Origin of the sequence: Amycolatopsis anabasis, from assembly GCF_009765355.1 — a bacterium.
GTDB classification, from domain to species: domain Bacteria; phylum Actinomycetota; class Actinomycetes; order Mycobacteriales; family Pseudonocardiaceae; genus Amycolatopsis; species Amycolatopsis anabasis.
The window spans coordinates 732-114,553 of the sequence record NZ_VTHK01000025.1; the positions used below are offsets into that span (position 1 = coordinate 732).

Sequence of the window (113,822 nt, forward strand, 5' to 3'; positions counted from 1 at the left end):
GCCCCCGCCGGTGCCACCGCCGCCCGCGCCGATCACCACCCCGGCGCCGCCGCAGAGCAGCAACCCGCCGCCGTCGAGCAGCACCAAGGACACGACCGGCTCGCAGCTCCCGCCGAACACGGGCCCCAGCTCCAAGCCTCCGACGCTGAGCCCGAATCCACCGACGTGTACGACGCAGACCACGAGTCCGACACCGCCGACCTCACCCACATTGCCGCCGTGTCCGACCAGCGGCTCGTCCACTCCGCCGTCGCCGAGCACGTGACCTGCGGGGAGGTTGGTTAGGGTGGCGGTATGCCTCGTGTTGCCGCCATCGACTGTGGGACCAACTCCATCCGCCTGCTCGTCGCCGAGCTGACGCATCGCCACGACGGCACGGTCGACCTGCGCGACCTGCACCGGGAGATGCGGATCGTCCGGCTCGGCCAGGGCGTGGACGCCACCGGCCGGCTCGCGCCCGAAGCGCTCGAGCGCACCCGGGTCGCCCTGGTCGACTACGCGGTCGCCGCGCGGCGCAAGGGGGTCGAGCGGGTGCGGATGGTCGCGACCTCGGCCACCCGCGACGCGAGCAACCGGGACGAGTTCTTCGCCATGACCCGCGAGGTCCTCGGCACCGAGGCCGAGGTGATCAGCGGCGACGAGGAGGCGCGCCTGTCGTTCACCGGCGCGGTCGGCGAGCAGGATCCGGACGACGGCCCGTTCCTCGTGGTCGACGTCGGCGGCGGCTCCACCGAACTGGTCCTCGGCGACTGGGACGGCCGCCGGGCCGAGGTGACCGCCGCGCGCTCGGTGGACATCGGCTGCGTGCGCATCACCGAACGCGCCCTCAAATCCGATCCGCCCGCCCCGGCCGAGGTCGAGGCCGCGCGCACGCTCGCCGCCGAGGTCCTCGCCGAGGCGTTCGACGCGGTGGACGTGTCGAAGGCGAAGACCTGGATCGGCGTCGCCGGGACCATCACCACGCTTTCCGCGGTGGCGCAGGGACTCCCCGAGTACGACTCCGAGCGCACCCACCTGTCCCGGCTGTCCCGCGCGGACATCGACCGCGTGGCCGGCGAACTGCTCACCGTCGACCACGCCACGCGCGCGGCGAATCCGGTCATCCACCCCGGCCGGGTGGACGTCATCGGCGGCGGCGCGGTGGTCGTCCAGGCGCTCGCCGAGCAGTTCGCCGAGCGCGGCGGCCCGGCCGATCTCGTGGTGAGCGAGCACGACATCCTGGACGGCATCGCGTTATCACTCGCCGAATCCGCCTAGCCCGTCCGGTGGACCAAATACGACTAAAGTGCTGAGCCGATCGAGGTCGGCACTTCATCGTGACCCTTTCGCAATGTCCGCTTCTGTGATCGGGATAACCCATCCGGCTAACGTCTTCTCACCTTGCGGGAGACGCGGTGCCACCCACGTGCGTTGTCCCGGGTCAACCCGAGTTGGAGGGGATATGCGGAGATCGCGATGGGCCGCGGCGGGGGCGCTGATGACTTCGGCGGCGCTGGTACTCACGGGCTGCGGCGGAGGCGGCGACAACTCCGGGGGAACGACGAACAAGGACGCCGGTATCACGGTGTTCAACACCGAACCGGAAAATCCGCTGGTGCCGAGCAACACCACGGAATTCGGCGGTAGCCAGGTGATCAGCGCGCTGTTCACCGGCCTGGTCGAATACAACTCCGACACCACCGCGGTCGAGAACGCGATGGCCGATTCGATCACCGATGTCGAAGCCAAGGTCTACACCATCAAGATCAAAAAGGGCTGGAAGTTCCACGACGGCACCGAGGTGAAGGCGAAGAACTTCGTCGACGCGTGGAACTGGGGCGCCTACGGCCCGAACGCGACGCAGGGTGGCAGTTTCTTCGCCGACATCCAGGGCTACGACGAGGTGCACCCCAAGGACCCGGACGGCCAGAGCGGCCCGCAGAAGGCGCCCACGCCCGCCACCGACAAGATGTCCGGGCTGAAGGTGATCGACGACCACACCTTCGAGGTCACGCTGCGCGATTCGTCACCGGTGTTCAAGACGAAACTGGGCTACGAGACGTTCTCCCCGATGCCCGATTCCTTCTTCGCCGACAAGGCCGGGTTCGAGGCCAAGCCGATCGGCAACGGGCCGTTCAAATTCGTTTCCCGGCAGGTCGGCACCGAGATCAAGCTGACCCGGTTCGACGAGTACACCGGGGCGGACAAGCCGAAGTTCAAGGACCTGACGTTCAAGGTCTACCAGAGCCGCGAAGCCGCCTACGCCGACATCGTCGGCAACAAGCTGGACTTCATGGAGGAACTGCCGCCGAACGCGATGGCCGGGAAGCAGTACAAGACCGACCTCGCCGACCGCGCGATCGAACGCCAGACGCTGAACAACCAGACCCTGGCCTTCCCGCTCTACCAGGAGAAGTACAAGAACCCGGACCTGCGCAAGGCGATCTCCATGGCGATCAACCGCGAGGAGATCACGCAGCGGATCTACGAGGGCAGCCGCCAGCCGGCGGACGGCCTGGTGCACCCGCTGATGAAGGGCTACCTGAAGGGCCAGTGCGGCGAGTTCTGCACCTACAACCCGGCCAAGGCCAAGGAATACCTGGCGAAGTCCGGCTTCACCGGGCAGCTCAAGGTGCTGTCGAACACCGACGGCGGGCACTCGGAATGGGCGACCGCGGTGGCCAACAGCATCAAGAACACGCTGAACATCGACTGCGTGTTCGAACCGGCGACCAGCTTCGGTGACTTCCGCCAGAAGGTGAACTCGCGCGGAATGAGCGACATGTACCGGGCCGGCTGGATCGCCGACTACCCGTCGATCGAGAACTGGCTCAACCCGCTGTACAAGACCGGAACCTCGTCCAACGACGGCGAGTACTCCAGCCCCGCGGTGGACGCGAAACTGGCCGAAGCGGACCACGCGAAGAGCGAGGACGAGGGCATCCGGCTCTACCTCGAGGCGGAACGCATGATCCTGCAGGACATGCCGGTCGTTCCACTGTGGACGCAGAACACCATCAGCGGTAAGTCGAACCGCCTGAAGGTGGCCAAACTCGACCCGTTCCGCAAGCTCGACCTCGCCACCGTCGAAGTCGCGTGACGACGGATTCGGGCCCGCCCACCGCGCTGGGGCGGGCCCGAATCCGGTTTCCGAGGAGTTATCGTGGGTCGTTACGTCCTTCGCCGGCTATTGCAAATGGTTCCGGTTTTTCTCGGCACCACTTTCCTGATCTACGTCATGGTGTGGGCGGTGCCCGGGGACCCGTTCGCCGGTAAGTGCGGTGAACGCGACTGCCCGGATGCCTACATCGACGCCATGAGCGAGAAGTTCAACCTCGACGACAACATCTTCATCCAGTACGTCAAATACATCTGGAACCTGCTCCAGGGCGATTTCGGGGAAACCTTCTCCGGGGTGCCGGTCAGCGAGCACATCGCGAACGCCTATCCGGTGACCCTGCGGCTGGCCATCGTCGCGCTGATCGTGGAAGCGGTCATCGGGATCACCGCGGGCATCATCACCGGACTCCGCAAGCGCGGTTTCCTGGACAGCCTGGTCCTGGTGTCCACGCTGTTCCTGATCTCCATTCCGGTGTTCGTCACCGGTTACGTCCTGCAGCTCGTTCTCGGGATGGAATGGGGAATCATCAGCCCGACGGTCTCCTCCGAGGCGACCTTCGGCGAACTGATCGTGCCCGGGTTCGTGCTGGCCAGCCTGTCCATGGCGTATGTGGCGAGGCTGACCAGGGCGAGCATCGCCGAGAACCGGCGTTCGGACTACGTGCGCACGGCGATCGCGAAGGGCCTCACCCCGCAACGGGTGGTCGGCGTGCACATGCTGCGCAATTCCGCGATCCCGGTGATCACCTTCCTGGGCACCGATCTCGGCGCGTTCATGGGCGGCGCGATCGTCACCGAGGGGATCTTCAACATCCCCGGGATCGGCGGGCTCATCTTCAAGTCGATCCAGACCAAGGAGGGCGCCACGGTGACCGGCCTGGTGGTCCTGCTCGTGCTGGTCTACCTGTTCATGAACCTGCTGATCGACCTGCTCTACGGCGTGCTCGACCCGAGGATTCGCTATGACTGATCCCAATGCCGCGGCCTCTGGAGCCGCGCTCACCGAACACGCCGGGGAGTTCGTCACCGCGCCCGAGACCGGCGGCGAGCCGGGCAAACCGCGGGGCCTGTTCGGCGACGCCTGGCGGGAACTGCGGCGCCGCCCGATGTTCTGGATCTCCTCGGCGCTGATCGTGCTGGTCCTGGTGATGGCCGCGTTCCCGCAGCTGTTCACCTCGGTCGACCCGACGGTCGGGGACCTGGCCCGGCAGCGGCAGGGCCCGTCGGCACAGGCGTGGTTCGGCTACGACAACCAGGGTTACGACATCTACGCCCGGGTGATCCACGGGGCCCGCGCGTCGATCGTGGTCGGGTTGCTCGCGACGATCGGCGCGGTGCTGCTCGGCGGGGTGCTCGGGATCGTCGGCGGCTTCTACGGCGGCTGGCTCGACACGATCGCCTCGCGGATCGCGGACATCTTCTTCGGGCTGCCGTTCGTGCTCGGCGCGATCGTGATCCTGACGACGCTGAACGCGGCCGGCAACGCCGGTGCGGCGCGCATCGTGATCCAGGTGGTGCTGTCCATCGCGGTGCTGTCCTGGCCGGTGTCGATGCGGATCATGCGGTCCACGGCGATCACCGCCAAGCAGCAGGACTACGTGAAGGCGGCGAAGGCGCTGGGCGCGAGCGGCTGGCGGATCATCGTCCGGCACCTGCTGCCGAACTGCCTCGCCCCGGTGCTGGTCTACTCCACCATCGCGCTCGGCGCGTTCATCGCGCTGGAGGCCACGCTGTCCTACCTGGGCATCGGGCTGCGCGCGCCGGTGGTGTCCTGGGGCGTGATGATCAACGACGCGCGCAACTACATCCGCGCGGCGCCGCATCTGCTGCTGTTCCCGGCGGGTTTCCTGACCATGACCGTGCTGGCCTTCGTCATGCTCGGCGATGCCATCCGCGAAGCGCTCGACCCCAAGGCCAGGTGACTTGAATGTCCACAGTGGAGGATGCGGAAACGTTGCTGGAGATCGAGGATCTGCACGTCGAGTTCCGCACGGCGGACGGGGTGGCCAAGGTCCTCAACGGCGTGGACTACCGGGTGCGCGCGGGCGAGACGCTGGCCGTGCTCGGCGAGTCGGGCTCGGGGAAGAGCGTGACCGCGCAGACCGTCATGGGCATCCTCGACGTGCCGCCCGCGGTGGTCACCGGCGGCACGATCCGGTTCCACGGCGAGGATCTGCTGACCGCGAGCCCGCAGCGGCGGCGGGAGATCCGGGGCGGCGGGATCGCGATGATCTTCCAGGACGCGCTGTCCGCGCTGAACCCGGTGTTCACCGTCGGTTTCCAGATCGAGGAGCAGCTCCGGCTCCGGCTGGGGATGTCCCGGCGGGAGGCGAAGGCCCGCGCGATCGAACTGCTCGACCAGGTGCGGATCCCGGGGGCATCCCGGCGGGTGCGCGAGTACCCGCACCAGTTCTCCGGCGGGATGCGGCAGCGCGCGATGATCGCGATGGCGCTGGCGCTCGACCCGGAACTGCTGATCGCCGACGAGCCGACGACCGCGCTGGACGTCACCGTGCAGGCGCAGATCATGGACCTGCTCGCGGAGATCCAGGCCGAGCGGCGGATGGGGCTGATCCTGATCACCCACGACCTGGGCGTGGTGGCCGAGGTCGCGGACCGGATCGCGGTGATGTACGCGGGCCGGATCGTGGAGCAGGCCGACGTGCACGAGTTGTTCCGCGCGCCGGGACACCCGTACACGGCGGCGCTGATGAACTCCCTGCCCCGGCTGGACCTCAAGGGCAAGACCCTGGAGACCATCACCGGCCTGCCGCCGAGCCTGCTGAAGATCCCGCCGGGCTGCCCGTTCCACCCGCGCTGCAAGCGGGCCGAGGACCGTTGCCGGACCGAGCAGCCCGCCGGGCACAGCATCGGTTTCGGGCGCGTGAGCGCCTGTCATTTCGCCGAAGAGGTGGTTTCCCGTGCCTGATCCGATCCTCCAGGTCACCGGGCTGGTCAAGCATTTCCCGGTGCAGGTCGGCGTGGTGTTCAAGCGCACGGTCGGGCACGTCAAGGCCGTCGACGGGGTGTCGTTCGAGCTCTACCCCGGGGAAACGCTCGGGATCGTCGGCGAATCCGGCTGCGGGAAGTCGACGCTCGCGCAGGTGCTCATGCGGCTGGAGGAACCGACCAGCGGCACCGCGCTGTTCGAGGGCCGCGACATGTTCACCATGCGCGGACCGGAACTGCGGCGGCTGCGCCGCGACATCCAGATCGTGCTCCAGGACCCGTACACCTCGCTCAATCCGCGGATGACCGTCGGCGACATCGTAGGCGAACCGTTCGAGATCCACGCCGAGGTGGCGCCGAAGGGTTCCCGGGCGGCGAAGGTGCGCGAGCTGCTCGACGTCGTCGGGCTGAATCCGGAGCACATCAACCGGTACCCGCACCAGTTCTCCGGCGGGCAGCGGCAGCGGATCGGCATCGCGCGGGCGCTCGCGTTGCGCCCCAAGGTGATCATCTGCGACGAGCCGGTGTCGGCGCTCGACGTGTCGATCCAGGCGCAGGTGATGAACCTGCTCGACGAACTGCAAACCGAATTCGGCCTGTCCTATGTTTTCATCGCGCACGACCTTTCGGTGGTGCGGCACCTTTCGACCAGGGTCGCCGTCATGTATTTGGGAAAGTTTGTCGAAATAGGCACCGAAGACGAGATTTACAGCCACCCCGCGCATCCGTACACCCAGGCCCTGCTCTCCGCGGTGCCGGTGGCCGATCCGGCCTTGCGCGGGCGCCGCCAGACGATCCGGCTGGAAGGCGATGTGCCGAGCCCGATCGACCCGCCGTCCGGCTGCCGGTTCCGCACCCGCTGCTGGAAGGCCCAGGACCTCTGCGCGGCGGAAACCCCGCAATTGCTCACCCGGGCGGGGGAGCATCCGAGTGCCTGCCACTTCGCCGAAGAGAAGGTCGTCGTCCCCTGACTTTCGTCGGTAAATCGTTCCATTCCCGCCACCCTTTCTGTACGTTGCGATTACCGTTTTCCGAGGAGGAGTCAGTGAAGAAAACCAGGCTGCTAATTGCCGCCCTCGCGGTACCGCTGGTCGGCGGAATCGTCGCCGCTCCCGTTGCCACGGCACAACCCGAACTTTCCGGCGCCGCCACCGAATTCACGGTTCTGGCCGCCGAAGGGCAGAGCGTTTCCGCCGCCGAACAGGCTATCCGCGATTCCGGCGGCACGGTGGTGCACACGAACTCCGCGGTCGGCCTGATCACCGCGACCGCCCCGGAGAACGGCTTCGCCGAGCGGGTGTCGGCCAACCGGGTGATCTACGGCGCGGCGAAGGCGAAGGCCATCGGCAAGGCGCCCACCCGGAAGCCCGCCCCGAAACCGGACGTCGTGGAAAAGGAAGGCCAGCACTCGGACCGCCAGGCCGCGCCCCAGGGCAAGACCGCCGCGGCCGCCCCCACCGGGCTCGACCCCCTGGACGACAAGCTCTGGGGCCTGAAGTCCGTCCGCTCGGACCTCGCGCGCACCAAGCAGCCCGGGGGCAAGCGGGTCAAGGTCGGCGTCATCGACACCGGGGTGGACGGCACGCATCCGGACATCGCGCCGAACTTCGACGCCGCCGCATCGCGGAACTTCACCCGCGACATCCCGACCGACGAGAAGGGCGCCGTCGTCGACGGGCCGTGCGAGTACCGCGGCTGCGTGGACCCGGCCGACCACGACGACAACGGCCACGGCACGCATGTCGCGGGCACGATCGCCGCGGCCGCCAACGGGTTCGGCGTCTCCGGCGTCGCGCCCGGGGTCACCCTGGTGAACATCCGCGCGGGCCAGGACTCGGGCAGCTTCTTCCTCCAGCCCACCGTCGACGCCCTGACCTATGCGGGCGACGCGGGCATCGACGTGGTCAACATGTCGTACTACGTCGACCCGTGGCTCTACAACTGCGCCGCGAACCCGGCCGACACCCCCGCCCAGCAGCTCGAGCAACGCACCATCACCGCCGCGGTGAACCGGGCGCTCGACTACGCCCACCGCAAGGGCGTCACCGAGATCGCCGCGCTCGGCAACCAGCACAGCGACCTCGGCGCACCGCAACCCGACACCTCGAGCCCGAACTACCCGAGCGACAGCGCCCATCCCCGCACGATCGACAACTCCTCGTGCGTTTCGCTGCCGGTCGAAGGGAACCACGCGCTCGGTGTGTCGTCCTTCGGGCCGTCCCAGGCGAAGGCCGACTACTCGAACTACGGCCTGGAGCAGATTTCCGTCTCCGCCCCCGGCGGCTACTTCCGCGATTACTACGGCACCCCGTGGTACCGCACCAACGAGAACCAGATCCTGTCCACCTACCCGCGCAACGTCGGCGTGGCCTCGGGCAAGATCGACGCCGCGGGCAACGTGACCCCGGCGGGCGAGGCGGCCGGCGTGCAGAAGGCCGTGGCCGCCGACGGCAGCGTCGGGTACTACCAGTACCTGCAGGGCACCTCGATGGCGGCCCCGCACGCGTCCGGCGTCGCCGCGCTGATCGTTTCGCAGTACGGCAAACCGGGCCGCGGCGGCTTCGGCCTGAACCCGGACGCCGTGCAGCGGGTGCTCGAGGGCACGGCCGCGAAGATCGCCTGCCCGGTGCCGCGGACGGTCGACTACCTCAAGGAAGGCCGGGACGCCTCCTTCACGGCGACCTGCGAGGGAACCCCGGACTTCAACGGCTTCTACGGCCACGGCGCGGTGGACGCCTGGTCCGCCGTCACCCGCGGCGCCGCCCATCTCCGCTGACCCCGCGAGTTCCATGAGGGGACCCCTCCAGACAAATTCCGTCTGGAGGGGTCCCCTCATGACATCGGTTTACCAGTAGGTAGGTTCGGGGGTTGATGGGTACCGGGGTCGATCTTGAGCGGTCTCGGTTGTTGCGCGGGCAGCAGCTGCCCGGCGACAAGCTCCGGTCGTGGGTCGTGACCCTGGTGCTCACGGTGGTGGGCGGTTTCGTCCGGTTGCGGGATCTGGGCTACGCGACCGACGGCGGCACCCCGATCTTCGACGAGAAGTACTACGCGCGGCAGGCGTGGGAGATGCTGCGCAACGGCGGCTACGAGGACAACCCCGGTTACCGGTACATCGTGCATCCGCCGCTCGGCAAGCAGTTCATCGCCCTGGGCGAGTGGCTGTTCGGTTACCAGCCCGTCGGCTGGCGGATCGCCGCGGCCATCGCCGGGACGCTGACGATTCTGCTGATCATCCGGATCGCCCGGCGGCTGACCGGTTCGACCTTTCTCGGCGCGGTCGCCGGAATCCTGCTCATCTGCGACGGTTTCTCGCACGTCCAATCCCGGATCGGAATGCTCGACGCCTTTCTGGCGCCGCTGATCCTGGGTGCGTTCGGTTGCCTGCTGGCCGACCGCGCCCAGGTGCGGAACCGGCTCGCCGAGGCGGTCGAGCGGGGCTGGCTCACGTCCCCGTGGGGTCCCCGCCTCGGCGTCCGCTGGTGGCGGGCCGGGGCCGGGGTCTGCCTGGGACTCGCGTGCGGGGTCAAGTGGAGCGGCCTGTGGTTCGTCCTGGCGCTCGGGATCCTGAGCGTCCTGTTCGACGCGACCGCCCGCAGAACCGCGGGCGTGGACCGGCCCTGGCTGGGGACGCTGCGCCGGGACGTCGCGCCCGCCCTGTGGGCGCTGGTGCTCATCCCGATCGGGGTTTATCTCGCGACGTGGTGGGCCTGGTTCGCCAGCGAGACCGGCATCGACCGGCACGCCGCCGAGACCGAGTACGCGGTGGCGCACACGCTCACCTTCGTCCCTGGCGCGCTTCGTTCGCTGGCGTACAACGCCATCAAGGTCCTCGATTTCCACGAGAGCCTCGCGACGCCCGCGGGGGATCCCCATCCGTGGGAATCCAAACCGTGGACGTGGCCAATGGGGCTGCGCCCGATGCTGTACTCCTACGACGCGCACCAGACCGGCTGCTCCGGCTGCGTCCGGGCCACCATGCTCATCGGCACACCCGCCCTGTGGTGGCTCGCCCTGCCCGTGCTCGGCTGGGGCCTGTGGCGCGCGGTGTTCCGGCTGGACTGGCGTTATGCCGCCGTGCTGACCGTCTACCTGGGCGGGCTGCTGCCGTGGTTCACCAACCTCGACCGCCAGATGTACTTCTTCTACATGACGCCCGTGGCGGCCTTCCTGGTCCTGGGCGTCGTCCTGGTCCTGGGGCAGGTGCTCGGCGCGGCGAAGGCGGGCTTCGAACGGCGGGGCACCGGCCTCCTCGCCGTTTCCTGCTACATCGGCCTGGTGGTGGCCAACTTCGCGTGGCTCTGGCCGGTCCTGAACGCCGTGCCGATCACCAACGACCACTGGCAGGCGGAACTGTGGCTGCCCTCGTGGCGCTGATCCGCGGTCACCGGTTCGAGGCGGAGCGGATGAAGGCGGCGAGGTCCTTGCCCTGCCGTACCCGGGATTCCTCGTGCACGTACATCATGTGCCCGGCCGGGTAGTACGCCGTTTCGATGTTCTTCCGCAGCTCGTCGGGAATCGCGAGGTGCGCGAGCACGTGTTCGGCGGCGAAGTACGGGGTCGCGCCGTCGTAGTGGCCCATGGCGACGTGCAGCTTCAGGTGCGGGTTCGCGCGCATCGCCGCGCTCAGACCGTCCACAGCGGACACCGCGCGGCCCTCGAAGTCCGCGTACGACCAGGCGCGGTTCACGTCCATGGAGAGGATCTCGTAGGGGAGATCGTTGGCGTAGTCCAGTTCCCCGCGCACGTAGTGGTTGAAACCCGCCGCGTAGGCGCCGATCATGCGGGAGATCGAGGCGTCGTCGCTCATCAGCTCGCGACCGCCGTCGGGCTCCCAGGTGGTGAAGCGGCCGTCCATCCGGCCGGTCACCAGGCCGCGGTCGCGCAGCAGTTCGGTGAAGAAGCGGACGTGTTCGATGCGCAGGTTCACCCGGTCCACATAGGACTCGTCCAGCCCGGTCAGGGAGGCGAGGGTGCGGACGGCCTCGGTGCGCTCGGCCGCGGAGAGCCGCGCGCCGCGGGCGAGTGCCCAGGGGAGGTCGCGGGACGCGAAGTCCTCGGCGTCGGCGAGCACGTCGTCGAGCGGCCGGTCGCCGTGCAGCCCGTGGTAGTGCGCGATCGCCGCGTAGGTCGGCACGAACAGCGGGTACGGGGTGTCGTTGCCCTCGGTGAAGCGGATCGTGCCCATGTCCAGGACCGAGGAGATGAGCAGCAGGCCGTTCAGGTACAGCCCGTGGCGGTCCTGCAGGTGCCCGGCGAGCGCGGCCGCGCGCAGGGTGCCGTAGGACTCGCCGGCCAGGAACTTCGGCGACAGCCAGCGGCCGTTGCGCGAGGTCCACAGGCGGATGATCTCGGCGACGGACTCCACGTCGGCGGTGAACCCGTGGTACTCCTTCGGCTTCTCGCCGGTCGCCGCCCGCGAGTACCCGGTGGACACCGGATCGATGAACACCAGATCGCTCTGCGCGAGGAGCGTGTCCGCGTTGTCCACCAGCCGGTACGGCGGCGGCTCCGGCGAGTCGACGTCACCCGAGACGACCCGGCGCGGGCCCAGGATGCCCATGTGCAGCCAGACGCTCGACGATCCGGGCCCGCCGTTGAACGCGAACGTCACCGGCCGGGTGCCCGGTTCGGCCCCGTCCAGCGTGTACGACGTCAGGAACACCTCGGCCTTGGCGACGTGCCCGTCGAACTTGCCGTCGGTCAGCACCTCCTTGCGCAGCACGATGCGTCCGGTCTGCGCCGTATAGGCCAGTTTGCGGCGCTTGACGGTCAGCGTGTGCTGCGTGGTGACCAGGTCGTCGGTCGGCTCGGCGGCGGACTCGGTGGTCGGCTCCTCGGTGGTGTCCGGCATGAGATCAAACCTAGTCGAGGACAATGGTCCGGTGACCAAGCGACCGCCCAGTACGCTCGCCGGCCTGGACGCCGCGGTCAGCGGCTGCCGGGCCTGCCCGCGACTGGTCAGGTGGCGGGAGGACGTCGCCCGGACCAAGCGCGCGGCGTTCCGGGACGAGACCTACTGGGGTCGCCCGGTCCCGGGGTTCGGCCCGCCCGACGCCGCGCTCGCCATCGTCGGCCTGGCCCCGGCCGCCCACGGCGGGAACCGCACCGGCCGGATGTTCACCGGCGACCGGTCCGGTGACGTGCTCTTCCAGGCGCTCTACGACGTGGGACTGGCCTCCCAGCCGGAGTCGACCCACCTCGGTGACGGCCTGGAGTTGCGGGGCACCCGGGTCACCGCGCCGGTGCACTGCGCCCCGCCGGAGAACAAGCCCACCCCGGCCGAACGGGACGCCTGCCGCCCGTGGCTGGCCCGGGAACTCGAGCTGCTGCGGCCGACCCTGCGGGCGGTCGTCGTGCTCGGCGCGTTCGGCTGGCAGGCGCTGCTCCCGGTGCTCGCCGACGCGGGCTGGCGGATCCCCCGGCCCCGGCCGGTGTTCGGGCACGGCGCCTGCCTGGTCCTCGGCGGGCCGAGCGAACTCCACCTGCTGGGCAGCTACCACGTGTCGCAGCGCAACACCCAGACCGGACGGCTGACCCCGGCGATGCTGCGCGCGGTCCTCACGGACGCGGCGCGCAAGGCCGGGCTCGGGGACGGGACCTAGGTCCCGGGCAGAACGCGACCGTTGATCCCTCGCGCGCGTGGGGTACGGCGGGTGAAGCTGGAGTAGGAATTGACAGTGCATCTGAAAACAGAAGTGACCTGTGGACTCGCGCCAGGGAACTCGCCGGGCCGAAGGCCCCCGCTATCGCGGCGGCAGGGCGCCCGACGGCATGAAGCCGAGCGTGCCTCGTCGAGGAGCGCCCTGGCGACGTGATCGCGGAGCGAGTTCTCGGAAGGGCACTGAGCTACCAGGACTGAATCGTTGCCGAAATGGCGGCGACCGGGGTCACAGCGGCGCGGGGTCCGCGAGCGACCTGCGGGAAGAGGTGGGAGGATATAACCATGGCAACAAAGGCGGAACCGACTCGGATCCTGATCCTCGGTGGTGGGTACGTCGGGCTCTACACGGCGCTGGGCCTCCAAAAGAAGCTGCGCGCCAACGAAGCCTCCGTCACCGTGGTGGACCCGCAGCCGCACATGACCTACCAGCCCTTCCTCCCGGAGGCGGCGGCCGGCGCGATCGAGCCGCGGCACGTGGTGGTTCCGCTGCGCCGGGCGCTCCGGCGATGCCATGTGCTCACCGCCCGCGTGACCAAGATCGAGCACGAGCGCAAGTCGGTCACCGTCGAAGCCGCCGACGGGCACGTCGAGCAGCTGTCCTACGACGTGCTGGTGGTCGCCCTCGGCGCGGTCGCCCGGATTCTGCCGATCCCGGGGCTCGCCGAGCAGGGCATCGCCTTCAAGACCATCGGCGAGGCGATCTACCTCCGCAACCACGTGCTGACCAAGCTCGACGAGGCCGCCAGCACGCTGGATCCGGACCTGCGCAAGCGCCTGCTCACGTTCACCGTCGTCGGCGGCGGGTTCGCGGGTATCGAGGCGCTGGCCGAGCTGGAGGACATGACCCGCTTCGCGTGCCGCTACTACGAGAACATCGAGCCGGAGGACATCCGCTGGGTGCTCGTCGAAGCGGCCGGCCGGATCCTGCCCGAGGTGCGCGAGACCCTCGGCGTGTGGACCGTCGAGCAGTTGGAGAAGCGCGGGATCGAGGTCTTCCTGTCGACCGCCGCCAAGTCGTTCGAGGGCGGGCACGTCGTGCTTTCCGACGGCACCGAGTTCGACAGCGACACGATCATCTGGACCGCCGGGGTGAAGGCCAACCCGGTGCTGGCCAACTCGGACCTGCCGATCGACAAGCGCGGCCGGGTCCAGGTCACCGCCGGTATGCAGGTCGTCGGCCACCCGGACGTGTGGAGCGCCGGCGACAACGCGGCCGTGCCGGACCTCGCGCGCACCGAGGCCGACCCCACCGCGACCTGCCCGCCGAACGCCCAGCACGCCGTCCGGCAGGCCCGCCACCTGGCCAAGAACATCATCAAGGTGCTGCGCGGCGGCAAGGCGAAGGACTACTTCCACAAGAACCTCGGCGCCGTGGCCAGCCTGGGCCTGCACAAGGGCGTCGCGGACGCGCTGAACCTGAAGATCAAGGGCTTCCCGGCCTGGGTCTTCCACCGCGCCTACCACGTCAAGGCCATGCCGACCTTCAACCGCAAGGTCCGGATCGTCTTCGACTGGGCCCTCGGCGGCCTGTTCCGCCGCGAAGTCATCTCGCTCGGGCAGATCAACAACCCGAAGGAAGAGTTCGCCAGGGCCTCCCAGTCCTGACCCGCGGGGCACCGCATTAGGCTGAGCGGTGCCCCCGTAGCCCAATTGGCAGAGGCAGTCGACTTAAAATCGACCCAGTGCGGGTTCGAACCCCGTCGGGGGCACTCGCTGATTGGGCGGAGTGTGTCCGCGGGGAGCGCGGACCGGGATCGCTCGTCGTGTCTTGTGGGGGTGCGACCCCCACACCCCGCCCGGTAGGTGCATTGGGAAACCGTCGCAGATTGTTCGCTGCTTGCTTGGGTTTCGGGGTCAGGTGGGTGGGGTGGCGAAGCCGTTCGGGTCGATGGAGCCGGTGACGACGTTGTCCGCCACCTCGCTCAGTTTGAGGTTGTGGGTCCGGGCGTAGAAGCGAAGCGCGGTGAAGGCTTGGGGCATGTCGACGCCGAGGCGGGCGGCGAGCAGGCCTTTGGCCTGTTCGATGACCACGCGGCTGTTCAGGGCGGTCTGGAGTTGTTCGGTGAGCATTTCCTGGCTCCGGATCGCGCGTTCCTGCAGCAGGCCGATGGTGGCCACGGCGACGAGGGCCTGTGCGGTGCGCAGGGCGGTCCGGTTCCAGGCGCCGGTGGTGACGCGGAACAGGCTGAGGGCGCCGATGACATCGGTGCGCAGGCGCATGGGCAGGGCGTGCACCGAACCGTAACCGGCGGCGAGGGCCGTGGGGGTGAAATGCGGCCAGCGTTCGCGGCTGGCGGTCAGGTCGAGGTCGCTCACCGGTAACCCGGAGCGGTAGGCCTCCAGGCACGGGCCTTCGTTGTGCTGCAACTGGAGAACCTCGAGGACCCGGATCTGTTCGTGGGAACTGGCGATCAGCTGCAGTTCGCCAGTCGCGTTGGCCAGCAGGAGACCGGCGGCGTCGACATCGAGCAGTTCTACACACCGGTCGACCAGCAGGTGCAGGAATTCGAGCACGTCGAAATCGTCGATCAGCGTGTCCGCGAGCTCCACGAAAGCGTCGACGAGGCGTTCTTGACTCATCTCGTTCGCCTCCTCCAGCTTTCCCAGCATACGAGCATCGCGTGCGCGGGTGTGCGGTTCATTCGGTCTCCCCTCCCGGCTCGAATCGAAGGTGACGGGTCACCACGTCGGCGGCCACTTCGGCCAGCGGACGATGGTCGGCGAACGCTCGCGCGCGCAGCCGGGCGAAGGCTTCTTCCACGCCCACGCCGAGCTGTCCGGCGATCATCCCGGTGGCCTGATGGATCCGCGGATTGCTGAGCCGGTAGCCCAGGCCGGCCGCGCCGTGCTCGCCGAGAAGCAACCCGTCCTTCTCGGCGAGCAGCAGCTGCCGGGCCAGCCCGGCGAAGATCAGCGAATCCGCCAGCCCGTCGGGCGGCAGCGGGCCCCGCTCCACCCGGTACAGCGCCAGCACGCCGAGCCGGATCGCTCCCACGGACAGCGGCAACGTGAACAGCGCCCGCGCGCCCGCCTCGACCGCCAGCGGCACGAACAGGGGCCAGCGGCGCTGCACCTCCTGGGCGTCGAGGACGGGCACGAGCACCGGGCCCCCGGTCCGCCGGGCATCCGCGGACGGCCCTTCGCCGACCATGACCTGCAGATCCGCCAACCGCACGGCGAGTTCGCCGGTGGTGTACCGCTCGTCGGAGGTCTGCCGGCTGCCGAAAACCGTGAGCCAGGCGCCGGACACCCCCAGCCGGGCAACCATGGTTTCGCACAGGGCACCCACCGAATCCGTCGTATCCCGACTTCCCGCGTACTCCGAGACCCACGCCCACACCCGCGCGACCCGGTCGACACCGCCGGTGCCCTCGCCGACCACCACCGCAATCGCCTTCGGTTATCTCCGGCCGCGCGCACCCGCGCGGCATGTCCGCCGAGTCAGTAATCGTGTCAGATTCGGCGGCCGGTCGCATTCGTCGTACCCGAACCGGCAACCCGAATATAGGTCCATTGTGGACACAGGTGGCCGCGGAACCGTTAGAGTCCGATCATGGTGACGACGGCGGCGGAGCTCGCGCGGGCGGTGCGCGGCGGTGAACTGGATCCGGTCGAGGTGACCCGGCGGGCGCTGGACCGCATCGCGGCGGCCGATCCGGTGGTCGGGGCGTTCCGGCTGGTCCGGGGCGAACAGGCGCTCGCCGAGGCGCGTGCGCTGGCCGGGCGGGCCGATCTCGCCGAACTGCCGCTGGCCGGGGTGCCGGTCGCGGTGAAGGACGTCGCCGAGGTCACCGGCGAGTACGCGCAATGGGGATCGCGGGCGTTCCCGGACATCCCGGCCACGGCGGACCACGACGTGGTGCGCCGGCTGCGGGCCGCCGGTGCGGTGATCGTCGGGCTGGTCCGGGTGCCGGAACTGTGCGTCTGGCCGATGAGCGACGGCCCGGACGGCATCGCGCGCAACCCGTGGGAGCCCGCGTACACCTCGGGTGGTTCATCGGGCGGCAGTTCCGCGGCGGTCGCGGCCGGGATGGTGCCGATCGCGCACGGCACCGACGGCCTCGGTTCGGTGCGGCTGCCGTCGGCGATGTGTGGCCTGGTCGGGATCAAACCGGGGGCCGGGGTCATTCCCGAAACCATTGCGCCGGGCTGGTACGGCATGTCCACGCACGGCGCGCTGGCGACCACGGTCGCCGACGCCGCCCTGCTGCTCGGGGTGCTCGCCGAACGGCCCGAGCTCGCCGATTTGACCGAACCCGGTGAATCGCGGATCGCCGTGTCGACCCGCGTGCCGCTGACCCGGGCGCCGGTGCCCGGGCCGCTGCGCGCCGCGGTCGGCCGGGTGGGCGATCTGCTCGCCACGGCCGGGCACCGGGTCGTACCGGACACCCCGCGCTACGGCGTGGAACCGGTCGCCGGGATCCTCGCGCGCTGGTTCGCCGGACCGGCCGCGCAGGTGGCCGCCGAGGGGCTCGATCCGGCACTGCTGCAGCGGCGCACGCGCGTGCACGTGCGCGTCGGCCAGGTGCTGCGCGGCGCCGGGCTGGTGCGGCCCGGGACGGCGAACCGGTGGATCGCGCGGGCCGAGGAGTTCTTCGCCCGGCACGACGTCCTGGTCACCCCGATGCTCGCGACCCTGCCGCCGAAGGCTCGCCGCTGGCACGAGCGGTCCTGGCCGGCCAACGCCTTCCCGTCGATCCGGCTCGCCGGATTCGCCGGGCTGTGGAACCTCGCGGGTTATCCGGCGATGACCGTGCCGGTCGGGCGCCATCCGGCGACCGGCCTGCCGATCGGGGTGCAGCTGGTCGCCGCGCCCGGCGGGGAGGCGCGCCTGCTCGGCCTCGCCGCCTACCTGGAACGCGTCAACCCGTGGCCGCGCACCCCGGGAACCCCGTGATCCCAATGTGGCATTCGGGGCGTTGGAAGTACCCAATGTGGCTTTCGGGGCGTTGAGGGTTACGAACGCCGCATTGGGGGCGCGGCTTGCCGGGGAGGTGGCACTTTGGGGGAAGCGTGCCCTTGTTGCGCACGCAAGGACCCCGCACTTCGCCGACGAAGCGCGCCCTCACCCAAGTACCGAAGTCCCCCAATGCGGCATTGGGGGCGTTGAAGGTACCCAATGCGGCGTTCGGGGCGTTGACGGGTGGGCGGGGAAGCTGGGTCAGCCCTTGGCGGCGGGTTGGGGTTGCTTCTTGTCGCGGGGGCCCGGGGCCGGTTTGGTCGCCGGTTGCGTCGGGTGCTCGGTGGCTTCGCCGACCGGGGCGGAGTTGTCCGCGACCGAGGACTCCTCCTTCAACGGGGTCAGCGCCGATTCGCTGCGCGCCAGGATCTCGTCGGCCGCCTGCAGCCGCGTGCGGGCCTCCTCGCGGATCTTGGCGAGCTTCTCGACCTTCTCGGTGGCCGCCGTGGTCCGCTGCTCGGCCTCCCGGGTGGCCTCGTCCAGCCGCCGCTTGGCCTCCGCGGTCGCCTCGTCCAGGCGGCGCTTGGCCTCCGCGGTGGCCTCGGCGATCCGCCGTTCGGCCTGGTTCTTGCTCGCGGTCCGCTGATCGGCGACGTGCTTCTCGAGCGCGTTGCGCTGCGCGGTCATCGACGCGTCGAATTCGCGTTCGATGTTGCGGCGCTTGCGTTCGGCTTCGGCGTCGAGCTGTTCCCGGCGCCGCGCGGCCTCGACGGTCAGCTGCCGCACCTCGTTCTGCGTGGCCTCCAGCGCCGCCTGGTGCTCCGCGTGCAGCGCCTCGGCGTGCGCGTCGAGCTCGGTGATCAGCTTCGTGTAGCGCTCGCGCAGCTGCGTCGACACCTCGGTGGACGCGGCCCAGTGCTTCTCCGCCGCGACCTGGGCGCGGGTGACGATCTCCTCGGCCCGCGCGTTGGCCAGCTCGGCGGTGCGCTGCATGCGCTCGTCGAGATCCTCCAGCCGCTCGGGCGGTTTCTTCAGCTCCTCGACGCGGTTGCGCAGGCGGATGATCTCGCCGCGCGCGTTGTCCAGTTCCCGGGACAGCGTGTTCGCCTGGACGACCGCCGAATCGCGTTCCGACATGATGCGCCGCAGATGCGCCTCGAGGTGGTCGAGGTACTGGCGCACCTGGTTGCGATCGAAGCCGTGCCAGGCCTGGTCGTATTCACGCCGGAGGGGAATAAGGCCATTGTCGCGCTCGGAAACCATGGCAACGACGGTACCTGCGTACCGCGTGTCGTCGGCGTCAGGCGGGGCGTTTCACTCGCGTGTCTTCACTCCCACCTGGACATTCCTCACCGATTGGCCGCCCCGGGACTGCGCTGAGTAACTACCAGTGGAACCCGCGGGTCAGCCGGGCCAGCGCGGCGGCCGCCCGCGAGAGATGCCGTTCGCCGCGGCCGATCTTCAGTTCGCCGGTGCCGCCCGCCGCCGCGGAATCCGGGAAGATCCGGAATCCTTGGTACGCAACGGCATCGGTGAATCCGGGGGCCAGCGCGTAGGTGAGCCCGATGGCCTGCCCGATCGGCGTGCCGATGTGCTTCGGGCGTTCCTTCAGCGCCTTGAGCACCATGTCCGCCGCCTGCTCGGGCGATTTCGTCGGGAAGGCGTCGTAGATCTTCGTCGGCCGGATCATCGGCGTGCGCACCAGTGGCATGTGGATGGTGGTGAACGTGATCCCGTCGCCGTGGGTCTCCGTCGCGGCGATCTTGCTGAAGTGGTCCAGCGCGGCCTTGGACGCGGCATAGGCGGAGAACCGCGGCGCGATGCCCTGCACCCCGATCGACGAAACGTTCACGATGTGCCCGAACTTGCGCTCGGACATGTGCGGCAGCACCGCGAGGATGAGCCGCACCGCGCCGAAGTAGTTGATCGCCATCGCGCGCTCGTAGTCGTGGAAGCGCTCGTAGGACAGTTTGATGGACCGCCGGATCGAGCGACCGGCGTTGTTCACCAGCATGTCGATCCGCCCGTGCTCGGCGAGCATCGCGTCGACGGCCTTGTGCACGGATTCCTCGTCGGTCAGGTCCGCCGGATACACCGACGCGTACCCGCCCGCCGCGAGGATCGCGTCGCGCACCTCTTCCAGCTCGTGCTGCCGCCGGGCGACCAGCAGCGGGATCCCGCCCTCGGCGGCCACCTTCAGCGCGGTCGCCCGCCCGATGCCCGAGGACGCCCCGGTGATGATCACGCGGCGGCCGTCGAGCTCGCCGCGCGGGCCGTGCTTGCGCGCGCGGAACGGGTCGAGGTGCTCGCGCCAGTACCGCCACAGCACGGGCGCGTACTCCTCGATGCGGGGCACGTCGATGCCGGATCCGGCGAGCGCCTTGCGGGTGGCCGCCGACGCGAACACCGACGGGAACGACAGGGTCTCCAGCAGCACCGGCGGAATCCCCAGCCGTTCCAGCACCGCGTCGCGGGCGATGGTGAACCCCGGCACGTGCTCGGTCAGCTTGGCCAGCGCCACGATGCCCTTGGACAGCCGCTCGTCCAGTTCGACGCGGACCGGCGGCGCGCCCGCGGCCCGGGCGAAGGCGTTGTACACCGAGACCACCGACTGCGGTTCCGGGCTGACCAGGTGGAACGCCCGCCCGTCGAGGCCCTCGGTGGTGGCGAGCTGGAGCAGCGCCTGCGCGACGTAGTCGACCGGCACCACGTTCGTGTCGCCGAGGTCGGGGCCGACGACCGGCAGGTTCGGCAGCCCGGTGAGCCGGCTGATCGCGTTGAACAGGTAGTACGGACCGTCCACTTTGTCCATCTCGCCGGTCTTCGAGTGACCGACGACCACGGCGGGCCGGTACACGCGCCACGGCACCTCGCGTTGTTCCCGCACCAGCCGTTCGGCTTCGAACTTGGTGCGGTGGTACGCGGTGGGCAGGCGCTGGCCGCAGTCGAACATGTCCTCGGTGAACATGCCCTCGTGGTCCCCGGCGACCGCGACCGAGGAGACGTGGTGCAGGCAGCGCGCGCGGAGGTCGGCGGCGAGTTCGAGGACGTGCCGGGTGCCCTCGACGTTGGCCCGGACGCTCTCCTCTTCGTCGGCGGTGAGGTCGTAGAGCGCGGCGAGGTGCACGACGTGGTCGACGTTCCCGCGCAGCTCGTCCCGCGCCGATTCGTCCACACCGAGCCGGTCCTGGGACAGGTCCCCGGTGACCAGGAAGACGCGCTCCGGGTGCGGCCACTTGCTGACCAGCCCGGCGAGGCGGTCGCGGGACGATTCGCGGACCAGCAGCGTGACGCGTTCGGTGTCCGCGCGGGCCAGCAGCAGCTGGGTGAAGTGGCGACCGATCAACCCGGTCGCGCCGGTCACGAGGTAGCTGGCCATGTCGATGCCTCCCGGTCGCCGCCCAAGTCACTGGGCATTCTGCCTTGCGCCGGAAGCCGTCACCACACGATCAGGTGGGTTCGGCGATCGCGACCCGGTTCTCCGCGTATCCTGCCGAACCGCCGAGCCAGCGGCCGCCGCAGGTGACCAGCACGATCCGGTGCGCGCCGTCCTGGCCGAACAGCTCGTCGGCCCGCCGCGGCAGCTCGTCCTTGTGCAACGTGACGAGCTGGGCGATCCGGAAGTTCCAGGTCTTCCCGGCGGCGTCTGCCACGGTCACCGGCCCGCCGATCCGGGCGTCCCACAGCTCGGCGAACGGGCCGACCCGGCCACCCCAGTTGACGTGCCCGGCGAACACGCTGGCCCCGGCGGCCGCGTCCAGCCGCGCTCCCCACCAGGTCGCCTCGCCGAGGTTCTCCGGCACCGGGAGCACTGCGTTCGGGCCGACGACCTCCTTGCGCACCAGCGTCGCCGTGCCGCCACCGGGCAGCCGGATGGTGCCCGGACGCTGCGCGGGCGCCGGTTTCGCGTCCCGGGCCGGGGGCGCGGAAGTGACCGGCGGGGGTGTGGCCGAGCGCGGCGGCGCGGGCGGCGGGGCCTGCGGCAGCGCCGCGGCCGGTGCGGCGACCGCGGGTGGCGGAGCGCCGGGGTGCGGGCTGCCCGCGACCGCGGCCGTCGGCCGCCACGCGAGCACGCCGGCGATCGCGAGCTCGGCGGCGAGCACGCTGGCCACACCCAGGAGGAACGGTCCGATCCTCCTGGGGCGTTCCCGATACTCCGCCACGGTCGTCCTAGCGCCGCCCGAACCGCCGCCGGGCGACCAGCCCGAGCGTCGCCGAGCCGAGCAGGGCGAGCGCCCCGACCCCGGCGAGCGCACCGGTCGACGCGCTCGTACGGGTGACCCCGTGCGCGATCGCGGGCGGCTGGTTACCGGCCGGGATGGTCCGCGGGACCTCGTTCGGCACGTTCTTGATCTCCAGGGCCAGCGTCTCGCCGGGTTTCACCTCACCGCAGGCCGCGGGCGGGTTCTTCGGATCGAAGCTCTGGCCGAAGCCGTCCGGCGGGCTCACCTCGACCACGCAGATCTCCTGGGGCGTCCGCAGGTTCTCCACGGACGCCTTGCCCTCCTCGCCGGAGGTGGTGACCACGGCCGGTTTGCCGTCCGCGCCGACCAGCGGCTTGTCGTCCTGCCCGGTGGCCGGGGCGGTCTTGTCCTTGCCGGTCAGCCGCAACGCGACCCCGGCGATGCCCTTGCCGGTCTTGGCGTTGGTCTTGGTCACCGCCACGACGCCCGGCTGGGTGCGGGCCTTGGCCGCGCCCTCGGCGGTCAGTTCCTTCTCCCCGCCGGTGGACACCACGCGCTGGGTGTTGGTCTCGACGGGCTCGCCCGCGATCGGTTTGTCGGCCGGGCCGGACAGCTTGGCCACCAGCTTCGGCGCGGCGCCGGTCGGCGTGACCTTGATCTTCGCGGTGCCGTCCTCGCCGGTGGTCACGGTGTCCTTGCCGCCGTCGAGCGTGGCGTCGGTCACCTCGAGCTTCACCGGCACCTTCGGCACGCCCTTGTCCTGGGCGTTGCGCACGGCGACGGTCCATTCGGCCGGGGTGCCGATGGTCTGCTCGCCCTTCGGCGGGGTCACCGCGGCGGTCCACGGGCCGCGGTTGGCCTCGGCGTCCTCGCGCAGCTTGTCCACGGCTTCCTTCGCCGCGGCGGGCAGCCCGTCGAAGTGGTACTTCTCGTCGTAGCCGATGTGCCGGAAGTCGTTGCCCGGGTTCAGGTCGTCCTTGCCCTCGCGCGCGGGGGAGGTCCAGGAGTGCAGCAGGTGCGCCAGGGCCGCGGCCTCGTCGTTGCTCTTCGTGTCGCCGTAGCGCAGCAGGAGGTAGGAGATGTTCGCCGCGGTGTCCTTGGCCAGCGGGTCGCCCCATTTGGTCTTCAGCTCGTCGCCGGGCTGGTACTGCTCGTCGGTGTCCGGCGCCTTGAACTGGAACTGGACGCAGAACACCTGCTGGTCGCCGACCTGGTAGGAGCCGAGCCAGTCCTGCCCGGGATTGGTCGGCCTGCCTTTGTACGCCTGGCCCGGCACGTTGTGGCCGGTCTTCTCCTTGAAGTCGGCCGCCGCCGGGGCGGCGAAGCCGACCAGGGTGAACGCGCCCAGCAGGCAGACGATGAGAAAACCGAGGACGCCACGTCGATTCGGGGATACGGGGCCCATGATGTGCCGACTCCTTTTGGTCACGGCTCGGGGTGACTGTTCGGACACGCCAGGTGAGAGTCGCCCGGAAGGAGTGCGGGTGGCAATAGGCCAAGTGAGGGTGTTCGGCGGGCGGCCGGAGCGAAACGGCAGGGTAGGGGCCCGAGGTGTCCATACCGGGCATCCGGGAAGATGTGGGTAAAGTCGTCTTTACCGACGGGAACTGACCGGCACGCGCGGTCGTTGTCCCCATGCAGGTGCCAGGAGATCCAGGAGGATCAGGTGCGTTCCACAAGCAATCCCGCGTTCCGCAGGTTGCCGTTGGGCAACAACGCGGCATACGGCCAGTACGGGCCGAACGTAGGCTTCAACCAACCACAGGGCGGTGTGCCCGGCTACGGAGTCCCGCAGGCGCCCGCCGGCTCCGCCGACCGCCCGATGACCGTCGACGACGTCGTCATCAAGACCGGGCTCAGCCTCGGCACGGCCCTGATCACCGGCATCATCGCCGCGATCTGGGCGCAGGGCGAGGCCGCCAGCAAGGCCATGGGGCCGATCCTCGGCGTGATGATCGGCGCGATGCTCGTCGGCCTCGTGCTGTCGCTGGTGATCATCTTCAAGCAGAAGCCGAGCGGGCCGCTCACGCTGCTCTACTCGGCCGCCGAGGGCGTCTTCCTCGGTGCCATCACCGGTCTGTTCGAGATGCTCTACCCGGGCATCGCGCTGCAGGCGATTCTCGGCACGGCCGGGGTCTTCGTCGCGATGCTGGTCGTCTACAAGACCGGCGCGGTGAAGGTCACGCCGAAGCTCACCAAGTGGATCATCGGCGCGACCGCCGGTGCGGCCATCCTCATGCTCGCCAACCTCGTGCTCGGCCTGTTCGGCGTGAACATGGGCCTGCGCGACGGCGGCACGCTCGCGATCATCTTCAGCCTCGTGGTGATCGGGATCGCGGCGTTCAACTTCCTGCTCGACTTCGACATGGCCGACCGGATGATCCGCGAGGGCATGCCCGCGAAGTGGGCGTGGTTCGCGGCGTTCGGCCTGATGACCACGCTGGTCTGGCTGTACCTGGAGATCCTGCGGTTGCTCTCGTATTTACAGAACGACTGACAACCGCCGCCAAGGACAGGGGACGCTCGGTAATCGACCGGGCGTCCTCTGCTTATGTATTGCGCCGTTCAGGGGGGTGCTGCCCGGGTTGTCTTACACACAGTGTTTGATGGCCCGGGTCCCAACAGTCTTTTCACATTTGTGAGGTTCGCGGTGAGCGTCCCCCCTCCGCCGGGGCAGCCCGGCCAGCCTGGCCAGCCCGGTCAACCCGGCCAGTTCGGCACTGCGCCCCCCGGTCAGCCCGGCGGGCAGCCCGGTCCGTACGGTGCCCCGCCTCCCGGTCAGCCCGGAGGCTTCGGTGCCGCGCCCCCCAATCAGCCCGGATTCGGCCCGCCACCCGGCGGCCCGGTGCCCCCAGGGCAGGTGCCGCCCGGGCAGCTGCCGCCGCCGGGGCAGCCGGGGGCCTTCGGCCCGCCACCGGGCATCCCGGAGCAGCCGAAGAAGAAGGGCAAGGGGCGCCTGATCGGCATCCTGATCGCGGCCGTCGTCGTGATCGCGGCGGTCGTCTTCGGCGTGGTGAACTTCACCAACTCGGCCGCCAGCGCGGTCGCCGGTGACTGCCTGAACGTCAAGGAGTTCAAGAACAACACCGAGGAGCCGGCCAAGGTCGACTGCAACGCGCCCGAGGCGAACGTCAAGATCGGCGTCAAGCTGGACAACTCCAGCGACAAGTGCCCCGGCGAGTTCTACGACACCTACTCGGTTTCCGGGAAGCGGTCCTACAAGCTCTGCCTGATGATCAACGCCAAGCAGGGTGAGTGCTGGTCGAACCTGGACACCGGCACGGACGGCTACCAGCGGGTGCCGTGCACCGACCCGAAGGCCGACGGCAAGTTCGTCAAGGTCGTCCCGGGTACCGCGGACGAGAAGGCCTGCGACGGCATCGACCCGGTGAAGGCGCTCGTCTACGCGCAGCCGCCGACCACGCTGTGCCTGACCAAACCGGACACGGGAGCCTGATCTTCCGTTCCGTCGAAGGGCGTCCGGGTCACCGGGCGCCCTTCTCCATTTCCAGGGCCCGCGGTTCCGGCGCCGCTTCGGGCGCCCGCCGCGCCGGGACGACCAGCAGGGCGAGCAGGAGCGCGGCGATCGCGATCGCCGCGTTGGTGAATCCGGCCTGCAGGTCCGGGATCATGAACTCGTCGTCCGCCGCCTGCAACGCCCACAGCCCGGTCGGCACCGCGCAGACCAGCCAGCCCGCCACGGCGAGCCAGTGAACCCGCACGAGCACCCCGATCGCCGCGGCGAGCAGGCCGACGAGCACCGCGCCCGCGACCGAGGCGGCGAACCCCGGCGACGCGGTGGACTGGCCGGGGGTCAGCAGATCGGTCAGGGCGAAGTCGGCCGCGTGCTGCCCGCCCCGCCACGGCCGGCAGAAGCCGGCCACCGCCCCGACCGCGCCGATGGCCACCAGGAGCACCGCGAGCAGATACCGCACCATGACCGAGGAGGGTATGACCGTGCTCCCGCGCGCCGAAATGGTGCTACCTCCCAGCTGTCAGGGGTAGCTGGCCGCACTGCCGATTCGTCGCACTCCGTGGGACGAATGTCGGCCGATGCCCTTTTCGCCCTAGCCTGAATGCTCCGTTTGGAGCCAAGCGCGCCTGGGAGGCATGGTGTCCGCGACGACCGAAGAGAAACCCGGCAGGAACCTGCTGTCGTTCCCGACTTCCTGCGCGGCGCCGCAACCGCGGCCCGGGGAACCGGTCAAGGTTGTCCCGCTGGCCATCGCCGCCGCGGGGGCGATCGCGTTGAGCTGGTACGTCTGGGCCACCTACGGCGGGAAGTTCGGTGCCCTGCTGGTGCTCGGGCTGTTCCTCGGGGTCGCGCTGTTCCATTCCCGGTTCGGGTTCACCTCGGCGTGGCGGCAGCTCATCGCCGTCGGCAACGGACAGGGCCTGCGGGCGCACGCGTTGCTGCTCGGCACCGCGGCCACGCTGATCGCGCTGATCGCCTCGACCGGCTCTGGCCTGTTCGGGGCGACGCCGAAGGTCACCGCCGGGCCGATCGGGCTTGGGTTGTTCGCGGGCGCCGCGGTGTTCGCGATCGGGATGCAGCTCGGCGGGGCGTGCGCGTCCGGCACGCTGTTCGCGGTCGGTTCCGGCCAGTCGACGATCGTGTTGACGCTGGGCGGTTTCATCGCCGGATCGGTGCTCTACACCTGGGCCTTCCCGATCTTCGACGGCTGGCCGCAGGTGTCGGGTTTCCTGCTGTCCGAGCACGTCGGCTGGTTCGGGTCGTGGGCGATCACGATCGCCGTGCTGCTCGGGATCGTGCTGCTGACCCGGGTGATCCAGGCGCGCCGGACCCCGCCGCCGGTCGACGTGGTGCCGACCGCGCGCGGGTTCGCCCGGGTGTTCCGGGGTTCGTGGCCGGTGCTGGCGGGCGCGGTGGTGCTCGGCGTGCTCGCGGCGGCGGTCTTCCTGGTGTCCGGCGGAACCTGGGGCGTGACCTACGCCTTCGGCCTGTGGGGCGCGAAGTTCCTCCAGTTGCTGGGGCTGCACCCGGAAACCTGGGAGTTCTGGCAGACCCCGGCCAACGCGAAGACGCTCGCCGGTCCGATTTGGACGGAGAAGACCAGCCTGACCGACATCGGCATCATGCTCGGCGCGGCGGTCGCGGCCGCGGCGGCGGGTGCGTGGAAGATCCGCAGCGAGATCCCCTGGCGCACCGCGGTCGCCGCGGTGCTCGGCGGCGTGCTGATGGGCGTCGGCGCGCGGCTGGCGGGTGGCTGCAACATCGGGGCGTACCTCGCCGGGATCTCCACCGGCAGCCTGCACGGCTGGCTGTGGGGCGCGTTCGCGTTGCTGGGCACCTGGATCGGCCTCCGGATCCGCCCGCTGTTCGGCCTCGCGAACCCGAAACCCTCCGACAGCGTCTGCTGAGGTTCCGACGAACGGCCGTTGTCGCTCGCGCGCGCCGGTGTGAGGATTCGGCCAGCGCCCCGGGACGGCCGGGCGCGCACGGGGAACCCTTCGGAGGAGCCATGCGCGCCTTGCTGCTGCGACTTTCCGCGACCGCGGTCGCCGTGCTGGCCGTGCTCGGCCTCGCGGCGGCGCCCGCGAACGCGGCCCCGCCCGACGACATCCGCGCCGCACTCGACCGCGTCCCCGGGCTGACCGTGGTCGCGGAGAATCCGGCGCCCGCCGGTTACCGCTTCTTCGTGCTGACCTTCCGCCAGTTCGCCGACCACCGGAACCCCGGCGCGGGCGCCTTCGAGCAGCGGCTGACCCTGCTGCACCGGGATGTCCGGGCCCCGATGGTGATGTACACGAGCGGGTACAACGTGTCGCTCACGCCGAACCGGTCCGAACCCACGCAACTGGTCAACGGCAACCAGTTGTCGATGGAGTACCGCTACTTCACGCCGTCGCGGCCGGCCCCGCCGGACTGGTCCGGTCAGCTCACCATCTGGCAGGCGGCCACCGACCAGCACCGGATCGCGACCGCGTTCAAATCGATCTACCAGGCGAACTGGCTGGCCACCGGCGGCAGCAAGGGCGGGATGACCGCGACCTACTTCCGCCGCTTCTACCCGGGCGACGTGCACGGCACGATCCCTTATGTCGCCCCGAACGACGTACTCGACCCGATCGACAACTACAACCGATTCCTGTCCCGCGTCGGCACCGACCCGTCCTGCCGAGCGGCCCTGCGCGCGATCCAGCGCGACGCGTTGGTGCGCCGCGACGAACTGGGCGCCCTTGCCGCGAAGGAAGCCGCGGAAAAGGGCTACACCTTCACCACACTCGGCTCACTCGACAAATCCCTGGAAATCGCGGTCATCGATTCCTACTGGGCGTTCTGGCAGTACCGGAAGCAGGCCGACTGCGCGAGCATCCCGGCCCCGGGCGCGCCCGCCGAGGTGCTCTACGAGTACTACGACACCACGGAAAGCCTGGTCACCTATGCCGACCAGGAACTCGAGCGGTACGTCCCGTACTACTACCAGGCCGCGGTCCAGCTCGGTTCCGGTGAATCGTACGAAAGCTACCTGCGCGATCTGCTGCGCTACCCGGGCACCAACCAGCCGTGGACCTTCGTGCCGAAATCCGTGCCGCGCAAGCATTTCGACTACCTCGCGATGCCGGACATCGATTTCTGGGTCCGCACCCAAAGCGATCGGATGCTGTTCGTCTACGGCGAGAACGACCCGTGGGGCGCCGAAGCCTTCCACCCCAGCCGCCACGATTCCTACCGCTACACCGTCCCCGGCGGGAACCACGGCGCCCGGATCGCCCAGCTCCCACCGGACCAGGCCGCCGAAGCGACCGTCACCGTCCGCCGCTGGGCAGGCGTCGACCCGGCCGCAACGCGGGTCGAATCCGCCCCGGCCGACGCCCCCGTCACCTTCGACGCCGACCCGATCATGCTCACCCGCCCCCGCCTCTAGCGTTTCCCCCAATGTGGCATTGGGGGCGTTGAAGGTACCCAATGCGGCTTTCGGGGCGTTGAATGTCCCGAAAGCCACATTGGGGGCCCACGCCCTCAGCCGGTGCGGACCGCGGGGCGGGGGCGGTTGCGCGCCGCCTGGTAGGCGGCCATGAGTTCCTCGATCACGGCGGCCGGTTCGGTGCGCAAGCGGCTAGGTAGCGTCTGCAGCACCACGATTCCCGCCGCCGCGTATCGCGCATTGCGCGCCAAGGTATCCGCGTAGCCCTCCACCTCGAAATGGAATTCGCGTGAGTCGATCTCCCAGGCGAACGCGACCGCGTCGAGCCACGCGTCCGGTTTGCCGATGTAGCCGCCCGAATGGTCGTACACCGGTACGTTGCGTTCGCATTCCGGCAGTCCGGCGCGTTTCCACAGCCACAACGCGTCGGCCTCGGCGACGGATTCGGCGCCGTCGAGCAGTTCGGCGATCGCTCGACGGGGAAGTGCCGAGCCGCGCTGGCTCCCGCGTTCCAACTCGCCGGCCAGTGCCTCCGGCTTGCATCGTCGGCGCTGCACCGCCTCCGCCAGCATGGCCCGTATCGCGTCGAAATCGCGCATGCGCCGTGCCGCGTCGAGTACGGCACGGTGCAGCGGCGCGACCGGGACCTCGTCGCGGACGACCGGCGACGGCAACCTGGTCGTGCGTTCCACCAGGGCGAAGCCGGCGCTGGTGATCTCCCGCTTGCCGGGCACCAGCAGGTGGATCTCATCCGGATCCGGTGGCGGGATGCGTTTCAGCCCGAATCTTCGTGCCGCCCATAAGCCGGTCACCATGGCGCCCTCGCCGCCGCGGAGCAGCGCGGCTCGGATGCGCTGCTCGTCGGTCGGTTCGGATGGCGCGAGCAGGATGATGCCGGGCAGCAGGCGCCGCCACGGTCCTCCCGGCAGGCACCGCCGGTAGATGGTCTTGCGCGGCACCCCGATGTCTTCGAGAGCCATCGCACGAACCACCGCTGAATTGTTCTTGTGATCCCGCACTAGCGGGTGCTGGGTCCAATGTCCACGTTTCACACGACGAGCATGCGCACACCGACCGACAAAACCCGCGTAAGGACCGCACGAAAGTCCCACTCGCATCACGGGAGTCCCCCAATGTGGCATTGGGGGCGTTGAAGGTACCCAATGCGGCTTTCGGGGCGTTGAATGTCCCGAAAGCCACATTGGGGGAATCAGGTGAGGCGTTCGAGGACCATGGCCATGCCCTGGCCGCCGCCGACACACATGGTTTCCAGACCGAACTGCTTGTCGTGGTGCTGGAGGGAATTGATCAGGGTGGAGGTGATCCGGGCACCGGTCATGCCGAACGGGTGGCCGACGGCGATCGCGCCGCCGTTGACGTTCAGGCGTTCGAGGTCGATGCCCAGGTCCCGGTAGGACGGGATGACCTGGGCGGCGAACGCCTCGTTGATCTCCACCAGGTCGATGTCGCCGATCGCCATTCCGGCGCGGGCCAGTGCCTGGCGGGAGGCTTCGACCGGGCCGTAGCCCATGATTTCCGGGGAGAGGCCGGAGACGCCGGTGGAGACGATCCGGGCGAGGGGGGTGATGCCGAGGTCGCGCGCCTTGGTGTCGGACATGATCACCAGCGCCGCGGCGCCGTCGTTGAGGGGGCAGCAGTTGCCCGCGGTGACCCGGCCGTCCGGGCGGAATACCGGCTTCAACCCCGCGACGCCTTCCAGGGTGACGCCGGGGCGGGGGCCGTCGTCGGCGGCGACCGTGGTGCCGTCCGGGAGGGTGACCGGGGTGATGTCCTTGGCCCAGAAGCCGTCCGCGATGGCCTTCTCGGCGAGGTTCTGCGAGCGGACGCCGAATTCGTCCATCTCTTCGCGGGTGACGTTCTTCAGGCGGGCCAGGTTTTCGGCGGTCTGGCCCATCGCGATGTAGACGTCCGGCAGGTCGCCGGTCTCGCGCGGGTCGGTCCAGGTTTCCGCGCCCTGTTCGGCGACGCGGGCGGTGCGGGCTTCGGCCTCGGCGAACAGCGGGTTGTGGGTGTCGGGCCAGGAGTCCGCGCTGCCGCGAGAGAAGCGGGAGACCGTTTCCACGCCCGCGGAGATGAAGACGTCGCCTTCACCCGCCTTGATCGCGTGCAGTGCCATCCGGGTGGTCTGCAGGCTGGACGAGCAGTACCGGGTGATCGTGCAGCCGGGCAGGTGGTCGTAACCGAGTTCGACGGCGACCGCGCGGCCCATGTTGAAACCCGACTCGCCGCCGGGCAGCCCGCAGCCGAGCATCAGGTCCTCGATCTCCGCCGGGTCGAGCTGGGGCACCTTGTCCAGTGCGGCCCGCACCATCTGCGCGGCGAGGTCGTCGGGTCGCATGCTCACCAGCGAGCCCTTGTTGGCGCGGCCGATCGGGGACCGGGCGGCGGAGACGATCACGGCTTCTGGCATGGCGGACACTCCCTTGTGGCGACGCTGAATCCGGTGGCGCTCAGTACTGAGCGGGCGCTTAGTACATCTTGCCGCCTGGCGGCCCCGGGTCAAACCGGAAGGCGACCCGGAACACGTTCAGCGCCGGTCCATCGGAATCTTGGCCAAGGCGACCTCGAAGCCCGCGTCCCGCACGTTCTGGGCCTCGGTGACCAGGTTCCGCCTGCTGAAGAACGGCAGCAACTCGCGCAGGTCACCTGGCCGGGGCGTGCCCATCGCGTACACGATCGACGGCTTCGGGCGGCGCCGCTGAGCCCGGCCGCGCAGGTCGTCGTGGTAGCGGTGCACGGCCTCGGCGTAGTCCGGATCGCTCGCGTAGAGGGTGGCCGAGACGCGGCCCTGCGCGAACAGGTGCGAGAGCTTTTCCGACTTGTTCATCTTCTTGACGCAGATCAGTTCCAGGTCCGGGGTGAGCAGGTCGCAGATCTCGACGGTGCCGCGCGCGCCCGGGAACCGGAAGTCCTTCTTGTCCAGCAGGGCCCAGCCGCGCTGCGCCGCGGCCGAGGCGTTGTAGGCGCCCTCGTCGTCCTTGGCTCGCCAGCGCGGAAGTTCCAGCCGCGCGTCCGGGATCGTGGCGAGCTGGGCGGCCAGGTACTCCAGCAGGCGGTGGCCGATCTCGTACCACCGGCCGTTCGCCAGCACGAAATGCCGGGCGTCCCGCCGGGTCTCGGCGGTCAGGTAGGAGAGCAGCGGCCGGGGGTGGTGCTCGTGCAGTTCGGCGTCCACCAGGCGGACTTCCAGCCGGGTGAGCGCGTCGTCGCCCGCCTGGTGCACGTGCCGGCGCACGTCGGCCAGGGTCACCTCGTCCAGCAGCCGGGTCTCCCGGTCGCCGCGGATCCGGAACCGGGTGGTCCCGCGGTCGGTGTACTCCCAGAGCTCGTCCGGCGGCGCGGTGTCCACGTCCGCGCTCGCCGACTCCCCGGCGCGGATCCGCACCATCAGGTCCCGGGTCAGGCCGCGCGCCAGCCCGCTGTCCGGGTGCAGCTCGGTGTAGTCGTCCAGGAACGGGAATTTGGCGCGGTATTCGGTCCCGGCGTAGGCCTCCAGCGCGCCGCGCAGCAGCTCCTCGAGCCGGTCGATGCTCGCGTACTCCGATTCCGGGCCGACGCGCAGCGCGATGTCGCCCCGGGTGCGCACCGCGAACTTCGATTCGCTCAGCCCGCCGAGCGAATGCACCATCTCCCGGTTCGTGTCGACCCCGAAGTCGAACATCTGCCCGGCCTGGTTCAACGCCGTGGTCGACGTGCGGATCCGGTGGCCGTAGGTGCGGCTGTGCACCCGCCGCAGGCCGTCCGCCGGGGTCCAGTTCGCGGCCACCCGGCGGCCGAAGTCGTTCACCAGCAACTCGCGCCGCAGCGCCGAGGAACCCCGGTTGAACGTGACCGCGAGGAACCGGCCGTCGATCTGCGCGAGCAGCACGGCCGAATGGCTGTAGGCCGGCTCCCAGCTGAGGTCGAACCGCTCGCCGAGGTAGGCCGCCCAGCCGGGTTCGGGGCTGACCGTGAACAGGCGCCACAGCTGGTGCGGGAAGGCCAGCCCGGGGGCCGGGGGCGCCTGCTCGAGCGGCGGTTCGCGGGGGCCGCGGGGCCGCAGCAGATCGTCGAAGGAATGGGCGTCCGGACCGAAGAGGTAAACCTTCAACTCGGTGTTCACAACGTCCTCTGTTGCCGTGCGTACTCAAGCCGCGGGCGTTCCGTAGCCAAGCCTGATCGAGTGATCCACGTGTGGCAAGCCTCGGAAGCTAGGCTGAGCGGGTGGATTACGTGGAGCATGTCGTCGACCTGGTGGGCAACACCCCGTTGGTCAGACTGAACGCACTCGCCGACGGGCTCGAGCCGCTGGTGCTCGCCAAGGTCGAGTACCTCAACCCGGGCGGCAGCGTGAAGGACCGCATCGCGCTGCGCATGATCGAGGCCGCCGAGCGGTCCGGCGAACTGCGGCCCGGCGGCACGATCGTCGAACCCACCTCCGGCAACACCGGGGTCGGGCTGGCGATGGTCGCCCAGCGCAAGGGGTACAAGTGCGTGTTCGTCTGCCCGGACAAGGTCAGCGAGGACAAGCGCAACGTGCTCAAGGCCTACGGCGCCGAGGTGGTCGTCTGCCCCACCGCGGTCGCGCCCGAGCACCCCGACTCCTACTACAACGTCTCCGACCGGCTGGTCCGCGAGATCGACGGCGCCTGGAAGCCCAACCAGTACGCGAATCCGCAGAACCCGGAAAGCCACTACCACTCGACCGGCCCGGAGATCTGGCGCCAGACCGAGGGCCGGGTGACCCACTTCGTCGCGGGCGTCGGCACCGGCGGCACGATCTCCGGCACCGGCCGCTTCCTCAAGGAGGTGTCCGACGGGAAGGTGCAGGTCATCGGCGCCGACCCGGAGGGCTCGGTCTACTCCGGCGGCTCCGGGCGCCCCTACCTGGTCGAGGGCGTCGGCGAGGACTTCTGGCCGGACACCTACGACCGGAACATCGCCGACCGGATCATCCCGGTCTCGGACGCCGATTCCTTCACCATCACCCGGCGGCTCGCGCTCGAGGAGGGCCTGCTGGTCGGCGGCTCGTGCGGGATGGCCGTGGCCGCCGCTCTGCGGCTGGCCGAAAGCAGCGGCCCGGATGACGTGATCGTGGTCCTGCTGCCCGACGGCGGCCGCGGCTACCTGACCAAGGTGTTCAACGACACGTGGATGTCGTCCTACGGGTTCCTCCCGCCGGATTCGACCGGCGCCACGGTCGGGGACGTGCTGCGGGCCAAGACCGGTTCGCTGCCGGATCTGGTGCACACGCACCCGAACGAGACCGTCGCGGAGGCGGTCGCGATCCTGCACGAGTTCGGGGTCAGCCAGATGCCGGTGGTCAGCGCCGAGCCGCCGGTGATGGCGGCCGAGGTGGTGGGCGCGGTGAACGAGCGCGAACTGCTGGACGCCCTGTTCACCGGTAAAGCCGGATTGGCCGACCGGTTGGACAAGCACATGTCGCCGCCGCTGCCTACCATCGGGGCAGGCGAGCAGGTGGGTTCCGCCATGAAGGCGCTCTCCGACGCCGACGGGGCCCTCGTGCTGGTCGACGGAAAGCCTGCCGGGGTGGTCACCAGGCAAGACCTGCTCGGCTTCCTCGCCGGGCGGTGAACTGGGTTTCATCGTGTGGCCGGGCCGGGGCGTTACGAGCGCCCGGGTCGGCCATCCGATAGCGTGTGCCCGAGTTAAGTTTTCAGGTCCTCGTCAAGGGGGTTCAAGACCCACATGAGTGCTCCGCAGCCACCGAACCAGCCGTGGGGTGGCGGGCAGCCACCGCAGGGCCCTCCGAGTGGCCCCCAGCAGCAGCAAGACAGTCCGTTCGGCTCGCCGGAGCCGACCCAGGTGGTGCAGCCTGGCCAGCCGCAACAGCCGCAGAGCGGCCAGTTCGGTGACACTCCGGAACCGACCCAGGTCGTGCAGCCCGCCCAGCCGGGCGCCGACCCTGGCGCGACGCAGGCGGTGCCGCCGTCCACGGGTGAGGCCACCCAGATGGTGAATCCGGTGCAGGGTGGTGGCGCCCCGGGCGCGGAGTCGACGCAACTGGTGCCGCCGGGCTCGCAGCCGCCGCCCGCGATCCCGTACGCCCCGCCGCCGAGCGCGGCGGACAACCCGGCCGCGATGAACCCGCAGGGCGGCTTCGGGCAGCAGCCGGGTGGCTTCGGCCAGCAGCCCGGCGGGTTCGGCCAGCAGCAGCCCGGGCCCTACGGCCAGCCGGGCGGGTTCGACCCGAACCAGCCGGGCCAGCCCGGTGGCTTCGGCGGCCCGCCCCCGCAGCAGGGCTTCGGCGCGCCGCCGCCGGGATACGGCCCGCCCCCGGCGAGTGGGGGTTCGGTCAGCAACAACCAGCTCTTCGGCTACATCGCGGCGGGTGTGCTCGCGCTGTTCGGCCTGCTGGCCCTGATCTTCTTCTTCGTCGACATGTTCGACGGCGACTTCAGCGACTACGCGGACAACGTCGGCAAGGCGTCCGAGGCGGACATCCAGCGTGCCAAGGACGCCAACCAGTGGATCTCGCCCACCGCGCTGAACATCTACTACATCATCGTGCTGCTGGCCTCGCTCGGCACGCTCGCGGCATCGGTCTTCACCTTCCTGAAGAACAAGATCGCCTCCATCATCGCCACGGCGGCCGGTGCCGTGCTGCTGATTGTCGCGATCCTGATCATGATCCAGTTCGCGATCGACATCCCGGACAGCGCGCGGATCAAGTTCGGCAACGGCCAGGTCGTGTACCTGATCGCGGGCATCTTCGTGCTCGCGGTCGGCGTGCTGGGCCTCCTCCCGCAGACCGCGCAGTTCGTCGGCTTCGGCGGGGGCGGCCCCGGTGGCCCGGGTGCTCCCGGCGGCCCGCAGCAGTTCGGCCAGCCCGGTCAGCCCCAGCAGTTCGGCCAGCCCGGTCCGTACGGGCAGCCGGGCCAGCCCGGTCCGTTCGGGCAGCAGCAGCCGGGTGGCGGCCAGCAGCCGGGCGGGCAGAACCCGTCCAGCGGCGGCTTCCCGCAGCCCGGTGGCTACGGCCAGCCGGGGCAGCAGCAGCCGGGGACCCCGCCGCCGGGCTTCGGCCAGCCGGGCCAGTTCGGTCAGCCGGGTCCGTACGGCCAGCAGCCGCCGGGTGGTGGCCAGCAGCCGGGCGGGCAGAACCCGTCCAGCGGCGGGTTCAACCAGCCGCCGCAGCAGTGGTGAGCGACTGACGCCAGTTCCCGGTGCCCCCGGCCTTTCCCGGCCGGGGGCACCGGTGTTTTCGCGGTCGGTAACCGATGGCACACAGCTTCTCCCAAACCCGTGTGGTGAGCCCGTACCCGCGGTTAGGGTGAGCGCCTACCACTCGTACTCAGTCGATGGGGGCGTTGTGAGCACTCCGTACGGCGGCTACGTTCTCCCGAAGCGGCCCAACGGCGCGACCGCGATCATCGCCGGGATCCTCGCGCTCGGGCTGGCCTTCGTCCTCGGTTACCTCCCCGTCCGGTACTTCATCGACATGCCGTCCGGGTTCGGCCTGGGCGATCTGCCCGGCGAACTGCTCACCATGCTCGGGCTCTACCTGGCCGCCGCGATCTTCCTGCTGATCGGCGCGCTGGTGACCTTCCTGCGCGCGCTGACCGGCGCGGTCCTGCTGCTCATCGGGGCGCTGCTGACGCTCGCCGCGGTGCTGCTGGAACCCGCGCTGATGTACCACGGCGACTTCGGCACGTACTTCCAACTGGTCTTCGAGTTCGAACTGGACGACGCCTCGTTCGTGCGCGCGGCCGGGCTGGTGTTCGGCCCGATCACGTTCTTCCTGACCGTCCTGCCGCCGACGTTCCGGTATCTGCGCTTCCAGCCGTCCATGGTCCCGGCGTACGGCCCGCCGCCGGAGTATCCGCGACAACAGGGCTGGTGAGGAAACGACAGTGAGCTATCCGCAGTACCCGGGAGCGCCCGGATACCCGCCCCCGCAAGCCGGTTACCCGTACCCGGCGATGCCGCGGAAACCGAGCGGGGGCACCGCGATCACCGCGGGCGTGCTCGCCGTGATCGTCGGGCTGTGGCACCTGGTGGGCCTCGTCCGGACGGTCGTGCACCTGGTGGGCCACCGGTTCTTCCTGCCCGGGCTGATCATTCCGACGGTGCTGAGCCTCGTGCTCGCGGTCCTGGTGCTGCTCGGCGCGTTGCTGTTGTTCCTGCGCAAGCCCGCGGGCCGGTTCCTGGTGATCACCGGGGCCGCCCTGGGCATCCTGTACGGCCTGGTCATCCTGGTCCTCGACCTGACCGACGCCCGGCTGGGCGGGCTGCGGTTCGGGATGACCCTGGAATCGCTCCTGGCGCACCTGTTCGAGGTGGCCGTGCTCGTGCTGGCGTGCCTGCCGCCGACCGGTCGCTGGGTGCGGCACCGAGTGCTGCCGACCGGGTATCCCACGCCGTATCCCGCGCCGCCGCCCGGTTACCCGCCACAGGGCTGGTGAGGGACGGCGTGAACTACCCGCAGTACCCCGGAGCGGCCGGGTATCCGCCGCCCGCGCCGAGCGGGGGCACCGCGATCACCGCCGGAGTGCTCGCCCTGCTCGGCGGGCTCTGGCACCTGCTGGGCGTGGCCGGCCACGCGATCGCGCTGGGCGACGGGAGTTATGCCCTCGGTCGCCTGGCGCTGGCGTTGCTGGTGCACCTGCTGCTCGCCGCCGGGCTGCTCACCGGCGGCACCCTGCTGCTGGTCCGCAAACCCGCCGGTCGCCTCCTGGTCCTCGTCGCCGCCTCGCTGGCGTTGTGCGCGTACCTGGCGGATCTGGCACTTTCCCTGGCGGGGCAAGGTTTCCTCACCGCACTGGCCCTCCCGCGTGGACCCGCGCTGCTCGTCACCAGTCTGCCCGCCATCGCCACGATCGTCCTGGCGAGCCTCCCGCCGACCGCCCGCTGGGTGAAACACCACAAGCCGGTCCCGCCTGGCGGATCGGGTCCGCACTGGTCGTAGGCTGGACGGCATGGTTGACGACGCCTCCAGGTTCGGTTTCGAGACACGCGCGATCCACGCCGGACAGACGCCCGATCCGCGGACCGGCGCGGTGATCGTGCCGATCTACCAGACCTCCACCTACGCCCAGGACGGCGTGGGCGGCACCCGCGAGGGCGACTACGAGTACTCGCGCACCGCGAACCCCACCCGCACCGCGCTCGAACAGGCACTCGCCGCGCTCGAAGGCGCCCGGCACGGGCTGGCGTTCGCGTCCGGCATGGCGGCCTCCGACGCGGTCCTGCGCGCGGTGCTGCGCCCCGGCGACCACCTCGTGCTCGGCAACGACGCCTACGGCGGCACCTTCCGGCTGATCGACAAGGTGCTGACGTTGTGGGGCGTCGAGTACACCGTCGCCGATCTGACCAAAGTGGACGAAGTCCGGGCCGCGATCCGGCCGGAGACCAAGCTGATCTGGTGCGAGTCCCCGTCGAACCCGCTGCTCGGCATCGCCGACCTGGCCGCGCTCGCCGGGGTGGCCCACGACGCGGACGCCCGGCTCGTGGTGGACAACACCTTCGCCACGCCGTACCTGCAGAACCCGCTGGCCCTCGGCGCGGACATCGTGCTGCACTCCACCACCAAGTACCTCGGCGGTCACTCCGATGTGGTCGGTGGCGCGGTGCTGACCGATGAGGACGAACTGCGCGAGCAGTTGTTCTTCCTGCGCAACGCTTCCGGCGCGGTGCCCGGCGCCTTCGACGCGTGGCTGACGCTGCGCGGCATCAAGACCCTGGCGGTCCGGATGGAACGGCACTGCGACAACGCCGAGCTGGTGGCCGAGGCGCTCGCCGCGCATCCCAAGGTCACGAAGGTGTACTACCCGGGCCGCGACGACCACCCCGGGCACCAGGTCGCGGTGAAGCAGATGCGCCGGTTCGGCGGGATGGTTTCGTTCACCCACGCCGACGGCGAACAGGCGGCGCTGGACGCGTCCGCGCGCACCGAGCTGTTCATCCTGGCGGAGTCCCTGGGCGGGATCGAGTCGCTGATCGAGCACCCGGGCCGGATGACGCACGCGAGCGTCGCCGGATCGCTGCTGCAGGTGCCCGCGGAGCTGCTGCGGCTCTCGGTCGGGATCGAGGACGGCCGGGACCTGGTCGCCGACCTGCGGGCCGCGCTGGGGTAGTACCCGGGGCTACGGCCGGTAGTTGTGGTGGGCCTCGGCGGGGAGGGACGCGCCGAAATCCTGGTTCGGCGCGTTCACCTGGGGGAGTTCGCTCCCGCGCACGCAGCCGCCGATCAGCTCGACGTGGTCGTCGTGGCGGATGTACTGGGCGGGATCACCACAGGTCGCCTGTTCGACGGTGTAGAAGGCGGCGCCGGTGAGGGCAGCCGCCGAGATGACGGCCGCGACCAGCGGCATCGCACCGGCAGTCCGGGCGGCGCGACGAGATCTCGCTCTGCCCGGTTCGTTCCCCCTTAGCATGTTCGCTCCCTGACTCGCGCCCTTTGTCACCAATGGCCCGCCCCACAGACTACCCGGAGCCCGGCGGTGTCACTTCACGTGTCATTTACTGGCATCATCCGGTGTCATGCGGCTGGTGAGCGTTGATCAGGTCCGGCAGGCCCGCCGGTTGCTCGAGGGGGTGGTCCGGAAGACGCCGATGGAGCACGCGCGCGATCTGCGCAAGATGCACGGCGGCGCGGTGCACCTGAAATGCGAGAACCTCCAGCGCACCGGCTCCTTCAAGATCAGGGGCGCCTACACGCGCATCCACGGGCTGAGCGAGGCCGAGCGGGAGCGCGGGGTGGTGGCCGCCAGCGCGGGCAACCACGCGCAGGGCGTCGCGCTCGCGGCCGCGCTGCTGGGCACCCAGGCGACCGTGTTCATGCCGGTGCGGGTGCCGCTGCCGAAGCTCGCGGCCACCCGCGGGTATGGCGCGGACGTGCACCTGCACGGGGACGTGCTGGAGGAGACCCTCGCCGAGGCGATCGCGTTCTCCGAGAAGACCGGTGCGGTGTTCATCCACCCGTTCGACCACCCGGACGTCATCGCCGGGCAGGGAACCGTCGGGCTGGAACTGCTGGAGCAGGTGCCCGACGTGACGACCGTGCTGGTGGCCACCGGCGGGGGCGGCCTGGTCGGCGGGGTGGCCTCCGCGGTGAAGGCGCTGCGCCCGGACGTCCGCGTGGTGGGCGTGCAGGCGGAGGCGGCCGCGGCCTACCCGCCCTCGCTGGCGGCCGGGGAACCGCGGCGGCTGCGCAGCCTGCAGACCATGGCCGACGGCATCGCGGTGGGGGAACCGGGGCCGGTGAGTTACGCGCATGTCGCCAAGCTGGTGGACGACGTGGTGACGGTGACCGAGGAATCGCTGTCCCGGGCCGTGCTGCTCTGCCTGGAGCGGCGGAAACTGGTCGTCGAACCGGCGGGCGCGGCCGCGGTCGCCGCGCTGCTGCAGCACCCAGGCGCCTTCGAACCGCCGATCGTCGCGATCCTGTCCGGCGGGAACGTCGACCCGCTGCTCCTGCTGCAGATCATCCAGCACGGGATGACCGCGGGCGGGCGGTACCTGAAGTTGCGGCTGCGCGTGCCGGACCGTCCGGGATCGCTGGTGAGCGTGCTGTCCCGGGTGAGCGACCTCGGCGCGAACGTGCTGGACGTGGAGCATTCGCGGATCTCCGGCGCCCTGGCCCTCGGCGAGGTCGAAGTGGCGCTCAACCTGGAGACCCGGGGCCCCGAACACTGCGCGGAAGTCGCCGCCGAACTCCACCACGCCGGGTTCACCGTCGTTTCATGAGGGGACCCCTCCAGACGAAATTTGTCCGGAGGGGTCCCCTCATGAAACTTCCCGGTCAGAGGTTGCCGCGGCGTTCTTGTTCGCGCTCGATGGCCTCGAAGAGGGCCTTGAAGTTGCCCTTGCCGAAGCCCAGCGAGCCGTGGCGTTCGATCAGCTCGTAGAACACGGTCGGGCGGTCGCCGATCGGCTTGGTGAAGATCTGCAGCAGGTAGCCGTCCTCGTCCCGGTCGACCAGGATCCGGTGCTCCTTCAGCACCTCGATCGGCACCCGCACCTCGCCGATCCGCGCCCGCAGTTCCGGGTCGTCGTAGTAGGAGTCCGGAGTGGACAGGAACTCGACGCCCGCGTCGCGCATGGCGGTCACCGTGGTGATGATGTCGTTGGTGGCCAACGCGATGTGCTGGCAGCCCGCGCCGTCGTAGAACTCCAGGTACTCGTCGATCTGCGACTTCTTCTTCGCGATCGCCGGTTCGTTGAGCGGGAACTTCACCCGGTGGTTGCCGTTGGACACCACCTTGCTCATCAGTGCCGAATACTCGGTCGCGATGTCGTCGCCGACGAACTCCGCCATGTTCACGAAGCCCATCACGCGGTGGTACCAGTCCACCCAGTAGTCCATCTTGCCGAGTTCGACGTTGCCGACGCAGTGGTCCACGGCCTGGAACAGGCGCTTCGGCGCGCCCTCGGGGCGCTTCACCGTGCTCTCGCGGGCCTCGAACCCGGGCAGGTACGGGCCGGAGTAGCGGGAACGGTCGATCAGCGAGTGGCGGGTCTCGCCGTAGGTCGCGATCGCCGCGCGGCGGATGGTGCCGTGCTCGTCGGAGACGTCGTGCGGTTCCTCGAGAACCGTCGCGCCCTGGGCCCGCGCGTGCGCGACACATTTGTCCACATCGGACACTTCGAGGGCGAGGTCGGTGACGCCGTCGCCGTGCCGGCGGTGGTGGTCGAGCAGCGGCGAATCCGGCTTCACCCCGCCGGTGATCACGAACCGCGCCGAGCCGGACTTGAGCACGAACGCCTTGCTGTCGAAGTTCCCGGTCTCCGGGCCGGAATAGGCGACCAGCCGCATGCCGAAGGCGGACTGGTACATCCACGCGGTCTGCGTCGCGTTGCCGGCGACGAACACCACCGCGTCCAGCGCCTTGACCGGGAACGGGTCGGTCGAAGAGTCGTGGTCGACCAGGCCGACGAGTTGCCGGAGCTGGTCGTAGCTGACGTCATCGAGCGCGGGGCTCGTGCCTTGGGGATCGACGGTCTGCGTCATGACTCCTCCAGTGGTGGGACAAGCGGTACTTCGCAGAATGCGCGTGAGGAGGCAAGATGAGCAACAGTCGGCTGATTTGCTGGGCAATCTGACCAGCGCACGGCGAAGTCGGCAGGTCAAACTGGGCAATCTGCGCAGGAGGTTGGAGATGGCCGAGGAACCGCTCGACGCGCTGGACGCGCGGCTGCTGCTGTTGCTCACCGACACGCCGCGGCTGGGCGTGCTCGAATGTGCCCGGCGGCTCGGGGTGGCGCGCGGGACCGTGCAGGCGCGGCTGGACCGGCTCGCCGCGCGCGGCGTGCTCGGCGGGTTCCCGCCCGAGCTGGACCTGGCCGCGATGGGCTACGGGCTCACCGCGTTCGCGGTGCTGGAGATCGCGCAGGGGCGGCGCGCGCAGGTCGCCGCGGCCCTGGCGGCCATCGACGAGGTGTGCGAGGTGCACGCGACGACCGGCCAGGGTGACCTGTTCGTGCGGATGGTGGCGCGGGACAACGACGATCTGCAGCGGGTGATCGACGAGGTGGTGGGCGTGCCGGACGTCCGGCGCACGTCCACCTCGATCGCGCTGTCTACGCCGGTGCCGCCTCGGGTGCGCCCGTTGCTGGAGCGGACGGCACGGCGATGACCGTGTCCATCGCGTGCTCGAGATACCGCTTCGCGGAGCGCTGGACGACCTCGTGCCCGTCGGTCCGGACGACCGCGTCCCACCAGGCGCCGTAGATCGCCTCGAACTGGTAGGGCGCCAGCAGTTCGGCCGCGCGCCGCACGATGCTCGGGCGTTCCGGGATGAGGTTCGGGTAGCTGTACATGAAGCCGACGTGCGTGCGGTCCGGGATGACCTGCACGATGTCCCCGGACAGCAACGCCCCCTTGCCCCGCTCGCCGTCGCGCCAGTGCAGCACCGTGCCGCCCGCGAAGTGCACGCCCAGGTTGATCAGGGTCAGCTCGGGGGCGAGCCGCTTGGTCGTCCCGCTCCACAGCTCGACGGCCGGGTCCGGCCGCCCGATCCACTGCCGGTCGTTCTCGTGCAGGTGGATCGGCACGTCGAAGGCGCGGCTCCACTCGATCATCGTGGTGTAGTAGTGCGGGTGACTGATCGAGATGCCGGTGATGCCGCCGAGTTCGTTGATCTTCGCGACGATCTCGTCGTCGAGGTAGGCGGCGCAGTCCCAGAGGAAGTTCCCGGACTCGGCCCGGACCAGCAGCGCGCGCTGCCCGATGGCGAACCCGGGTGTGCTGCCGATGCCGAGGACGCCTTCGCCCTGCGGCTCGATCCGGGCCACGCGATCGCTTGCGACCAGCTCGGCGAAATCGGTCCACTGCTGCCCGGAGGCGGGCACGTACTGGCGCTCGTCCTCGCAGATCGGGCAGTCGGGCCGCGGCTGGTCGTACTGCATGCCGCAGGTGACGCAGATGGGCAGCGTCGGGTCGTTCTCGCCGGTCATGGCACCCCCGTGTTCCGGTGTGCCGCAAACGTTAGTCCGAACGAGAACCCATGCGCCAGTATTGATGTTCGCACTGGTCACGTTCCGTTCCGCCGCGCCGGGAATGGCACGGCGAAACGGAACTTCGTGACCTGGCCGCGGGGCCTCAGCCGGTGTAGGGAACCGCCTTCACCAGCGTGACCTTCTGCATGCTGCCGTTGGGCAGCTCGTACTCGCGGGCTTCGCCTTCCTTGGCGCCGAGCAGCGCCTTGCCCAGCGGGGATTCGGGGGAGTACACGTCGAGCTCGCCCTCCGCGCCCTCTTCCCGGGTCGCGAGCAGGAACTTCTCGTCCTCGTCGTCGCCTTCGTAGCGGACGGTCAGGATCTTGCCCGGTTCGGCGAGACCGTCGTTCGCGGGTGCTTCGCCCACCTTCGCGGCGCGGAGCAACTCCTGCAGGTGCCGGATACGGGCCTCGTTCTGGCCCTGCTCCTCGCGGGCCGCGTGATAGCCACCGTTTTCCTTGAGGTCGCCCTCTTCCCGGCTGTCGTTGATCCTCGCGGCGATGACCGGACGAAGCTCGATCTTCTCCTCGAGTTCGTGCTTGAGCCTGTCGTAGGCATCCTGAGTCAGCCAGGTCACCTGGGTGTCGCTCACGGCCACCATCTCCTCATAGTGCCTGCCGGGCCTGGGTATACAGACCGGCGGCCGCGCGGACATGGCGTGCCCGCACGGCTGAGATAAAGGAAAAACACGGCCCGCCAGGGGCCGTGCCGGTAGATCAGGATAACACGGGGGCGCAGTCGACCGCCGCCCGTTTTGCGGCAATTCGGACGTTAGGCGCTGGTTTCACCCCGTTGGCCGCTACGGGGTTGACAAGTATGACGGTACGTCATATGAGCAGCCAAAGATATCCGCCGTCACCGGACGGTCGATGCTCTTGATCACAGTGGTCAGCGTGGTGCTCGTGCCACCTGGTGGGACGAAGATCTCCTTGCGGCCACTCTCCGCGCCGGAAAGGTCACGGACCCGCACGATGCACACCCCCGCGCGACCGGGATCGTCCCTGGTCACGTCGATGGTGATGGACATGGCGTTGCCGGGCTTCTCCTCGAACCCGATCCGCTGCGCCTCGATCGGCGCGGCGCCCAGATTCCGGTACCCGACATAGGCGATGGTGGCGCCGACCAGCACGGCGATCGCGCCGAACACCCAGATTCGCCACTTCGGCGGGGCGCCGCGGCGCGTGGAGCCGTAGCGTCCCTCCGGCAGCGCCCGGCCTCTGCTGCTCGCCGGGGCGGATCCGGTGCTCAAACGCGGGCCTCCGATCGATCTTGTCGTACCCGTGGGGACAATGGTCAGTATCCGCGCGGGCGCTGCGCGGGGCGGCATCGGGGTCGCAGGGAATACCAGTACAGAGAGGGTCGTTTTTCGCATGGTGGGATCCGACGACCAGAGGAGAGCGGCTGAGATGGGGGCTGGCATGCGGCTGATGGCGGTGCACGCGCATCCGGACGACGAGTCGAGCAAGGGTGCGGCGACGATGGCCCGCTACGTCGCCGAGGGACACCAGGTCATGGTGGTGACCTGCACCGGCGGCGAGGCGGGGAGCCCGCTCAACCCGGCGATGGATACGCCCGAGGTGCGGGCCAACATGACCGAGATCCGCCGGGAGGAGATGGCCCGCGCGGCGAAGATCCTCGGCGTCCAGCACCGGTGGCTCGGCTTCGTCGACTCCGGGCTGCCCGAGGGCGATCCGCTGCCGCCGCTGCCGGAGGGCTCGTTCGGCGTGGTTCCGCTCGAGGAACCGACCGAGGCGCTGGTGCGGGTCATCCGCGAGTTCCGGCCGCACGTGATCCTCACCTACGACGAGAACGGCGGCTACCCGCATCCGGATCACATCCGCACGCACGAGATCTCGGTCGCCGCGTTCGACGCGGCCGCGGAGCCGGACCGGTTCCCGGACGCCGGCGAGCCGTGGCAGCCGCTCAAGCTCTACTACCTGCACGGGTTCTCCCGGGCCCGGATGCAGGCGTTCCACGAAGCGCTGACCGAGCGGGGCCTGGAGTCGCCGTACGAGGACTGGCTCAAGCGGTGGGATCCGGACAAGGCCGACATCATGGAACGCGTGACCACGCGCGTCGAATGCGCCGACTACTTCGAGGTCCGGGACGAGGCGCTCAAGGCGCACGCCACCCAGATCGACCCGAACAGCCGGTGGTTCGCCGTGCCGCTGGAGATGCAGCGCGAACTGTGGCCGACCGAGGAGTACGAGCTGGTCCGCTCACTTGTGGACAGCACGCTTCCGGAGGACGATCTGTTCGCGGGCGTCCGGGAGAAGGTGGATATATGAGTGTTGCGCCGGTGCTGACCATCGGGTTGAACAAAGCCGCGATCGTGTTGGCCCAGCAGCCGGGCAACGGCGGTGACAAGGGCGGCCAGGGCGAGGACTTCGGCAAGTCCTCGCCGCTCGGGCTGCTGATCCTGATCCTGTTCCTGATCGCGGTCGCGCTGCTGGTCCGTTCGATGACCAAGCACCTCAAACGCGTCCCGGCCACCTTCGACCCCGAACCCGAGCAGTCGGAAATCCCCGAGGCGAAGGAAGAGGCCGCGGAGCCCACCCCCGAGACCAAGCCCGCCGAGGCGGCCAGGAAAGACGAGGCGAAGAGCCCGCCCGCCTAGCGGCACGCGCCGAAAGCGCGTGCACTTTCGGGCCGGGCGGTGGCGCTTCCCCGCCACCCCCTTCGGGTCAGAGGCGGGGGTCGACGGGGTCGGATTCCAGGGCGAGGACCGCGAAGACGCATTCGTGGATCCGCCAGAGCGGTTCGCCGCGGGTGAGCCGGTGCAGGGCCTCCAGGCCGAGCGCGTATTCCCGCAGCGCCAGCGCCCGCTTGCGGCCCAGGCTCCGGTCCCGCAGCCGGGTCAGGTTCTCCGGCAGCGTGTAGTCGGGCCCGTAGATGATCCGCAGGTACTCCCGCCCGCGCACCTTCACCCCCGGCTGCGCCAGCCCGCGCGCCCCCTTGGTCAGGTTGTCCGCGGGTTTGACCACCATGCCCTCGCCGCCCGCGCCGGTCAGCTCCTCCCACCACGCGGTCGCGTCGGCGACCGCGGCCGCGTCGGTCGTGTCGACCGTCCGGTTCGCCGTCACCGCGAACAGGTCCGGATCCACCGCCGCCAGCCGTTCGGCCAGCGCCAGGTGCCACGCGTGCGGGCGGTCGTGGTACCCGGTCCGCTCCGAAGCCAGCAGCTGGAACGGCGCGAGCCGCACGCCCTCGAGCCCCTCGGTCTGCCAGCAGTACCGCCGGTAGGCCGCGCGGTAGCCGGTCACGTCCGCCTCCCGCTGCCGGGTCCGCGCCAGCAGATCGGCCACGTCGACGCCCCGCTCACCCGCTGCGGCCAGTTCGTCGATCGCCGTGGGAAGCACCGCCTGCGCGGCCGCCCCGACCGACGCGTACTGATCCGCGATCAGCGCACCCGCCTTCAGGCTCCACGGCATCAGCTCCGCGTCCAGCAGCAGCCAGCCGGTGTCCAGCTCGTCCCACAACCCGGCCGCGGTCACCGCGGCCCGCACCCGGGCGAGCAGTTCCCCGGCGCGCGCGAAGAACGGGCGTCCGGTCCGGGTGTAGACCGCCCCGTCACCGGCGATGCCGAACCGTTCCGGCGCGACGCCGGAGTCGCGGCAGACCAGCACGACCGCCCGCGAGCCCATGTGCTTCTCCTCGCACACCACGGACTGCACGCCTGCCGCGCGGTACTCCGCGAACGCCTGCTCCGGATGCTCCAGGTATCCGTCCACAGTGGACGTCGAACCGGGCGCCATGGTCGGCGGCAGGTACAGCAGCCATCGCGGATCGGTCGCGAACCGGCTCATCACCTCGAGCGCGGCGGCGGACTGCTCCGCGGAAACCCCGACCCGCCCGTGGTCGCGCGTGTGGATGACCCGCTTGCCGGTCACGTCCGCGAGTTCGAGCACCGCGGGCTCCCGGCGGCGCACATCCTCGGCCACCGGCGGCAGTTCTTCCCGCGGCAGCAAGGGTTTCGTCGGCTCGTACCAGACCCGCTTGGCCTTCACCGCGACGACTTCCCGTTCCGGGTAACGCAACGCGGTCAGCTTCCCGCCGAACACGCACCCGGTGTCCAGGCACATCGTGCCGTTGATCCACTCCACTTCCGGCGTCGGCGTGTGTCCATAGAGGACCATCGCGCGGCCTCGGTAGTCGCGGGCCCACGGCAGCCGCACCGGCAGGCCGTATTCGTCGGTTTCGCCCGTGGTGTCGCCGTACAGCGCGAAGCTGCGCACCCGCGCCGACGCGCGCCCGTGGTAGCGCTGCGGCAGCCCGGCGTGCGCGACCACCAGCGAACCGCCGTCGAGCACGTAATGCGCGACGAGCCCGTCGCAGAACGCCTCGGCCCGCGCGCGGAACTCCTCGTCCTGCGCGGCGAGCTGGTCCAGGGATTCGGCGAGCCCGTGCGACACCCGCACCTTCCGGCCGCGCAGCGCGCGCACCAGCTTCTGCTCGTGGTTGCCGCACACGACGATCGCGTCGCCGCGTTCGGCCATGCCCATCACCAGCCGCAGCACGCCCGGGGTGTCCGGCCCCCGGTCCACCAGGTCGCCGACGAACACCGCGGTCCGGCCCGCCGGGTGCCGAGCGCCGACCGCGCGTCCCCGGTCGTCCCGCTCGATCAGGTATCCCAGCTCGGTGAGCAGTTCCTCCAGTTCCTCGCGGCAGCCGTGCACGTCCCCGAGCACGTCGAACGGCCCGGTCAGCTCGCGCTTGTCGTTCAGCAGCGGCTCGAGGACGATCTCCGCCTCGGCCACCTCCTGCTCGGTGCGCAGCACGTGGATGCGCCGGAAACCCTCGCGCTGCAAGGACTTCAGCGAGCGCCGGAGTTCGCCGCGCTGGCGGCGGACGACGTGCGGGCCGAAGTCGCGGTCCGGCCGGTCGGCGTTGCGCGCCTGGCAGACGTTCTCCGGCAGGTCGAGGACGATCGCGGTGGGCAGCACGTCGTGCTCCTTGGCCAGCCGGATCAGCTCGGCCCGCGAACCGCGCTGCACGTTGGTCGCGTCGACCACGGTCAGCCGCCCGGCCGCGAGCCGCTTGCCCGCCACGTAGTACAGCGCGTCGAACGCCTCGGCGGAGGCGGACTGGTCGTTCTCGTCGTCGGCGACGAGCCCGCGGAACGTGTCGCTGGACAGCACCTGGGTCGGCGCGAAATGCGTCCGCGCGAACGTGGACTTCCCCGAACCGGACGCGCCGACGAGCGCGACCAGCGACATCGCCGGGATGGTCAGCTTCACTTCGCACTCCCTTCGGCTTCGGTGAATACGGCGAGCTGGGTCGGCGGGCCCACCTCGGGGTCGTCCACGCCGACCGGCAGGTACCGGACCTGGTACCCGTGCGAAGCGGCCACGCGCGAGGCCCACCCGCGGAACTGCGCCCGGGTCCACTCGAAGCGGTGGTCGCTGTGCCGGTAGGTCCCGGCGGGCAGGGTCTCGAACCGCACGTTGTACTCCGCGTTCGGGGTGGTGACGACGACCGTGCGCGGGCGCGCCACCGCGAAGACGGCGTGCTCGAGCGCGGGGAGCCGGTCTTCCTCCACGTGCTCGATGACCTCCATCAGCACCGCCGCGTCGTACCCGGCGAGCGCCGGATCGGCGTAGGTCAGGGCGGACTGGCGCAGCGAGATCCGGCTCCGCGCGTGCTCGGGCATCCGGTCCAGCCGGAGCCGCCGCTCGGCGGCGTCGAGCGCGCGGGAGGACACGTCCAGCCCGACGATCTCGGTGAACGACGGCTCCCGCAGCAGCACGCGCAGCAGGGCGCCGCCGCCGCAGCCGAGGTCGAGCACGCGCTGGGCGCCCGCCGCGCGCAGCACCGCGAGGACGCTGCCCTGGCGCTGCACGCTCAACGGCTCGGGCTGATCGGGCGCCTCGGTGACCCGGGCTTCGGTGAGCGCGTCGTCCCCGGGCTCGAGGTCGTCCGCCTCGGCCAGCCGGGACAGCGCGTAGTCCACATAGGTCTTGCGCCGGACCAGGTACCGGTTGGTGATCAGCTCCTTCTCCGGGTGGTCGCCCAGCCAGCCTTCGCCCGCGCGCAGCAGTTTGTCGGCCTCGTCCTGGCTGACCCAGTAGTGCTTGGCGCCGTCGAGCGCGGGCAGCAGCACGTACAGCTGCCGCAGCGCGTCGGCGAGCCGCAGGGTTCCGGTGAGCGTGAGGTCGAGGTACCGGGACTCACCCCACTCCGGGAATTCCGGGTCCAGCGCCACCGGGGCGCCCTCGACCCGCCAGCCGAGTGGTTCGAACAACCGCCGGACCACCTCGAGCCCGCCGGGCGCGGACAGCGAGGGCACGCGGATCCGCAGCGGCAGTTCCTCGGTGACCAGTTCCGGCCGGGCGGCGCAGCGGCCGTTCAGCGCGGTGCCGAACACCGCGCGCAACGCGACCGCGAGCTGCGAACCCGCGGCGTAGGGCCGGTCGTTGACGTACTGGGTCAGCGTCGCCGGGCCCCGGCCGCGCACCAAAGCGATCGGGTCGATCTCCACGAGCAGCGCGGCGGTGCACTCGTCCTCGGCGGCGCGCGGGTAGAAGACGTGCGCGGTACCCGCCGAAAGGCCGAACGCCTGTGCCTTGTCCGGGTGCTTGTGCAGCAGGAAGCCGAGGTCGGTCGCGGGCCGCCGGTTCGTGGTGATCGTCAGTAACACCCGGACAGTCTGCCTCGCGCGGGGTGCCCGGCACAGGTGTTTTTCGCTTCGCCGCCAAGGCAACGCCACGTCGCCGCGCTCGGGCTCGAGGTCCGTGACACCCTGGAGGCATGCCCAACCGTCTCGTTTCCGCCACCAGTCCCTACCTGCTCCAGCACGCGGGAAACCCGGTCGACTGGTGGCCGTGGGGACCCGAAGCGCTGGCCGAGGCCAAGCGCCGCGACGTGCCGATCCTGCTGTCGGTCGGCTACGCGGCGTGCCACTGGTGCCATGTGATGGCGCACGAATCGTTCGAGGACCACGACACCGCGGCCCTGATGAACGAGAACTTCGTGAACATCAAGGTGGACCGCGAGGAGCGGCCGGACATCGACGCGGTGTACATGACCGCGACGCAGGCGATGACCGGTCAGGGCGGCTGGCCGATGACCTGCTTCCTCACCCCGGACGGCGAGCCGTTCCATTGCGGCACCTACTATCCGCCGCAGCCGCGCCCCGGGATGCCGTCCTTCGGCCACCTGCTGGTCGCGGTCGCGGAGGCCTGGCGCGAGCGGCGGGCCGAACTCGCCGAGGGCGCGGCGCGGATCGTCGCGCACCTGACCGAGCAGACCGGCCCGCTGGAAGAGTCCGTTGTGGACGATGAGGCGCTGCACGCGGCGGTGGTGAAGCTCCGCGAGGAAGCCGATGCGGACCGCGGCGGGTTCGGGGGCGCCCCGAAGTTCCCGCCGTCGATGGTGCTGGAGTTCCTGCTGCGCCACTACGAGCGCACGGGTTCCGCGGATGCTCTGTCCATAGTGGAGTCGACCGCCGAGGCCATGGCCCGCGGTGGCATCCACGACCAGCTGGCCGGTGGTTTCGCGCGGTACTCGGTGGACGCGGACTGGGTCGTGCCGCATTTCGAGAAGATGTTGTACGACAACGCTTTGCTGCTCAGGTTCTACGCGCATCTCGCGCGCCGGACCGGCTCCGGCCTCGCCCGGCGCACGGCCGAGATGACCGGCGGCTTCCTGCTCGGCCACCTGAACGCGGCCGAGGGCGGGTTCATCGCTTCGCTGGACGCGGACGCCGACGGCGAAGAGGGCCTGACCTACGTGTGGACTCCTGAGCAGATCGCCGACATCGTCGGGGAAACCGACGCGGAGTGGGCGTGTGAACTGTTCTCGGTCACCGAGCACGGCACGTTCGAGAAGGGCGCGTCCACGCTGCAACTGCGGCGGGACCCCGACGACCCCGAGCGGTTCGACCGGATCCGCGACGCGCTGCTGGCGGTGCGCGAACTGCGGCCCCAACCGGCCCGCGACGACAAGGTGATCGCGTCCTGGAACGGGCTGGCCATCGCCGCGCTCGCCGAGGCCGGGGTCGCCCTGGACGCGCCGCACTACGTGCACGCGGCCGAACGCGCGGCGGAGTACCTGGTGCGAACCCATCTGGTCGACGGCCGGCTGCGGCGGAGTTCGCGGCACGGGGCGGTCGGCGCGGCGGCCGGTGTGCTCGAGGACTACGCGTGCCTCGCCGACGGGCTGCTCGCCCTGCACCAGGCGACCGGCGAACCGCGCTGGCTCACCGAGGCGATCGGGCTGCTCGACGTCGCCCTGGCGCGGTTCGCGGTCGACGGCGTGCCCGGGGCGTACCACGACACCGCGGACGACGCCGAGAAACTGGTGCAGCGGCCCGCGGATCCCGGCGACAACGCGAGCCCGTCCGGCGCGTCGGCGCTGGCGGGCGCCCTGGTCGCCGCGTCCGCGCTGGCCGGGCCGGAGCGGGCGGGCCGGTACCGCGAGGCCGCCGAGCAGGCGGTGCGGCGGGCCGGGCGGCTCGCGACCCGGGTGCCGAGGTTCGCCGGGCACTGGCTGACCGTGGCCGAGGCGCTGCGTGCCGGACCGGTGCAGGTCGCCGTGGTGGGCCCGGACGCGGACGCGCGGGCCGAACTGCGCTCGGCCGCCGCGCGGGCGGTGCACGGCGGCGGGATCGTGCTCGGCGGGGAGCCGGGCGCCGAGGGCGTGCCGCTGCTCGCCGACCGCCCGCTGGTCGGCGGCGGCGCGGCCGCGTACGTCTGCCGCGGTTACGTGTGCGACCGCCCGGTCACCACGCCCGCCGACCTCGTCCGGCAGCTCTCCTGACCTCGTCCGCTGAGGGTGAACGACGTCCTCGATCGGGTGATCCCGGCGTAGCGTGAGAAGCGATGTAATCATGTAATCGCTTCGGAGGCGATCGTCATGCACACGCACTTCAAGGTGGAGGGCTTCATGGGACGAGGCGGCTGGCGCGGCAAGGGTGGCTGGCAGCAGGGGGAGGCGCCGTCCGCGGACGACGCGCCCGCCTGGCTGAGCGGCCGCCTGCCCGGCGACTGGTTCACCGGCGCGCCCGAGGTCACGATCGACCGCGAGGAGATCCTGATCGTCGGCGAGCTCCCGGCGCTGGCGGACGACCACCCGGACGACGCGGCGCGGGCCGCTGCCGAGGCGGGCCGGATCAGCCGGTTCCGCGAGGAGACCCGGGACGCGCGGATCGAGATCGCGCGGCAGGCCGAGCATCGGTACCAGCGCAAGGTTTCCTGGGGCGCGCGGCTCGGCGGCACGCGCGAGCTGTTCACCACGCATTCCGCGCCGGTGATGACCCGGCTGCGCCAGCCCGAGCGGCTGGTGCTGGACACCCTGGTCGATTCCGGGGTCGCGCGGTCCCGGTCGGAGGCGCTCGCGTGGGCGGTCCGGCTGGTCGGCGAGCACGCGGACGCCTGGCTCGCCGAGCTGCGGGCGGCGATGTCCAAGGTGGACGATCTGCGCAGCAAGGGCCCCGACTTGGCTTAACGCTGCGAAGTCCGGGCCGGTGCGCGAGGCTTGGGGACATGGATCTTCCCGAGCTTCCCGCCAAGGTCGCGCCGGATTCGCTGACCGGCCTGCTCGACGGCCGCTGGGCCGAACTCCGCCGGAGCGTCCGCGAGCAGATGGCGAGCACCCGGTTCCGCGACCCGATCGACCTCGACCGCGCGGCGCATCGCGACCAGGTGCTCGACCAGTTGCGCGAGCTGGCGAAGACCGACCGGCCGCGGCTCGGGTTCGCCCGGGAGTACGGCGGTGGCGACGACATCGGCGGTTCGGTGATGTCGTTCGAGATGCTCGGGTTCGGCGATCTTTCGCTGATGGTCAAGGCGGGCGTCCAGTGGGGCCTGTTCGGCGGCGCCGTGCAACTGCTCGGCACCGCCCGGCACCACGAGCGGTACCTGCGCGCGATCATGGACCTCGACCTGCCCGGCTGCTTCGCGATGACCGAATCCGGGCACGGTTCGGACGTCCAGCACCTGCGCACCACCGCCACCTACGATCCGGATGCCCGCGAGTTCGTGATCGACACGCCGGAACGCATGGCGCGCAAGGACTACATCGGCAACGTGGCGCGGGACGGGCGGCTGGCCGTGGTGTTCGCGCAGCTGATCACCGGCGGCCAGGGGCGCGGGGTGCACGCGTTTCTGGTGCCGATCCGGGACGAGCGGGGCGCCCCGATGCCCGGGGTGGCGATCGAGGACTGCGGCGCGAAGGCGGGCTTGAACGGCGTCGACAACGGCAGGCTCACGTTCTCGCGGGTCCGGGTGCCGCGCGAGGCGCTGCTCAACCGGTACGGCGACGTGGCCGAGGACGGCACGTACTCCAGCCCGATCGAAAGTGACGGGCGGCGGTTCTTCACCATGCTCGGCACGCTGATCCGCGGGCGGGTCAGCGTCGCGGGCAGTGCGGGCAGCGCGACCAAACGCGCGCTCGCGATCGCCGTGCGGTACGCGGAGCGGCGGCGGCAGTTCGAGCGGCCGGGTGATCCGGACGAGGTGCTCGTGCTCGACTACCTGGCGCACCAGCGCAAACTGCTCCCCGCGCTGGCCACGACGTACGCGCTGCACTTCGCGCAGGAGGAACTGGTCGCCGAACTGCACGACCTGCAGAGCGCCGAGGGCGTGGACGAGCAGCGGCAACGGCGGCTCGAGTCCCGCGCCGCGGGCATCAAGGCGGTGTCCACCTGGCACGCCACGCACACCATCCAGACCGCCCGCGAGGCGTGCGGCGGCGCGGGGTACCTGGCGGAGAACCTGCTGCCGTCGCTGAAGGCGGACACCGACGTCTTCACCACGTTCGAAGGCGACAACACGGTGTTGCTGCAACTCGTCGCCAAGGGCCTGCTGACCAGCTACAAGGAGCAGTTCTCCGACCTGAGCCCGCTGGCGACCGCCCGGTTCGTGGCCGAGCAGTTCGTCGGCGCGGTGATCGAACGGACCGCCGCGCGCAAGGTGATCGAGCGCCTGATCGACGCGAGCCCGGCGCGGGACGACGAGGACGTCCTGTTCGACCGCGGCTGGCAGCTGAAGCTCTTCGAGGACCGGGAGGAGCACGTGCTGGACGGGGTGGCCCGCCGCCTGCGCCGCGCGGCCGCCGGGGACGCCGATCCGTTCGAGGTCTTCAACGACGCCCAGGACCACGTGCTGCGCGCGGGCCGCGTGCACGTCGACCGGATCGTGCTGGAGGCGTTCGTCGCCGCGATCGACCGCTGCGCGGACCCGGACGCCCGGGCACTGCTGGACCGGGTGTGCGATCTGCACGTGCTGTCGAACATCGAAGCCGACCGGGCGTGGTTCCTCGAACACGGACGCCTGACCTCGGCCCGCGCGAAAGCGGTCGTCGCCGCGGTGAACGACCTGTGCAAGCGTTTGCGCCCGCACGCCCGCACCCTGGTCGACGCGTTCGCGATCCCCGAACAGTTCCTCGCCGCCCCCCTGCTCGACGACTGACCGCCGAGGCTTGCTCAGGCGTAGGGCTCCTGCAGCTCGGTGACCCAGTCGTCCGGATTCTCCGGGCACTCGAGGTAGAGCTCACGCGGGTAGCCGGTGCTCCGGTGGCCGTTGGCGTCGATCCACCGGGCGAGGGACTGAACACGACGCGTCCCACTCCACGGCCTCACACGGTGTGAGAGTCAAGCACCACACCGCCTACGCGTAGTACGGCTCACCACGCTTCTCGACGCCATGCGTGATGCGGAGCCGAATCGACGGGTGGATGTTCAAATCGTCCAGGTGGCTGGCCTCGACCCACAGGACTTCCTTGCTTTCGCTGCTGGTGCGGAGTTCACCCCCGAGTGGGCGGGCCCGGAAGCAAATCGAGAACTCCTGCCGAACCTCACCGTCGTCGTACGCGATGACGTGGTTGGGATTGGAGTAAACGCCGATGAGCCCGGTGATCTCACACTCGATGCCGGTTTCTTCGCGAACTTCGCGTACGGCGGCCTCGGTGAGGGTTTCGCCGAGTTCGAGCTGGCCGCCCGGGATGGCGTAGCGGTCGTTGTCAGTTCGTCGGATCATGAGGACTCGGCCGGTGTCGTTCTCAATGAAGGCACTGACGGCGATCGCGATGCTGTTCGCGGCGGGGGCCTTGGGATCGTTGAGGTAGTCCACGCGTGCCATGCGAGCCTCCCCTAGAAGGTGGCGGTGTGGGAGATTTTCCAGGCTGTCTCGAAGCTTTCGGCATAGGTATCGAAGAGGTCCCCGGCGGAAAGTCGGCGTAGGTGAAATGCCGGAGCGTGGGCGCCCTGGACGCCATAAACGTGAGTGTTGACAATCATCTCGTCATCGAAGCGGAAGATCGAGTTGTAGAGCGTTGTGTTGTGGAATCGCATCTCAACACCGTCAACGTTTCGCAGTGGGCGATAGAAGGCCAATGCGTTATGGATGCGCGCCGAGAGCGTGCCGTCACCGAGCTGTTCCTCTACGCCGCGAAGGAGCACCGTGTCGCCCTCTGGGTCGCCGAAGAGCAGGCGAATTTTCGCTCCGGAAGCGGCCTTGTCCGACAGATCCTTGACAAATCGCGGTCGTTCGATCAGGAACAGGGCCGCATGGACCAGGATCTCCACTGTGTGAGCGGCCTCGTTGATAAGCCGGTCCCACAGTTCGACCGGGATCACGTTCCGGTGGGAGAACACGCTGACCACCTCAGCGGCGGCAATTTTGGCTTTGCGGTCGGGCGTTACCGCCTCGGGCCACAGGTAGCACTCGGCTTCGTGCGTCATAGCGGCGATCTTGTGCCGATGCTTCGGATAAGGAGTGCGCTCCTTGGTGATCCATCGCTCGACCGTCTTGGGATCGACCTCCACCGCGTTGGCCACGCATTCCAGCGTTAGTCCGTTGCGCAGTAACGCGTCGCGGAGCCGTTCGTTCGGCATAGCCACTCCCGATGTCCGTAGGGACGCCTTGAACGTACTCGAGACGTCCTCAGACGTCCCGCATCGTGGTGAACACGTCCGGCGGATTCGACGAGATTGGTCAGCAACGAGCGACTCGGAGGGGAGCGAACGGATGGTGTCTTCGGAGCTGATTCGGGCGTGGGAGGACGCGTACCGGGAGTACACCGTGGCGTCGGGATTGGCGGCTCGTTCGCCGAGTGCGGCGGTGGCTCAGGACCTGGCCGCGGCGTCTTCCGCGGTGGCTTCGGCTTGGCGGGCTATTCGTGCGCAGGGAGAGCACCCGTGGTGGCTGAGCGCGGCGATCGGCTCGGCGGTGGAGGCGTTCGAGGTGCAGGCGTCGGACTGGGCGGAGAGGGAAGGTGGGATGGATGGCGTTCAACGCGCAGTGGAAGCCGGGGATGGACGCGGTGGCGGGAATGCAAAAGGTTGGACCGGACTTGGCAGCCCCGGTGATCTATCTGGATCCGGACAGCCTGGCCTTACTGCCGCCAGGCGATCCGGCGAAGTGGCCAGAGTTCATCGGGCTCCTGCACCAAATCCGCGCTGGCGCGGCTGAGTTGGCCGAGTTCCTGGAGCGTTGAATCGATCAAGTTGAGGATTGCGGCCGCTACCTCCGGGGCTCAGCGCGCAGTTCGCGGTCCCGAGTGTGCGACTCGCGTGCCTGAGTGTGGAGTTCGGTTACCGGAACGAGGAACTCGGGCTACGGGATCGGGGGACTCGCGCGACCGGAACGCGGGACTCGCGATGGTCAGGGATACATCGCCAGCCAGATCGCGATGTAGTGGGACATCGCGGCGAGGACGGTGCAGGCGTGGAAGAACTCGTGGTAGCCGAAGGTGTCCGGCCAGTGGTTCGGCCAGCGGATGGCGTAGAAGATCGCGCCCGCGGTGTAGAACAGGCCGCCGACGAGCAGGAGGACCAGGGCCGCCACGCCCGCGTGGTTGAGGAGTTCGGGGAGTACGAAGACGGCGACCCAGCCCAGCGCCACGTAGATCGGCACGCCCAGCCAGCGCGGGGCGTGCGGCCACAGCAGCTTCAGGGCGACGCCGGCGAGCGCGCCGCCCCAGACCACGGCGAGGACGATGTAGCCGGTCGGCTGGGACATCGCGAGCAGGGTGAACGGGGTGTAGGTCCCGGCGATGAACAGGAAGATCATCGAGTGGTCCGCGCGCTTCATCCACTTGTACGCGGCGGGGCTCCACAGGCGGCGGTGGTAGAGCGCGCTCACCCCGAACACGCCGAGGACGGTGAGCCCGTAGATCGAGGTCGCCAGCGCGGCGGTCGCGGAGACCGTGGACGAGGCCAGGCTGATCAGCGCGGCGGCCGCGGCGACGGCGCCGAAGAAGGACCAGAAATGGATGTGGCCGCGGAGGCGGGGACGGGTGGCTGGGCCGGTGGGTGGGGGCTCGGTCACTACGCTCACGCGACCAGGCTACGGGACCGTAGGTTTTCCGCCAGTGGCCGTGGCGTGCCGCACGTTTTCGGCCTTGCGTACGCTGGCGCGACGTGAGTGTTCGGTCCTTCCTCTCCGACGTCGTCTACAGCATCTACTCGCGGCGGCTGATCCAGCAGGCCGCCGGTCGGCATCCCCGCCACATCGCGATCATGCTCGACGGCAACCGCCGGTGGGCCCGCGAGGCCGGGTTCACCGACGTCAGCGACGGCCACCGGGTTGGGGCCAAGAAGATCGCCGACTTCCTCAGCTGGTGCCGCGAGGCCGACGTCGAGGTGGTCACGATGTGGCTGCTGTCCACCGACAACCTCAACCGCTCGTCCGAGGAGCTCTCCGCGCTGCTGGAGATCATCCCGGACGTCGTGGACGAGCTGGCGCAGCCGCAGAACCCCTGGCGGCTGCGGATCGTCGGCGCGCCGGACGTCCTACCGGATGAGACGGCGGCACGGCTCGCCGCCGCGGCCAAGCGCACCGAGGGGCGCAACGGCATGGAGGTCAACATCGCGGTGGGTTACGGTGGCCGCCGCGAGATCGCCGACGCGGTGAAGAAACTCCTGCAGCAACACGCCGACGAGGGCACGTCAATTCACGAATTGGCGAAGATCCTGGACGTCGACCATATTTCGGAGCATTTGTACACTTCCGGGCAACCGGATCCGGACCTCATCATCCGGACCTCGGGCGAACAGCGTTTGTCCGGTTTTCTGCTCTGGCAGTCCGCGCATTCGGAATTCTGGTTCAACGAGGCGTACTGGCCCGCGTTCCGGCGGGTCGACTTCCTGCGGGCGCTGCGCGACTACGCGGTGCGACACCGCCGCTACGGAGCGTAGTAGTACGGCGGGCCCGGAGTCGCGACTCCGGGCCCGCCCTCAGGGTTGTCCAGGGGCTCAGTCTCCCAGCGGATTCATGATGAGCCACGGGGTGCGGGCGATGCCCGCGTAGGCACCCGCGACGAGCGACGCGGCCCCGTAGCCCAGCGCGCCGCCACCCTCAATGAACTGGTGATATGCGTCGTGGAACTGGATGCCCTCGAGGGGGTCGACGGCCTGCTGGGTCTGCGCTGCGGGACGCGGGGCGGGTGCGGGGGACTTCGCGGGTGACGCCATCGCGGTCCCGCCGATCAGTGTCAGGCCTGCGGCCAGGGCGGCCACGAAACCAGCCTTCTTCAGCACTTCGCACACTCCCTAGATCGAGGATTGGGCTCCGGGGGCTACCAGATCTCCTGTTCCGGCAACCTCCGGTGATGTGAAAATTACTACTGATTCCTTCGAATTGAAGCCCGGTGACCCCATTGTGTGAGTCCAAATCGGGTGACGTCACTCGGTCTGATTCATTGAACCGGCGCGAGCGTGCGGACGCCGAATTCGCGTGTTATAAGGCAACGCCCGGAAATAGGGTGAACAAATTGTGTAACAGCAATGTGCGAGGTGGCCCCGCCGGGGGTTCCCGGAGCAGGTGAATGATCACGGAGGGTAGCCGGTTGCGCTCTGCTGGTATCCCGCGACTAACCGTGAGATGACGAATCGGCGAATCACCTAGCTGGCTGCCTGCACGATCGGCCGATCGCAGGTAGCTTCCGAAGTGATGGCTCGTGACCTGTGCGGGTCGTCGCGGGAGGCCCTGGTCGTGGCTGTGGTGGAGGGAACGGTCCAACCGTTCGCGATACGCACGAGGGGGCCGGCACCAGGCCCTCGTGGCCGCGCCGGCTGACGCAAATCCGTCAGCCGGAGTGGACCAACCAGGGCAGTGCCCGGCCCAGCGAGTGCGGGCGTGGTGCCACGCCCACGAGGGAGATGCCGTCGTGACTGCGCAGCGTTTGCCCCGAAAGGCCTCCGGCCCCTCTTCGACCAGTGCCGACGGCACTGAGAAAGCCTCGGAATCTCCGGAATCGCAGCGGTACACCTATGTGCTCGACACGTCGGTGCTGCTGTCCGACCCATGGGCGGTGGCCAGGTTCGCCGAACACGCCGTCGTGTTGCCGCTGGTCGTGATCAGTGAACTGGAGGCGAAACGGCATCACCCAGAGTTGGGCTGGTTCGCGCGCGAATCGTTGCGCATGCTCGATGACCTGCGGCGCAAGCACGGCCGGCTGGACGCGCCGGTGCCGATCGGCGACACCGGCGGCACGCTGCACGTGGAGCTCAACCACTCCGATCCGACGGTGCTGCCGCCCGGGTTCCGCACCGACAGCAACGACCACCGGATCCTCGCGTGCGCGCTGAACCTCGCGGTGGAACGCGAGTACGTCACGCTGGTGACCAAGGACATTCCGTTGCGGGTCAAGGCGGGCGCGGTCGGGCTGGACGCCGACGAGTACCGCGCGCAGGAGGTGACGCCGTCCGGGTGGACCGGGATGGCCGATGTGGACGTTCCGCAGGAGGCACTCGACGCGCTGTTCCGGGACGGTTCGGTCGATCCGGGCGACTTCGGACAGTCCGAAATAGGCGAATCGCCCTGCCACACCGGGGTCCGGCTGCTGGCCGGGACCTCCAGCGCGCTGGGGCGGGTCACCGCGGACAAGCGGATCCGGCTGGTGCGCGGCGACCGGGAGGCGTTCGGCCTGCACGGCCGCTCGGCCGAACAACGGGTGGCGCTGGACCTGCTGCTCGATCCGGAAGTGGGCATCGTGTCGCTCGGCGGCCGGGCGGGCACCGGTAAGTCCGCGCTGGCGCTGTGCGCCGGGCTGGAATCGGTGATGGAACGCCGCGAGCACCGCAAGGTCGTGGTGTTCCGGCCGGTCTACGCCGTCGGCGGCCAGGACCTCGGCTACCTGCCCGGCTCGGAGAGCGAGAAGATGCAGCCCTGGGCGCAGGCGGTGTTCGACACCCTCGGCGCGCTGGTCAGCCAGGACGTCCTGGACGAGGTGTTCGACCGCGGCATGCTGGAGGTGCTGCCGCTGACCCACATCCGCGGGCGCTCGCTGCACGACGCGTTCGTGATCGTGGACGAGGCGCAGTCGCTGGAGCGCAACGTGCTGCTGACCGTGCTGTCCCGGCTGGGCACCGCGTCCCGCGTGGTGCTCACGCACGACGTCGCCCAGCGCGACAACCTGCGGGTGGGCCGGCACGACGGGGTGTCCGCGGTGATCGAGAAGCTCAAGGGGCACCCGCTGTTCGCGCACGTGACCCTGACCCGCTCCGAACGATCCCCGATCGCCGCCCTGGTGACCGAGATGCTGGAGGATCACCGCTGAGCGAACTTCCATGAGGGGACCCCTCCGGACGAAATTTGTCCGGAGGGGTCCCCTCATGGAACTCGCGGGGTGCTAGTCGAGGGCTCGGCGGAGGAAGCCCTTGATGCCGATCGCGCCGAAGACCGCGCAGGAGCCGACCAGGACCAGCAGGTCGATCCACAGCGGGATCGCCGGGCCGGGCAGCAGCAACGCGCGCATGCCCTCGCTGGCGTAGGTCAGCGGGTTGAGCGCGCACACCACCTGGAACCAGCGCAGGTGGGCCAGCCCGTGCCAGGGGAACTGGGTGGAGCCGGTGAACATCAGCGGCACCAGGATCACCGCGAACATGATCTGGATCCGGCGCGGATTCACCAGCGTGCCGATGGTCATGCCGATCGCCGCGCCGGCCAGCGAGCCGAGGCACACCAGCCCGAGCACCCCCGGCCACGCGGACGCGGGCCAGTGGATCCCGTCCAGGATCAGGAAGCCGATCGGGATCATCAGCAGCGCGGCGACGATCCCGCGCAGCGCGCCGAACACCATCTTCTCGATCGCGACGAGCGGGATCGGCATCGGCGCGAGCAGCCGGTCCTCGATCTCGCGGGTCCACGAGAAGTCGAGGATCAGCGGCATCGTGGTGTTCTGCAGCGCGCCGAGGAACCCGTTCAGCGCGACGATCCCGGGCAGCAGGATCTGCACGAAGTCGCCCTGCACGTAACCGATTCCGGTGAGCACCACGCCGAAGATGAACAGCATGAAGAACGGCTGGATGATCACCTGGGCGAGGAACGGGCCGAGTTCGCGGCCGGTGACGAAGATGTCCCGCCACAGCACGGCGAAGAACGTGCGCACCGCGATCAGCGCGGGCGAACCGGTGCGCTCCGGGACCGTTCCGGTGGTCTGCACGTCCGCACTCATCGCAGCTCCCGTCCGGTCAGGTGGATGAACACGTCCTCCAGGCTCGGCGTGCCGATGGACAGGTCGGTGACCTCACAGCCGAGGCCGCTCGTGGTCTTGAGCACGGTCGGCAGCACGGCGGCCGGTTCGTACTCGGTGTACAGCCGGAACTGCGCGGTGTCCGAAGCGGACGGACATTCGATCTGTTCGACCCGTTGCACGCCGTCCACAGTGGACAAGGTGGCGCTGATCTTCGCGGGATCGTGCCCGTTGATGCTCACCGTGACGCTCAGCGTGGTGCTGCCGGGCAGCGAGCGGGTCAGCGCCGCGGGGGTGTCCAGGGCGAGCATCTTGCCGTGGTCCACGATGCCGACGCGGTCGCACAGCTTGGCCGCCTCGTCCATGTCGTGGGTGGTCAGCACCACCGTCACGCCGTGGTCGCGCAGTTCGGCGACCCGCTCGTGGACGAACAGCCGTGCCTGCGGGTCCAGGCCGGTGGACGGTTCGTCGAGGAACAGGACCTTCGGGTTGTGCATCAGGGCGCGCGCGATCATCACCCGCTGGGCCTGCCCGCCGGACACGAAGTCGAGGCGTTCGTTCGCGCGGTCGGCCAGGCCCATCCGTTCCAGGATCTCGTCAGCGCGTTTGATCCGTTCCGCGCGCCCGACCCCGTGATAGATCGCGTGGAAGAGCAGATTCTGCCGAATGCTCAGGGAACGATCGAGATTGTTGCGCTGCGGCACGACGGCCAGCAGTTGACGTGCCGGGCTGGGCGCCTTCACCGCGTCGATTCCGTGGATCAGCGCGGTGCCCGAAGTCGGCACGACCCGGGTGGTGAGCACGCCGACCGTGGTGGTCTTGCCCGCGCCGTTCGGCCCCAGCAAGCCGAAGACTTCCCCGGGTGGCACCGTGAAACTGAGCCCGTCGACCGCGGCGGGCGCGGTGCGGCGGTAACGTTTGACCAGATCGGTCAGGATGACGGCGTCATGCACACGCCCAGACTATGGCGCTTGGCAAATCGATTGCCCCGATTCGGTTTCTCTTGTCGCGAAAACGGAAATCGCGGCACGTTTCTCCTGAAATGCCGTCACCAGCCGGCGGGGAGCGGGCGGCCCTCCGCGAAACCGGCGGCGGACTGCACGCCGAGCACCGCGCGCTCGTGGAATTCCTCGATGTTCCGGGCGCCCGCGTAGGTGAACGACGAGCGGACCCCGGAGCCGATCGAGTCGAGCAGGTCCTCCACCCCCGGCCGGGCCGGGTCGAGCAGCATCTTCGACGAGGAGATGCCCTCCTCGAACAGCGCCTTGCGCGCCCGGTCGAACACGTTGTCGGTCCGGGTCCGCGCGCCGACCGCGCGCTTGGACGCCATGCCGAAGGATTCCTTGTAGGGCCGCCCGTTCTCGTCGTAGCGCAGATCGCCCGGCGACTCGTGGGTCCCGGCGAACCAGGAGCCGACCATCGCCGCGGACGCGCCGGCGGCCAGCGCCAGCGCGACGTCCCGGGGGTGCCGGATGCCGCCGTCGGCCCAGACGTGCTTGCCGAGTTCGCGGGCCGCGGCCGCGCAGTCGGCGACCGCGGAGAACTGCGGGCGGCCGACCCCGGTCATCATCCGGGTGGTGCACATCGCGCCCGGGCCGACGCCGACCTTGACCACGTCCGCCCCGGCGGCGATGAGGTCGCGGGTGCCCTCGGCGGTGACCACGTTCCCGGCCACCACCGGCACGCGCGGCGAAACCGAGCGGACGGCCTTGAGCGCGGCGATCATCTTCTCCTGGTGGCCGTGCGCGGTGTCCACCACGAGCACGTCGACGTTCGCGTCCAGCACGGCCTCGGCCTTCGCCGCGACATCGCCGTTCACGCCGATCGCGGCGGCGACCCGGAGCCGCCCGCCGGCGTCCACGGCCGGGGTGTAGATCTCCGCTCGCAGCGCGCCGACCGGGGTGAGCACCCCGGCCAGGCGGCCGTCGGCGTCCACGCCGAGCGCGAGCGTGCCGCCGTGCGCGTGCAGCCGTTCGAAGACCTCGCGGGCCGGGGTGCCCAGCGGGCAGACGACCGGCGCGGGCTCGGCGATCTCGGCGAGCCGGGCGAACCGGTCCACTCCCGAGCAGGCGGCCTCGTCGACGACGCCGACCGGGCGCCCGTCGGCGTCCACCACCACGACCGCGCCGTGCGCACGCTTGCCCACCAGGTTCAGCGCGTCGGCGACCGCGTCGCCACCGGTCAGCACGAGCGGGGTGTCCCACACGGTGTGCCGCCCCTTGACCCAGGAGACGATCCCGGCGACCGCCGCGGGGTCGACGTCCTGCGGGAGCACCACCAGGCCGCCCCGGCGCGCGACCGTCTCGGCCATCCGGCGCCCGGCGACGGCGGTCATGTTGGCGACCACGATCGGGATGGTGGCGCCGGTGCCGTCGACGGTTGACAGGTCCACGTCGAAGCGGGACTCCACGTCCGAACGGTTCGGCAGCAGGAACACGTCGTCGTAGGTCAGGTCGTGGGCGGGCCGGTGGCCATCGAGAAAGCGCACGAGGCACCAGGCTACCCGGTGCGGCGGTCCGGGGCGCCCGGCGGCGGCGCGCGGCTGTGACCGCAGGCACATCCGTTTGGGTAATCGGTATACTACGCACCTCTTTTTCGCCCCCTTTTCTTCTGGCATGCAAAGGGGGGCGAACTGTCGTCTTTCCGGTGCGCTGTATCGGCCGCGTTAAGCGATCCCCAACTCTTCATGAGAATTCACTGTGGATTCCCCAAGGCCGGGTTCTCGTGCCGTAATGTCCGTTGTGCGGGGAAGCTCTTTACTATACGATTACCTTCGTAAGCGCTTATGGTGCGCGCCACTCATTGCCGATGGGCTCGCGACACAACCGGTTGTCCTCCTCGACCAGTTCCATTGTGGATGGTGGGCATTAACGTGGTTTTCCAGGGAAAAGACGTGATCAGCGTGACCGCGACGCTGGTGCGCGGTGGCACGAGCAAGTGCTGGCTCTTCGACGTCGCGGATATTCATGGTCGGGCCACAACGGTGGACGAGGTGCTGATCACCGCTTTCGGTTCGCGGGATCGCAGCCAGATCGACGGAATCGGCGGCGCGACTTCGACGACGTCGAAGGCGGCGATTGTGGCGCAATCGTACGAGCCGGGTGTCGATATCGATTACACGTTCGCTCAGGTCGGCGTCGGCGACGAACAAGTGGAATGGGGCAGTAATTGCGGGAACTGTGCCACCGCGGTCGGCCTTTACGCGGTGCAGTCCGGGCTGGTGCGCCCGCGCGGTGAACGGACCCGGGTGCGCATGCGCAACACCAACAGCGGCGCCCGCATCGACGCGATCGTGGCGACCCCCGGTGCGCGGGTTCCCACGACCGGGGACGCCGTGGTCCCCGGGGTGGCCTCGCCCGGGGTGCCGGTGGGGCTGGAGTTCCTCGACCCGATCGGCACCGCGACCGGCACGCTGCTGCCCACCGGGCAGGCGGTCGACGAGTTCGGCCACGGATGCGCCCGGGTGCCGGCGACCCTGGTCGACGCGGGCGCCCCGGCGGCCCTGTTCGACGCGGCCGAGCTGGGCATGACCGGTTCGGAAACGGTCGCCGAGTTCGGCGAGCGGCTGCCCGGAGTCCTCGGGCTGCGGCGGGAGGCGGCGATCCGGATGGGGCTGTCCCGGCCGGACGAGCCGGTCTGCCACGCGGTGCCGAAGTTCGGCGTGGTCGGGCCGCCGCGGCCGTACCTGACCTCCGCGGGTGAGCCGGTCGACGGCGACGACTACGACGTGGCCGTGCGGATGGCGTCGATGCACGCGCCGCATCCGGCGATCGGGCTGACCTCGATGGTCGCGGTCGCCGCCGGTGCGACGGTGTCCGGCAGCACGGTCGGCGGGTACGTCAAGGCCGACCTCGACGAACTCCGGCTCGGCACCCCGGCCGGGGTGGTTTCGGCCCGCCTGGAGCGCGACGGCGACGGCGCGCTGACCGGGGTGGTGCTGAACCGGTCGGCCCGGGTGATCGCCAAAGCCACCATCTTCGTGCCGACCCGCGACCGGCAGCCGGTGGCGGCGCGGTGACGGCGGGCACCTCCACGACCTCCGCCACGCCCGCCACCGCCTCGGGGTTCGGTCCTCGCTTCCTCGCCCCGCTGGTCATCGGGACCCTGCTCAACGCGATCAACTCGTCGATGATCGCGGTCACCCTGGTGCCGATCGGCCGGGATCTCGGCGTGGGCCCGGCGCAGACCGTCTGGCTGGTCACCGTGCTCTACCTGGCCACCGCGGTCGCGCAGCCGGTGATGGGCCGCCTGGTGGACCGGTTCGGCGCGCGGCGCGTGCTGCTCGGCGGGCTGTGCGCGGTGGCCGCCGCGGGGCTGATCGGCGCGCTGGCGTCGTCGTTCCCGGTGCTGGTCGGCGTGCGGATCCTGCTCGGGCTCGGCACGGCGACCGGGTTCCCCGCCGCGATGGCCGTGGTCAAGGCGCGCGCGACCAGGCTGGAGGTGGCGGTGCCCGGCGGGGTGCTGGCGACCCTGGCCACCTCGACCCAGGCGAGCATGGCCGTCGGGCCGACGCTGGGCGGGCTGCTGGTCGGGCTGGCCGACTGGCGGCTCACCTTCGCGGTCAACGTCCCGCTCGCGCTGACCGGGCTGGTGCTCGCGCTGCTCTGGCTGCCCGCCGACGAGCACACCGCGCCAGGTCCCCGGTCCCGGATCGACTGGCCGGGGATCGTGCTCTTCGCGGCCTCGATGACCGCGCTGCTGCTGTTCGTCATGCGGCCCGCGCTCGACCGGTGGCCGTTCCTGGCCGCCGGGCTGGTGCTCGGCGCGGTGCTGGGCTGGCAGGAACTGCGCACCGCGAGCCCGTTCCTGGACCTGCGCGCGCTCGGCGGCAACCGCCCGCTGATCGCCACCTATCTCCGGCAGGGCTTGGGATACCTGGTGATCTACGCGTTCCTGTACGGCTACCCGCAGTGGCTGGCGCAGGGGTACGGGCTGCCCGAACAGGCCGTGGGCCTGGTGCTGCTGCCGATGTCGATCACCACGGTGACCCTGTCCGCGCTGGGCAACCGGCTCGGGCTCGGGGTGTACGCGCGGCTGCTGCTCACCGCGGGATCGCTGTGCACCGGCGCGCTGCTGCTGTTCGTCCCGGGCGCCGGTACTCCACTGTGGACGGTGGCGGCGATCGCGTTCCTGTTCGGCGTCGCACAAGGACTGAGCACGGTCGCGAACCAGACCGCGCTGTACGTGCAGGCGCCCGCCGACCGGATCGGCACGCTCTCCGGACTGTTCCGCACCTCGCAGTACCTCGGCGCGCTGGCGTCGACGACGGTGATCGCGCTGTCGTTCGGCCCGGCGGCGACCGATCAGGGGCTCGGCACGCTGGCGCTCGTGCTGGCGGTGGTGGCCGGATCGCTGTGCTGCCTCACCGCGGCCGACCGGGGGCTGCGGGAGGTCGAGCGGTGAGTCAGGCCTGGGGGAGGTCCCGCGCCTTTTCCGCGCCGATCGTGGTGCCCTCGCCGTGCCCGGTGCGCACTTCGGTGTCCTCGGGCAGGGTGAAAAGCTTGTCCTGGATGGACTTCACGATCGTCGGATAGTCCGAATAGGACCGACCGGTGGCGCCGGGGCCGCCGTGGAACAGGGTGTCGCCGGTGAACACGACGCCGAGTTCGGCGGCGTACAGGCACACCGCGCCGGGCGCGTGGCCGGGGGGTGTGCAGCACGGTCAGCGCGGTGCCCGCGACGGAGAGCGCCTGCCCGTCGGCGAGTTCGCCGTCCGGGGCGCGGCCGGGATGGGTGAGGTCCCAGAGGACGCGGTCCGCGGGGTGCAGCAGGATCGGCGCGCCGGTGCGCTCGGCGAGTGCGGGTGCCGCGTTCACGTGGTCGTTGTGGGCGTGGGTGCACACGATCGCCCGCACGGTGCGCTCGCCGATCGCGTCCGCGATGGCCCGCGCGTCGTGGGCCGCGTCGATCACCAGGACCTCGCGGTCGTCGCCGACCAGCCAGACGTTGTTGTCGACGTCCCAGCTGCCGCCGTCGAGCTGGAAGACGCCGGAGGTCACCACGTTCCGCACGGTTGCCGCCATGCCCTGGACCTTAGTCGCGCGTTCACGTACCGTCGGTATCTACTCGGAAGTAGGGTTACCGCTGGTAGGGAGCATCGATGACGAGCACCGAACCGCTGTCCGAGCCGCTCAAGCTGCCGTGCGGCGCGGTCCTGCCGCACCGGCTGGCCAAGTCCGCGCTGAGCGAGCAGCTCGGGGACCGGCGGAACCGCCCGACGCGGGAGCTGTGCGAGCTGTACCGCACCTGGGCGCGCGGCGGCGCCGGGATGCTGGTCACCGGGAACGTGATGGTCGATCCGGCCGCCCTCGGCGAGCCGCGCAACGTCGCGGTGCCGCCCGTGCCGGATGCGGCGGACTTCCGGCCGTGGGCCGAATCGGTCGCCGGGACCGACGCCCTGCTCTGGGTGCAGCTGAACCACCCCGGGCGGCAGAGCCCGCGGTTCCTGTCCCGGCAGCCGGTCGCGCCGTCGGCGGTGCCGTTCGGGAACAAGGGGGTGCGGTCGGTCTTCGCGGCGCCGCGGGCGCTGACCGCCGCGGAGATCGAGGCGATCATCGACCGGTTCGCGCTGGCCGCGCGCACGTTCGTCGAAGCGGGGTTCGCCGGGATCCAGTTGCACGGCGCGCACGGGTACCTGATCTCGCAGTTCCTTTCCCCGCTGACGAACCGGCGGGACGACGACTGGGGTGGTGACCCGGCCCGGCGGCGGCGGTTCCTGGCCGAACTCGTGCGGCGGGTGCGGGCCGAGGTCGGCGCCGGGGTGCCGGTGTCGGTCAAGCTGAACAGCGCCGACTTCCAGCGCGGCGGGTTCGACGAGGCGGAGAGCCTGGAGGTCGTGCGGGAGCTGGGCGCGGCCGGGATCGATCTGCTGGAGATCTCCGGCGGCACCTACGAGCGGGCCGTGATGATGGGGACCGTGCGGGCGAGCACCGCGAGCCGGGAGGCGTACTTCCTGGAGTACGCGGCCAAGGCGCGGGAGGTCACCGACACCCCGCTGATGGTCACCGGCGGGTTCGCCACCGCGGCGGCGATGGCCGAGGCCCTGCGGTCCGGGGCGCTGGACGTGATCGGGCTGGGGCGGCCGATGATCGTCGACCCCGGGCTGCCGGGCCGGTTGCTCGGCGGCGCCGACGTGCGGGCGGAACGGCTGTGCCCGAGGACCGGTATCCAGCTCGCGGACAGCCTGCTGGAAATCCAGTGGCACACCCAGCAGATGCACCGGGTCGCGGCGGGGAAGCCGGTGGCGCGGCGGCGGGGCGCGCTGCGGTCGCTGGTGCGCGCGGGGATCAACGATCCGCTCAACGCTTTCCGCCGAGTGCGGGCCTGACCTGCACTTTTCTCCCCGAGGTGGCACACTGAGCCACGAGTGGCATCAAGCTGAGCCATGATGGCTTGCGGTGGTGCCACACGTGTGCCATAGTGGTGCCATGGACTTGACCTCGTATGTGGACAACCTCGGACGTGAGTTCGCCACGCTCGTCGAAGCCGGAGGCGACGAGGCGCGTGCGCTGGTCGAGCGCCTCACCGGATCGCTCGAGTCGGCGATCCGGATGACCCTGCTGGACGCGCTGTCGGCGGCCGCCGACGAGATCACCAGCGATCTGGCCCCGGGGTCGGTGGAACTGCGCCTGCGCGGACGCGATCCGAACTTCGTCGTGACCACGCCGCCGTCCGCCGAGCCGCCCCGGGACGCGGCCGAAAGCGGCCCGGCGACGGCGGAAAGCGTGCCGGACAGCGGCCCGCCGATCGCCGAGGACGGCCCGACGGCCCGGATCAACGTGCGCCTCCCGGAGCAGCTCAAGGCCGCGGTCGAGGAGGCCGCCGCCAAGGAGGGCCGCTCGGTCAACGCCTGGCTGGTCCGGGCGGCCTCGGCCGCGCTGCGGCAACCCGACCGCGAGCCGCGCACCGAGTCGTACGGCAAGCGGAGCCGGCAGAGCTTCACCGGCTGGGTGCGCTAGCCGCACCGCGCCGCTTCACCACACGTCCCCGACCTGCGGGGATGCCTTACCCACCCATGATGAGGGGACAACCATGCCTACTTTCGACACACCCGAACCGATCGTCGTCACGCTCGAACTCGGCGTCGCCGGCCAGGTGCGGCTCACCGCGAGCGATCGCGCCGACACCGTCGTCGAGGTGCGCCCGAGCGACGACTCCGACGACTCCGACGTGAAGGCCGCGAAGCAGGTCCGCGTCGAGTACGCGAACGGCACGCTGCACGTCCGGGGGCCGAAGGTGCGCCCCTTCGACTTCTCCCGCAAGACGAGGTCGGTCGACGTGTCCGTCGAACTGCCGAGCGGTTCGCAGGTGTCCGGCGAGGTGCAGGTGGGGGACTTCCGCGGCGCGGGCCGGCTCGGGGAGTGCCGGGTCAAGACCTCCGCCGGGAACGTCCGGCTCGAGCGAACCGGCGCGCTGCGCCTGGACACGGCGGCCGGGCACGTCACCGTGGACGGCGTCGCGGGCAACGCCGAGATCCACACCGGATCCGGGAAGGTCCGCGTCGGTGAGATCGAGGGCACCGCGGTCGTCAAGAACTCCAACGGCGACATCGAAATCGAAGCGGTCACCGGTGACGCGCGAGCGCGCTCGGCGAACGGCGACATCGCCATCGACCGGGCGGGCGCCGGGGTCGACGCGAAGACGGCCAACGGCGGCATCCGCCTCGGCGAGGTGGTCCGCGGTTCGGTCGTGCTCGGCACCGCGATGGGCGGTCTCGAGATCGGCATCGCCGAGGGCACCGCCGCCTGGCTCGACGTGAACACCTCGTTCGGGCACGTGCGCAACCTGCTGGACGAGGCCACCCGGCCCGAAAGCGCCGACGAGACCGTCGAAGTGCACGGGCGCACCTCTTACGGCGACATCACGATCCGCCGTTCTTGACCATTTTTCTTACCTCGAAAGGAATCGCATGCCCACCCAGCAATCGGCGATCGCGGCGACCGGACTGCGCAAGTCGTTCGGTGACCACGTCGTGCTCGACGGTCTCGACCTGAACGTCCCGCGGGGCACCGTCTTCTCGCTGCTCGGCGCGAACGGCGCCGGGAAGACCACCACGGTCAAGATTCTGTCCACTTTGATCAGTGCCGACGGCGGGAGCGCGCAGGTCGGCGGGCACGACCTCGCGACCGAACCCGACGCGGTGCGCGCCTCGATCGGCGTCACCGGTCAGTTCTCCGCGGTGGACAACCTGCTCAACGGCGAGGAGAACCTGCTCCTGATGGCGGATCTGCACCACCTCTCCCGGCGGGACGGGCGCCGCCGCGCCGCCGAACTGCTCGAGCAGTTCGATCTGGTCGAGGCCGGGAAGAAACCGGCCTCGACCTACTCCGGGGGCATGCGCCGGCGGCTCGACCTCGCGATGACCCTGGTCGGCAGCCCGCGGGTGATCTTCCTCGACGAGCCGACCACCGGCCTGGACCCGCGCAGCCGCCGGAGCATGTGGCAGATCGTCCGCGAACTGGTGGCCGGCGGGGTCACCATCTTCCTCACCACGCAGTACCTGGAGGAGGCCGACGAACTCGCCGACCGGATCGCGGTCCTCGACCACGGCCGGCTGGTCGCCGAGGGCACCGCGGACGAGCTGAAGCGCCGCATTCCCGGCGGCCACGTCCGCCTGCGGTTCACCGACCCGCGCGGCTTCGAAGCGGCCGCGAACGTCCTGGGCCAGGTGTCCCGCGAGAACGAGGCCCTCGCCCTGCGCGTGCCCAGCGACGGCAGCCTCCGGTCGCTGAAGACCCTGCTCGACCGGCTCGACGACAGGGCCATCGAGGTCGACGAGTTTTCCGTGCACACCCCCGATCTCGACGACGTTTTCCTCGCCCTCACCGGCAACCCCAAGAAGGAGAAGGTGACCACCCGATGAGCGCCCCTGCCCACGCCCTCCGCGGTTCGGCCCCGGCCCCCGCTTCGGTGAAACTCCGCTTCCACCCGCTGCGCGACTCGGCGACGATGTTGCGCCGCAACCTCAAGCACATGCTGCGGTACCCGTCGATGACGCTGATGCTCGTCGGGATGCCGGTCGTCTTCCTGCTGCTGTTCGTCTACGTGTTCGGCGGCACGATGGGCGCAGGTCTCGGCGGAGCGTCCGGTGGGCGCGCGGAGTACGTCAACTACGTCGCGCCCGCGATCATTCTGATGACCGTGACGTCCGCGGTCCAGGGGACCGCGATCTCGGTCGCGATGGACATGACCGAGGGCATCATCGCCCGGTTCCGCACCATGCACATCGCCCGCGTGTCGGTGCTGACCGGGCACGTCCTCGGCAGCGTGCTCCAGGCGGTGTTCGCCCTGGCGATCGTGATCGGCGTGGCGTTGCTGGTCGGTTTCCGGCCCGCCGCGGGGGTGGGCGACTGGCTGGCCACGGCCGGTTTCCTGGTGCTGGTGTCGTTCGCGCTCGTCTGGTTCTCCGTCGCGCTCGGCCTGGTGAGCAAGAGCGTGGAGACCGCGAGCAACGTGGGCATGCCGCTGGTGCTGCTGCCGTTCCTCGGCAGCGGGTTCGTCCCCACCGACTCCATGCCGGGCGGGCTGCGCTGGTTCGCCGAGTACCAGCCCTTCACGCCGATCATCGAAACCCTGCGCGGCCTGCTGATGGACAAGCCGATCGGGAACGACGCGTGGATCGCGCTCGGCTGGTGCGCCGTCATCGCGCTGGGCGGCTACCTCTGGTCCAAGAAGCTGTTCAACCGCGAGTACGCCCGCTGACCTCGAATCCAGGAGCCCACCATGCAGCACGAACCTTCGGAAGTAACCGAGTTTCCCGCGAACCGTCCCGCGGGCTGCCCCTTCGCCCCGCCCGAGGAACTGGAGCGGATCCGCGACCGGAGCCCGGTCGTCCGGATCACCTTCCCCGACGGGCACCGGGGCTGGCTGGTCACCGGCTACGCCCAGACCCGCGCGATGGCGGCCGACCGCCGCATCAGCTCGCGGTACGAACTGGTCCACTTCCCTTATCCGGGGATGGAAGGCGTGGAGATACCCCCGGCGCCGGTCGGGGACCTGACCGGGATCGACCCGCCCGAGCACACCCGTTACCGGAAGCTGCTCACCGGCAAGTTCACCGTCCGCCGGATGCGCCAGCTCACCGAACGCGTCGAGCAGATCACCGCCGAGCATCTGGACGCCATGGCACGGCAGGGCCCGGAGGCCGACCTGGTACCGGCCTTCGCGCATCCCGTCCCCGCGGTGATGATCTGCGAACTGCTCGGCGTCCCGTACGCCGATCGCGAGACCTTCCAGCGGCACGCGGCGAAAGTGGGCAACCCGGAGTTCGCACCGGAGGAACAGGGCGCCGCGTACGTCGCGCTGATGGAGTACCTGAACGAACTGGTCGTGGCCAAGCGCGCCGAACCGGGCGACGACATGCTCAGCGACCTGACCACCAGCGACCTCACCGATGAGGAGCTCGGCGGGATCGGCACCTTCCTGCTCGGGGCCGGTCTGGACACCACCGCCAACATGATCGCGCTGGGCACCTTCGCCCTGCTCCGGAATCCCGACCAGCTCGCGATCCTGCGCGCCGAACCGGAGATCGCCGAACAGGCCGTCGAGGAACTCCTGCGCTACCTGAGCGTCGCGCACACCGGCGTGCGGGCGGCGGTGGAGGACATCGAGCTGGACGGGCAGGTGATCAAGGCGGGCGAGTCGGTCATCTTCTCGCTGCAGGCCGCGAACTGGGATCCGGCGAAGTTCGCCGAACCGGACAAGCTCGACCTGCGGCGGAACGCCGCCGGGCACCTGGCCTTCGGGCACGGCATCCACCAGTGCCTCGGGCAGCAGCTGGCCCGGGTCGAGATGCGGGTGGCCATCCCCGCGCTGTTCGCCCGGTTCCCGACGCTGCGCCTGGCCGTCCCGCCCGAGGAGGTGCCGATGCGCCCGTTCCAGCAGAACGTCTACGGCGTGCAGCGGCTCCCGGTCACCTGGGACGAGGGGTAAGCCATGAAACTCAGGGGAAGAAGGCTCCTGTCGATCGTCACCGCGGTGGGAGCGGCGGTGGGTGTCCTGGTGGTCCCCGCCGCGGTTTCCACGGCGGCGGACGGCCACGGCCACGCCGGGGTGCGACGGGTGCTCGACCGGGCCGTGACCGAAGGCGGCCTTCCCGGGATCCTCGCCGAGGTCCGCGACGGCGACCGGCGCTGGTTCGGCACGGCGGGGGTGGCCGACACCGGAACCGGGCGGCAGCGCCGGGCGCAGGACCGGTTCCGCATCGGGAGCACCACCAAGACGTTCGCGGCGACCCTGGTGCTGCAGCTCGCGGGCGAGCACCGGCTCAGCCTGGACGACACCGTGGAGAAGTGGCTTCCCGGGATGGTGCACGGCAACGGCCACGACGGCGGCCGGATCACCGTCCGGCAGCTGCTCAACCAGACCAGCGGGATCTTCAACTACGCGCTGGACCCGGAGATGCTGCGCCACTACCTCGGTCCCGAGTTCCTCGAGCACCGGTTCGACGGCGCGAGTCCCGAACAGCTCGTGCGGATCGCCACGTCCCATCCGCCCGCCTTCGCGCCGGGCACGGACTGGGGGTATTCCAACACCAACTTCATCCTCGCCGGGATGATCGTCGAACGGGTCACCGGTGCGACGTTCGCGGGCGAACTCGCCCGGCGGATCACCGGTCCGCTCGGCCTGACCGGAACGTACCTGCCGCGCGGTGACGACCCGTCGATCCGCGGACCGCATTCGCGGCACTACTCGAGGTTGAACATGCCCGATCCCAGTGCCCGGGTTTACGACGTGACCGAGATGAACTCCTCCTGGGCCTGGACCGCCGGGGGCATGATCTCGACGGCCGGGGAGCTCAACCGGTTCTTCGGCGCCCTGCTGGGCGGCCGGTTGCTGCCGCCCGCCCAGCAGCGGGAGATGTTCACCACGGTCCCGACGCACGGCTGGATCGACGACGCCGCCTACGGCCTCGGCATGTCCTCGGTGAGGCTGCCTTGTGGCACCACGGTTTGGGGGATGGGCGGCGCCATCAACGGGTCCTGGTCCTACACCTACGGGACCCGCGACGGCAGGCACCTGGTCGCGACCAACGTCAACGGCGACTGGGCCGACGGCGATTTCCAGCCGCGGAACCCGATCGGCGTCTTCACCGACGTGCTCCGAGCGGAGTTCTGCACGGGCGGCTCGCGATGAAACGGGGAATCGCGTAGCCCAACCGGGGGTGGTGAGTGTTCCGGGCGGTGGGGACCCGCCCGGAACACTCACGTCACGACGTTTCCTCCGATCAGGGACCGGATGGTGGTGATCGTGTCCGCGTCGGCCGGGTCCTTGTCCGGGCGGTAGCGGACCACCCGGGCGAAGCGCAGCGCGGCGCCGCCGGGGTAGCGGGTGCTCACCTGGACGCCGTCGAGTTCGATCTCCACCACCAGTTCCGGGCGGACGTACACCGTCCAGTCGTCACGGCGGGCCTCGATTTCCTGGAACCGGGCGGTCTGCCAGGCGAGTAGTTCGTCGGTGAGGCCCTTGAACGTCTTGCCCACCATGATCGGCGGCCCGCCGTCCGGGTCCCGCGCGCCGAGGTGCAGATTGGACAGGTACCCGGTGCGCCGCCCGTGGCCCCATTCCGCGGCGAGCACCACCAGGTCCAGCGTGTGCACCGGTTTGACCTTCAGCCAGGCGCGCCCGCGGCGGCCCGCCGCGTACGGCGAATCCAGCGCCTTGACCATGATGCCCTCGTGCCCGGCGGCCAGGGCGTCGGCGAGGATCGCCGCCGGATCGGCCGGATCGGTCGCGCCGGGGATCAGGTGGTCGCCGGCCACCTCGCGCAGGGCGGTGTTGCGTTCGCGCAGCGGGGCGTCGAGCAGATCGGCGCCGTCGAGGTGCAGGCAGTCGAAGAAGTACGGCCGCAGCAGCAACGCCCGCACCTGTTCGTCCCGCGTGCTGCCGAACCGGCTCATCGTCTCCTGGAACGGCCGCGGCCGGCCGTCGTCGGTGAGCGCGAGCGTCTCGCCGTCGAGCACCACCGACCGGCACGGCAGCGCGCGCACCAGGTCGACCAGTTCGGCCACGCTCCCGGTGATCTCCCGCAGCGTGCGGGTGTACACGCGCACCTCGTCGCCATTCCGGTGCACCTGGATCCGGGCACCGTCCATTTTGTACTCGACGACCGCGGAAGTGTGTTCTGCCAACGCTTCGGCCAGCGATTCGGCAGGGGAGGCGAGCATTGGGCGGATCGGGCGGCCGAGTTCGAGCCGGAACTCGCGCAGTGCCGCCTCGCCGCCGGACATCGCGGCCAGCGCGGTGACCGGCAGCCGGCCGGAGAGCATGAACGCGCGCCGCACGGCCTCGCCCGGGACCTCGGCGGCCGCGGCGATCGCGTCCACCATGACGCCCTCGAGCGCGCCCTGCCGGAGCTCCCCGGTGAGCAGCCGGAACAGGAAGTGCTGCTCGGCCTCGGTGGCCCGGGCGAACAGCGCGTGCAGCGTTTCCGCGCGGCGCCGGGCCGAGCCGCTGCCGGACAGCCCGGCCACCTCGCCGAGCGCGCGGTCCACCTCGGACACTTCCAGCGACGCGCCGGGCGCGCGCGGGGCGCCGAGTTCGGCGAGCGTGCGCCAGCCGGTGCCGATCCGGCCCTGGAGCGGCTGTCCGGTGAGGAACGCGACGACGGCGCCGAGCTCCTCCGGGGCGGCCGCGCGCAGCAGCTCCGCGAGGGTCGCGGTCTTCGCCTTGCGCGAGCGGGTCGCGCTCAGCGCGGCGGAGGCGGTGACGACGTCGGTGAGCAACATGTCGACATCATGCCTCGCGGCACCGACAATCGCGGGCTGAGCACCAGCGCGACGGCCACCGCGCAGCCGGCGAGCCCGAGCAGGCCGCGGACGTCGATCCGCTCGTCGAACAGCGCGAACGCGAGCACCATCGTGGCCGGTGGGGTGAGGTAGAGCAGGCTGGAGACCCTGGTCACCGAGGTCCGGCGCAGGGCGAGCCAGTAGAAGCCGTAGCCGCCGAAGGTGGACAGCACGACCACCCAGGCCACGGCGAACCAGAACGAACCGGTCGGCGGCGGGACGAGTTCGCCGGTCACCGCGGCCAGCCCGGTGAACACCGCCGCGCTCGTGACGCACTGGATCACGAGCGCGTCACCCAGCGGGGTGGTCGTGCCGATCCGGCGTTCCAGCAGCGTCGCGGCCACCAGGCCGAGCATCGCGAGCACCGGGAGCGCGTAGGCCAGGGGCGGGGCGTGCCCGCCGCCCGAGAGATCCCCGCCGACGACGAGCGCGACCCCGGCCAGCCCGAGGGCCAGCCCGGCCCACTGCGCCGGCGAAGCGCGCTCGCCGAGCACGAACTGCCCGAGGACGGTCGCCACGATCGGCTGCAGCGCCGCGATCAGCGCGGTGGTCCCGGACGGCACGCCGAGGTCGACCGCCCAGTAGACGCCGAACAGGTACACGCCCTGGGAGAGCAGCCCGATTCCGGCCTGCGTGCCGAGTTCGCGCGGGCCGATCGCGCGCCGCCGGGTGAGCCACCACCAGCCGCCGAGCAGCACGCCCGCGGCGAGGAACCGCCACATCAGCAGGGTGAACGTGCTCGCCGACCGCGCGCCCAGGGCCGCCCCGATGAACCCCGAACTCCAGGTCAGCACGAACCCCGCCGCGACGATCCCGTTCCCGCGCACACGGCCTCCTCTGCTAGGTAAACAGACCGGTATGGTTAGTAGACTAACTAAACAGATCGGTATATCGTCAAGGGGTGAGCCAGGAGACGACCCTCACCCCGGCCGCCCGGCGGGTGCTCGACGTGGCGGGGAAACTGTTCTACGACAAGGGAATCCACGCGGTCGGCGTGGACCTGATCGCGCACGAGGCCGGGGTCACCAAGAAGACCCTGTACGACCGGTTCGGCTCGAAGGACGCGCTGGTCGGCCAGTACCTGCGCCGCCGGGACGAGCGCTGGCGCGAGCACGTCCGCGCGGTGGTCGGCCGCTCCCGGGTCGCGCCGGAACGCCGCCCGCTGCTGGTGTTCGACGCGCTCGACGACTGGATGGCCACCGAGAACCCGCGCGGTTGCGCGTTCGTCAACGCGCACGCCGAGCTACCCGACGGCGAACACCCCGGGCGGCGGGTGATCGCGGACCAGAAACGCTGGCTGCTGGGCTACCTGCGCGAACTGGCCGAGCAGGCGGGCCTGCGCAACCCGCGCAAACTCGCCAACGCGCTGCTGGTCCTGCTCGAGGGCGCCACGGTCACCGCGTCGCTGGACGTGGTGCCGGGCGCGGTCCGCGCGGCGAAGGAAATCGCCCGCGGCCTCCTCGACCAGTCGTGAACTCGCGGGGCGGCGGCACTTCCCGCCCACACTGGTTTCCGTCGCCTACGCGAGGGAGCCGGGTGCTGGGGTCGTGAGTGGTACGGGCGGACTCACCCGCTCCCGATCAGAATCCCCGCACCTTCCATGAGGGGACCCCTCCGGACAAAATTTGTCCGGAGGGGTCCCCTCATGACAGTTCGCTACTTGCCGCCGCGGGCCATGCGGAGGACGTCGAGGGCCTCGTCGAGCTGGGCCACGGTGAGCTTCCCGTTGTCCACGTGGCCGCGTTCCAGGACGACCTCCCGGATCGTTTTCCGTTCCCGCAGGGCCTGTTTGGCGACCGCGGCGGCCTCTTCGTAGCCGAGGTAGGAGTTCAGCGGGGTGACGATGGAAGGCGAGCCTTCGGCGTATTCGCGCATCCGGTCGGTGTTCGCGGTCAGCCCGGCGAAGACCTTGTCCGCCAGCAGCCGGGACACCGCGGCGAGCAGGCGCGCCGATTCCAGCACGTTGCGCGCGATCACCGGCAGGTTCACGTTGAGCTGGAAGTTGCCCTGCGCCCCGGCGAAGGCGACCGCCGCGTCGTTCCCGATCACCTGGGCCACCACCTGCAGGGTCGCCTCCGGGATCACCGGGTTCACCTTTCCCGGCATGATCGACGAACCGGGCTGCAGATCCGGCAGCGCCAGTTCGGCCAGGCCCGTCCGCGGCCCGGAGCCCAGCCAGCGCAGATCGTTGGCGATCTTGTTCAGCGACACGGCGACCGTGCGCAGGTGCCCGGAGGTCTCGACCACGCCGTCCTGGCTCGCCTGCGCCTCGAAGTGATCGCGGGCCTCGGTCAGCGGCAGGTTCGTCACCTTCGCCAGTTCGGCGGCGACGGCCGCGCCGAAACCGGCCGGCGCGTTGAGCCCGGAACCGACGGCGGTCCCGCCGATCGGCAACTCGCCCAGGCGCCCCAGCCCCGAGGTCAGCCGCTCGATGCCGAACCGCACCTGCGCGGCCCACGCGCCCGCCTCCTGGCCGAGCGTGATCGGCACCGCGTCCATCAGATGCGTCCGGCCGGACTTCACCGCGTCCGACCATTCCGCCGCGCGGGACTCGATGGTGCTCGCCAGGTGGTCCAGCGCGGGGATCACGTCGGTCAGCACGGCCTCGGTCGCGGCCACGTGAATGGTCGTGGGGAAGGTGTCGTTGGACGACTGGGAAGCGTTGACGTGGTCGTTGGGATGCACGTCGCGGCCGAGTGCCCGGCTGGCCAGGGTCGCGATGACCTCGTTGGCGTTCATGTTCGACGAGGTGCCGGAACCGGTCTGGAACACGTCGATCGGGAAATGCGCGTCGTGCTCGCCCTCGGCGACCTCGTCGGCGGCCTTCGCGATGGCCGCGGCCACGTCCCCGTCGAGCACGCCGAGCCGCGCGTTCACCCGCGCCGCCGCGGCCTTGAGCAGGCCGAGCGCGCGAATCTGCGCGCGCTCCAGGCCACGGCCGGAAATCGGGAAGTTCTCCACCGCGCGCTGGGTCTGCGCCCGGTACAGGGCGTCCGCCGGGACCCTGACCTCGCCCATGGTGTCGTGTTCGATCCGGAATTCCTGTTCAGCCATGCCCCAAGTCTGGCGCAGCGCAAAGGCCGCCGCGTCGTGGCGTTGCGCACCCGCGAATCCCGATATGGTGAACGTGTTCTCGATCACTGCCAACCACCACTGGCGGGAAGGACGGTGAGCCATGAGCTCGCCCACGGAGGCGTTGTCGGTCGACATTCTGATCGTCGGCGCCGGGCCGACCGGTTTGTTCGCTGCCTACTACGCGGGGTTCCGCGGCCTGTCGATGGCGATCGTCGACTCGCTGCCCGAAGCGGGCGGGCAGGTCACCGCGATGTACCCGGAGAAGATGATCTACGACGTCGGCGGGTTTCCCGCCGTGCGCGGCCGGGATCTGATCAACGGGCTGGTCGAACAGGCCGCGCCGTGGAAACCCACATACCTGCTCGGCCGTAAGGCCGAAGGGCTGACCGAAACCGAATCCGGGCTCGCGGTCACGCTCGACGGCGGCGAAGTGGTGCACGCGGGCGCGGTGCTGATCACCGCCGGGATCGGGGAATTCACGCCACGCCCGTTGCCCGCCGGGGACGGCTGGCTCGGCCGGGGCATGGTCCACTTCGTGCCCGCGCTGGAGGTCCACCGCGGGCAGGACGTGGTCGTGGTCGGCGGCGGCGACTCCGCGTTCGACTGGGTGCTCGCGCTGCACCCGATCGCGTCCAGCGTCACCCTGGTGCACCGCCGCGCGCGGTTCCGGGCCGCCGATTCGATCGTCCGCGAGGCCCGCGACCTGGGCATCCGGATCATCACCGACGCCGAGGTGACCGCGTTGCGGGACCGGGGCGACGGCCTGCTCGCCGAGGTGGGCGTCAAGGTCAAGGGCGAGGACGAGTTCACCCTGCCCGCGCAGGCCGTGGTCGCCGCGCTCGGGTTCACCGCCGATCTGGGACCGATCGAGAACTGGGGCCTGCACATCGACCACCGCTCGATCGCCGTCGACTCCACCATGAAGACCGCGCGGGACCGGGTGTTCGCCGCCGGAGACGTGGCGGCCTATCCCGGCAAGGTCAAGCTGATCGCGACCGGGTTCGGCGAGGCCGCCACGGCCGTCAACAACATCGCGGTCACCCTCGATCCGGACGCGCACCTGTTCCCCGGCCATTCGAGCAACGTGGAGTAGTTACCGCGGGATGGTGTCTTTCGACACCTTTTCACTGAGGTTAGCCTTGCCTTAGTCTGTGGCTCCAAGCCATTACTGGAGGGCAAGGCATGACGCATTCGCTCGTACCGAGACGGACCGGGTTGCTGGTCGCGGCCGGGATCTCCGCCGCGCTCGTCGGCCTCGGCGCCGCGCAGGCCGCGGCCGCCACCGGACCGTCGGTCGGCGCACCCATCCCCGCCGGGAACTCGCCGTTCGAAATCGCCGCGCTTCCCGCGCTGCACAAGGTTTTCGTGGCCGAGAACGGCGACCACACGGTCGGCGTCTTCGACACCGAGAAGGGCGAGTTCACCCAGCGGATCCCGTTGCCGGGCAAGCAACCCCTGTCGGTCGCCGCGAACCGCAAGACCGGCACCGTCTACGTGGGCACCTACCAGGACACCCTCGAGGTCATCGACGGGGCACGCGGCACGGTCAAGGCCAGCTACCGCACCGGCCAGCACTCGCACAGCATCGGCGTGGACGAGAACAACGACCGGGTCGCGGTCGCCAACGGCGTGTCCAACACGGTCACCATCATCGACGAAGGCGGCGCGGCCACCTCGGTGAACGTGGGCAAGCTGCCGACCTCGCCGGTCTTCAGCTCCGACGGCACCAAGCTCTACGTGACCAACGCGCAGAGCAACACGGTTTCGGTGATCGGCACCGGGCCGGAGGACTACTGGCCTTCGGTGGGCAAGACGATCAACACCCAGTTCTGGCCACTGCAGGCCGCGCTCAACCCGAACACCGGCAAGCTGTACGTGTCCAACCGGCTCGAGGGCACCGTGCAGATCATCGACACCGCGACCGATTCGGTGACCGGCTCGGTCAAGGTCGGCGAGGAGCCGATCGACGTCGCGGTCAACGCGGACACGAACACCGTCTACGTGGCCAATTCGAAGTCGAACAGCGTCTCGGTGCTCGACGGCGCCACCACGCGCGTGCGCGCGACCGTCCCGACGAACGGCAACTACCCGCTCGGTATCGCGGTCACCGACGCGAAAACCGCGTACGTCACCAACAAGGGGTCCAACAACATCAACAAGCTGACCGATCCAGGGCCGGACTCGGGGGAGACCGGCCAGGCGGCGTAACCGGGGGTGCGCCGGCGGCGGCCCGGGTGTGCGTTCGGCGCACCCGGGTCGCTCGCGTTCGGGTCTATTCAATTAGGTAAGCCTAGCCTTATTATTGCCTGGTTTTTCGGCCTACTCTGAGAGGAACAGGCATGAATCGAATATCGCGGCTGGGCAGACCCGGCGCGGTCGTCGCGGTGGCCGCCGCGGCGGTGGCCCTGGCGGCCGGCCCCGCCTCGGCGGCCGACGGCCCGTCGATCGGGAAGTCCATCTCGGTCGGCAACAGCCCGTACCAGGTCGGCGCGCTGCCCGCGCTGCACCGCGTGGTCGTCGCCGAGGCCGGCGACCACACCGTCGGCGTGATCGACACGCGCACCGGGCAGGTCGTCACGCACTTCCCGCTGCCCGGCAAGACCCCGCTCGCCATCGCCACCAACAAGAAGACGAACACCGTCTACGTCGGCACGCAGCAGGACACCGTCGAGGTGCTGGACGGGAACACCGGGCGCCGCAAGGCGACCTACCAGGTCGGCGAGCACGCGCATTCGATCGGCGTGGACGAGGCGCACGGCCGGATCGCGGTCGCCAACGTCGAGTCCGGCACGGTGACCATCCTCGGCGACGACGGCGGCTGGGCGGTCGGCGTCAACGTGGGCAAGGCCCCGACCTCCCCGGCCTTCAGCGCCGACGGCAACAAGCTCTACGTGACCAACGCGGAGAGCAACACGGTTTCGGTGATCGCGACCGGGCCGAACGACTACTGGCCCTCGGTGGGCAAGACGATCGGCACGCATTTCTGGCCGTTGCAGGCCGCGGTCAACCCGAAGACCGGCAAGCTCTACTTCACCAACTTCACCCAGGGCACCGTGCAGGTGATCGACACCGCCACCGACAACCTCGTCGGTTCGATCGCGGTGGGCACGGAGCCGATCGGCATCGCGGTCAACGCGGACACGAACACCGTCTACGTGGCCAATTCGAAGTCGAACAGCCTCTCGGTGATCGACGGCGCCACCGACCGGGTGCGGGCCACCGTGCCGACCCGCGGCCAGTTCCCGCTGGGCGTCGCGGTGACCGACGCGAAGACCGCGTTCGTCAGCAACCGGGTGTCCAACAACGTCAACGTGCTGGGCGACCCCGGCCCGGCCGTGGGGTCGGCGGCCTGAGCTTTCCCGGCGGGGCCGAGGTTTTCAGCGCTTGGCCCCGCCGGTCCGCTGGTTGATCCACGCCGAGTACGCGACGACCGAGGTGTAGATCGACGGCGCGGTGGCGCAGGTAGGTTCCGAGTTGCCCGGCCGGGAGGTGACCCCGAGCAGCCGCCAGTGCTCGTCCACCTTCGCGATCTCCGGGCCGCCCGAATCGCCGTAGCACGAACCGGACGTGCCACCGGGGTTGTCCGTGCACAGCTCGACGTTCGGGTCGAACGCCGCCGTGCACCGGGCGGGGTCGACGATCTGGCTGTCGAGTTGTTGCAGGATCACCGTTTCCCCGCCGCAGCCCTGCGTCGGGCAGGTCTGGCCCCAGCCGAGCAGCCGGGTCGCGGTGCCGGGCACCGGCGCCTCGCCCAGCCGGAGCGGCGCCGCCTGGGCCGGGGTGGCGAGCCGGACCAGGCCGAGGTCGCCGCCCGCGCCGTTCGGGTTGTAGTCCGGATGCGGCACGACCTCCGCGGAGGTGATGACCTCGCCGCCCTGGGTGTGGTCGTTGCTGCCGATCCGCGCGGTGACCTGTTTCGGGCTCTTGCCCTGGATGCAGTGCGCGGCGGTGACCACCCAGGCTGGCGTGATCAGCGAGCCGCCGCAGAAGTGCTTACCGCTCGAGGACTGCAGCGACACGATGAACGGATAGGGCTGATCGGCGTTCGCGCCGCCGACGATCCGCGGCTCGGCCGCGGAAGCCGGCCCGGCCAGGGCCAGCACCGCGGCCGCTCCGGCGGCCAGGGCCCGCCCGATCACGGGAGCGGCGGCACGATGTCGCCGTCGTCGGCGTCGGTGAGCTGGCCGTCGAAGTCCACCGAGGCGTAGGCACGGAGTTTGTTCAGCCGGTGATAGCCGTCGATCATGCGGACCGTGCCCGATTTGGACCGCATGACGATGGACTGCGTGGTCGCGCCGCCCGCGCGGTAGTGCACGCCGCGCAGCAGGTCGCCGTCGGTCACGCCGGTGGCGCAGAAGAACACGTTGTCGCCGCGCACCAGGTCGTCGGTGGTCAGCACCCGGTCCAGATCGTGCCCGGCGGCGAGCGCCTTCTCCCGTTCGGCGTCGTCCTTCGGCCACAACCGGCCCTGCAGTTCGCCGCCGAGGCACTTCATGGCACAGGCCGCGATGATGCCCTCCGGGGTGCCGCCGATACCGAGCAGCAGGTCGACACCGGTGGTGGTCCGGGCCGCGGCGATGGCGCCCGCCACGTCACCGTCGGAGATGAACCGGATCCGGGCGCCCGCCTCGCGGACCTCCTTGACGATCTGCTCGTGCCGCGGGCGGTCCAGGATGCACACGGTCACGTCGGAGACCTCGCTGTGCTTGGCCTTGGCGACCCGTCTGATGTTCTCCGCGATCGGCGCGGACAGGTCGACCGACCCCGCGGCCTCCGGGCCGACCGCGAGCTTCTCCATGTAGAACACCGCGGACGGGTCGAACATCGCGCCCCGCTCGGCGACCGCGAGGACCGCGAGCGCGTTCGGCATGCCCTTGGCCATCAGCGTGGTGCCGTCGATCGGATCGACCGCGACATCGCAGGCGGGACCGTCGCCGTTGCCGACCTCTTCGCCGTTGTACAGCATGGGCGCCTCGTCCTTCTCGCCCTCGCCGATCACGACCACGCCGCGCATCGAAACGGTCGAGACCAGCTGGCGCATGGCGTCCACCGCGGCGCCGTCGCCGCCGATCTTGTCGCCCTTGCCGACCCATCGACCGGCGGCCATCGCGGCCGCCTCGGTGACGCGGACCAGCTCCATCGCGAGGTTGCGATCAGGGGCTTCCTTGCGGCGGGGCGTGCTGGTGGACTGGCTGCCGCTGGACATGCTGCCTCCAAGTTGGCGTTGCTCGGCGGGTACTCATCCTCTCAGATACCCCGCCGCGCGCCCGTCCTGCGCAAGCATGGCCCTCGTCACTAGGAGTCGCGGTTCTCGTCGTCTCCGTTGTCCTCGACTGACGCGAGCGCGGCCTCGATCCGCTCGCGGGCGCCCTCCAGGTGGCGCTCGCACAGCTTGGCGAGCCGCTCGCCCTTCTCCCACAGCGCGAGCGACTGCTCCAGCGAAAGCCCGCCCGCCTCGAGTTCGCGCACCACCTCGACGAGCTGGTCGCGGGCCTGCTCGTAGCCGAGCTCCGGCTGCTCGGTCTCGGTGTCGGTCACAGTGCTGGGCTCCTCGCGGGTCGTTTCCCGCACACTACCGCGCTGGCCATCGCGTGGTCGTAGCCCACGAACGCCCGCGCGAACTCCTGCCCGTCACCGTCCGCGACGGCGTCCTCGATGTCCGCCTGCGCGCGGGCGACCCGGCGGCGGTGCGCCGAACCCTCGGCGAACCACCACTTCGTGCCGACGTAGACCGAGGTGGCCTCGGACAGCTGCCGCAGCCGGGAGTCCAGGCCCCAGCGGCCCGCGGAGTCGCAGCCGGCCAGCAGCGCGGTCCAGCAGGCGCCCGCGGCCGCCTCGGTTTCCCGCACCCGGCGGAGGACGAGGCTCGCCCGCGCGTTCGCGGCGGCCTGCGTGGTCAGCGGCAGGAACGTCCCCGCGATCCGCACTCCGTTCACCCGTCTTCCCGGCTCTCGCCTCCGGTGGTCACCGCGTGCACGGCCCCGTCGACGACCCGTACCCGCAGCGGAGTTCCCTCCGCTACTTCAGAGATGGATCGGAGTACCTGGAGGTTGCCTGCCGCGTCCGAGTACTGCACGACCGCGTACCCCCGTTCGAGGGTCGCGGCCGGGCCGAGCGCGGTGAGCCGGGCGCGCGCGGACGCCAGGGCGGCTTGTTCGGCGGACAGCGTGGACAGGATCGCCCGGCGGCCGCGTTCGACGCCGACCTCGATCTCCTGGTGGCGCCGCTCGATCGGGGCGAGCGGATCGGCGAGCACCGGGCGGCTGCGCAGCTGGTCCAGGAGGCGGCACTGGGTGTCGACCCAGCCGTGCAGGGCGCGCCGGGCGCGGTCCCGCAGCTGGTGCACGCGGTCGGTCTCCTCCTTGACGTCCGGCACGATCCGTTTCCCGGCGTCGGTCGGCGTCGAGCAGCGCAGGTCGGCGACGTGGTCGAGCAGCGGGGTGTCCGGTTCGTGCCCGATCGCGCTGACCACCGGGGTCCCGGCGGCGGACACCGCGCGGCAGAGCGCCTCGTCGGAGAACGGCAGCAGGTCCTCCACGCTGCCCCCGCCGCGGGCGATCACGATCACCTCGACGCGCGGATCGGCATCCAAAGTGGACAGAGCCTGGATGATCTGCGGCACCGCCTGCGCGCCCTGGACCGCGGTGTTGATCACCTGGAACGCGGCCGACGGCCAGCGCGCGTGCGCGTTCACCAGCACGTCCCGCTCGGCGGCCGACGCCCGGCCGGTGATCAGGCCGATTCCCTTGGGCAGAAAGGGAAGGCGGCGTTTGCGCGCGGGGGAGAAGAGGCCCTCGGCGGCGAGCAGCTTGCGCAGCCGCTCGATCCTGGCCAGCAGCTCGCCGATGCCGACCGCGCGGATCTCGGTGGCCCGCAGGCTGATCGTGCCGCGGCCGAGGAAGAACGCCGGTTTCGCGTAGAGCACCACGCTGGCGCCCTCGCGCAGCGGCGGCTCCACCGAGCGCAGCAGGCGGATCGGGCAGGTGACCGTCATGGACACGTCGGCGGACGGATCGCGCAGCGTGAGGAATCCGGTCGAGGTGCCCGGGCGTGCGGAGATCTGGGTGATCTGCCCTTCCACCCAGACCGCGCCGAGCCGGTGGATCCAGTCGGCGATCTTCCGGGCGACCGTGCGGACCGGCCACGGGTTCTCCGGCGTCGTCGACTCCCGCGTTTCGCTGGTCACCGGCCCCCTGCGCCCGTGTCGCCGTCGTCCTCGCTCGCGCGCTGCACGTTGCCGATCCGGCGGGCCAGCATGCCGGTGAACGAGGCGCGGTTGGCGTTGCCCCGCTCGTAGGCGAGCAGTTCCTCCAGCTGGGCCAGGGAGAACTGGCGCAGCCGCGCGCGCAGCTGCGGGAGGGTGAGCTCGTCGTAGTCGGCGACCCCGGCGGGGCCGGAGGCGCTCTGGTCGGCGAGCGCGCGTTCCTCCTGTTCCCAGGGATCGTCGCCGGGTTTCGTGCCGTTCGCGGCGCGCGGCCGCGGCACGTCGGGGTCGAAGTCGCGGACGCCGAGCGGCGTGACGTTGTCGAACTGGTCGTCCTCGGTTTCGATGGGTTCCACGACGAGGTCGGGCTCGAGATCCTCGTCGAAGGTGGCCCAGCTCGGGGTGTCCTCGACCGGCCGGAGCGTGGCGAGGGCGTCGTCGCCCTTGATGGCCAGTTCGGTGACGTGCTGCTGCACGCGCATGGAGAACTGGAGCACCTGGCTGGCGACCGTCACCGGGAGGCCGATGACCTGCTTGGGGAGTTCGCGGACCCGCTCGGCCGTCGTCACGGCGAGCCCGGCGGCGACGCGGAGCGGGAGCGGGAGAGGCTTCATGGCCCCTAGCCTGCCGTACGTAGGCCATCCTGCCCAACCGGATGGGTTGTTTCGGTGCACGTGTCGGGTGACCCGGCGCACACGGAGCGGGGCCGTACCCTGGGTGGTATGAGTGCCGCGAGTCCCGGAATCGAGCCCGCCGCCATCAATCCGGTCACCGAGCGCGAAAAGCCGTCCGCACCTGGGTCCAAGCGGGTGCTGCTGGCCAAACCGCGAGGTTATTGCGCGGGGGTGGACCGGGCGGTGATCGCCGTGGAGAAGGCGCTGGAGCTGTATGGCCCGCCGGTGTACGTCCGTAAGGAGATCGTGCACAACCGGCACGTGGTGGACACGCTGCGTGAACGCGGGGTCATCTTCGTCGAGGAGACGTCCGAGGTCCCCGAGGGCGCGCTGGTGGTGTTCTCCGCGCACGGCGTCTCGCCCGCGGTGCACGCCGAGGCCAAGGAACGGAACCTGCGCACGATCGACGCGACCTGCCCGCTGGTGACCAAGGTGCACAAGGAGGTCAACCGGTTCGCGCGCGAGGACTACGACATCCTGCTGATCGGTCACGAGGGGCACGAGGAGGTCGAGGGCACCGCGGGTGAGGCGCCCGAGCACGTGCAGCTGGTGGACACCGCGGACGACGCGGCGAAGGCGCACGTGCGCGACCCGTCCAAGGTGGTGTGGCTGTCCCAGACCACGCTCAGCGTGGACGAGACCATGGAACGCGTCGACCAGCTCCGCGAGCGCTTCCCGAATCTGGCCGACCCGCCGAGCGACGACATCTGCTACGCGACCTCGAACCGGCAGGTCGCGGTCAAGGCGATGGCCGCCGAATGCGATCTGGTGCTGGTCGTGGGGTCGAAGAACTCTTCGAACTCCAAGCGCTTGGTCGAGGTCGCCCTGCAGGCGGGCGCGCGGGACGCGCACCTGATCGACTACGCGCACGAGGTCGACGAGGCCTGGCTGTCCGGTGTGGACACCGTCGGCGTGACCAGCGGCGCCTCGGTGCCGGACGTGCTGGTGATGGAGCTGCTCGGCTGGCTCGCCGAACGCGGCTGGGGCGACGTGGAAGAGGTCACCACGGCCAACGAGAAGATCGCCTTCGCCCTCCCCCGGGAACTCCGCAAACCCGAACCCCGCTCCTGACCCCGATCCCGTAATGCGCCGCCGAGTCGCGGTCTCTCGTGGGCGGGGACCGCACTCTTCCGGCTAAGTGCGGGTTACGAGCGCGCACACGAACGGCACTTCGGCGGCGCGTTCGGCGAAAGTGCTGCCACTTTCCGGCTCAGTCTTCGTTGTCCCAGGGGCGGTTGGCCCGGGGCGGTGGCGTCCGGCGGCCGGGGGCGCGGCGCGAGCCGCCCTGGCCACCGGCGCGCGGATCGTCCGAGCGCGGCGGGGTGCGCCGGACCCGCCCGGGGACGCCTTCACCGGCGGCTCGGCGGCGTTCGCCGTCTTCCGGCCGGGGCCGGCGCTGCCGGTTGGCGGGCGGCGGAGTCTTGCGCGCGCCGCCGCCGTCCTCGGGCCGGGGCCGCCTGCCCGGAGGCGGTGTCGCCCCCGGTTCGCCGGGCCGCCGTTGCGGGGCGCGCCGTTCGCTCGGGCGGCCGCCGCGGGCTGCGGCGGGGGCGCCGCGACCGGCGGGTTTGTCCGCGGGACGGGACTGGCTCGCGGGGCGGCGGGAGGCCGGGACCTTCACCGGGGCGTTCGGGTCACGCTCGCGGTAGATCCGGAAGAACCCGACGGCCAGGACCACGCCGGTGGTGACGGCCATCGTCGGGAACCCGTTGATCAGCGGAGTGCCGACCGCGAGGGCCTTCTGCAGGGTGTCGCTGCTGGCGGGCAGGCCGGAGGCGAACAGGATCACGCCGGGAACCGTGATCGCCAGGATCAGCGGCGGCTGAACCATCGGGCCGAACAGGCTGCGCCGCTGCACCGCGCAGATCGCGCCGACCGCGCCCAGGAAGTAGCAGGCCTGGAACAGCAGGGTCAGCGTGTTCTGCAGCTGCATGTCCCCGAACGCGGCGACGACCGACAGGCCGAAGCCCAGCAGCACCGCCCCCCACCAGGGCAAACCCGGCCGCGCGCCCGCGATGGGACGCAGGTCCCACGGCACGGTCACGTCGTCGGCTTCAGGATCGCTCTGGCGATCGCGAATAGCGGTCACGAGACAACACCGTATCCCGTACTTGTCACGAACCCGCTACCACTCCGCGAAGGGGGGAACCCCGCCGCTGGGAAAGGCGCAGGTAGCCCGTCGCTGAACAGCTTGTTTAACACACCGTCAAGACGCTTCCGGACCTCCTTTCGTTCACTCGCTCACCAGGTTCTCAGGATGTCCCCAGGGTGGCCTTCGCGACACTGACCACCCCAAACGGCACACCAGCACCACCCACCTCACCTGCCCCGCGAACACCACGAAAGCGTTCTCGCGAGCAGCCGCCGTGTGGGGTGGGTCGTGAGCGGTACGGCCGGTTCTAACCGGTCCAAACACTCACGACCCCCGTGCCCGGTCAGCTGGCGGCGGCTTCGTCGGGGTTCCGGATCGGGGCGACCGGGGTGGGGCTGGCGGCGGCCTCGGTGAGCGGGGACACCGCGGCGCGGAAGCCTTCGAGCGCCTCCAGTTCGCGGCGGCGGGCGGAGAGGAACCGCTGCAGGTGCGTGCTCGACAGGTTCACCGCGTCGATCGCGTTCCCCGCCGCGCGGTGGGCCGCGCCCGCACCGGTGCGCACCCGCTCGACGTCCTCGACCACCGCCCGGTCGCTGGCCGCGAACAGCGCCGCCGACGCGAGCACCGCGAACCCGGTGGGCCCGCACAGGAAGACCCGGCGATCCAGCATCCACCGCAGCAGTTCCGGATCGGTGTCCAGCGCCGCGATCACCGCCGCGTCCGAGGGCACGAACATGATCGTCCCGTAGATCCCGTCCGCCCAGCGCTGGTATCCCTTGCCCGCGAGCTCCGCCGCCCGAGACCGCAGGTTGCGCACGTGCACGCGCAGCGCGTCGAGCCGCTCGTCGGCGTCGTCGGTCTCGACCGCCTCCGCCCAGCACGCCATGCTCGCCTTCGCGTCGACCGGAACCGTGCGGTCCCCGCCGACCCGCAGCACCAGATCCGGTTTCGCGGCGCCGCCGCCCGCGAGGTCGGTCTGCGTGGTGAAGTGCAACCCTTCGCGCAGGCCGAGCGCGCGCGCCGTCTCGACCAGCACCTGTTCGCCGAGTTCGCCCCGCCCGCTGATCGAGGCGAACGCGACCTCGTACCGCCGCAGCGACGCCTGCTGCTGATCCACCCGGGTGCGTTCGGCGGCGACCTGCTGCGCCGCCGCGTCGGCCCTGCGCATGCTCTCCGAATACAGCCGCCACAGCAGTGCGACCGCGAGCGCCAGCAGCACCGCGACGACGATCGCCGCCGTGGTGAGCACCGTCGAACCCACAAGAACCCCTTCTCTCACGCTGTGTTTGTTGGAACGCGCGGACACGATCGCGTCGCCGGGGCTCTGACTTGGTCTCTCGGGATCAAGTCTCGCTGTTCGTCGCCCCGCCGCCACGATCGCGGGTCTTCGCCGTGGCGCGTTCTTGTCTGTGCCGGTCGCGGTTCGTGACCGGACGGTTGCATCATGGCGGAGGGCACCGACAAAAACCGGCGAAAGCGCGAGGTCAGCGCCTCGAACACACGTTCGAGTGAACCGGTAGGGCGTGTCGCCACGGTCCTGTCGGGCAGTTTCCTTACCGTCGAAGGCGTGAGAGCGCTGCACACCTCGGACTGGCACGTCGGCCGCACCTTCCACGGCGCCGATCTGCTCGCCGACCAGGAATTCGTCCTCGACCGGTTGGCCGCCGTCGTGGCGGACGAATCGGTCGACGTCGTGCTGGTCTCCGGGGACGTCTACGACCGCGCGGTGCCCTCCGCCGAGGCCGTCCGCGTCGCCACCACCGCGCTCGGCAAGATCCGCGAAGCCGGCGCGCAACTCGTGATCACCCCGGGAAACCACGATTCCGCGGCACGGCTCGGCGCGTTCGAGGAGTTCGCCGCCGCCGGTGGCCTGCACCTGCGCACCCGCGTCGACCGCCTGCACGAGCCGATCCTGCTCGCCGACGAACACGGGCCGGTCGCCTGCTACGGCATTCCTTATCTGGAGCCGGAACCGGCCCGCCACGCGCTCGGCGTCCCGGAGGCGAAGGGCCACACCGGCGTGCTCACCGAGGCGATGCGCCGCATCCGCGAGGATCTGGCGCGCAGGCCGCCCGGCACCCGGTCCGTCGTGCTCGCGCACGCGTTCGTCACCGGCGGCGCCGGGAGCGATTCCGAACGCACGATCGCGGTCGGCGGCGTCGAACAGGTGCCGGGTTCGGTGTTCGACGGCGTGGACTACGTCGCGCTCGGCCACCTGCACGGCCCGCAGCGCCTCGCCGAACACCTCCGCTACTCGGGCAGCCCGCTGGCCTATTCGTTCTCCGAAGCCACGCACCGCAAATCGGTGTGGCTGGTCGATTTCGACGCGCGCGGCCTGGCCGAGGTCCGGCGGCACGAACTGCCGGTGCCGCGGCGGCTGGCCACGCTCACCGGGCGGCTCGGCGAGCTGCTCGAAGACCCCGCGCACGCCGAACGGGAGGACGACTACCTCTCGGTCACCCTCACCGACACCGTGCGCCCGGTCGACGCGATGCGGAAACTCCGCGACCGGTTCCCGCACGCCGTGCACCTCGACTGGCAGCCCGAGGGCGGTGCCGGTTCCGCCGCGCTGCGCTACGCCGCCCAGACGAAGGGCCGGTCCGACGAGCAGATCGCGCACAGCTTCCTCGCCGACTGCCGCGGCGCCGAGCCGAACGACCGCGAACGCGTCCTGCTGCGCACCGCCCTGGAAACCGCCGGAAAGGGGGAGAACCCGTGAGGCTGCACCGGCTCGAGGTCTGCGCGTTCGGCCCGTACGCCGGGCGCGAGGTCGTCGACTTCGACGCGCTCGGCGCGGACGGCCTGTTCCTGCTGCACGGCGACACCGGCGCGGGCAAGACCACCCTGCTCGACGCGGTGGCGTTCGCCCTCTTCGGCGTGGTGCCCGGCGCCCGCGGGCAGGTGAAGCGGCTGCGCTGCGACCTCGCCGAAGCCGACGTGCCGACCGAGGTCGTCCTCGAGCTCACCGTGCAGGGACAGCGCCTGCGCGTGGTCCGCAGCCCGGAGTACGAACGGCCCAAACGCCGCGGCGGCGGCGCGACCTTGCAGAAGGCGAAGGCCTCGCTGACCTGGATCGACCGGCCCGCCGAGGCGGTGACCAGGATCGACGAGGTCGCGCGCGCGGTGCAGCGGCTGATCGGGATGAGCGCCGAGCAGTTCTTCCAGGTCGTCCTGCTGCCCCAGGGCGAGTTCGCGCGGTTCCTGCGCGCCGAGACCACCGAACGCGAGCAGCTGCTGGAGCGGCTGTTCGGCACCCAGCGGTTCGCCGACACCGAGCGCTGGTTCCGGGAGCTGCGTGCCGAGCGCAGGCGGGCGCTGGACGAGCGGCGCCAGGCGCTGCGCGAATGGGTCGCCCGGCTTTCCCAAGCGGCCCAACAGGAAACGCCCGATGAGGTCACGCCCGGCTGGATCGACGAGGTCCAGGAGAACGCGCGGCGGGCGGTCGCCGAGGCCGCGGAAGCCGAACAACGCGCACGAACCGCGCGCGAGGAAGCGGAGAACCTGCTGACCGCGCGGCGCACGGCCGCCGAACGCGTGCACCGCGTGCGCACCGCGCACCGCAAACTCGCCGCCCTCGCCGAACAGGAGCCCGAACGCGCCCGGTGGGCGGCGGAGATCGCGGCGGCGCGGCGGGCGGCCACCGTCGCCGGGGTCGCCGAGCAGGCCGATCGGTACGCGCATCAGCTCGAACGGGCCCGCGAAGCCGAAACCGCGCGGGTCCGCGCGCTCGTCGCGGCGGGCTACCGCGAAACCGGCGCCCCGGTGGCGGAACTGCGCGCCCGCGCCGGGACGTTGCGGGAGGAGGCGGGCGCGCTCGCCGGCCTGGTCGCCGAGGCCGAGCAGCAAACCCTCGATCAGCGTGCGATCGTCCGGCTCACCGAGACCGCCGACTACGCCGCCGACCAGGTCCGTGCGATCACCGAGAAGCTCGCCGGGATTCCGGAACGCGTCCAGGAACTGCGCGAGCAGCTGAACGAGGCCACCGCGGCCGAGGCGAAACTCGACGGCGTGCGCGCCCGGGAAGCCGAACTCGCGGCCGCGGTCGCCGACGCCACCGCGCTGCCCGGCGCCGAGCGGAAGGCCGCCGACGCGCACGCCCGGCTGCTCGAGGCCACGGACGCGCACCAGCGGGCCCGCGAACACCGGCTCCACCTGCGCGAGCTGCGGCTCGAGGGGATGGCCGCCGAACTCGCCGCGGGCCTGTCCGCCGGGGACCCCTGCCCGGTTTGCGGCGGTGTCGAACACCCGGCCCCGGCGCGTCCCGCGGCCGGATCGGTGGATCAGGCCCAAGAAGCGGCCGCGGAACGGGCCGAAGCCGCCGCCGAACGGAAGCGGACGGCCGCCGAGAAGGCGAAACACGAGGCAGAGCAGGCCCTCACCGCCCTCCGGGAGCGGTTGCACGGCCGGACCGGGGACGCGCTCGCCGCCGAACTCGCCGGTGCTCGCGCCGAACTCGCGGACCTCACCGCCCTCGCCGGGCGCCGCGCCCGCCTCGCCGCCGAGGCGCGGTCGGTCGAGGGGGAGGCGGAGGAACTCACCGAACAGCGCCGCACCGCGGAAAACCGCGCGGCCACGGCCGACGCCGAACGGCGGGCCCTGGCCGAACGGGTCGCCGAACGCGCGCAACGCCTCGAGGAAGCGCGCGGGGAGTTCGCCGACGTCGCCGCGCGCCGCGCCCAGCTGACCGGTGTGGTCCGCGCGCTGGAAGCGCTGGCCGAGGCCCGGTCCGCGAGCGCGGCGGCTCAGGACCGGCTCGACGAGCAGCGCGCCGCGCTCGAAGAAGCCCTGGCCCAAGCCGAATTCGCCGATGTCCCGGCACTCCGCGCGGCCATTCGTGACGAGAAAACCGTGGCGGACCTGGAAAACCGTCTGTCCGAAGCGGACAAAGCGGAGGCGGTCGCCCGGGATACCCTGGCCGAACTCGCCGAGGTTTCCCCGGACGACGAGGTGGATGTGGAATCCGCGCGACGGGAAGCCGAACAAGCCCGGGAACGCGCGGAATCGGCGGTCGCGGAGCTGCGCGGAGCGACCGCGCGGGCCGCGGAACTGGAGAAACTCGCCGGGCGGTTGCACGAGGCCGCCGCGGAACTCGCGCCCGCGGAAGCGGAGTTCGCCGAACTCGACGCGCTCACCGAGGTGGTCAACGGCCGCGGCCAGAACGCCCGGAAGATGTCCCTGCGCTCGTACGTGCTCGCCGCGCGCCTGGAAGAGGTCGCGCTCGCCGCGACCGCGCGGCTGCGGAAGATGAGCCAGGGCAGGTATTCCTTCGTGCACTCGGACGCGGCCGGAGCCCGCGGCACGCGCGGCGGCCTGGGCCTGGACGTGCTCGACGACTACTCCGGCCAGATCCGCCCGGCGAAGACGTTGTCCGGCGGGGAATCGTTCCTCGCCTCGCTCGCGCTAGCGCTCGGCCTCGCGGACGTGGTCGCCGCGGAGACCGGGGGCGCGCTGCTGGACACCCTGTTCGTGGACGAGGGTTTCGGCACGCTCGACGCCGAAACCCTGGACGTGGTGATGAACATCCTCGACGAACTGCGGGCCGGTGGCCGGGTCGTCGGCCTGGTTTCGCACGTCGAGGAGCTCCGCCAGCGCGTGCCGACCCGGTTGCGGGTCCGCAAGGCCCGCACCGGGTCGACGCTGGAATTGCAAGGCGTCTAGTTCTCGGTGTCCTCGTGGTCGAGGAGCCACCGCTTCACGTCGACGCCCCAGCGGAACCCGCCGATCCCGCCGCCGGTGCGCACCACCCGGTGGCAGGGGACGAACAGCGCCGCCGCGTTCCGCGCGCACGCCGTCGCCGCCGCGCGGACCGCGGCCGGGCGGCCCGCCAGGAGCGCGAAGTCCGCGTAGGTCACCGGTTTCCCGGCGGGCACGGTCCGCAGTACATCCCAGGCGCGCTGCAGGAACTCGCCGGAACGCTGGCGCACGGCGATGTCCGCGGCGGCGTCCAGTTCCCCGGCGTGGTAGCGGCGGACCGCCGTGCTGACCGGGCCGAGGTCGCGCTTCTCGCGCAGTTCGTCGGGGGCGAGGGACGCCGAGATCAACGGGGTCAGCTCGCCGACGTCGCCGGTCCAGCCGGACGCGAGGACCGCGCCGTCGGACGCGACCACCGCGGTGAACGGACCAGCCGGTGTGTCCATTGTGGACCAGTGGGCGATGCTCATGGAATTCTCCTTGTGCTTGTTGACGTTTATGCGGCGCTCGCGCGCCAGAGGTACATCCCGGCGTAGGACCGCCACGGCCGCCACGCCTGGGCGCGTGCGGTGAGCCCGTCGACGTCGTCACCGAGGCCGAGGGCGGCCGCGCCCTTGCGCAGCACCAGATCGCCGGTGAGCAGCACGTCCGGGACGCCGAGCACGCGCATCAGTACGTAGTCGGCCGTCCACGGGCCGATCCCGGGCAGGGCGAGCAGTTCGGCCCGCAACTCATCGGGGTCCCGGCCGACGTGCACCTCGACCTCGCCGGACGCCAGCGCCCCGGCGACCGCGCGGATCGCGTCGACGCGGCGCCGAGGCCCGCGCAGGACCTCGGTGCCCCGTTCGGCCACCGCGGCCGGGCTGGGGAACAGCGTGGTGAGCGTGGCGGTCGGGCCGTCGTGCTCGACCGGCAGCCGCTCGCCCAGGTCCGCGGCGAGTTTGCCCGCGGCCGTGCGTGCGGCGGCGACCGACACCTGCTGGCCGAGCATCGCGCGCAGCACGAGCTCGGGGCCGTCGACCGCGCCCGGCACCCGGATGCCCGGGGTGGCGGCGACCAGCGGCGCGAGTGCCGGATCCGCGCCCAGCACCCGGTGCACGGCCGCCGGATCGGCGTCCAGGTCGAGCAGCCGCCGGACCCGGGTGACCGCACTGCTCAGGTCGCGCACGTCGGCCAGCCGCAGATCGCAGCGGACGTGCCCGTCGCGCGGGGTGAGCCAGGCGGCCCCGGTGCCGTGCGGCAACCGCAGCGTGCGCCCGTACCCACCGCCGTCCGCGGCGACGTCCTCGACGCCGGGCACCGCGCGGTCGGCGAAGAAGCGCAGCACACCCGCCGCGTCGAGCGGCGCCCGGAACGGCAGCCGCAAGCTCAGCCGTGCGCCCGCTTTGACCTCGGTCGCCGTGGTCCCGGCGCGGCGGCGGACCCCGCTCGCGGCCGCGCGCAGCTGCGACGGGGTGACCGCGAACACCTCGCGGATCGTGTCGTTGAACTGCCGGATGCTCGCGAATCCGGCGGCGAACGCCACGTCGGCCAGCGGCAGTTCGGACATCTCGATCAGCAGGCGGGCCGAATGCGCGCGGTGCGCCCGGGCGAGTGCCAGCGGTCCGGCACCGAGTTCCGCGGTGAGCACGCGGCCCAGCTGGCGCTCGGAGTAGCCGAGCCGTTTGGCCAGCCCGGGCACGCCTTCGCGTTCGACCGTGCCGTCGGCGATCAGCCGCATCGCGCGGGCGGCCAGGTCGGCGCGCAGGTTCCACTCCGGGGAGCCGGGCACCGCGTCGGGCAGGCAGCGGCGGCAGGCGCGGTAGCCGCCCGCCTGCGCCGCGGCCGACGTGGGGTAGAAGCGCACGTTCGTCGGCTTCGGCGTGATCGCCGGGCAGGACGGGCGGCAGTAGATGCCGGTCGTCCGCACGGCCATGATGAACTGCCCGTCGAAGCGGGCGTCCCGCGAGGCGACCGCGCGGTAGCACCGCTCGGTGTCGCGCCAGATGCCCTGCTCACGGACCATGGTCAGTTCGGTCATGGCATCGATACTGCCAGCCGGTCAGGGGCCTGACTGGCGGAAATCCGCCATCACGCTGAACCGGGTGGGCGGCGGCGCCGGTGGGGGCGGCACGTAGACTGCGCGGTCGTGAGTCTGACCCTCGGCATCGTCGGCCTGCCCAACGTAGGCAAGTCAACCTTGTTCAACGCGCTGACGCGCAACGACGTGCTCGCCGCGAACTACCCGTTCGCCACGATCGAACCGAACGTCGGCGTCGTGCCGCTGCCCGATCCCCGGCTGGACAAGCTCGCCGAGCTGTTCGGGTCCGCGAAGACCGTACCGGCCGTCGTGTCGTTCGTGGACATCGCGGGCATCGTGAAGGGCGCCTCCGAGGGCGCCGGGCTCGGGAACAAGTTCCTCGCCAACATCCGCGAAGCGAACGCGATCTGCCAGGTCATCCGCGTGTTCGACGATCCGGACGTGGTGCACGTCGACGGCCGGATCGACCCGTCGAGCGATATCGAGACGATCAACACCGAGCTCATCCTGGCCGATCTGCAGACGCTGGAGAAAGCGTTGCCGCGCCTAGAGAAGGAAGCCCGGACGAAGAAGGAGAACCGGCCCGCCGCGGAAGCCGCCCAGCAGGCCAAGGAAATCCTGGACTCCGGCCGCACTCTGTTTTCCGCGCAGAAGGAATTCGACACGAGCCTGGTCCGCGAACTGAGCCTGCTGACCACCAAACCGTTCCTGTACGTGTTCAACGCGGACGAAGGTGTGCTCACGGATTCTTCGCGCCGCGAGGAACTGACCAAACTGGTCGCCCCCGCCGACGCTGTGTTCCTGGACGCCAAAGTCGAAGCGGAACTCCTCGAGCTCGATGACGAGGAATCCGTGCGGGAACTGCTGGAATCGGTCGGCCAGGAGGAACCGGGTCTCCACGCACTCGCCCGAGCCGGTTTCCACACCCTCGGCCTGCAGACCTACCTGACCGCCGGCCCGAAGGAAGCCCGCGCCTGGACGATCCCCCAAGGCGCCACCGCCCCCCAAGCCGCCGGCGTGATCCACACCGACTTCGAACGCGGTTTCATCAAGGCCGAAGTGGTCTCCTACGCCGACCTGATCCAAGCCGGCTCCCTGGCCGCCGCCCGCTCCGCCGGCAAGGTCCGCATGGAAGGCAAGGACTACGTCATGACCGACGGCGACGTGGTCGAATTCCGCTTCAACGTCTAGCTGGTCGAAAGGCGTGACGTTGGGGCATCGAGGCTTGTCGTCTTGAGCGCCTCGCGGGCATTTGTTCTTGTCAAACAATGGATTTCCGCTACCGATAACGGCAGGGCTGTTGCTTCCGGCGGGTCGCCGACGTTTAATGGTAGCCCACGCTAAGCCGTCGGCTTGGTGCGCTCAGTCACCGCATCGAGGGGTGGGAGGTTCCTGCGATGGGCCGGAAAGAGCCGCAGAGCGTGGTACCACCGTGGACACCGCGAGACGAAGCACTGCGCTACACCTGCTACCTCGCTGCGCTGCTGGCGGGCGGACATGATCTCAGCCAGGTCGCCGAAGTATTCGCCCCCTTTCCGGCCACGAACACCGAAGACGAACGGCTGTGGGTGATGGGGCCGTTCCTGTTGTCGGACTTCCGTTCGCTGGGTGACGGGAGTTGGCAGGTCACCACACCGATGGTCTTTGGCACTGGGGCGCTCGGGGTGGGGCTTGTCGCCGGATCGTTGATCGGGGGTTCGATCGCCAAGTCGCGGGCGCGTCGTGCCGCGCAGATGGCGGCAATACCGCGTTGGGTGCCGATAGAACAAGGAACGCTTTATGTGAGTCAGCGGGGCTTCTATCTGCACACGCCCCGCGTTATGCGGTGGCACTGGGAAGCCGTGACCAGTGCGGCGATGGTCGCGCCTGCGACTGTGCATTTGGCCGGAAATAGCGACAACGGTCCGATATCCTGGATTCTACAATCTGATTGGGCCGAGCTGGTATTCGTGTCGTGGGCTTACACCATGCATCCGCGGCATCCGCAACTCATCACCGGTGAATGGCTGCCACCAGGCTGGATGGAACACGCGCATTATCACCAGCGCGCGCCCGAACCCGTGCCGGCCATCTCGCCCGCTCCTCCGGCGCACAATGAGGTGGCGTCCGAGATAGAAGCTCCGCCGAGCTAGTTTCCTAGGTTTTCCGGCTCGTTCGGGGATGGCGGCGGGCGTATTCGCGGACTCGGTGCCGGTTGCCGCAGTCGTCGGGGTCGCACCAGCGGCGGCTGCGGTTGCGGGTGGGGTCCAGGAAGAACGAGCCGCATCCCGGGCCGTCGCATCGACGCAGCCGGGTGAGGTCCGCGTCGCGCAGCAGGTTCACCACGTGAGCGCAGAGCCGCGGCGGCAGGGTGGCCGCGTCCGTCCCGGTCACGTGCAGGCGCAGGGGTAGTCCGGGTTCCGGTGTCGCGGCGCGGAGGAATCGCCGGTATTCGGTGAGGATCCGGCCCAGCTGGTCCGCGCCGGGATCGTGGCCGTCCAGATGCGCGTCCAGCACGGCGATCGTGGTGTCGCGCAGGGTGCGGACCCGGTCCAGTTCGGCGGCGTGCTTGCCCTGCTCCCCGAGGGGAGCGGCGTCCGGGCAGACCGTGGCGTACCAGTCGAGGAGATCCGGCCAGCCGTGCAGCCGATCGATCGATCGGGCCGGATCGAGGCGCCAGGCCCTCGTGTTGCACAGATCCAGCGCCACATGACCGCCGATGGTGAGCCATGGGCGGCGTGATGCGGAACCCATGGCGTCTAGTGTACACATGGTCTAAGTAAGTTTAGAGCATGTGGCACTGGGGAGGTCGGTGGAATGCTCGCGCACGCGCTCGGGGTGGCGGGGATCGTTCTCAACCTCACGTTCATCTGGCCGCAGGTGTGGCGGGCCCGCCGCTCGGTCGTCGGGATCTCGCTGGGGACCGTGCTCGCGGGCTACAGCGCCCGGCTGCTCTGGTCGATCTACGCGGTGCGCGCCGACGATGTGGAACTGTTCCTCGGGCAGGCGCCGATCGCGCTGGGATTCCTGATCGTCGCCGGTTTCGTGTACCGCGGCGAGCCCACCGCCCGGCGGACGGTCCCGCTCGGGGTCGCCGCCGTGACCCTGGTGGTCGCCGCGCTGACGCCCTGGCACACGATCCTGTCCGTCGTCGCGGTGATCGCGGCCGCGGTCGTGAACCTCCCGCAGATGATCCGGGTGATCCGCGAACCCGGGCGGGTGGCCGGAGTGTCGCCCGCGATGTACTGGCTGGTGGCCTCCGCCAGCGCGGTCTGGCTGACCTACGGATTCCTGGTGCACGACCTGACGATCTCGGCGCCGCACTTCGTCCTGTTCCCCACCGGCCTGGTGACCGCCTTCGTCGTGCAGCGTCACCGCAAATCTCCCGTACGGACGCCGAGCGCGGATAGTGGCCTGCGACATCCGGGTGATTCATGACCACGATCATCAAAACTGTGACGCACAGCGCGAAGGCAGACACTTAGAGTTCGTTCAGGGGCAAGGTCGGCCGACGAGGTGGGGACGGGCTGAGCATGGCAAAGAGCAAGGGGCAGCAAAGGCGTGAGCGCCAGCGGCGGGAGGCTCTCCAAGCGCAGAAGGTACAGCAACAGCTTCTTGCACAGCAGAAACGGGAGGTCGAACGCCAGGAGCGAGAAGCGAAACGCGCCGAAGAAGTGGCAGACCGCGAGCGACGTGCTCAGTACGTCGCCGAGCGGGTCGCGGAGGCCGAGGAGCTCACCGCGGCAGGAGAACGACGCAGCAACGAGCTGTCAACAGTTCTGCTGACAGGGTTGAAACGCCGAACTCCGCTTGATTTCGGCAGTATGCGGCTGGCGTTCGCGGCCGCGGACTTCGTACCCGGTGATCTGGGTAAGGCCGAACCAGCACCACGCTGGCAAGATTTCGCCCGGCCGAACCTGGCTTGCTGTCACGTATGTTCGGCGGAGACAGTCGGCGGAATCAGGCCGAACAGCAAGCTCGGCTGCGGTTCGAGCAGGCGCAAGCAATTTACCTCCAGCGAGAGGAGCATCGCAAAGCCGAGCTGGACCGAGTACGTCAGCAGCATCTCGGGCGGGAGACCGAGCGCAAACAGTACGTTGATCAGCACAATGCGCAAGTCGATGCATTGCAACGAGCGTTCCGCGCTCATCAGCAAGATGCGGTCGAGCGCTGCCTGCGGCTGGCCTTGGAAGCGGCCGTTCTTCCCAGAGGTGTCCCCGTTGAAGCCGAGGTTGGCTACCGGCCGGACAGTGGACAGGTGTTAGTTGTTCGTGAACTGCCGGACACCGACATCATTCCTACCGAAGCCACATTCCGGTATGTAAAGACGCGCGACACGATCGATTCCACGCCGCGCAAGGCAGCCGAAGTGCGGCAGCGTTATGCTGACCTGATCTCTCAGATCGCACTGCTTACCCTGCGCGATACCTTCTTGGCCACAGAAGCGCAGCAAGTCCGCGAAGTCACTGTGAACTGCCACCTATCGACAACCGACCGGGCGACCGGGCAGCCGATCCGACCGTGCCTACTCACTGTCTCCGCCTCGCGAGACAGTTTCGACGCGCTCGTGCTGGACCGTCTTGAACCGAGGGAATGCTTACGTTACCTGAACGCCTTGATGTCACCGCATCCCTACGATGTCGAACCGATCAAGCCCATCTTCGACCCGGATCTATCCCGGTTCCGCCTGGTCGACGCTCATTCCGTCGCTGCCGATTTGGACTCTCGAACGGTTCTGGTCGAGCAATCGCCGAATGAATTCGAGCATCTCGTCCGCGAATTGTTCGAAGCGATGGGTATGAAGTCCTGGGTGACGCAGGCATCCCGGGATGACGGGCTCGATGCGGTCGCTGTCAATCCGGACCCGGTCATGGGTGGCCTGGCAGTCATTCAGGCCAAGCGTTACGTAAACGTAATTCCCGCCGAAGCCGTGCGAGCGCTCTGGGGCACGATGGAGGACAAGAAGGCTGGCACTGGAATCCTTGTCACCACTTCGTATTTTGGCAAAGCCAGTCATGACTTCGCGCATCGCAACGAGCGCATCCGACTGATCGAAGGGCCGGAGCTTAAACATCTCATCAGTGAGTATCTTGACAAAGACGTCATCCCGGGCGCGAAGGAACCACCCAGGAACAGGCGTTGAGCGACGGCTGTCAGCTGGCGTCGTAGCTTGCTCGCAGATATGGCTCTGCTCGCGCCAGGTCGGCCGAACTCTTCAGCCGGAGTTCGAGATCTCCGGTGCCGAAATGGCCGATGTTGCGTACGTCTCGTGAGAATCCGGCTTCCAACTCGACCGAGTCCGGGTTCACTTTGAGGTAGATGAGGAGCGCGCGACTCTGTGGATGAACCTCGACACAGGCGAAATTCTTCAGCCGCTTGTATGCGAAGTAGAGCTTACGGGTGGTTTTCTGGATGTCATCGCCGAATGCCATGAGTTGCGCGTCGAGATCTGCGTAGAGATTTTTGAGCGATTCGGGTGCTTTGCTCAAGTACTCGGTCACCGTCTGCTCGGACGATGCAACCTGTGGGCGGGGAGTGTGCGTGGCCGTTGGCGCGGGGGCGGTTGTGCTGACCGCTGTAAGCAGTTCCAGGGCCAAGAGCTCGCCATCGAAATCGCGGTAGCGAACGAGCTCGATATTATGATTGTTCTGTCGAACCGCGTGCTCGTCGTACCGGGTGAAATCGCCGGCAACGCAGACCAACCTTGGATTGGTCCAGTCAATGAGTGCCGCCGCCTCCGCACCGAGCCGTTCCATCACGAGCAACTTGAACTCGCCCTGATGGTCGAGCAGCCAGTCCAGGTAGAACAGACCTTGGTTGATCACGTTTTCGTCCCGCGATCGCTTGTACTCGAAGATTACCGGTGATCCCGTTTCGTCAATGCCCAACGAGTCGATGCGGCCGCGATGCTTGGTGCCAGTCGAGTACTCCGTCGCCAGGAACCGGACCCCGAACAGCGTTTCCAAGTTCGACTCGATAATCCGTTGGAGCTGACGCTCCAGCGCAACCGAGCTGCCGGACAGCTCCCTTGCCTTGCCGCGATCGATCCGGAACAGTTTGAGGTCACTCATCGACTACGTCGTCCTCCCAATCCACGCTCACGAATCGCAGATTACCGGCGAGCGTCTGGGTGGGAGATCCCGGTTTCCGGACGTTCCGCTTCAATGCTGCGGGGGTTCGCGCAGGGCGCGGCGCGTGAGCAGGACGACGGCCGTGGTGCCGAGCAGGCCGACCGCGCAGAGGACCAGGCTGGGGCGGACGAGGGTTCCGGCGAGGCCGGCGAGGGCGATCCCGATGCCCTGCACGGTCATCAGGCCGCTGGTCTGGACGGTGAACAGGCGGCCGCGGTAGTTCGGGCCGGTTGCGGTCAGGATGAGCGGGTCGATGCCCTGGTTGAAGGCGAAGCCCGCGCCGGACACCGCGACCAGGGCGACCGCGACGGGGAGCGGCGGCACCGCGACGAAGAAGATCGCCGGGAGCTGGCTGGCCAGGACCAGGGGGAGCACCAGGCGGCGGCGCAGCGGTGGCCGGAGGCGGGCGACGATCAACTCGCCGAGGACCGTTCCGGTGGCGTAGCCGGTGAACAACGCGCCCGCCGCGGTCACCGCGGCGCCGGTCTGGGCGGTGTAGGCGACGGCGAGGCCGTCGTGGACCGAGGCGAACAGCGGCACCGCCCACGACAGCAGGATGAGCCGCCGCAGCGGCGCGGTCTTGAACACGTACTTCAGACCGTCGGCCGAGGCGCGCACGACGGCCGCGACGGACTTGTCGCCGTCCGCCGCGTTGGGCGGGGTGGCCGGGGTGCACAAACCGATCAGGGCCGCCGAGGCCAGAAAGCTGACGACGTCGGCGGCGAGCAGCCAGGTCGGTCCGATCGCGGCGACCAGCACGCTGCCGATCCCGAATCCGGCCAGCACGGTGGTCTGGCTGATCGTGCGCAACAGGGATCGCCCGACCGGGAACGTGTCCGCGTCCAGCAGCCGGGAAAGGCTGGCGGCCCGGGCGCCCTGGAAAACCGGGGAAACGACGCCGGTCACCAGGAGCAGGCCCAGCAACGCGAGCACCGGCATCCCCGGGACGAGCATGCCCGCCACGCACACCGCGCTCACCAGATCGCAGCAGACCAGCACGCGCCGCGCCGGGTACCGGTCGGCGATCGACGACAGCACGGTGCCGCCCAGCGCGTAGGGCAGGAACGAGCAGACCAGAACCAGCGCCGAGAGCAACGCGGAACCGGTGCGCTGGAAGATGAGAATGGACAGGGCGACCTCGGCGGCGAGCGTGCCCGCCATGGACACCGCATGCGCCACGAACACGCTGCGCAGCCCCGGCACCCGCAGCACCGCGCGGTAACCGGGCAGGACGGGGGCGCCCGTGGTCATCGGGTCCCGTTATTTTCGCCCATAGCCGGAAAGTACCCGATTTCCCGTTGCTGTCATCCCATTGCGGAGCCGGTCACTCGAATGTAGGCAGACGATCGTCGCGGGTTCTAATACCTGGTTTAAAACTTGATCGTTGCGGGGTTTAGAAGACTAGCTCAAGGGACTCTTGACAGCGCGCTGGGACGTTCGGCAACCTCAAATCCAAGGTCACATTTTCCAGCCTCGGAGGGGGTTTGGTTCGTGAGCGTTTCCGGTGTGCGGGCATTACTCGATCCAGCGGTGCTTCCCGATCCATTTCCGCTCTACCGGGAATGGCGCGAAGACGAACCGGTCCGCTGGGACACCGATATCGACGCCTGGGTGGTGACCGGTTATCGGGAAAGCCGGATCCTGCTGCGGGACAACGACCGGTTCGGTTCGGACTGGCGGCGGATCGGGGAGACGACGCCCCCTTCGCTGCTGAGCATCCAGACCCTCGATCCACCGGCGCACACCGAGATCCGGCATCTGATGCTGGAGGGGCTGAAGGCCGTGGACGCCGCCCGGAAGCTGGAATCCGCGCTTCCCGGCCAGGTCGACGGGCTGCTGGCCGCGGTCGAACACCAGGAGACGGTCGACTTCGTGAAGGCGTTCGCCGAACCGCTGACCCTGTGGGCGGTGACCGGGCTGCTCGGGGTGCCCCAGCCGGACAAGGACTGGTTCGTACCGCTGTCGAACACCATCGTCGACGGGATGGACGCCGCCCTCCGGCCCGAGTGCTACGAGCCGGGAGTGGCGGCCCGGGCGGAACTGAGCGCGCTGGTGTCCGAATGGATGAAAGCGCCGCCGCCGGGCGGGTTCGCCGACTACGTGATCCGGAAAGCGGAATCCGAGAAAATCGCCCGGGACGTTCTGTGGAATACCGTCCGGGTCGTGCTGCAGGCAGGTTTCCAGACCGCGAGCCGATTTCTCGCCACCGGTCTGCTCGCGATTCTGCGTATTCCGCCCGGGCTGCGGCAGCCGATCGAAACCGAGGTCGCGGTCAATGAACTGGTGCGTTTCGCGGGCCCCGTGCACGCGGAGAGCCGGGGATGTGTCGAGGACACCACGCTCGGCGGTAAACGAATTCGCAACGGTGATGAGGTGACCGCGCTGCTCGGGGCCGCCAACCGGGACCCCGCGGCCTTCGAAAACCCCGATGCCCTGCGCTGGGACCGCACCCCCAACCAGCACCTCGCGTTCGGTCGCGGCCCGCACGCCTGCCTGGGCGCGCCGTTCGCCGTCCAGATCGCCCGCGCCGCCTTCGCCGCCATCACCCGCCGCTACCCGGACGCGGAACTCGCGGCCGAACCGGTGTACCGGCCCAACGTCACCGAGCGCGGCCTCTACGGCCTCGAGGTGTCCCTTCGCGGGAACAGCGACCGAGCGAAAGGGGGTGACCACCATGCGGCACAACCACTGAACAGTTGACTGAGATCACTCGCCTGCCGGACCGGAATTCCCGGACCCGGCAGGCGTTCTCGTGCGGGGCGGTGGGTTCGGGCAATGGATACGAGCCGCTGGACCCGTGCACGGGTCGCGTCTACGCCTCGGACTGGGTCAACGCCGACCTCGACGATGTCGAGAATGCGACGGCTCCACGCGCCGGGAGGTGCTGCAGGACACCGGCTACTGTCTATCCACTGTGGACGATCTGCCACCCGATGTCGGGGATCAGCTCGCACCGGTTCCGGTTCTTCACCGGAAGCGGTGCCGTCCGGGGCGGGGAGCCGGAGAGCGCCGAGTCCGTGCGGATCGACTGGATCGCCCTCGACGAGGTGCCCGCGTTGCTGACCGGCGGCCGGATCGCCGACGGGCCGACCGTCACCGCGCTCGCGACCTACCTGGCGACCCGCTCATCGCGCGGCTAATCTCGCGGAAATGAGGCAGCCCCTGGATCCGGACATGTTCGACCCGGCCTGCCCGTCGGGCGTCACGCCGTTCCGCATCGGCGACAAATGGGCGGGCATGGTCGTGCTGTGCCTGGAAGACGGGCCCCGCCGCTTCTCCGAACTCCAGGTGCCGTTGCGCGGGGTCACGCCGAAGGTGCTCACCGAGACCCTGCGGGCCCTCGAACGCGACGGGATGATCACCCGCACCGCGTACCCGGAGATCCCGCCGCGCGTCGAATACGAACTCACCCCGCTGGGCCGCACCCTGTTCGAACCGATCGCGGCCTGCCGGGAGTGGGCGAACGAGCACCTGCCGACCCTGCTCGCCGCCCGCGAATCCTTCGACCGCGCACGGTAAGCAAGAAGCCCGGCGCCGGGCTTCTGAAGAAACCCGGGTCAGCCCGCGGCGCCGAGCAGGATCACGGCGAGCAGGGTGACGGTCGTGGCGAAGACGGTGACCCAGGCGCGCTGGGCGGAGGTCAGGGCGGGGGCGTTGTTCATGGCGAGGTCCCAACGGGCGTGGCCGACTCTTTCGCCCGGGGTAACGCCTTGATCACACGATCCGTTAACAACTCCGCCGCAGTGTGGCGAAGATCACCATTCCTCGCGATCTGCGCTGGTCAGCGCGGTTGGTGATGCCGGTTGCGGACGGTGAACCACAGCACCCCCGCCGCGGCGCCGACCATGAGCACGAACGCGAACCCGCCGACGATCACCGCCTGCGCGATGCCGTCGGAACCCGCGGCCGCGGCCGATCCCGAGCCGCGGGCCGGGACGGTGGATTCGGCCGCACCGGCCGGTGCCGCGCCACCGAGCAGCACCGCGAACAGGACCCCGAGCGCGGCCACCACCCGCGCACCCGTCGTAGAAATGATCTTGAACATTTGCGCTCCCTCCTACTGGGGGAACGCACGGACCCCGGGCCGATGTTGCCGCGGTCGGCAAGATCACACCGCGGCGATCACCTCGTCGATCCGCCGGGCCAGCGAAACGTCGTTCTCCGTGATGCCGCCGTCGGAATGCGTGCTCAGCCGGAAGGTCAGGGTGCGCCACCGGATGTCGATGTCGGGATGGTGGTTGGCGCTCTCCGCGACCTCGGCCACCCGGTTCACCACCAGGATCGCCTGCGGGAAGTCGGCGAGCTCGGCAGTGCGCGCCAGCGCGTTGCCGTCCCGGCGCCATTCCGGCAGCTGTTCCAGGGCTTCGGAAATCGCTTGATCACTCAGTAGGTCTGCCATGACCCCTATGGTGGTACGGCGGTGGGTACGCTGCACCTCGCGCTCAAGAAGACCGCTCAAGAAGACACCGCCCAGGAGGGGCCATGAGGACCACCCCGCCGCGCGTCGCGGCCGCGCTGTGCCTCGCCGGGGCGCTCACCGCGAGCTGCTCGACGCTGGGCGGTTCGGGCGACCAGCAGCAGGGCACCGCCACGGTGACCCTGGCGACCCACGACTCCTGGGCCGCGCCGCAGGAGGTGCTGGACGCGTTCGAGCAGCAGTCCGGCATCAAGATCGTCGTCCGCAAGGAGGGCGACGCCGGGGCGCTGACCAACAAGCTGGTCCTGACCAAGGCGAACCCGATCGCGGACGTGGCCTACGGCATCGACTCCACCTTCGCCTCCCGCGCGCTGGCCGAGGGCATCTTCGAGCCCTACACCAGCCCCGAGGCCGACCGCGGCCCGCAGCGGTACGCGGCCGACTCCGAGCACCGGATGTCCGCGGTCGATCTCGGGGACGTCTGCGTCAACATCGACCCCGCGTGGTTCGCGGCCAAGGGCCTGCCCGAACCGGCGAGCTTCGACGACCTCGCCGATCCCCAGTACAAGGACCTGACCGTGGTCGAGAACCCGGCCACGTCGTCGCCGGGGCTGGCGTTCCTGCTCGGCACGATCGCGAAGTTCGGCGAGCAGGGCTGGCCGGGCTACTGGTCGAAGCTGAAGGCCAACGGGGTCAAGGCGGTCAGCGGCTGGGAGGAGGCCTACACCCAGGACTTCTCCGGTTCGTCGGGCAAGGGCCCGCGGCCGATCGTGGTGTCCTACGCGTCCTCGCCCGCGAACGAGCTCGGCCCGGACGGCAAGCCGCGCACCAAGGCGCTGCTGGACACCTGCTACCGGCAGGTCGAGTACGCCGGTGTGCTGGCCGGGGGCAAGCAGCCGAAAAAGGCCCGCAAGGTGGTCGATTTCCTGCTCTCCCAGCAGTTCCAGGTGACCGTGCCGGCCAATATGTACGTCTACCCGACCCGCCAGGGTGTGAACCTGCCCGCCGGCTGGGCCGAGGCCGCGCCGCTGCCGCAGAATCCGGCGACGCTGCCCGGTGACCAGGTGCAGGCGGGCCGGGAGCGGTGGATCGCGCAGTGGCGCTCGCTCATCGAATCCTGAGGAACCGGGGCTCCGGCCTCGCGCTGCTGGCCGTGGTGCCGGTGGGCTTCCTCGCCGTGCTGTTCGCCTGGCCGGTCGCCGCGATCATCGGGCACGGATTCGCCGAAGGCGGCGTGTTCACCGTGCTCGCGGACGACCAGACCTGGCGGCTCGCCGGATTCACCCTCGCCCAGGCGGCCGCGTCCACGGTCGTCGCGGTGCTCGCCGGGATGCCGGTGGCGTTCCTGCTCGCGCGGGTGCGGCTGCCCGGGATCGCGGTGGCGCGCACCCTGGTGCTGGTGCCGTTCGTGCTGCCGAGCGTGGTGGTCGGGCTGGCCTTCCGCGCGCTGTGGCCGGACGGCGGGGTCGCCTCGATCGTGCTGGCGAACGCGTTCTTCAACGTAGCGGTGGTGGCACGGACGGTCGCCGGGCTCTGGGCGCAGCTCGACTCCCGCGCCGAGGACGCCGCGCGGGCGCTCGGCGCGTCGCCGTGGCGGGCGTTCCGGTCGGTGACCCTGCCCGCGCTGGCGCCCGCGATCACCTCGGCCGCGGCGGTGGTGTTCCTGTTCTGCGCCACCAGTTTCGGGGTCGTGCTGATGCTCGGCGGGGCGCGGTTGCGGACCCTGGAGACGGAGATCTACCTGCGCACGGTGAACCTGCTCGACCTGTCCGGCGCGGCCGCGCTGTCGCTGGTGCAGCTGGCCGCGGTGGTCGCCGCGCTGGCCCTGGGCGCGCTCGCCCGGCGCCGCCGCGAGACCGCGTTGCGCATGCGTTCTCCGGCCGTGCTCGCGCGGCGGCCCGCGGGCGGCCAGTGGTTCGTGGTGCTCGCCGCGTTCGCGGTGCTGGCCCTGCTGCTGACCCCGATCGCGGCCCTGCTGCTGAAATCGGTGTCCACATCGGACGGTTGGAGCCTGGCCGGGTACCGGGCGCTGACCGGGCACGGGGCGGACGGCACGCTCGCGGTCTCCGGCTGGGAGGCGGCGCTGCGGTCGCTGCGCACGGCCACCGACGCGACCGTGCTCGCCATGGTCGTCGGCGTGCTCGCCTCGGTGCTGCTGGTGTCGTTGCGCCGCGCGCCGAGCCGGGTGGCGCACGCGACGGGGGAGGCGATGGACGCCGCGCTCATGCTGCCGCTCGGCGTGTCGGCGGTGACCGTCGGCTTCGGTTACCTGGTGACCCTGGACGCCCTGCCCGGTGACCTGCGGACGTCACCGCTGCTGGTGCCGCTCGCGCAGGCGCTGGTGATCATCCCGCTGGTGGTGCGCATGGTGCTGCCGGTGCTGCGCTCGGTGGACGAGCGGCTCCGCCAGGCGGCCGCGACGCTGGGCGCGAGCCCGGCCCGGGTGTGGCGCGAGATCGACCTGCCGCTGACGATCCGCTCGGTGGCGGCCGCCGCCGGATTCGGGTACGTGGTCGCGCTCGGCGAATTCGGCGCGACGAGCTTCCTCGCCCGGCCCGATTCGCCGACCCTGCCGGTGGCCGTCTCGACGCTGATCGGGCGGCCGGGCGAGCTGAACAACCAGCTGGCCTATGCGGCCTGCGCGCTGCTCATGCTGGTGACCGCGGCCGCGGTGGCGCTGATCGACCGGCTCGGCTCCGCGTCCGGGCACACCGCGGTAGGGGAGTTCTAGGCCGATGTCGCTGTCCGTCCACGACCTGACCGTCCACTACGGACACTTCACGGCGGTCCGCGCGGTGTCCCTGGACATCGCCGACGGCGAAGTGCTCGCGCTGCTCGGCCCCTCCGGATCCGGCAAGTCGACCCTGCTGCGGGCGATCGCCGGGCTGGAACCGATGACCGGCGGCACGGTCCGCTGGGACGGCGCCGACCTCGCCGGAGTGCCGGTCCACCGCCGCGGTTTCGGCCTGGTCTTCCAGGACGGCCAGCTCTTCCCGCACCGCGACGTCGCCGGGAACATCGGCTTCGGCCTGCGCATGCACGGCATTCCTCGGACCGAACACGCGGAACGGATCGCCCGCCTCCTGGACCTGGTCGGCCTGACCGGCTACGAACACCGCCGCGTCACCGAACTCTCCGGTGGCGAGGCGCAACGCGTCGCGCTCGCCCGCGCCCTCGCGCCGAAACCGCGCCTGCTGCTGCTGGACGAGCCACTGTCCGGTTTGGACGCGGGCCTGCGCGAGCAGCTGGCGATCGACTTGGCGGAACTCCTGCGCGGCGCGAAGATCACCACCCTGCTGGTGACGCACGACCAGGAGGAGGCGTTCACCCTCGCCGACCGGGTGGCCGTGCTGCGGCAAGGGGAGATTCGCCAGCTCGGCGCGGTGCCCGAGGTGTGGTCCCGCCCGGCCGACGACGCGGTGGCCCGGTTCCTGGGGGTGACCACGATCCTGCCCGCGGAGGCGAGCGGCGGTCGGGTGCGCTCGGCGCTCGGCGAGGTCGAGGTCCCCGGCGCGGCCGACGGCCCGGTGCGGCTCGGGTTGCGCCCCACCGGGCTGCGGGTGGCCGACGCGGGCGTCGGTGGTGAGGTGGTCGGCCGGGTGCACCGCCGCGACCACGCCCGCCTGGTGGTCCGCCCGGACGGTTACGAGTCCACTGTGGACGCCGTAGCCCCGGCCGGCGCGGACATCCACCCCGGCGACCTGGTCACCCTCGCCCTCGACCCGGACGGCATCGCCCTCATCGGCTGACTCCCGCCCCGGTACCCAAGTCCCCCAATGCGGCATTGGGGACGTTCAACGCCCCGAATGCCGCATTGGGTACCTCCAGTGCCCCGAAAGCCACATTGGGGGACTTGGGCGACTAGCCGTCGCGGGTGGTGAGGCGGGCGTAGGCCAGGGACAGGGCGATCGCGATGTAGCACACCGCCCGCAGCGCGCCCTCGGTCAGCGATCCGGCGGGCACCGGATCGCGCAGCACGTCGGCGAGCACGTCCCAGGAATTGTTGAGCAGGAACGGATGCAGCCAGTCGACCGCGGAGAGCAGGCTCAGCACGGAGAACACCACGGTCCCGCCGAGCACCGAGACGACCACCAGCATCGGGTGCTCGGTGCACGCCGAGATCGCCAGCGCGACCGCGCCGACCGCCCACAGCTGCAGCGTCACCCAGCCCGCCGCCAGGCCGACCTTGCCCAGCACCGCCCAGATCGACAGCGTGCTGCCGGACAACGTGAACATCGACCCGGTGCCGTTGATCACCAGCCCGGTGAGCACCCCGGTCACCGCCATCACCACCGCCGCGGCGAGCGCGACGGTCGCCACCCCGAACGCCTTCACCGCCAGCAACCGGCCCCGGCTCACCGGCGCGAGCATCCAGCCGCGCAGCGTCCCGTGCGCGGACTCCCCGGCCAGCGCGTCGGCACCCGCCATCGCCGCGGTGAGCGGGAGCAGCAGCTGCAGCGTGAACGCGAGCACGGCGATCGGCAGCACGAAAGCGTTGCCCATCGCGGCGGTGAACAGGCCCTCGTTCGGCCCGCCGCCGGGGCGCTCCGCCGCGCTCGTGGGGTCGACCAGGGTCAGGCTGATCCCGACCACCACCGGGATGACCGCCAGCAGGCCGAGCACGATGAGCGTCCGCGGCCGCCGGAAGATCCAGCGCAGTTCCGCGCGGATCAGCCGGGACACGCCGACCGTGGTCGCCGCGGGCCGCGCGGCGCCGGACAGAACCGCCTGCGTCATGCCACTGCCTCCCCGTCGACCTCGGGTAGTCCGTCCGATGTGGACGTATCCGGTTCGTGCTGGGTCAGCCGGGCGAACAGGTCCTCCAGGCCGGTGCGCGCCCGGGTCGCCTCGTGGACCGGCACGCCGCCCCGGACGAGCGTCGCCACGACCTCGGGCGCGGTCGTGGCCGTGAGGTCGGCCCGGACGCCTTCGGGAACCAACCGGCTGGGAATCCGGTTCTCCCGCAAGACATCGACCGCCCGATCACTGTCCGGAGTGGACACGATCAGGGCGGGGCTGCCGGATTCCAGCAACTCGGCCAGCTCGCCCTGGGCCACCACCAGGCCGTCGTGCAGCACCGCGACGTGCGTGCAGGTCGCTTCCACCTCGGCCAGCAGGTGCGAGGAGACCAGCACGGTGACGCCCTCGGCGTGCAGTTCGGCGATGATCTTGCGGATCTCCCGCGTGCCCGCCGGGTCCAGGCCGTTCGTCGGCTCGTCGAGCACGATCATCCGCCGCGGCACCAGCAGCGCGCCGGCCAGGCCGAGCCGCTGCTTCATCCCGAGCGAGTAACCGCGGTAGCGCCGGTGCGCCGCCCCGGCGAGGCCGACCCGTTCCAGCGCCGCCTGCACGGCCCGCGGAACGTCCGAAGAGGACAGTCGCGGCTCGGCGGCGGCCATCCGCAGCAGGTTGTCCCGGCCGGACAGGAACGGGTGGAAACCCGGCCCTTCGACCAGCGCGCCGACGTCGGGCAGCGCCTGCTGCGCGCCTTCGGGCATCGGCTGCCCGAGCAGTTCGACCTCGCCCTCGGTCGGGCGGACCAGGCCGAGCAGCATGCGGATCGTCGTCGTCTTGCCGGAGCCGTTCGGGCCGAGCATGCCCAGCACGGCGCCTTCCGGCACGTCCAGGTCGACCTGGTCCACCGCCACCGTGCCGCGGTAGACCTTGCGCAGGCCCCGGGTGCGCGCGGCGAGCGGTGGAGCGGGCGTGGCGGCCCCGTCCGGGACCGCCACGCCGTACTCCGTGAATACCGAGGAGGTCACTTCGAACCCAGTGCCTCGATGAGCACCTGCTCGGGAACCGCGCCGGCGGCGAAGCGGCCGTCGTCGGTGAGCAGCGCGGTGCCGACCTTCGTGGTGATCACGTGCCCGCTGCCGAACGCGCCGCTGACCGGCTTGCCGAGCTGCGCGATGAGCGCCTTCGGGTCCACGTCGCCGCCCTTGCCCTGCTTCGGCTGGAGCGCCTCGGCCGGGATCTGGCCGGTGAGCACCGTGTCCCACCCGTCGCCGACGACCTTGACGTTCTGCTGCGCCTCTTCGGCGGCCTTCCGGTCGACCTGCGGCTGCTTCTCGGTCACCTTGGCGCCCTGCGGCGGGGTGAACTGGAACCGGTCGGCGGGCTGCGCGGCGAAGTCGATGTCGTCGAACGCGATCTGCAGGGCCGGGTCGGCGGTGCCGTTGGTCAGCACGGCGAACCGCAG

At 70.3% G+C, this 113,822-nt stretch carries 104 protein-coding genes, 1 tRNA gene and 1 pseudogene (1 of these 106 only partly in view); 58 read left to right on the plus strand and 48 right to left on the minus strand.

Annotated features, from left to right (window positions below):
* The first annotated feature begins 294 nt into the window (after positions 1 to 294).
* The 8 genes from FXO23_RS28740 (at position 295) to FXO23_RS28775 (ending at position 10,425) form a co-directional block, all read left to right on the plus strand.
* Complete coding sequence (locus FXO23_RS28740) at positions 295 to 1,257, plus strand: Ppx/GppA phosphatase family protein (RefSeq protein ID WP_158888602.1); 963 nt, start codon at positions 295 to 297, stop codon at positions 1,255 to 1,257.
* A 184-nt stretch (positions 1,258 to 1,441) separates the two neighbouring features.
* The gene (locus FXO23_RS28745) at positions 1,442 to 3,079 is read left to right on the plus strand and encodes a peptide ABC transporter substrate-binding protein (protein WP_158888603.1); all 1,638 of its coding nucleotides are present in this window, start codon (positions 1,442 to 1,444) and stop codon (positions 3,077 to 3,079) included.
* A gap of 63 nt (positions 3,080 to 3,142) precedes the next feature.
* The gene (locus FXO23_RS28750; protein WP_158888604.1) at positions 3,143 to 4,069 is read left to right on the plus strand and encodes an ABC transporter permease; all 927 of its coding nucleotides are present in this window, start codon (positions 3,143 to 3,145) and stop codon (positions 4,067 to 4,069) included.
* Complete coding sequence (locus FXO23_RS28755; RefSeq protein ID WP_158888605.1) at positions 4,062 to 5,021, plus strand: ABC transporter permease; 960 nt, start codon at positions 4,062 to 4,064, stop codon at positions 5,019 to 5,021. The genes FXO23_RS28750 and FXO23_RS28755 overlap by 8 nt, the downstream gene beginning before the upstream one ends.
* A gap of 5 nt (positions 5,022 to 5,026) precedes the next feature.
* Complete coding sequence (locus FXO23_RS28760; RefSeq protein ID WP_179956903.1) at positions 5,027 to 6,028, plus strand: ABC transporter ATP-binding protein; 1,002 nt, start codon at positions 5,027 to 5,029, stop codon at positions 6,026 to 6,028.
* Entirely contained in the window at positions 6,021 to 7,019 is a 999-nt protein-coding gene (locus FXO23_RS28765) for an ABC transporter ATP-binding protein (protein ID WP_158888606.1), read from the plus strand. Before FXO23_RS28760 ends, FXO23_RS28765 begins: the two co-directional genes overlap by 8 nt.
* Before the next feature lie 74 nt (positions 7,020 to 7,093).
* Positions 7,094 to 8,824 (plus strand): S8 family serine peptidase, encoded by a 1,731-nt coding sequence (locus FXO23_RS28770; RefSeq protein ID WP_158888607.1) that lies wholly within the window; start codon positions 7,094 to 7,096, stop codon positions 8,822 to 8,824.
* A gap of 95 nt (positions 8,825 to 8,919) precedes the next feature.
* The gene (locus FXO23_RS28775; protein ID WP_158888608.1) at positions 8,920 to 10,425 is read left to right on the plus strand and encodes a dolichyl-phosphate-mannose--protein mannosyltransferase; all 1,506 of its coding nucleotides are present in this window, start codon (positions 8,920 to 8,922) and stop codon (positions 10,423 to 10,425) included.
* Between the two features lie 7 nt (positions 10,426 to 10,432).
* Here the strand turns inward: FXO23_RS28775 and FXO23_RS28780 are convergent, their stop codons facing one another.
* Positions 10,433 to 11,902: a S10 family peptidase gene (locus tag FXO23_RS28780; RefSeq protein ID WP_158888609.1), complete on the minus strand. Its 1,470-nt coding sequence runs from the start codon at positions 11,900 to 11,902 to the stop codon at positions 10,433 to 10,435.
* Here FXO23_RS28780 and FXO23_RS28785 point away from each other — a divergent pair.
* The 3 genes from FXO23_RS28785 (at position 11,901) to FXO23_RS28795 (ending at position 14,421) form a co-directional block, all read left to right on the plus strand.
* A complete protein-coding gene (locus tag FXO23_RS28785; RefSeq protein WP_158888610.1) occupies positions 11,901 to 12,653 on the plus strand; it encodes a uracil-DNA glycosylase in 753 nt (250 codons plus the stop codon). The genes FXO23_RS28780 and FXO23_RS28785 overlap by 2 nt on opposite strands.
* Positions 12,654 to 12,994: 341 nt before the next feature.
* Positions 12,995 to 14,317: an NAD(P)/FAD-dependent oxidoreductase gene (locus FXO23_RS28790; protein WP_158888611.1), complete on the plus strand. Its 1,323-nt coding sequence runs from the start codon at positions 12,995 to 12,997 to the stop codon at positions 14,315 to 14,317.
* A gap of 30 nt (positions 14,318 to 14,347) precedes the next feature.
* A tRNA-Leu gene (locus tag FXO23_RS28795) sits at positions 14,348 to 14,421 on the plus strand.
* A gap of 145 nt (positions 14,422 to 14,566) precedes the next feature.
* Here the strand turns inward: FXO23_RS28795 and FXO23_RS28800 are convergent.
* Positions 14,567 to 15,292 carry a GAF and ANTAR domain-containing protein gene (locus tag FXO23_RS28800; RefSeq protein ID WP_158888612.1) on the minus strand — a complete coding sequence of 242 codons (726 nt, stop codon included), beginning with the start codon at positions 15,290 to 15,292 and terminating at the stop codon, positions 14,567 to 14,569.
* Between the two features lie 58 nt (positions 15,293 to 15,350).
* Positions 15,351 to 16,097 carry a GAF and ANTAR domain-containing protein gene (locus tag FXO23_RS28805; protein ID WP_158888613.1) on the minus strand — a complete coding sequence of 249 codons (747 nt, stop codon included), beginning with the start codon at positions 16,095 to 16,097 and terminating at the stop codon, positions 15,351 to 15,353.
* A 168-nt stretch (positions 16,098 to 16,265) separates the two neighbouring features.
* Between FXO23_RS28805 and FXO23_RS28810 the strand changes: the two genes are divergently transcribed.
* Positions 16,266 to 17,609, plus strand: a complete 1,344-nt coding sequence (locus FXO23_RS28810) for an amidase (RefSeq protein WP_158888614.1) — start codon at positions 16,266 to 16,268, stop codon at positions 17,607 to 17,609.
* 264 nt (positions 17,610 to 17,873) lie between these two features.
* On the opposite strand, the gene FXO23_RS28815 is transcribed toward FXO23_RS28810, so the two are convergent.
* The 4 genes from FXO23_RS28815 to FXO23_RS28830 form a co-directional block, all read right to left on the minus strand.
* A complete protein-coding gene (locus FXO23_RS28815) occupies positions 17,874 to 18,875 on the minus strand; it encodes a coiled-coil domain-containing protein (protein ID WP_246257973.1) in 1,002 nt (333 codons plus the stop codon).
* Between the two features lie 121 nt (positions 18,876 to 18,996).
* A complete protein-coding gene (locus tag FXO23_RS28820) occupies positions 18,997 to 20,991 on the minus strand; it encodes an SDR family oxidoreductase (RefSeq protein ID WP_158888615.1) in 1,995 nt (664 codons plus the stop codon).
* A gap of 70 nt (positions 20,992 to 21,061) precedes the next feature.
* Positions 21,062 to 21,724, minus strand: coding sequence for a class F sortase (locus tag FXO23_RS28825; protein ID WP_246257975.1), 663 nt, complete (start codon positions 21,722 to 21,724; stop codon positions 21,062 to 21,064).
* 58 nt (positions 21,725 to 21,782) lie between these two features.
* A complete protein-coding gene (locus FXO23_RS28830; RefSeq protein WP_158888617.1) occupies positions 21,783 to 23,201 on the minus strand; it encodes an MSCRAMM family protein in 1,419 nt (472 codons plus the stop codon).
* A gap of 261 nt (positions 23,202 to 23,462) precedes the next feature.
* On the opposite strand from FXO23_RS28830, the gene FXO23_RS28835 reads away from it, so the two are divergent.
* Both FXO23_RS28835 and FXO23_RS28840 read left to right on the plus strand, forming a co-directional pair.
* Positions 23,463 to 24,293 carry a Bax inhibitor-1/YccA family protein gene (locus FXO23_RS28835; protein WP_158888618.1) on the plus strand — a complete coding sequence of 277 codons (831 nt, stop codon included), beginning with the start codon at positions 23,463 to 23,465 and terminating at the stop codon, positions 24,291 to 24,293.
* A gap of 348 nt (positions 24,294 to 24,641) precedes the next feature.
* Positions 24,642 to 25,253, plus strand: a complete 612-nt coding sequence (locus FXO23_RS28840; protein ID WP_246257976.1) for an LppU/SCO3897 family protein — start codon at positions 24,642 to 24,644, stop codon at positions 25,251 to 25,253.
* Positions 25,254 to 25,281: 28 nt separating this feature from the next.
* On the opposite strand, the gene FXO23_RS28845 is transcribed toward FXO23_RS28840, so the two are convergent.
* Complete coding sequence (locus FXO23_RS28845; RefSeq protein WP_158888620.1) at positions 25,282 to 25,734, minus strand: hypothetical protein; 453 nt, start codon at positions 25,732 to 25,734, stop codon at positions 25,282 to 25,284.
* Between the two features lie 172 nt (positions 25,735 to 25,906).
* Between FXO23_RS28845 and FXO23_RS28850 the strand changes: the two genes are divergently transcribed.
* Together FXO23_RS28850 and FXO23_RS28855 are read left to right on the plus strand one after the other, a co-directional pair.
* A complete protein-coding gene (locus FXO23_RS28850) occupies positions 25,907 to 27,178 on the plus strand; it encodes a YeeE/YedE family protein (RefSeq protein ID WP_179956904.1) in 1,272 nt (423 codons plus the stop codon).
* Positions 27,179 to 27,279: 101 nt separating this feature from the next.
* A complete protein-coding gene (locus FXO23_RS28855; protein ID WP_158888621.1) occupies positions 27,280 to 28,686 on the plus strand; it encodes a S28 family serine protease in 1,407 nt (468 codons plus the stop codon).
* A 95-nt stretch (positions 28,687 to 28,781) separates the two neighbouring features.
* On the opposite strand, the gene FXO23_RS28860 is transcribed toward FXO23_RS28855, so the two are convergent.
* The 3 genes from FXO23_RS28860 to FXO23_RS28870 all read right to left on the minus strand — a co-directional run bounded on the left by FXO23_RS28860 (position 28,782) and on the right by FXO23_RS28870 (position 32,809).
* A complete protein-coding gene (locus FXO23_RS28860) occupies positions 28,782 to 29,666 on the minus strand; it encodes a hypothetical protein (RefSeq protein ID WP_179956905.1) in 885 nt (294 codons plus the stop codon).
* A 230-nt stretch (positions 29,667 to 29,896) separates the two neighbouring features.
* Positions 29,897 to 31,117 carry an acetyl-CoA C-acetyltransferase gene (locus tag FXO23_RS28865; RefSeq protein ID WP_158888622.1) on the minus strand — a complete coding sequence of 407 codons (1,221 nt, stop codon included), beginning with the start codon at positions 31,115 to 31,117 and terminating at the stop codon, positions 29,897 to 29,899.
* Positions 31,118 to 31,234: 117 nt separating this feature from the next.
* Positions 31,235 to 32,809 (minus strand): DUF6119 family protein, encoded by a 1,575-nt coding sequence (locus tag FXO23_RS28870; RefSeq protein ID WP_158888623.1) that lies wholly within the window; start codon positions 32,807 to 32,809, stop codon positions 31,235 to 31,237.
* Positions 32,810 to 32,910: 101 nt separating this feature from the next.
* Here FXO23_RS28870 and FXO23_RS28875 point away from each other — a divergent pair, with 101 nt between their 5' ends.
* The 6 genes from FXO23_RS28875 to FXO23_RS28900 all read left to right on the plus strand — a co-directional run bounded on the left by FXO23_RS28875 (position 32,911) and on the right by FXO23_RS28900 (position 38,780).
* Positions 32,911 to 34,281 (plus strand): cystathionine beta-synthase, encoded by a 1,371-nt coding sequence (locus tag FXO23_RS28875; protein WP_158888624.1) that lies wholly within the window; start codon positions 32,911 to 32,913, stop codon positions 34,279 to 34,281.
* Positions 34,282 to 34,395: 114 nt separating this feature from the next.
* On the plus strand, positions 34,396 to 35,850 hold the full coding sequence (locus FXO23_RS28880; RefSeq protein ID WP_246257977.1) for a hypothetical protein: 1,455 nt from the start codon (positions 34,396 to 34,398) through the stop codon (positions 35,848 to 35,850).
* Between the two features lie 166 nt (positions 35,851 to 36,016).
* Positions 36,017 to 36,547, plus strand: coding sequence for a hypothetical protein (locus FXO23_RS28885; RefSeq protein ID WP_158888625.1), 531 nt, complete (start codon positions 36,017 to 36,019; stop codon positions 36,545 to 36,547).
* A gap of 10 nt (positions 36,548 to 36,557) precedes the next feature.
* Positions 36,558 to 37,109, plus strand: a complete 552-nt coding sequence (locus tag FXO23_RS28890) for a hypothetical protein (protein ID WP_158888626.1) — start codon at positions 36,558 to 36,560, stop codon at positions 37,107 to 37,109.
* 8 nt (positions 37,110 to 37,117) lie between these two features.
* Entirely contained in the window at positions 37,118 to 37,612 is a 495-nt protein-coding gene (locus tag FXO23_RS28895; RefSeq protein ID WP_158888627.1) for a hypothetical protein, read from the plus strand.
* A 10-nt stretch (positions 37,613 to 37,622) separates the two neighbouring features.
* Positions 37,623 to 38,780, plus strand: coding sequence for a cystathionine gamma-synthase (locus FXO23_RS28900; RefSeq protein WP_158888628.1), 1,158 nt, complete (start codon positions 37,623 to 37,625; stop codon positions 38,778 to 38,780).
* Positions 38,781 to 38,789: 9 nt separating this feature from the next.
* On the opposite strand, the gene FXO23_RS28905 is transcribed toward FXO23_RS28900, so the two are convergent.
* Positions 38,790 to 39,080 (minus strand): hypothetical protein, encoded by a 291-nt coding sequence (locus FXO23_RS28905; protein WP_246257979.1) that lies wholly within the window; start codon positions 39,078 to 39,080, stop codon positions 38,790 to 38,792.
* Between the two features lie 106 nt (positions 39,081 to 39,186).
* Between FXO23_RS28905 and ilvA the strand changes: the two genes are divergently transcribed.
* Positions 39,187 to 40,392, plus strand: a complete 1,206-nt coding sequence (gene ilvA, locus FXO23_RS28910) for a threonine ammonia-lyase (protein WP_158888629.1) — start codon at positions 39,187 to 39,189, stop codon at positions 40,390 to 40,392.
* Between the two features lie 55 nt (positions 40,393 to 40,447).
* On the opposite strand, the gene hppD is transcribed toward ilvA, so the two are convergent.
* Positions 40,448 to 41,656: a 4-hydroxyphenylpyruvate dioxygenase gene (gene hppD / locus FXO23_RS28915; RefSeq protein WP_158888630.1), complete on the minus strand. Its 1,209-nt coding sequence runs from the start codon at positions 41,654 to 41,656 to the stop codon at positions 40,448 to 40,450.
* A 148-nt stretch (positions 41,657 to 41,804) separates the two neighbouring features.
* Here hppD and FXO23_RS28920 point away from each other — a divergent pair, with 148 nt between their 5' ends.
* A complete protein-coding gene (locus tag FXO23_RS28920) occupies positions 41,805 to 42,281 on the plus strand; it encodes an Lrp/AsnC family transcriptional regulator (RefSeq protein ID WP_158888631.1) in 477 nt (158 codons plus the stop codon).
* On the opposite strand, the gene FXO23_RS28925 is transcribed toward FXO23_RS28920, so the two are convergent.
* The 3 genes from FXO23_RS28925 to FXO23_RS28935 all read right to left on the minus strand — a co-directional run bounded on the left by FXO23_RS28925 (position 42,226) and on the right by FXO23_RS28935 (position 44,392).
* Entirely contained in the window at positions 42,226 to 43,101 is an 876-nt protein-coding gene (locus FXO23_RS28925) for an MBL fold metallo-hydrolase (RefSeq protein ID WP_158888632.1), read from the minus strand. The genes FXO23_RS28920 and FXO23_RS28925 overlap by 56 nt on opposite strands.
* Positions 43,102 to 43,246: 145 nt before the next feature.
* Entirely contained in the window at positions 43,247 to 43,744 is a 498-nt protein-coding gene (gene greA / locus FXO23_RS28930; protein WP_158888633.1) for a transcription elongation factor GreA, read from the minus strand.
* 198 nt (positions 43,745 to 43,942) lie between these two features.
* Positions 43,943 to 44,392 (minus strand): DUF4307 domain-containing protein, encoded by a 450-nt coding sequence (locus FXO23_RS28935; RefSeq protein ID WP_246257983.1) that lies wholly within the window; start codon positions 44,390 to 44,392, stop codon positions 43,943 to 43,945.
* A 157-nt stretch (positions 44,393 to 44,549) separates the two neighbouring features.
* Here FXO23_RS28935 and mca point away from each other — a divergent pair, with 157 nt between their 5' ends.
* Positions 44,550 to 45,431, plus strand: coding sequence for a mycothiol conjugate amidase Mca (gene mca, locus FXO23_RS28940; protein WP_425484919.1), 882 nt, complete (start codon positions 44,550 to 44,552; stop codon positions 45,429 to 45,431).
* Positions 45,428 to 45,760 carry a hypothetical protein gene (locus FXO23_RS28945; protein ID WP_158888635.1) on the plus strand — a complete coding sequence of 111 codons (333 nt, stop codon included), beginning with the start codon at positions 45,428 to 45,430 and terminating at the stop codon, positions 45,758 to 45,760. The genes mca and FXO23_RS28945 overlap by 4 nt, the downstream gene beginning before the upstream one ends.
* Before the next feature lie 67 nt (positions 45,761 to 45,827).
* Here the strand turns inward: FXO23_RS28945 and FXO23_RS28950 are convergent, their stop codons facing one another.
* Both FXO23_RS28950 and FXO23_RS28955 read right to left on the minus strand, forming a co-directional pair.
* On the minus strand, positions 45,828 to 48,380 hold the full coding sequence (locus FXO23_RS28950; protein WP_158888636.1) for a polynucleotide kinase-phosphatase: 2,553 nt from the start codon (positions 48,378 to 48,380) through the stop codon (positions 45,828 to 45,830).
* Positions 48,377 to 49,780, minus strand: a complete 1,404-nt coding sequence (locus tag FXO23_RS28955; protein ID WP_158888637.1) for a 3' terminal RNA ribose 2'-O-methyltransferase Hen1 — start codon at positions 49,778 to 49,780, stop codon at positions 48,377 to 48,379. Before FXO23_RS28955 ends, FXO23_RS28950 begins: the two co-directional genes overlap by 4 nt.
* 110 nt (positions 49,781 to 49,890) lie before the next feature.
* On the opposite strand from FXO23_RS28955, the gene FXO23_RS28960 reads away from it, so the two are divergent.
* The 3 genes from FXO23_RS28960 to FXO23_RS28970 all read left to right on the plus strand — a co-directional run bounded on the left by FXO23_RS28960 (position 49,891) and on the right by FXO23_RS28970 (position 54,551).
* Complete coding sequence (locus FXO23_RS28960) at positions 49,891 to 51,900, plus strand: thioredoxin domain-containing protein (RefSeq protein ID WP_158888638.1); 2,010 nt, start codon at positions 49,891 to 49,893, stop codon at positions 51,898 to 51,900.
* Positions 51,901 to 52,026: 126 nt separating this feature from the next.
* Positions 52,027 to 52,587: a hypothetical protein gene (locus FXO23_RS28965; RefSeq protein WP_158888720.1), complete on the plus strand. Its 561-nt coding sequence runs from the start codon at positions 52,027 to 52,029 to the stop codon at positions 52,585 to 52,587.
* Between the two features lie 38 nt (positions 52,588 to 52,625).
* A complete protein-coding gene (locus FXO23_RS28970; RefSeq protein WP_158888639.1) occupies positions 52,626 to 54,551 on the plus strand; it encodes an acyl-CoA dehydrogenase family protein in 1,926 nt (641 codons plus the stop codon).
* Positions 54,552 to 54,565: 14 nt separating this feature from the next.
* On the opposite strand, the gene FXO23_RS28975 is transcribed toward FXO23_RS28970, so the two are convergent.
* Genes FXO23_RS28975 through FXO23_RS28985 form a run of 3 tightly spaced genes read right to left on the minus strand, consistent with a single transcriptional unit; the run spans position 54,566 to position 55,975 of the window.
* Entirely contained in the window at positions 54,566 to 54,721 is a 156-nt protein-coding gene (locus FXO23_RS28975) for a GyrI-like domain-containing protein (protein WP_218952180.1), read from the minus strand.
* Between the two features lie 28 nt (positions 54,722 to 54,749).
* Entirely contained in the window at positions 54,750 to 55,220 is a 471-nt protein-coding gene (locus FXO23_RS28980) for an NUDIX hydrolase (protein WP_158888640.1), read from the minus strand.
* 11 nt (positions 55,221 to 55,231) lie between these two features.
* A complete protein-coding gene (locus FXO23_RS28985; protein WP_158888641.1) occupies positions 55,232 to 55,975 on the minus strand; it encodes a DUF5919 domain-containing protein in 744 nt (247 codons plus the stop codon).
* A 389-nt stretch (positions 55,976 to 56,364) separates the two neighbouring features.
* On the opposite strand from FXO23_RS28985, the gene FXO23_RS28990 reads away from it, so the two are divergent.
* The gene (locus FXO23_RS28990) at positions 56,365 to 56,577 is read left to right on the plus strand and encodes a hypothetical protein (protein WP_158888642.1); all 213 of its coding nucleotides are present in this window, start codon (positions 56,365 to 56,367) and stop codon (positions 56,575 to 56,577) included.
* A 167-nt stretch (positions 56,578 to 56,744) separates the two neighbouring features.
* Here the strand turns inward: FXO23_RS28990 and trhA are convergent, their stop codons facing one another.
* Positions 56,745 to 57,419 (minus strand): PAQR family membrane homeostasis protein TrhA, encoded by a 675-nt coding sequence (gene trhA / locus FXO23_RS28995; RefSeq protein WP_158888643.1) that lies wholly within the window; start codon positions 57,417 to 57,419, stop codon positions 56,745 to 56,747.
* An 83-nt stretch (positions 57,420 to 57,502) separates the two neighbouring features.
* Between trhA and FXO23_RS29000 the strand changes: the two genes are divergently transcribed.
* Complete coding sequence (locus FXO23_RS29000; protein WP_158888644.1) at positions 57,503 to 58,279, plus strand: isoprenyl transferase; 777 nt, start codon at positions 57,503 to 57,505, stop codon at positions 58,277 to 58,279.
* A 57-nt stretch (positions 58,280 to 58,336) separates the two neighbouring features.
* On the opposite strand, the gene FXO23_RS29005 is transcribed toward FXO23_RS29000, so the two are convergent.
* Entirely contained in the window at positions 58,337 to 58,621 is a 285-nt protein-coding gene (locus FXO23_RS29005) for a hypothetical protein (protein ID WP_158888645.1), read from the minus strand.
* Positions 58,622 to 59,355: 734 nt separating this feature from the next.
* Here FXO23_RS29005 and phoH2 point away from each other — a divergent pair.
* Entirely contained in the window at positions 59,356 to 60,642 is a 1,287-nt protein-coding gene (phoH2, locus tag FXO23_RS29010; RefSeq protein ID WP_158888721.1) for an RNA 5'-3' helicase PhoH2, read from the plus strand.
* Between the two features lie 72 nt (positions 60,643 to 60,714).
* On the opposite strand, the gene FXO23_RS29015 is transcribed toward phoH2, so the two are convergent.
* The 3 genes from FXO23_RS29015 to guaB1 all read right to left on the minus strand — a co-directional run bounded on the left by FXO23_RS29015 (position 60,715) and on the right by guaB1 (position 64,045).
* Positions 60,715 to 61,539, minus strand: coding sequence for an ABC transporter permease (locus FXO23_RS29015; protein WP_179956906.1), 825 nt, complete (start codon positions 61,537 to 61,539; stop codon positions 60,715 to 60,717).
* Complete coding sequence (locus FXO23_RS29020) at positions 61,536 to 62,510, minus strand: ABC transporter ATP-binding protein (protein WP_158888646.1); 975 nt, start codon at positions 62,508 to 62,510, stop codon at positions 61,536 to 61,538. Before FXO23_RS29020 ends, FXO23_RS29015 begins: the two co-directional genes overlap by 4 nt.
* A gap of 95 nt (positions 62,511 to 62,605) precedes the next feature.
* A complete protein-coding gene (guaB1, locus tag FXO23_RS29025; protein ID WP_158888647.1) occupies positions 62,606 to 64,045 on the minus strand; it encodes a GMP reductase in 1,440 nt (479 codons plus the stop codon).
* Between the two features lie 405 nt (positions 64,046 to 64,450).
* Here guaB1 and FXO23_RS29030 point away from each other — a divergent pair, with 405 nt between their 5' ends.
* Together FXO23_RS29030 and FXO23_RS29035 are read left to right on the plus strand one after the other, a co-directional pair.
* Complete coding sequence (locus FXO23_RS29030) at positions 64,451 to 65,575, plus strand: PrpF domain-containing protein (RefSeq protein WP_158888648.1); 1,125 nt, start codon at positions 64,451 to 64,453, stop codon at positions 65,573 to 65,575.
* Positions 65,572 to 66,960, plus strand: coding sequence for an MFS transporter (locus FXO23_RS29035; protein WP_158888649.1), 1,389 nt, complete (start codon positions 65,572 to 65,574; stop codon positions 66,958 to 66,960). The genes FXO23_RS29030 and FXO23_RS29035 overlap by 4 nt, the downstream gene beginning before the upstream one ends.
* 1 nt (position 66,961) lies before the next feature.
* Here the strand turns inward: FXO23_RS29035 and FXO23_RS29040 are convergent.
* Positions 66,962 to 67,469: pseudogene (locus FXO23_RS29040) on the minus strand (MBL fold metallo-hydrolase).
* Between the two features lie 188 nt (positions 67,470 to 67,657).
* Between FXO23_RS29040 and FXO23_RS29045 the strand changes: the two are divergent.
* The 7 genes from FXO23_RS29045 to FXO23_RS29075 all read left to right on the plus strand — a co-directional run bounded on the left by FXO23_RS29045 (position 67,658) and on the right by FXO23_RS29075 (position 74,691).
* Positions 67,658 to 68,884 carry an NADH:flavin oxidoreductase/NADH oxidase family protein gene (locus FXO23_RS29045; protein ID WP_158888650.1) on the plus strand — a complete coding sequence of 409 codons (1,227 nt, stop codon included), beginning with the start codon at positions 67,658 to 67,660 and terminating at the stop codon, positions 68,882 to 68,884.
* Between the two features lie 100 nt (positions 68,885 to 68,984).
* Entirely contained in the window at positions 68,985 to 69,515 is a 531-nt protein-coding gene (locus FXO23_RS29050) for a YlcI/YnfO family protein (protein WP_158888651.1), read from the plus strand.
* Between the two features lie 73 nt (positions 69,516 to 69,588).
* Positions 69,589 to 70,437, plus strand: coding sequence for a DUF4097 family beta strand repeat-containing protein (locus FXO23_RS29055; RefSeq protein ID WP_158888652.1), 849 nt, complete (start codon positions 69,589 to 69,591; stop codon positions 70,435 to 70,437).
* A gap of 28 nt (positions 70,438 to 70,465) precedes the next feature.
* Positions 70,466 to 71,419, plus strand: coding sequence for an ATP-binding cassette domain-containing protein (locus FXO23_RS29060; protein ID WP_158888653.1), 954 nt, complete (start codon positions 70,466 to 70,468; stop codon positions 71,417 to 71,419).
* Positions 71,416 to 72,258 (plus strand): ABC transporter permease, encoded by an 843-nt coding sequence (locus FXO23_RS29065; RefSeq protein ID WP_158888654.1) that lies wholly within the window; start codon positions 71,416 to 71,418, stop codon positions 72,256 to 72,258. The genes FXO23_RS29060 and FXO23_RS29065 overlap by 4 nt, the downstream gene beginning before the upstream one ends.
* 21 nt (positions 72,259 to 72,279) lie before the next feature.
* The gene (locus FXO23_RS29070) at positions 72,280 to 73,488 is read left to right on the plus strand and encodes a cytochrome P450 (protein ID WP_158888655.1); all 1,209 of its coding nucleotides are present in this window, start codon (positions 72,280 to 72,282) and stop codon (positions 73,486 to 73,488) included.
* 3 nt (positions 73,489 to 73,491) lie between these two features.
* The gene (locus tag FXO23_RS29075) at positions 73,492 to 74,691 is read left to right on the plus strand and encodes a serine hydrolase domain-containing protein (RefSeq protein ID WP_158888656.1); all 1,200 of its coding nucleotides are present in this window, start codon (positions 73,492 to 73,494) and stop codon (positions 74,689 to 74,691) included.
* A gap of 68 nt (positions 74,692 to 74,759) precedes the next feature.
* Here the strand turns inward: FXO23_RS29075 and FXO23_RS29080 are convergent, their stop codons facing one another.
* Together FXO23_RS29080 and FXO23_RS29085 are read right to left on the minus strand one after the other, a co-directional pair.
* Complete coding sequence (locus FXO23_RS29080) at positions 74,760 to 76,283, minus strand: ATP-dependent DNA ligase (protein WP_158888657.1); 1,524 nt, start codon at positions 76,281 to 76,283, stop codon at positions 74,760 to 74,762.
* On the minus strand, positions 76,244 to 77,170 hold the full coding sequence (locus FXO23_RS29085; protein WP_158888658.1) for a DMT family transporter: 927 nt from the start codon (positions 77,168 to 77,170) through the stop codon (positions 76,244 to 76,246). Before FXO23_RS29085 ends, FXO23_RS29080 begins: the two co-directional genes overlap by 40 nt.
* 74 nt (positions 77,171 to 77,244) lie before the next feature.
* Here FXO23_RS29085 and FXO23_RS29090 point away from each other — a divergent pair, with 74 nt between their 5' ends.
* A complete protein-coding gene (locus tag FXO23_RS29090; RefSeq protein WP_158888659.1) occupies positions 77,245 to 77,817 on the plus strand; it encodes a TetR/AcrR family transcriptional regulator in 573 nt (190 codons plus the stop codon).
* Between the two features lie 182 nt (positions 77,818 to 77,999).
* On the opposite strand, the gene FXO23_RS29095 is transcribed toward FXO23_RS29090, so the two are convergent.
* The gene (locus FXO23_RS29095) at positions 78,000 to 79,397 is read right to left on the minus strand and encodes a class II fumarate hydratase (protein ID WP_158888660.1); all 1,398 of its coding nucleotides are present in this window, start codon (positions 79,395 to 79,397) and stop codon (positions 78,000 to 78,002) included.
* A gap of 121 nt (positions 79,398 to 79,518) precedes the next feature.
* Here FXO23_RS29095 and FXO23_RS29100 point away from each other — a divergent pair, with 121 nt between their 5' ends.
* From FXO23_RS29100 to FXO23_RS29110, 3 genes are all read left to right on the plus strand, one after another.
* Positions 79,519 to 80,511 (plus strand): NAD(P)/FAD-dependent oxidoreductase, encoded by a 993-nt coding sequence (locus FXO23_RS29100; RefSeq protein ID WP_179956908.1) that lies wholly within the window; start codon positions 79,519 to 79,521, stop codon positions 80,509 to 80,511.
* Positions 80,512 to 80,600: 89 nt separating this feature from the next.
* Positions 80,601 to 81,626, plus strand: a complete 1,026-nt coding sequence (locus FXO23_RS29105) for a YncE family protein (protein WP_158888661.1) — start codon at positions 80,601 to 80,603, stop codon at positions 81,624 to 81,626.
* Between the two features lie 131 nt (positions 81,627 to 81,757).
* Positions 81,758 to 82,771, plus strand: coding sequence for a YncE family protein (locus FXO23_RS29110; protein WP_158888662.1), 1,014 nt, complete (start codon positions 81,758 to 81,760; stop codon positions 82,769 to 82,771).
* Between the two features lie 24 nt (positions 82,772 to 82,795).
* Here FXO23_RS29110 and FXO23_RS29115 read toward each other — a convergent pair whose 3' ends face one another.
* The 6 genes from FXO23_RS29115 to FXO23_RS29140 all read right to left on the minus strand — a co-directional run bounded on the left by FXO23_RS29115 (position 82,796) and on the right by FXO23_RS29140 (position 87,236).
* Positions 82,796 to 83,557: a S1 family peptidase gene (locus FXO23_RS29115; RefSeq protein ID WP_425484920.1), complete on the minus strand. Its 762-nt coding sequence runs from the start codon at positions 83,555 to 83,557 to the stop codon at positions 82,796 to 82,798.
* Positions 83,554 to 84,624 (minus strand): class II fructose-bisphosphatase, encoded by a 1,071-nt coding sequence (gene glpX, locus FXO23_RS29120; protein ID WP_179956909.1) that lies wholly within the window; start codon positions 84,622 to 84,624, stop codon positions 83,554 to 83,556. The genes FXO23_RS29115 and glpX overlap by 4 nt, the downstream gene beginning before the upstream one ends.
* Before the next feature lie 89 nt (positions 84,625 to 84,713).
* Positions 84,714 to 84,956: an exodeoxyribonuclease VII small subunit gene (locus tag FXO23_RS29125; RefSeq protein WP_158888663.1), complete on the minus strand. Its 243-nt coding sequence runs from the start codon at positions 84,954 to 84,956 to the stop codon at positions 84,714 to 84,716.
* The gene (locus FXO23_RS29130; RefSeq protein WP_158888726.1) at positions 84,953 to 85,339 is read right to left on the minus strand and encodes a hypothetical protein; all 387 of its coding nucleotides are present in this window, start codon (positions 85,337 to 85,339) and stop codon (positions 84,953 to 84,955) included. Before FXO23_RS29130 ends, FXO23_RS29125 begins: the two co-directional genes overlap by 4 nt.
* Positions 85,340 to 85,350: 11 nt before the next feature.
* The gene (gene xseA / locus FXO23_RS29135; RefSeq protein ID WP_158888664.1) at positions 85,351 to 86,604 is read right to left on the minus strand and encodes an exodeoxyribonuclease VII large subunit; all 1,254 of its coding nucleotides are present in this window, start codon (positions 86,602 to 86,604) and stop codon (positions 85,351 to 85,353) included.
* Positions 86,601 to 87,236, minus strand: a complete 636-nt coding sequence (locus FXO23_RS29140; RefSeq protein WP_158888665.1) for a lipid droplet-associated protein — start codon at positions 87,234 to 87,236, stop codon at positions 86,601 to 86,603. The genes xseA and FXO23_RS29140 overlap by 4 nt, the downstream gene beginning before the upstream one ends.
* Before the next feature lie 108 nt (positions 87,237 to 87,344).
* Here FXO23_RS29140 and FXO23_RS29145 point away from each other — a divergent pair, with 108 nt between their 5' ends.
* Positions 87,345 to 88,367, plus strand: coding sequence for a 4-hydroxy-3-methylbut-2-enyl diphosphate reductase (locus FXO23_RS29145; protein WP_158888666.1), 1,023 nt, complete (start codon positions 87,345 to 87,347; stop codon positions 88,365 to 88,367).
* Between the two features lie 139 nt (positions 88,368 to 88,506).
* Here the strand turns inward: FXO23_RS29145 and FXO23_RS29150 are convergent, their stop codons facing one another.
* Positions 88,507 to 89,382: a DUF6542 domain-containing protein gene (locus tag FXO23_RS29150; RefSeq protein WP_158888667.1), complete on the minus strand. Its 876-nt coding sequence runs from the start codon at positions 89,380 to 89,382 to the stop codon at positions 88,507 to 88,509.
* 346 nt (positions 89,383 to 89,728) lie between these two features.
* A complete protein-coding gene (rmuC, locus tag FXO23_RS29155; protein ID WP_158888668.1) occupies positions 89,729 to 90,646 on the minus strand; it encodes a DNA recombination protein RmuC in 918 nt (305 codons plus the stop codon).
* A 306-nt stretch (positions 90,647 to 90,952) separates the two neighbouring features.
* Between rmuC and FXO23_RS29160 the strand changes: the two genes are divergently transcribed.
* Both FXO23_RS29160 and FXO23_RS29165 read left to right on the plus strand, forming a co-directional pair.
* Positions 90,953 to 92,104: an exonuclease SbcCD subunit D gene (locus FXO23_RS29160; RefSeq protein ID WP_179956910.1), complete on the plus strand. Its 1,152-nt coding sequence runs from the start codon at positions 90,953 to 90,955 to the stop codon at positions 92,102 to 92,104.
* The gene (locus FXO23_RS29165) at positions 92,101 to 95,043 is read left to right on the plus strand and encodes an AAA family ATPase (RefSeq protein WP_158888670.1); all 2,943 of its coding nucleotides are present in this window, start codon (positions 92,101 to 92,103) and stop codon (positions 95,041 to 95,043) included. The genes FXO23_RS29160 and FXO23_RS29165 overlap by 4 nt, the downstream gene beginning before the upstream one ends.
* Here FXO23_RS29165 and FXO23_RS29170 read toward each other — a convergent pair.
* Positions 95,040 to 95,546: a methylated-DNA--[protein]-cysteine S-methyltransferase gene (locus tag FXO23_RS29170; protein ID WP_158888671.1), complete on the minus strand. Its 507-nt coding sequence runs from the start codon at positions 95,544 to 95,546 to the stop codon at positions 95,040 to 95,042. The genes FXO23_RS29165 and FXO23_RS29170 overlap by 4 nt on opposite strands.
* 26 nt (positions 95,547 to 95,572) lie before the next feature.
* Positions 95,573 to 97,096: a DNA-3-methyladenine glycosylase 2 family protein gene (locus FXO23_RS29175; protein WP_158888672.1), complete on the minus strand. Its 1,524-nt coding sequence runs from the start codon at positions 97,094 to 97,096 to the stop codon at positions 95,573 to 95,575.
* Positions 97,097 to 97,204: 108 nt separating this feature from the next.
* Between FXO23_RS29175 and ychF the strand changes: the two genes are divergently transcribed.
* The gene (ychF, locus tag FXO23_RS29180) at positions 97,205 to 98,287 is read left to right on the plus strand and encodes a redox-regulated ATPase YchF (protein ID WP_158888673.1); all 1,083 of its coding nucleotides are present in this window, start codon (positions 97,205 to 97,207) and stop codon (positions 98,285 to 98,287) included.
* 206 nt (positions 98,288 to 98,493) lie between these two features.
* The gene (locus FXO23_RS29185) at positions 98,494 to 99,228 is read left to right on the plus strand and encodes a hypothetical protein (protein WP_158888674.1); all 735 of its coding nucleotides are present in this window, start codon (positions 98,494 to 98,496) and stop codon (positions 99,226 to 99,228) included.
* Between the two features lie 4 nt (positions 99,229 to 99,232).
* On the opposite strand, the gene FXO23_RS29190 is transcribed toward FXO23_RS29185, so the two are convergent.
* Positions 99,233 to 99,829 (minus strand): CGNR zinc finger domain-containing protein, encoded by a 597-nt coding sequence (locus FXO23_RS29190; protein WP_158888675.1) that lies wholly within the window; start codon positions 99,827 to 99,829, stop codon positions 99,233 to 99,235.
* 63 nt (positions 99,830 to 99,892) lie between these two features.
* Between FXO23_RS29190 and FXO23_RS29195 the strand changes: the two genes are divergently transcribed.
* On the plus strand, positions 99,893 to 100,513 hold the full coding sequence (locus FXO23_RS29195; protein ID WP_158888676.1) for a hypothetical protein: 621 nt from the start codon (positions 99,893 to 99,895) through the stop codon (positions 100,511 to 100,513).
* Between the two features lie 496 nt (positions 100,514 to 101,009).
* Entirely contained in the window at positions 101,010 to 102,218 is a 1,209-nt protein-coding gene (locus FXO23_RS29200) for a restriction endonuclease (protein ID WP_158888677.1), read from the plus strand.
* A gap of 10 nt (positions 102,219 to 102,228) precedes the next feature.
* Here FXO23_RS29200 and FXO23_RS29205 read toward each other — a convergent pair whose 3' ends face one another.
* Both FXO23_RS29205 and FXO23_RS29210 read right to left on the minus strand, forming a co-directional pair.
* On the minus strand, positions 102,229 to 103,146 hold the full coding sequence (locus FXO23_RS29205) for a DUF5655 domain-containing protein (RefSeq protein ID WP_158888678.1): 918 nt from the start codon (positions 103,144 to 103,146) through the stop codon (positions 102,229 to 102,231).
* Between the two features lie 90 nt (positions 103,147 to 103,236).
* Complete coding sequence (locus FXO23_RS29210; protein WP_158888679.1) at positions 103,237 to 104,457, minus strand: MFS transporter; 1,221 nt, start codon at positions 104,455 to 104,457, stop codon at positions 103,237 to 103,239.
* 240 nt (positions 104,458 to 104,697) lie between these two features.
* Between FXO23_RS29210 and FXO23_RS29215 the strand changes: the two genes are divergently transcribed.
* Genes FXO23_RS29215 through FXO23_RS29225 form a run of 3 tightly spaced genes read left to right on the plus strand, consistent with a single transcriptional unit; the run spans position 104,698 to position 106,725 of the window.
* Positions 104,698 to 105,906, plus strand: a complete 1,209-nt coding sequence (locus FXO23_RS29215) for a cytochrome P450 (RefSeq protein WP_158888680.1) — start codon at positions 104,698 to 104,700, stop codon at positions 105,904 to 105,906.
* Complete coding sequence (locus tag FXO23_RS29220) at positions 105,903 to 106,346, plus strand: NUDIX hydrolase (RefSeq protein WP_158888681.1); 444 nt, start codon at positions 105,903 to 105,905, stop codon at positions 106,344 to 106,346. Before FXO23_RS29215 ends, FXO23_RS29220 begins: the two co-directional genes overlap by 4 nt.
* 10 nt (positions 106,347 to 106,356) lie before the next feature.
* A complete protein-coding gene (locus FXO23_RS29225) occupies positions 106,357 to 106,725 on the plus strand; it encodes a winged helix-turn-helix transcriptional regulator (protein WP_158888682.1) in 369 nt (122 codons plus the stop codon).
* Positions 106,726 to 106,987: 262 nt separating this feature from the next.
* Here FXO23_RS29225 and FXO23_RS29230 read toward each other — a convergent pair whose 3' ends face one another.
* Both FXO23_RS29230 and FXO23_RS29235 read right to left on the minus strand, forming a co-directional pair.
* Positions 106,988 to 107,251, minus strand: coding sequence for a hypothetical protein (locus tag FXO23_RS29230; protein WP_158888683.1), 264 nt, complete (start codon positions 107,249 to 107,251; stop codon positions 106,988 to 106,990).
* 63 nt (positions 107,252 to 107,314) lie between these two features.
* Entirely contained in the window at positions 107,315 to 107,605 is a 291-nt protein-coding gene (locus tag FXO23_RS29235) for a 4a-hydroxytetrahydrobiopterin dehydratase (protein ID WP_158888684.1), read from the minus strand.
* 83 nt (positions 107,606 to 107,688) lie between these two features.
* Between FXO23_RS29235 and FXO23_RS29240 the strand changes: the two genes are divergently transcribed.
* The 3 genes from FXO23_RS29240 to FXO23_RS29250 are packed head-to-tail and all read left to right on the plus strand — an operon-like array spanning position 107,689 to position 111,372.
* Positions 107,689 to 108,744, plus strand: coding sequence for a thiamine ABC transporter substrate-binding protein (locus FXO23_RS29240; RefSeq protein WP_158888685.1), 1,056 nt, complete (start codon positions 107,689 to 107,691; stop codon positions 108,742 to 108,744).
* A gap of 32 nt (positions 108,745 to 108,776) precedes the next feature.
* On the plus strand, positions 108,777 to 110,354 hold the full coding sequence (locus FXO23_RS29245) for an ABC transporter permease (protein ID WP_158888727.1): 1,578 nt from the start codon (positions 108,777 to 108,779) through the stop codon (positions 110,352 to 110,354).
* A 4-nt stretch (positions 110,355 to 110,358) separates the two neighbouring features.
* The gene (locus tag FXO23_RS29250) at positions 110,359 to 111,372 is read left to right on the plus strand and encodes an ABC transporter ATP-binding protein (RefSeq protein ID WP_158888686.1); all 1,014 of its coding nucleotides are present in this window, start codon (positions 110,359 to 110,361) and stop codon (positions 111,370 to 111,372) included.
* 112 nt (positions 111,373 to 111,484) lie between these two features.
* On the opposite strand, the gene FXO23_RS29255 is transcribed toward FXO23_RS29250, so the two are convergent.
* The 3 genes in view from FXO23_RS29255 to FXO23_RS29265 are tightly spaced (at most 26 nt apart) and all read right to left on the minus strand, a layout consistent with a single transcriptional unit that may run on beyond the window.
* Positions 111,485 to 112,360, minus strand: coding sequence for an ABC transporter permease subunit (locus tag FXO23_RS29255; RefSeq protein ID WP_158888687.1), 876 nt, complete (start codon positions 112,358 to 112,360; stop codon positions 111,485 to 111,487).
* Positions 112,357 to 113,355, minus strand: coding sequence for an ABC transporter ATP-binding protein (locus FXO23_RS29260; RefSeq protein ID WP_179956911.1), 999 nt, complete (start codon positions 113,353 to 113,355; stop codon positions 112,357 to 112,359). Before FXO23_RS29260 ends, FXO23_RS29255 begins: the two co-directional genes overlap by 4 nt.
* A 26-nt stretch (positions 113,356 to 113,381) precedes the next feature.
* A protein-coding gene (locus tag FXO23_RS29265) for a LolA family protein (protein WP_158888689.1) crosses the window boundary here: on the minus strand, positions 113,382 to 113,822 show its 3' portion. 618 nt of this gene lie beyond the right edge of the window; only the last 441 of its 1,059 coding nucleotides appear in the window; its start codon lies off the right edge, out of view — the gene reads right to left on this strand; its stop codon occupies positions 113,382 to 113,384.

Bases quoted from the DNA above. Each gene is read 5' to 3' on its own strand.
- FXO23_RS29195 (WP_158888676.1), top strand. From the start codon at position 99,893: ATGCTCGCGCACGCGCTCGGGGTGGCGGGGATCGTTCTCAACCTCACG.
- FXO23_RS29100 (WP_179956908.1), top strand. From the start codon at position 79,519: ATGAGCTCGCCCACGGAGGCGTTGTCGGTCGACATTCTGATCGTCGGC.
- FXO23_RS29205 (WP_158888678.1), bottom strand. From the start codon at position 103,146: ATGAGTGACCTCAAACTGTTCCGGATCGATCGCGGCAAGGCAAGGGAG.
- FXO23_RS28745 (WP_158888603.1), top strand. From the start codon at position 1,442: ATGCGGAGATCGCGATGGGCCGCGGCGGGGGCGCTGATGACTTCGGCG.
- FXO23_RS28920 (WP_158888631.1), top strand. From the start codon at position 41,805: ATGGCCGAGGAACCGCTCGACGCGCTGGACGCGCGGCTGCTGCTGTTG.
- FXO23_RS29060 (WP_158888653.1), top strand. From the start codon at position 70,466: ATGCCCACCCAGCAATCGGCGATCGCGGCGACCGGACTGCGCAAGTCG.
- FXO23_RS29235 (WP_158888684.1), bottom strand. From the start codon at position 107,605: ATGGCAGACCTACTGAGTGATCAAGCGATTTCCGAAGCCCTGGAACAG.
- FXO23_RS29240 (WP_158888685.1), top strand. From the start codon at position 107,689: ATGAGGACCACCCCGCCGCGCGTCGCGGCCGCGCTGTGCCTCGCCGGG.
- FXO23_RS28990 (WP_158888642.1), top strand. From the start codon at position 56,365: ATGGCGTTCAACGCGCAGTGGAAGCCGGGGATGGACGCGGTGGCGGGA.
- FXO23_RS29250 (WP_158888686.1), top strand. From the start codon at position 110,359: ATGTCGCTGTCCGTCCACGACCTGACCGTCCACTACGGACACTTCACG.
- FXO23_RS28865 (WP_158888622.1), bottom strand. From the start codon at position 31,117: ATGCCAGAAGCCGTGATCGTCTCCGCCGCCCGGTCCCCGATCGGCCGC.
- FXO23_RS28900 (WP_158888628.1), top strand. From the start codon at position 37,623: ATGGTTGACGACGCCTCCAGGTTCGGTTTCGAGACACGCGCGATCCAC.
- FXO23_RS29045 (WP_158888650.1), top strand. From the start codon at position 67,658: ATGACGAGCACCGAACCGCTGTCCGAGCCGCTCAAGCTGCCGTGCGGC.
- FXO23_RS28760 (WP_179956903.1), top strand. From the start codon at position 5,027: ATGTCCACAGTGGAGGATGCGGAAACGTTGCTGGAGATCGAGGATCTG.
- FXO23_RS29110 (WP_158888662.1), top strand. From the start codon at position 81,758: ATGAATCGAATATCGCGGCTGGGCAGACCCGGCGCGGTCGTCGCGGTG.
- FXO23_RS29210 (WP_158888679.1), bottom strand. From the start codon at position 104,457: ATGACCACGGGCGCCCCCGTCCTGCCCGGTTACCGCGCGGTGCTGCGG.
- FXO23_RS28925 (WP_158888632.1), bottom strand. From the start codon at position 43,101: ATGACCGGCGAGAACGACCCGACGCTGCCCATCTGCGTCACCTGCGGC.
- FXO23_RS29190 (WP_158888675.1), bottom strand. From the start codon at position 99,829: ATGGGTTCCGCATCACGCCGCCCATGGCTCACCATCGGCGGTCATGTG.
- FXO23_RS29065 (WP_158888654.1), top strand. From the start codon at position 71,416: ATGAGCGCCCCTGCCCACGCCCTCCGCGGTTCGGCCCCGGCCCCCGCT.
- FXO23_RS29055 (WP_158888652.1), top strand. From the start codon at position 69,589: ATGCCTACTTTCGACACACCCGAACCGATCGTCGTCACGCTCGAACTC.
- FXO23_RS28790 (WP_158888611.1), top strand. From the start codon at position 12,995: ATGGCAACAAAGGCGGAACCGACTCGGATCCTGATCCTCGGTGGTGGG.
- FXO23_RS28880 (WP_246257977.1), top strand. From the start codon at position 34,396: ATGAGTGCTCCGCAGCCACCGAACCAGCCGTGGGGTGGCGGGCAGCCA.
- FXO23_RS28810 (WP_158888614.1), top strand. From the start codon at position 16,266: ATGGTGACGACGGCGGCGGAGCTCGCGCGGGCGGTGCGCGGCGGTGAA.
- FXO23_RS28985 (WP_158888641.1), bottom strand. From the start codon at position 55,975: ATGCCGAACGAACGGCTCCGCGACGCGTTACTGCGCAACGGACTAACG.
- glpX (WP_179956909.1), bottom strand. From the start codon at position 84,624: ATGTCCAGCGGCAGCCAGTCCACCAGCACGCCCCGCCGCAAGGAAGCC.
- FXO23_RS28800 (WP_158888612.1), bottom strand. From the start codon at position 15,292: ATGAGTCAAGAACGCCTCGTCGACGCTTTCGTGGAGCTCGCGGACACG.
- FXO23_RS29075 (WP_158888656.1), top strand. From the start codon at position 73,492: ATGAAACTCAGGGGAAGAAGGCTCCTGTCGATCGTCACCGCGGTGGGA.
- FXO23_RS28945 (WP_158888635.1), top strand. From the start codon at position 45,428: ATGAGTGTTGCGCCGGTGCTGACCATCGGGTTGAACAAAGCCGCGATC.
- FXO23_RS29015 (WP_179956906.1), bottom strand. From the start codon at position 61,539: ATGAGTGCGGACGTGCAGACCACCGGAACGGTCCCGGAGCGCACCGGT.
- FXO23_RS28755 (WP_158888605.1), top strand. From the start codon at position 4,062: ATGACTGATCCCAATGCCGCGGCCTCTGGAGCCGCGCTCACCGAACAC.
- FXO23_RS28850 (WP_179956904.1), top strand. From the start codon at position 25,907: ATGGTGTCCGCGACGACCGAAGAGAAACCCGGCAGGAACCTGCTGTCG.
- FXO23_RS28905 (WP_246257979.1), bottom strand. From the start codon at position 39,080: ATGCTAAGGGGGAACGAACCGGGCAGAGCGAGATCTCGTCGCGCCGCC.
- FXO23_RS29080 (WP_158888657.1), bottom strand. From the start codon at position 76,283: ATGTTGCTCACCGACGTCGTCACCGCCTCCGCCGCGCTGAGCGCGACC.
- FXO23_RS28845 (WP_158888620.1), bottom strand. From the start codon at position 25,734: ATGGTGCGGTATCTGCTCGCGGTGCTCCTGGTGGCCATCGGCGCGGTC.
- ilvA (WP_158888629.1), top strand. From the start codon at position 39,187: ATGCGGCTGGTGAGCGTTGATCAGGTCCGGCAGGCCCGCCGGTTGCTC.
- FXO23_RS29185 (WP_158888674.1), top strand. From the start codon at position 98,494: ATGGGCCGGAAAGAGCCGCAGAGCGTGGTACCACCGTGGACACCGCGA.
- FXO23_RS29175 (WP_158888672.1), bottom strand. From the start codon at position 97,096: ATGACCGAACTGACCATGGTCCGTGAGCAGGGCATCTGGCGCGACACC.
- FXO23_RS29140 (WP_158888665.1), bottom strand. From the start codon at position 87,236: ATGAAGCCTCTCCCGCTCCCGCTCCGCGTCGCCGCCGGGCTCGCCGTG.
- FXO23_RS29095 (WP_158888660.1), bottom strand. From the start codon at position 79,397: ATGGCTGAACAGGAATTCCGGATCGAACACGACACCATGGGCGAGGTC.
- FXO23_RS29200 (WP_158888677.1), top strand. From the start codon at position 101,010: ATGTTCGGCGGAGACAGTCGGCGGAATCAGGCCGAACAGCAAGCTCGG.
- FXO23_RS28785 (WP_158888610.1), top strand. From the start codon at position 11,901: ATGAGATCAAACCTAGTCGAGGACAATGGTCCGGTGACCAAGCGACCG.
- FXO23_RS29225 (WP_158888682.1), top strand. From the start codon at position 106,357: ATGAGGCAGCCCCTGGATCCGGACATGTTCGACCCGGCCTGCCCGTCG.
- FXO23_RS28830 (WP_158888617.1), bottom strand. From the start codon at position 23,201: ATGGGCCCCGTATCCCCGAATCGACGTGGCGTCCTCGGTTTTCTCATC.
- FXO23_RS28775 (WP_158888608.1), top strand. From the start codon at position 8,920: ATGGGTACCGGGGTCGATCTTGAGCGGTCTCGGTTGTTGCGCGGGCAG.
- FXO23_RS29050 (WP_158888651.1), top strand. From the start codon at position 68,985: ATGGACTTGACCTCGTATGTGGACAACCTCGGACGTGAGTTCGCCACG.
- FXO23_RS29255 (WP_158888687.1), bottom strand. From the start codon at position 112,360: ATGACGCAGGCGGTTCTGTCCGGCGCCGCGCGGCCCGCGGCGACCACG.
- FXO23_RS28820 (WP_158888615.1), bottom strand. From the start codon at position 20,991: ATGGCCAGCTACCTCGTGACCGGCGCGACCGGGTTGATCGGTCGCCAC.
- FXO23_RS28855 (WP_158888621.1), top strand. From the start codon at position 27,280: ATGCGCGCCTTGCTGCTGCGACTTTCCGCGACCGCGGTCGCCGTGCTG.
- FXO23_RS28740 (WP_158888602.1), top strand. From the start codon at position 295: ATGCCTCGTGTTGCCGCCATCGACTGTGGGACCAACTCCATCCGCCTG.
- greA (WP_158888633.1), bottom strand. From the start codon at position 43,744: ATGGTGGCCGTGAGCGACACCCAGGTGACCTGGCTGACTCAGGATGCC.
- FXO23_RS28780 (WP_158888609.1), bottom strand. From the start codon at position 11,902: ATGCCGGACACCACCGAGGAGCCGACCACCGAGTCCGCCGCCGAGCCG.
- FXO23_RS29170 (WP_158888671.1), bottom strand. From the start codon at position 95,546: ATGAGCATCGCCCACTGGTCCACAATGGACACACCGGCTGGTCCGTTC.
- FXO23_RS28965 (WP_158888720.1), top strand. From the start codon at position 52,027: ATGGGACGAGGCGGCTGGCGCGGCAAGGGTGGCTGGCAGCAGGGGGAG.
- FXO23_RS28980 (WP_158888640.1), bottom strand. From the start codon at position 55,220: ATGGCACGCGTGGACTACCTCAACGATCCCAAGGCCCCCGCCGCGAAC.
- mca (WP_425484919.1), top strand. From the start codon at position 44,550: ATGGGGGCTGGCATGCGGCTGATGGCGGTGCACGCGCATCCGGACGAC.
- FXO23_RS28960 (WP_158888638.1), top strand. From the start codon at position 49,891: ATGCCCAACCGTCTCGTTTCCGCCACCAGTCCCTACCTGCTCCAGCAC.
- FXO23_RS28815 (WP_246257973.1), bottom strand. From the start codon at position 18,875: ATGGTTTCCGAGCGCGACAATGGCCTTATTCCCCTCCGGCGTGAATAC.
- FXO23_RS29145 (WP_158888666.1), top strand. From the start codon at position 87,345: ATGAGTGCCGCGAGTCCCGGAATCGAGCCCGCCGCCATCAATCCGGTC.
- FXO23_RS28970 (WP_158888639.1), top strand. From the start codon at position 52,626: ATGGATCTTCCCGAGCTTCCCGCCAAGGTCGCGCCGGATTCGCTGACC.
- FXO23_RS29230 (WP_158888683.1), bottom strand. From the start codon at position 107,251: ATGTTCAAGATCATTTCTACGACGGGTGCGCGGGTGGTGGCCGCGCTC.
- hppD (WP_158888630.1), bottom strand. From the start codon at position 41,656: ATGACGCAGACCGTCGATCCCCAAGGCACGAGCCCCGCGCTCGATGAC.
- FXO23_RS29070 (WP_158888655.1), top strand. From the start codon at position 72,280: ATGCAGCACGAACCTTCGGAAGTAACCGAGTTTCCCGCGAACCGTCCC.
- FXO23_RS29105 (WP_158888661.1), top strand. From the start codon at position 80,601: ATGACGCATTCGCTCGTACCGAGACGGACCGGGTTGCTGGTCGCGGCC.
- FXO23_RS28860 (WP_179956905.1), bottom strand. From the start codon at position 29,666: ATGGCTCTCGAAGACATCGGGGTGCCGCGCAAGACCATCTACCGGCGG.